Annotated in this window: 81 protein-coding genes and 1 pseudogene; 51 read left to right on the top strand and 31 right to left on the bottom strand. The window is 70.9% G+C overall.

Features of this window, described 5'->3' with window-relative positions:
• The first annotated feature begins 33 nt into the window (after positions 1-33).
• Positions 34-2,091: a hydantoinase/oxoprolinase family protein gene (locus tag ACTIF1_RS00410; protein WP_439594385.1), complete on the top strand. Its 2,058-nt coding sequence runs from the start codon at positions 34-36 to the stop codon at positions 2,089-2,091.
• Here ACTIF1_RS00410 and ACTIF1_RS00405 read toward each other — a convergent pair whose 3' ends face one another.
• From ACTIF1_RS00405 to ACTIF1_RS00395, 3 genes are read right to left on the bottom strand one after another with little or no spacing between them, the layout of a single operon-like run.
• Positions 2,092-3,891: a hydantoinase B/oxoprolinase family protein gene (locus tag ACTIF1_RS00405; protein ID WP_439594384.1), complete on the bottom strand. Its 1,800-nt coding sequence runs from the start codon at positions 3,889-3,891 to the stop codon at positions 2,092-2,094.
• Complete coding sequence (locus ACTIF1_RS00400) at positions 3,888-5,279, bottom strand: M20 family metallopeptidase (RefSeq protein ID WP_439594383.1); 1,392 nt, start codon at positions 5,277-5,279, stop codon at positions 3,888-3,890. The genes ACTIF1_RS00405 and ACTIF1_RS00400 overlap by 4 nt, the downstream gene beginning before the upstream one ends.
• The gene (locus ACTIF1_RS00395; protein WP_439594382.1) at positions 5,276-7,015 is read right to left on the bottom strand and encodes a M28 family metallopeptidase; all 1,740 of its coding nucleotides are present in this window, start codon (positions 7,013-7,015) and stop codon (positions 5,276-5,278) included. The genes ACTIF1_RS00400 and ACTIF1_RS00395 overlap by 4 nt, the downstream gene beginning before the upstream one ends.
• Before the next feature lie 163 nt (positions 7,016-7,178).
• Between ACTIF1_RS00395 and ACTIF1_RS00390 the strand changes: the two genes are divergently transcribed.
• From ACTIF1_RS00390 to ACTIF1_RS00350, 9 genes are all read left to right on the top strand, one after another.
• Positions 7,179-8,873, top strand: a complete 1,695-nt coding sequence (locus tag ACTIF1_RS00390) for an ABC transporter substrate-binding protein (RefSeq protein ID WP_439594381.1) — start codon at positions 7,179-7,181, stop codon at positions 8,871-8,873.
• Positions 8,874-8,889: 16 nt separating this feature from the next.
• Complete coding sequence (locus ACTIF1_RS00385) at positions 8,890-9,867, top strand: ABC transporter permease (protein ID WP_439594380.1); 978 nt, start codon at positions 8,890-8,892, stop codon at positions 9,865-9,867.
• A gap of 22 nt (positions 9,868-9,889) precedes the next feature.
• Positions 9,890-10,753 carry an ABC transporter permease gene (locus tag ACTIF1_RS00380; protein WP_439594379.1) on the top strand — a complete coding sequence of 288 codons (864 nt, stop codon included), beginning with the start codon at positions 9,890-9,892 and terminating at the stop codon, positions 10,751-10,753.
• Positions 10,753-11,757 (top strand): ABC transporter ATP-binding protein, encoded by a 1,005-nt coding sequence (locus tag ACTIF1_RS00375; RefSeq protein WP_439594378.1) that lies wholly within the window; start codon positions 10,753-10,755, stop codon positions 11,755-11,757. The genes ACTIF1_RS00380 and ACTIF1_RS00375 overlap by 1 nt, the downstream gene beginning before the upstream one ends.
• The gene (locus tag ACTIF1_RS00370) at positions 11,745-12,719 is read left to right on the top strand and encodes an ABC transporter ATP-binding protein (protein WP_439594377.1); all 975 of its coding nucleotides are present in this window, start codon (positions 11,745-11,747) and stop codon (positions 12,717-12,719) included. The genes ACTIF1_RS00375 and ACTIF1_RS00370 overlap by 13 nt, the downstream gene beginning before the upstream one ends.
• 11 nt (positions 12,720-12,730) lie before the next feature.
• Positions 12,731-14,494, top strand: coding sequence for a hydantoinase B/oxoprolinase family protein (locus ACTIF1_RS00365; protein ID WP_439594376.1), 1,764 nt, complete (start codon positions 12,731-12,733; stop codon positions 14,492-14,494).
• Positions 14,481-16,511 (top strand): hydantoinase/oxoprolinase family protein, encoded by a 2,031-nt coding sequence (locus ACTIF1_RS00360; protein WP_439594375.1) that lies wholly within the window; start codon positions 14,481-14,483, stop codon positions 16,509-16,511. The genes ACTIF1_RS00365 and ACTIF1_RS00360 overlap by 14 nt, the downstream gene beginning before the upstream one ends.
• 16 nt (positions 16,512-16,527) lie before the next feature.
• Complete coding sequence (locus ACTIF1_RS00355; protein ID WP_439594374.1) at positions 16,528-17,859, top strand: LLM class flavin-dependent oxidoreductase; 1,332 nt, start codon at positions 16,528-16,530, stop codon at positions 17,857-17,859.
• 89 nt (positions 17,860-17,948) lie between these two features.
• Complete coding sequence (locus ACTIF1_RS00350; RefSeq protein WP_439594373.1) at positions 17,949-18,752, top strand: class II aldolase/adducin family protein; 804 nt, start codon at positions 17,949-17,951, stop codon at positions 18,750-18,752.
• On the opposite strand, the gene ACTIF1_RS00345 is transcribed toward ACTIF1_RS00350, so the two are convergent.
• Positions 18,740-19,807 carry an amidohydrolase family protein gene (locus ACTIF1_RS00345; protein ID WP_439594372.1) on the bottom strand — a complete coding sequence of 356 codons (1,068 nt, stop codon included), beginning with the start codon at positions 19,805-19,807 and terminating at the stop codon, positions 18,740-18,742. The genes ACTIF1_RS00350 and ACTIF1_RS00345 overlap by 13 nt on opposite strands.
• 119 nt (positions 19,808-19,926) lie before the next feature.
• On the opposite strand from ACTIF1_RS00345, the gene ACTIF1_RS00340 reads away from it, so the two are divergent.
• On the top strand, positions 19,927-22,572 hold the full coding sequence (locus tag ACTIF1_RS00340; protein WP_439594371.1) for a type II toxin-antitoxin system ParD family antitoxin: 2,646 nt from the start codon (positions 19,927-19,929) through the stop codon (positions 22,570-22,572).
• A gap of 23 nt (positions 22,573-22,595) precedes the next feature.
• On the opposite strand, the gene ACTIF1_RS00335 is transcribed toward ACTIF1_RS00340, so the two are convergent.
• Entirely contained in the window at positions 22,596-23,333 is a 738-nt protein-coding gene (locus ACTIF1_RS00335; RefSeq protein WP_439594370.1) for an SH3 domain-containing protein, read from the bottom strand.
• A 99-nt stretch (positions 23,334-23,432) separates the two neighbouring features.
• On the bottom strand, positions 23,433-24,032 hold the full coding sequence (locus ACTIF1_RS00330; protein WP_439594369.1) for a TetR/AcrR family transcriptional regulator: 600 nt from the start codon (positions 24,030-24,032) through the stop codon (positions 23,433-23,435).
• A 129-nt stretch (positions 24,033-24,161) separates the two neighbouring features.
• Between ACTIF1_RS00330 and ACTIF1_RS00325 the strand changes: the two genes are divergently transcribed.
• The 3 genes from ACTIF1_RS00325 to ACTIF1_RS00315 are packed head-to-tail and all read left to right on the top strand — an operon-like array spanning position 24,162 to position 29,622.
• Complete coding sequence (locus ACTIF1_RS00325) at positions 24,162-25,376, top strand: efflux RND transporter periplasmic adaptor subunit (protein ID WP_439594368.1); 1,215 nt, start codon at positions 24,162-24,164, stop codon at positions 25,374-25,376.
• Between the two features lie 30 nt (positions 25,377-25,406).
• Positions 25,407-28,577, top strand: a complete 3,171-nt coding sequence (locus ACTIF1_RS00320; RefSeq protein WP_439594367.1) for an efflux RND transporter permease subunit — start codon at positions 25,407-25,409, stop codon at positions 28,575-28,577.
• Between the two features lie 52 nt (positions 28,578-28,629).
• Positions 28,630-29,622: a ketopantoate reductase family protein gene (locus tag ACTIF1_RS00315; RefSeq protein ID WP_439594366.1), complete on the top strand. Its 993-nt coding sequence runs from the start codon at positions 28,630-28,632 to the stop codon at positions 29,620-29,622.
• 39 nt (positions 29,623-29,661) lie between these two features.
• Here the strand turns inward: ACTIF1_RS00315 and fabI are convergent, their stop codons facing one another.
• The 5 genes from fabI to ACTIF1_RS00290 form a co-directional block, all read right to left on the bottom strand.
• On the bottom strand, positions 29,662-30,435 hold the full coding sequence (gene fabI / locus ACTIF1_RS00310; protein ID WP_439594365.1) for an enoyl-ACP reductase FabI: 774 nt from the start codon (positions 30,433-30,435) through the stop codon (positions 29,662-29,664).
• Positions 30,432-31,607, bottom strand: a complete 1,176-nt coding sequence (locus ACTIF1_RS00305; RefSeq protein ID WP_439594364.1) for an acetate/propionate family kinase — start codon at positions 31,605-31,607, stop codon at positions 30,432-30,434. The genes fabI and ACTIF1_RS00305 overlap by 4 nt, the downstream gene beginning before the upstream one ends.
• A complete protein-coding gene (locus ACTIF1_RS00300) occupies positions 31,600-32,979 on the bottom strand; it encodes a bifunctional enoyl-CoA hydratase/phosphate acetyltransferase (RefSeq protein WP_439594363.1) in 1,380 nt (459 codons plus the stop codon). Before ACTIF1_RS00300 ends, ACTIF1_RS00305 begins: the two co-directional genes overlap by 8 nt.
• Before the next feature lie 121 nt (positions 32,980-33,100).
• On the bottom strand, positions 33,101-33,538 hold the full coding sequence (locus ACTIF1_RS00295) for a hypothetical protein (RefSeq protein ID WP_439594362.1): 438 nt from the start codon (positions 33,536-33,538) through the stop codon (positions 33,101-33,103).
• A complete protein-coding gene (locus ACTIF1_RS00290; RefSeq protein WP_439594361.1) occupies positions 33,535-34,260 on the bottom strand; it encodes a DUF2786 domain-containing protein in 726 nt (241 codons plus the stop codon). Before ACTIF1_RS00290 ends, ACTIF1_RS00295 begins: the two co-directional genes overlap by 4 nt.
• Positions 34,261-34,333: 73 nt before the next feature.
• Between ACTIF1_RS00290 and ACTIF1_RS00285 the strand changes: the two genes are divergently transcribed.
• The gene (locus ACTIF1_RS00285) at positions 34,334-35,278 is read left to right on the top strand and encodes a ring-cleaving dioxygenase (RefSeq protein ID WP_439594360.1); all 945 of its coding nucleotides are present in this window, start codon (positions 34,334-34,336) and stop codon (positions 35,276-35,278) included.
• A gap of 1 nt (position 35,279) precedes the next feature.
• On the opposite strand, the gene ACTIF1_RS00280 is transcribed toward ACTIF1_RS00285, so the two are convergent.
• Positions 35,280-35,963 carry a cysteine hydrolase family protein gene (locus tag ACTIF1_RS00280; protein WP_439594359.1) on the bottom strand — a complete coding sequence of 228 codons (684 nt, stop codon included), beginning with the start codon at positions 35,961-35,963 and terminating at the stop codon, positions 35,280-35,282.
• The gene (locus ACTIF1_RS00275; protein ID WP_439594358.1) at positions 35,960-36,856 is read right to left on the bottom strand and encodes a polysaccharide deacetylase family protein; all 897 of its coding nucleotides are present in this window, start codon (positions 36,854-36,856) and stop codon (positions 35,960-35,962) included. The genes ACTIF1_RS00280 and ACTIF1_RS00275 overlap by 4 nt, the downstream gene beginning before the upstream one ends.
• A 70-nt stretch (positions 36,857-36,926) precedes the next feature.
• Here ACTIF1_RS00275 and ACTIF1_RS00270 point away from each other — a divergent pair, with 70 nt between their 5' ends.
• Complete coding sequence (locus ACTIF1_RS00270) at positions 36,927-37,988, top strand: TRAP transporter substrate-binding protein (RefSeq protein ID WP_439594357.1); 1,062 nt, start codon at positions 36,927-36,929, stop codon at positions 37,986-37,988.
• Between the two features lie 24 nt (positions 37,989-38,012).
• On the opposite strand, the gene ACTIF1_RS00265 is transcribed toward ACTIF1_RS00270, so the two are convergent.
• Entirely contained in the window at positions 38,013-39,281 is a 1,269-nt protein-coding gene (locus tag ACTIF1_RS00265) for a hydantoinase/carbamoylase family amidase (RefSeq protein ID WP_439594356.1), read from the bottom strand.
• Positions 39,282-39,292: 11 nt separating this feature from the next.
• Between ACTIF1_RS00265 and ACTIF1_RS00260 the strand changes: the two genes are divergently transcribed.
• Positions 39,293-40,807, top strand: a complete 1,515-nt coding sequence (locus ACTIF1_RS00260; RefSeq protein WP_439594355.1) for an amidohydrolase family protein — start codon at positions 39,293-39,295, stop codon at positions 40,805-40,807.
• Here ACTIF1_RS00260 and ACTIF1_RS00255 read toward each other — a convergent pair.
• Positions 40,786-41,547, bottom strand: coding sequence for a GntR family transcriptional regulator (locus tag ACTIF1_RS00255; RefSeq protein ID WP_439594354.1), 762 nt, complete (start codon positions 41,545-41,547; stop codon positions 40,786-40,788). The two genes, ACTIF1_RS00260 and ACTIF1_RS00255, sit on opposite strands and share 22 nt — an antisense overlap.
• A 102-nt stretch (positions 41,548-41,649) precedes the next feature.
• Here ACTIF1_RS00255 and ACTIF1_RS00250 point away from each other — a divergent pair, with 102 nt between their 5' ends.
• The gene (locus ACTIF1_RS00250) at positions 41,650-43,926 is read left to right on the top strand and encodes a DUF3604 domain-containing protein (protein ID WP_439594353.1); all 2,277 of its coding nucleotides are present in this window, start codon (positions 41,650-41,652) and stop codon (positions 43,924-43,926) included.
• Between the two features lie 40 nt (positions 43,927-43,966).
• Positions 43,967-44,941, top strand: coding sequence for a Bug family tripartite tricarboxylate transporter substrate binding protein (locus tag ACTIF1_RS00245; RefSeq protein ID WP_439594352.1), 975 nt, complete (start codon positions 43,967-43,969; stop codon positions 44,939-44,941).
• 6 nt (positions 44,942-44,947) lie between these two features.
• Here the strand turns inward: ACTIF1_RS00245 and ACTIF1_RS00240 are convergent, their stop codons facing one another.
• Together ACTIF1_RS00240 and ACTIF1_RS00235 are read right to left on the bottom strand one after the other, a co-directional pair.
• Positions 44,948-46,258, bottom strand: coding sequence for a TRAP transporter large permease (locus ACTIF1_RS00240; protein ID WP_439594351.1), 1,311 nt, complete (start codon positions 46,256-46,258; stop codon positions 44,948-44,950).
• Complete coding sequence (locus ACTIF1_RS00235; RefSeq protein WP_439594350.1) at positions 46,255-46,872, bottom strand: TRAP transporter small permease subunit; 618 nt, start codon at positions 46,870-46,872, stop codon at positions 46,255-46,257. Before ACTIF1_RS00235 ends, ACTIF1_RS00240 begins: the two co-directional genes overlap by 4 nt.
• Before the next feature lie 99 nt (positions 46,873-46,971).
• Between ACTIF1_RS00235 and ACTIF1_RS00230 the strand changes: the two genes are divergently transcribed.
• Genes ACTIF1_RS00230 through ACTIF1_RS00220 form a run of 3 tightly spaced genes read left to right on the top strand, consistent with a single transcriptional unit; the run spans position 46,972 to position 51,583 of the window.
• Complete coding sequence (locus ACTIF1_RS00230) at positions 46,972-48,309, top strand: NAD(P)/FAD-dependent oxidoreductase (protein ID WP_439594349.1); 1,338 nt, start codon at positions 46,972-46,974, stop codon at positions 48,307-48,309.
• Positions 48,309-49,889 (top strand): ABC transporter substrate-binding protein, encoded by a 1,581-nt coding sequence (locus ACTIF1_RS00225; RefSeq protein ID WP_439594348.1) that lies wholly within the window; start codon positions 48,309-48,311, stop codon positions 49,887-49,889. The genes ACTIF1_RS00230 and ACTIF1_RS00225 overlap by 1 nt, the downstream gene beginning before the upstream one ends.
• Positions 49,889-51,583 (top strand): gamma-glutamyltransferase family protein, encoded by a 1,695-nt coding sequence (locus ACTIF1_RS00220; RefSeq protein WP_439594347.1) that lies wholly within the window; start codon positions 49,889-49,891, stop codon positions 51,581-51,583. The genes ACTIF1_RS00225 and ACTIF1_RS00220 overlap by 1 nt, the downstream gene beginning before the upstream one ends.
• Here the strand turns inward: ACTIF1_RS00220 and ACTIF1_RS00215 are convergent.
• From ACTIF1_RS00215 to ACTIF1_RS00205, 3 genes are all read right to left on the bottom strand, one after another.
• The gene (locus tag ACTIF1_RS00215; RefSeq protein WP_439594346.1) at positions 51,565-54,852 is read right to left on the bottom strand and encodes a DEAD/DEAH box helicase; all 3,288 of its coding nucleotides are present in this window, start codon (positions 54,850-54,852) and stop codon (positions 51,565-51,567) included. The genes ACTIF1_RS00220 and ACTIF1_RS00215 overlap by 19 nt on opposite strands.
• Before the next feature lie 86 nt (positions 54,853-54,938).
• Positions 54,939-56,255, bottom strand: coding sequence for an NtaA/DmoA family FMN-dependent monooxygenase (locus ACTIF1_RS00210; RefSeq protein ID WP_439594345.1), 1,317 nt, complete (start codon positions 56,253-56,255; stop codon positions 54,939-54,941).
• Between the two features lie 31 nt (positions 56,256-56,286).
• Positions 56,287-57,591: an LLM class flavin-dependent oxidoreductase gene (locus tag ACTIF1_RS00205; protein ID WP_439594344.1), complete on the bottom strand. Its 1,305-nt coding sequence runs from the start codon at positions 57,589-57,591 to the stop codon at positions 56,287-56,289.
• 218 nt (positions 57,592-57,809) lie between these two features.
• Here ACTIF1_RS00205 and ACTIF1_RS00200 point away from each other — a divergent pair, with 218 nt between their 5' ends.
• Both ACTIF1_RS00200 and ACTIF1_RS00195 read left to right on the top strand, forming a co-directional pair.
• Complete coding sequence (locus ACTIF1_RS00200) at positions 57,810-59,054, top strand: NAD(P)/FAD-dependent oxidoreductase (protein WP_439594343.1); 1,245 nt, start codon at positions 57,810-57,812, stop codon at positions 59,052-59,054.
• Positions 59,055-59,416: 362 nt separating this feature from the next.
• Positions 59,417-76,072: a hypothetical protein gene (locus ACTIF1_RS00195; protein ID WP_439594342.1), complete on the top strand. Its 16,656-nt coding sequence runs from the start codon at positions 59,417-59,419 to the stop codon at positions 76,070-76,072.
• Positions 76,073-76,105: 33 nt separating this feature from the next.
• Here the strand turns inward: ACTIF1_RS00195 and ACTIF1_RS00190 are convergent, their stop codons facing one another.
• Together ACTIF1_RS00190 and yghU are read right to left on the bottom strand one after the other, a co-directional pair.
• Positions 76,106-78,673: an HWE histidine kinase domain-containing protein gene (locus tag ACTIF1_RS00190; protein WP_439594341.1), complete on the bottom strand. Its 2,568-nt coding sequence runs from the start codon at positions 78,671-78,673 to the stop codon at positions 76,106-76,108.
• A 202-nt stretch (positions 78,674-78,875) separates the two neighbouring features.
• Positions 78,876-79,751 (bottom strand): glutathione-dependent disulfide-bond oxidoreductase, encoded by an 876-nt coding sequence (gene yghU, locus ACTIF1_RS00185; RefSeq protein WP_439594340.1) that lies wholly within the window; start codon positions 79,749-79,751, stop codon positions 78,876-78,878.
• Positions 79,752-79,889: 138 nt separating this feature from the next.
• Here yghU and paoA point away from each other — a divergent pair, with 138 nt between their 5' ends.
• From paoA to paoC, 3 genes are read left to right on the top strand one after another with little or no spacing between them, the layout of a single operon-like run.
• Positions 79,890-80,456, top strand: coding sequence for an aldehyde dehydrogenase iron-sulfur subunit PaoA (gene paoA / locus ACTIF1_RS00180; RefSeq protein ID WP_439594339.1), 567 nt, complete (start codon positions 79,890-79,892; stop codon positions 80,454-80,456).
• Positions 80,453-81,403: an FAD binding domain-containing protein gene (locus ACTIF1_RS00175; protein WP_439594338.1), complete on the top strand. Its 951-nt coding sequence runs from the start codon at positions 80,453-80,455 to the stop codon at positions 81,401-81,403. Before paoA ends, ACTIF1_RS00175 begins: the two co-directional genes overlap by 4 nt.
• Positions 81,404-81,406: 3 nt before the next feature.
• Positions 81,407-83,599, top strand: a complete 2,193-nt coding sequence (paoC, locus tag ACTIF1_RS00170; protein WP_439594337.1) for an aldehyde oxidoreductase molybdenum-binding subunit PaoC — start codon at positions 81,407-81,409, stop codon at positions 83,597-83,599.
• Between the two features lie 3 nt (positions 83,600-83,602).
• Here paoC and ACTIF1_RS00165 read toward each other — a convergent pair whose 3' ends face one another.
• Positions 83,603-84,316: a GntR family transcriptional regulator gene (locus ACTIF1_RS00165; RefSeq protein WP_439594336.1), complete on the bottom strand. Its 714-nt coding sequence runs from the start codon at positions 84,314-84,316 to the stop codon at positions 83,603-83,605.
• Between the two features lie 130 nt (positions 84,317-84,446).
• Here ACTIF1_RS00165 and ACTIF1_RS00160 point away from each other — a divergent pair, with 130 nt between their 5' ends.
• The 19 genes from ACTIF1_RS00160 (at position 84,447) to ACTIF1_RS00070 (ending at position 103,797) form a co-directional block, all read left to right on the top strand.
• Positions 84,447-85,427, top strand: coding sequence for a Bug family tripartite tricarboxylate transporter substrate binding protein (locus tag ACTIF1_RS00160; RefSeq protein ID WP_439594335.1), 981 nt, complete (start codon positions 84,447-84,449; stop codon positions 85,425-85,427).
• A gap of 8 nt (positions 85,428-85,435) precedes the next feature.
• Complete coding sequence (gene araD, locus ACTIF1_RS00155; RefSeq protein ID WP_439594334.1) at positions 85,436-87,178, top strand: L-arabinonate dehydratase; 1,743 nt, start codon at positions 85,436-85,438, stop codon at positions 87,176-87,178.
• A gap of 13 nt (positions 87,179-87,191) precedes the next feature.
• Positions 87,192-87,908: a ribonuclease activity regulator RraA gene (locus tag ACTIF1_RS00150; protein WP_439594333.1), complete on the top strand. Its 717-nt coding sequence runs from the start codon at positions 87,192-87,194 to the stop codon at positions 87,906-87,908.
• A 27-nt stretch (positions 87,909-87,935) separates the two neighbouring features.
• Positions 87,936-88,910 carry a C4-dicarboxylate TRAP transporter substrate-binding protein gene (locus ACTIF1_RS00145; protein WP_439594332.1) on the top strand — a complete coding sequence of 325 codons (975 nt, stop codon included), beginning with the start codon at positions 87,936-87,938 and terminating at the stop codon, positions 88,908-88,910.
• A 4-nt stretch (positions 88,911-88,914) separates the two neighbouring features.
• Entirely contained in the window at positions 88,915-89,403 is a 489-nt protein-coding gene (locus ACTIF1_RS00140; RefSeq protein WP_439594331.1) for a TRAP transporter small permease, read from the top strand.
• A complete protein-coding gene (locus tag ACTIF1_RS00135; protein WP_439594330.1) occupies positions 89,400-90,677 on the top strand; it encodes a TRAP transporter large permease in 1,278 nt (425 codons plus the stop codon). Before ACTIF1_RS00140 ends, ACTIF1_RS00135 begins: the two co-directional genes overlap by 4 nt.
• 12 nt (positions 90,678-90,689) lie before the next feature.
• Positions 90,690-91,859: a mannonate dehydratase gene (gene uxuA / locus ACTIF1_RS00130; protein ID WP_439594329.1), complete on the top strand. Its 1,170-nt coding sequence runs from the start codon at positions 90,690-90,692 to the stop codon at positions 91,857-91,859.
• Positions 91,859-93,328: a mannitol dehydrogenase family protein gene (locus ACTIF1_RS00125; protein ID WP_439594652.1), complete on the top strand. Its 1,470-nt coding sequence runs from the start codon at positions 91,859-91,861 to the stop codon at positions 93,326-93,328. The genes uxuA and ACTIF1_RS00125 overlap by 1 nt, the downstream gene beginning before the upstream one ends.
• A gap of 245 nt (positions 93,329-93,573) precedes the next feature.
• On the top strand, positions 93,574-94,053 hold the full coding sequence (locus tag ACTIF1_RS00120) for a PTS sugar transporter subunit IIA (protein WP_439594328.1): 480 nt from the start codon (positions 93,574-93,576) through the stop codon (positions 94,051-94,053).
• 9 nt (positions 94,054-94,062) lie between these two features.
• Entirely contained in the window at positions 94,063-97,008 is a 2,946-nt protein-coding gene (locus ACTIF1_RS00115; protein ID WP_439594327.1) for a monovalent cation/H+ antiporter subunit A, read from the top strand.
• Positions 97,008-97,352, top strand: coding sequence for a Na+/H+ antiporter subunit C (locus ACTIF1_RS00110; protein WP_439594326.1), 345 nt, complete (start codon positions 97,008-97,010; stop codon positions 97,350-97,352). The genes ACTIF1_RS00115 and ACTIF1_RS00110 overlap by 1 nt, the downstream gene beginning before the upstream one ends.
• Positions 97,349-98,956 carry a monovalent cation/H+ antiporter subunit D gene (locus ACTIF1_RS00105; RefSeq protein ID WP_439594325.1) on the top strand — a complete coding sequence of 536 codons (1,608 nt, stop codon included), beginning with the start codon at positions 97,349-97,351 and terminating at the stop codon, positions 98,954-98,956. The genes ACTIF1_RS00110 and ACTIF1_RS00105 overlap by 4 nt, the downstream gene beginning before the upstream one ends.
• Complete coding sequence (locus tag ACTIF1_RS00100; protein ID WP_439594324.1) at positions 98,953-99,444, top strand: Na+/H+ antiporter subunit E; 492 nt, start codon at positions 98,953-98,955, stop codon at positions 99,442-99,444. Before ACTIF1_RS00105 ends, ACTIF1_RS00100 begins: the two co-directional genes overlap by 4 nt.
• Positions 99,441-99,734 carry a K+/H+ antiporter subunit F gene (locus tag ACTIF1_RS00095; protein ID WP_439594323.1) on the top strand — a complete coding sequence of 98 codons (294 nt, stop codon included), beginning with the start codon at positions 99,441-99,443 and terminating at the stop codon, positions 99,732-99,734. The genes ACTIF1_RS00100 and ACTIF1_RS00095 overlap by 4 nt, the downstream gene beginning before the upstream one ends.
• Positions 99,731-100,099, top strand: a complete 369-nt coding sequence (mnhG, locus tag ACTIF1_RS00090; protein WP_439594322.1) for a monovalent cation/H(+) antiporter subunit G — start codon at positions 99,731-99,733, stop codon at positions 100,097-100,099. Before ACTIF1_RS00095 ends, mnhG begins: the two co-directional genes overlap by 4 nt.
• Before the next feature lie 130 nt (positions 100,100-100,229).
• On the top strand, positions 100,230-101,513 hold the full coding sequence (locus ACTIF1_RS00085; protein ID WP_439594321.1) for a 3-isopropylmalate dehydratase large subunit: 1,284 nt from the start codon (positions 100,230-100,232) through the stop codon (positions 101,511-101,513).
• Entirely contained in the window at positions 101,510-102,040 is a 531-nt protein-coding gene (locus ACTIF1_RS00080; RefSeq protein ID WP_439594320.1) for a hypothetical protein, read from the top strand. The genes ACTIF1_RS00085 and ACTIF1_RS00080 overlap by 4 nt, the downstream gene beginning before the upstream one ends.
• A gap of 7 nt (positions 102,041-102,047) precedes the next feature.
• Positions 102,048-103,022: a Bug family tripartite tricarboxylate transporter substrate binding protein gene (locus ACTIF1_RS00075; RefSeq protein WP_439594319.1), complete on the top strand. Its 975-nt coding sequence runs from the start codon at positions 102,048-102,050 to the stop codon at positions 103,020-103,022.
• A 67-nt stretch (positions 103,023-103,089) separates the two neighbouring features.
• Complete coding sequence (locus tag ACTIF1_RS00070; RefSeq protein WP_439594318.1) at positions 103,090-103,797, top strand: 2OG-Fe dioxygenase family protein; 708 nt, start codon at positions 103,090-103,092, stop codon at positions 103,795-103,797.
• A gap of 54 nt (positions 103,798-103,851) precedes the next feature.
• Here ACTIF1_RS00070 and ACTIF1_RS00065 read toward each other — a convergent pair whose 3' ends face one another.
• Positions 103,852-104,433 (bottom strand): helix-turn-helix domain-containing protein, encoded by a 582-nt coding sequence (locus ACTIF1_RS00065; RefSeq protein ID WP_439594317.1) that lies wholly within the window; start codon positions 104,431-104,433, stop codon positions 103,852-103,854.
• Positions 104,434-104,542: 109 nt separating this feature from the next.
• Between ACTIF1_RS00065 and ACTIF1_RS00060 the strand changes: the two genes are divergently transcribed.
• The 3 genes from ACTIF1_RS00060 (at position 104,543) to ACTIF1_RS00050 (ending at position 106,944) form a co-directional block, all read left to right on the top strand.
• Positions 104,543-105,508, top strand: coding sequence for a Bug family tripartite tricarboxylate transporter substrate binding protein (locus tag ACTIF1_RS00060; protein ID WP_439594316.1), 966 nt, complete (start codon positions 104,543-104,545; stop codon positions 105,506-105,508).
• A gap of 211 nt (positions 105,509-105,719) precedes the next feature.
• Positions 105,720-106,007, top strand: a complete 288-nt coding sequence (locus ACTIF1_RS00055) for an MOSC domain-containing protein (protein WP_439594651.1) — start codon at positions 105,720-105,722, stop codon at positions 106,005-106,007.
• Between the two features lie 4 nt (positions 106,008-106,011).
• On the top strand, positions 106,012-106,944 hold the full coding sequence (locus tag ACTIF1_RS00050) for a PDR/VanB family oxidoreductase (protein ID WP_439594315.1): 933 nt from the start codon (positions 106,012-106,014) through the stop codon (positions 106,942-106,944).
• A gap of 20 nt (positions 106,945-106,964) precedes the next feature.
• Here the strand turns inward: ACTIF1_RS00050 and ACTIF1_RS00045 are convergent, their stop codons facing one another.
• Complete coding sequence (locus tag ACTIF1_RS00045) at positions 106,965-107,144, bottom strand: KGG domain-containing protein (protein ID WP_439594314.1); 180 nt, start codon at positions 107,142-107,144, stop codon at positions 106,965-106,967.
• Between the two features lie 127 nt (positions 107,145-107,271).
• On the opposite strand from ACTIF1_RS00045, the gene ACTIF1_RS00040 reads away from it, so the two are divergent.
• The gene (locus tag ACTIF1_RS00040) at positions 107,272-108,249 is read left to right on the top strand and encodes an NAD(P)-dependent oxidoreductase (protein WP_439594313.1); all 978 of its coding nucleotides are present in this window, start codon (positions 107,272-107,274) and stop codon (positions 108,247-108,249) included.
• Positions 108,250-108,342: 93 nt separating this feature from the next.
• Here the strand turns inward: ACTIF1_RS00040 and ACTIF1_RS00035 are convergent, their stop codons facing one another.
• From ACTIF1_RS00035 to ACTIF1_RS00025, 3 genes are all read right to left on the bottom strand, one after another.
• A complete protein-coding gene (locus tag ACTIF1_RS00035) occupies positions 108,343-109,266 on the bottom strand; it encodes an MBL fold metallo-hydrolase (protein WP_439594312.1) in 924 nt (307 codons plus the stop codon).
• Between the two features lie 11 nt (positions 109,267-109,277).
• Positions 109,278-110,267, bottom strand: coding sequence for an MBL fold metallo-hydrolase (locus ACTIF1_RS00030; protein ID WP_439594311.1), 990 nt, complete (start codon positions 110,265-110,267; stop codon positions 109,278-109,280).
• A 102-nt stretch (positions 110,268-110,369) separates the two neighbouring features.
• The gene (locus ACTIF1_RS00025; RefSeq protein WP_439594310.1) at positions 110,370-111,650 is read right to left on the bottom strand and encodes a class I SAM-dependent RNA methyltransferase; all 1,281 of its coding nucleotides are present in this window, start codon (positions 111,648-111,650) and stop codon (positions 110,370-110,372) included.
• A gap of 46 nt (positions 111,651-111,696) precedes the next feature.
• Between ACTIF1_RS00025 and ACTIF1_RS00020 the strand changes: the two genes are divergently transcribed.
• Positions 111,697-112,524 (top strand): FkbM family methyltransferase, encoded by an 828-nt coding sequence (locus ACTIF1_RS00020; RefSeq protein ID WP_439594309.1) that lies wholly within the window; start codon positions 111,697-111,699, stop codon positions 112,522-112,524.
• 7 nt (positions 112,525-112,531) lie between these two features.
• On the opposite strand, the gene ACTIF1_RS00015 is transcribed toward ACTIF1_RS00020, so the two are convergent.
• From ACTIF1_RS00015 to ACTIF1_RS00005, 3 genes and pseudogenes are all read right to left on the bottom strand, one after another.
• The gene (locus tag ACTIF1_RS00015; RefSeq protein WP_439594308.1) at positions 112,532-113,497 is read right to left on the bottom strand and encodes a Bug family tripartite tricarboxylate transporter substrate binding protein; all 966 of its coding nucleotides are present in this window, start codon (positions 113,495-113,497) and stop codon (positions 112,532-112,534) included.
• A 99-nt stretch (positions 113,498-113,596) separates the two neighbouring features.
• Complete coding sequence (locus ACTIF1_RS00010; RefSeq protein WP_439594307.1) at positions 113,597-114,844, bottom strand: acyl-CoA dehydrogenase; 1,248 nt, start codon at positions 114,842-114,844, stop codon at positions 113,597-113,599.
• Between the two features lie 157 nt (positions 114,845-115,001).
• Positions 115,002-115,343: pseudogene (locus ACTIF1_RS00005) on the bottom strand (DEAD/DEAH box helicase); the annotation flags it as partial.

Genomic DNA, 115,343 nt, shown 5'->3' with positions numbered 1-115,343 from the left:
CTAGCATCCCGGCTGCACAGGACGGCGGTGGGCATGACGGACGATCGCGACCCAGACTCCCTTTCCATCGCCGTCGATGCCGGCGGCACCTTCACCGACATCGTGCTGGTGGACCGCGACAGCGGCCAGCGTTGGCAGGCCAAGGTGCCTTCCACCCCCGCCGACAGATCGCAGGCTTTCGCGGATGGCATCGCACGGATCCTGGCGCAGGCCGGGCGCGCCGCGGCGCAGGTGACGCATGTGCTGCACGGCACCACGGTGGCGACCAATGCGATTCTGGAACACAAGGGCACGCAGGCCGGGCTGCTGACCACGCAGGGTCTGCGCCATGTGCTGGAGATCGGCCGGCACGACATTCCGCGGCACGAGAACCTCTATGCCTGGGTGAAGCCGCGCCGCCCGATTCCGCCGGAACACGTGTTGGAAGCGCGGGAGCGCCTGGCCGCCGATGGCAGCGTGGTGACGCCGCTGGACGAGGACGATGTGCGCGCCGCCGCCGCCGAGTTCCGCCGCCTCGGCGTGCAGGCGGTGGCCGTCTGCTTCCTGCATGCCTATGCCGATCCGCGCCACGAACAGCGCGCCGGCGCCATCCTGGCGGAGGAACTGCCGGGCATTCCCGTCACGCTGTCGACCGAAGTGCTGCCTGTGTTCCGCGAATACGAACGCAGCATGGCCACCGCGCTGAACGCCTATGTCATGCCCGCCGTCGCCACCTATGTCCGCCGTGTCGAGGACCGTTTGCTGGCAGGCGGCATCAGCGCGCCGCTGCTGCTGATGAAATCGAGCGGCGGCGTCATCCGTGGCGAGGGCGCGGCGAAGCAGCCGGTGCAGACGGCGCTCTCCGGCCCCGCCGCCGGCGTGGTGGGCGCGCGCGCGGTGGGGCTGCGCGCTGGCCATCCGCGGCTGATCACACTCGATGTCGGCGGCACCTCCGCCGATATCAGCCTGATCGACGGCGAGCCGCGGCTGACCAGCGAGGGCCGCGTCGGCGACTGGCCGCTGACGCTGCCGCTGATCGATATCCACACCATCGGCGCCGGCGGCGGCTCCATCGCGCGCGTCTCGCCGGAAGGCGCGCTGCTGGTGGGCCCGGAAAGCGCGGGCGCCGATCCCGGCCCCGTCGCCTATGGCCGGGGTGGGGAGGCGCCGACGCTGACCGACGCGAACCTGGTGCTCGGCCGCCTGCCGCCCTCGCTGCTGGATGGCAGCATCCGCCTGGATCTGGATGCCGCCGCACGCGCCATCGAGACGCGCATCGCGAAGCCGCTCGGCCTAAGCCTGCAGGATGCGGCGCGCGGCATCGTGGCGGTGGCGGACAATGCCATGGCGGGCGCGATCCGCGTCGTCTCCGTCCAGCGCGGCCACGACCCGCAGGATTTTGCGCTGTTTCCCTTCGGTGGCGCGGGGCCGTTGCAGGCGGGCGCGATCGCGCGGCTGCTGGGCATGACGCGCATCCTGGTGCCGGCGCGGCCGGGCGTGCTCTCGGCCGAGGGGCTTTTGGCCGCGCCCCTGCGCAACGAGTTTGCGCGGACGGTGATGCTGCGCGCGCCAGTGACCGATGTGGCGCCGCTGACCAGCGCCTTCGGTGCGCTGGATGCGGAAGCCGCCGCCTGGTTGGTGGCGGAATCGGTGCCGGAAGCCGCGCGGGAGATCCGCTGGCGCGTCGGCATGCGCTACCAGCACCAGGGCTTTGAGCTTTATGTCGACTGGCCCGGCCGCGTCGCGGATGCGGCCGCATTGGCCGCGGCGGTGGAGCGGTTCCACGCACATCACGAGCAGCTCTACACTTTTGCCCAACGCGACACGCCGGTGGAGATCGTGACGCTGGAAGTCACCGCGCTCGGCACGCTGCCCGGCCCGGCGGCGGAGGCCGCGCCGCCCGCGGGCGAGATCGGCCCGGCCGCGACGGCGCTGGTGCATCTGGAATCCGGCCCGGCGCAGGTACCGGTCTGGCGCCGCGACTCGCTCGGCGTCGGCGCGGTGCTGCGCGGACCGGGCATCGTCGTGCAGATGGATGCGACGACCTGGCTGCATGAAGGCGACGTCGCGACGCTCGACGCCTTTGGGAATCTGGTGGTGGAGGTGGGGTAGCTACCCCGCCATCGCCTCCCACCACGCATCCGCATCGCGATGCACGCCGTGGCGGTGGAACATCGCCGTGTTGTCGCTGCGCTGGGCGCGCAGCTTGGCCGTCGCTTCCTCATCCACCTCGCGATCCGGCCCGGCGCGAAACACCACGCCGTAATCCGCGCGCGCGCCATCTTCCGTGATGAAGCCGCCCCGCAAGTCCTGGCGCACGCGCCAGGGTTCGCGCTCGAAGGGATGGCCCCAGCCGCCACCGCCAGTCGATTCCATGCGCACCACATCGCCGCGCTGCATCGGAATGCCTTGCGCGAGCCGCGGCAATTCGCGCTCGCCCGGCGTGCCAGGATTCAGCACGAAGCGCCCGGGCCGCCCGCTCTCGCCACCCTTCACACCCCAGGGCGGGTTGTCCACATTGTCCATGCGCGTGTTCAGCGTGGCGCCGTCGACCAGCACCTCCATCTCTCTGATCATGCCGCAGCCGCCGCGCCAGCGCCCGGGGCCACCCGAATCCGCACGGATCGCATAGGTGCGGATGCGCACCGGCATGTCGGTCTCCAAAAACTCGATCGGATAGTTCTGCTGCGCGACGTAGTAGATGACGTCGAGTCCATCGGCGAAAGGGCGCGCACCCTGGCCGGTGCCATGGCCGCCGGATTTGTAGAAGAGCGATCCGTCCGAGGGCTGCCGACCCGTCAGCGTGTAGATGGTGTAGATGGAGCTCGCCGCGGGACTCTCACCCTCCGTCGCCTGCGCGATCAGGCCGAGGCAGCTGGAGATCACGCGCGCCAGCGTATTGGACCGCTGGCCGAGCGGCGCGGGGAAGGCGGGCTGGATGATGGTGCCGTCCTTGGTCCGCACATCGGCGATGGCGCGCAGCAGGCCTTCGTTCATCATCAGCCCCGGCTCGTCCCGCAGCAGGTACAGGCCGAAAACCGTATTGGGCACGGTGGGATTCATCAGGAAGTTGATCGGGCCCTTCGCCTGCGCGTCAGACTCCGTCGTGTCCAGCGTGAACCCGTCCTCGCGGGATTCCAGTGTGAAGCGCACCGTAAAGGGCCCGCCGCCCTTGCCGTCGCCATCGACGCGGTCGGCGAAACGCCAGCTCCCGCCGGGCGGAAACAGTTCTGTCAGCCGCCGACGGAAAACGCGCGAGGACTGGTCGATCATCGTCTCGACCGCACCCAGCAGCACATCGGTGCCAAATCGGGCAAAAAGCTCGGCAAGCCGCTTCTCGCCCAGCCGCACCGCGGCCGTCAGCGCCCGCGTGTCGCCACGCGCATGCTGCGGGAAGCGGGAATTGCGCACGAAGGTCTCGAAGAGGTCGGTGTTCAGCACGCCTTCGCGATAGAGCCGCACGGGCGGCACGATGATGCCTTCCTGGAAGATGCTCTCCGTCCCTGGCGTATTGGAACCGGGCCAGGCGCCGCCGATATCCCGAAAATGCGCCCAGCTCTGCGCGAAGGCGACCAGCTGGCCCTCGACGAACACCGGCGTGGCAAAGACCTGGTCCGAGGTGTGCGAGACGCCGCCGCGGGAGGCGTAGCAGTCATTGTACCAGAAGATATCGCCCGGCCGGATCTCCTCCGCCGGGAAGCGGTCGAGGATCGGCCGCAGCACATCGCCGAACAGTGGCAGTTTCGTGCCGGTCACCAGCCTGCCATCGGCGCCATAGAAGCCGATGAAATAGTCCTGCTTCTCCCGGATCACCGGCGACATCGCCGTGCGTTCCAGGAGCGCCTCGCATTCCGCCTGGGCCGAGCGCAGAGCGCCCTTGATGATCTCGACGGTGACGGCGCTGACGGTCATTTCGGCCATTCCTGCTCGCCGAGGTCCCAGAAGACGCCGGCCGCGATCTGCAGCCCCTCGCGCATCAGCGGTAGCAGCGCGTGCTCGTTCGGCGCGTGCTGCGAACAGCCGCTGTAGGAATGCGGGATATAGAGCGTGGGCAGCCCGAGCGTGACGGCGAAGGTGTCGTTGGGCAAGGACCCACCGGCATTCGGCACGATCATCGGCGCCTTGCCGGTGCTGCGCTGGATGGAGTTGGCCACGAAGCGCGGCCAGGGCCCATCGGGGTCCATCCGCGTTGCCGCCCATTCCGCGCCGGATTTCACGGGCTCCACCGTCACATCATCGAAGCCCGCCTCCGCCAGATGTTTGCGGATGGCAGGAATGAAGGTCGCGGGCGGCCGGTCCACCGTGTAGCGGATCTGGCAGCGCGCAAAAGCCTCGGGCGGCACGGCGTTCACCGGCGCTTCCGGATGGCCGCATTTGAAGGCCAGGACCTCGAAGGTGTTCCAGCCGAAGACCTTCTCGGCGGCGGTCAGGTCGCGCTCGCCCCACCAGTGGTTGATCTCGGGCCCGTCCTCGCCGCCATCCACCGCGCAATGCGCCAGGGCCGCGCGCACGCTGTTGGGGATGCGCTCCGGCAGGATATCGCGCACCAGCACATGGCCGTCGCGGTCGATGATGCTGGCGATGGCATGCGCCAGCCGCACGCCGGGATTGGCCAGCAGCCCGCCCCAATTGCCCGAATGGTGACCACCCTCGCGATACTTCACGCGCAGATCCATGCTGAGCGCGCCGCGCGTGCCGAGCACCAGCGCTGGCACATCCGGCACAAGCCGCGGCCCGTCCGAGGCGATCAGCACATCGGCCTTCAATTCGTCCCGATGCGCGCGGCAGAATTCGTCGATGCCCGGGGAGCCGACTTCCTCGCTGGTCTCCAGCAGAATGATGACGTTGAAGCCGAGTTTTCCGCGTATCTTCAGCACCGCTTCGAGCGCGGCCAGGTTGCAGCAATGCTGCCCCTTGTTGTCGACGATGCCGCGGCCGTAGAGGCGTTCGCCGCGCTGCGTCAGCACATAGGGCGAGAGCCCTTCATGCCATTCGGCGTCGAGGCCGCGTACCGTATCGCCATGCCCATAGGTCAGCAGCGTCGGCAGGCTTTCGTCCTCGATGCGGCGCCCTATGAGGAAGGGGCCGCCCTTACCGGTGGGATTCTCGAATATGCTGCAGTCGAAGCCGATGCGCCGCAAATCCGGCGCCATCTCCTGCTCCAGGTAGCGCCAAAGGCCCGGGCCGCTATCGGGGTCCTGGCTCGGCGTCGGGCAGGCGACGCGGCGCGCCAGCAAAGCGAGCAGGCTGCCATCATCCAGCAGCCCGCTGGCGGCGGCGATCGCGGCTTCGCGCGTCATGCCGCGCTGGCCTGCTGCACCCGGCGCGTCGCGGCGCGCAGTGCGGCGACGAAGCGGTTCTGGCCACGCATCAGCTCCACCTGCGCCGGTTTCTGGAGCGCGGCCTCAAGCTGCGGCAGCTCCGCTGCCACGGCGAGGCCGGGCAGCGGCGGCACGGTATAGGCCGGGTCGTGTGCGAAGCGTGCCTCCCGCGTGTAGTTGATCGGCACGAGAATGCGCGACAACTCGTGCACCGCCGCATTGCGCGCCGCGATCGGCGCTGCGCTCAGCGTGCCGAGGGCTTCCCGCAGCCCCGCCACCGCCGCCTTCGCCGCAGAAAGATCCGCCGCACCGGCGGAGGCCTTCTCATAGCCCGCAATGGTCGCATCGAACTCGTCGCAGGTGGCCGACCAATCGAAGGGCAACGCCTCCGCATTCACGATGCGCAGGATGGACAGAAGATAGATCTTCATGTCGGTCATCAAAACGGACTGGTCGGCGATCTCCAGCGTGTCGTTCTCCGTATGCCAGGCGATATTCGCGCCGCAGCCGGAGACGTCGTAATAGCCCTTCTCCTTGCGCAGCGCCTCCGGCATGGTGCTGGACAGCATGAAGAAGCTGGGCAGGCCGATATTGTTGAAGGAATAGTCGCCGGCCTGTGGCGGCCGCATGGTCTTGATATCCGCCTCCGGCACCACGTCGCGGATCGCGCCGGAGGCCAGCGCGGCGCTTTCCGTGAAGGCGCGGGTCTGGTGGTAGCTGGTGGCCCAGCGGCAGCCGGGGCTGTCGCAATTCACCTGGGCGAGGCAGTTCTCATCGAGGTCCAGCGCGAAGGCATCGGTGAACCAGGTGGAGCCGGCATAGCGGCCGGTGGAATGCCCCGGCCACCAGGCGATCTTCACGCCGCGCTTCAGCTCGCCGCGCTTCGTCCAGAGAACACGCGCGAGCTCCAGCATCGTCGCATCGCCCGTCGCATTGTCGCCGACGCCGACTTCCCAGCTGTCGTAGTGTCCGTGCAGCAGCACGAATTTTTGCGCATCCTCCGTGCCGGGGATGGTGACCACCGGGATCTTCTGCGGGAACCAGCCTTCCTGCATGTCGGTCATGATGGTGGCCTCGCCACCGGCTTCCGCCAGCGCCATCAGCGTCTGGCCATCCGGATTGTTCACGGCGACCACGGGAATCTTCGGCTTGCGCGGCAGGTCGTGCAGGTCCGGGCTGCCCCAGATGGTGGTGCAGGTGCCCCAATGGATGTCGATGCCGGGGTTCACCGCGATGAGGCCCACGCCGCCCCATTCCTCGATCAGGCTGGTCAGTGCCGGATTGCCGAAACCCTGCATGATGACGATCTTGCCGCCGACCTTCTGCTTCACCTCCTCCACCGAGGAAATCGAGCCGCCGAACAACGTCGCGATATCACGGGAATAGGAACGCAGCGCCTTGGGATTCGCATTCAGCTTCACCAGCGGCGCCGTGTGCCCGCCCGGCACCGGAAGCGCGGAGGAGGGCGGCTTGGCGCGGTAGGTGACGCCACCGGCGGTGACGGAGGCATCGAGCGGCACCGAAAGGCAGATCTCGGGTTCATGCACCTCCACCGGAATGCCGTGGCGCTGCAGCTTCGCCACGATCACATCGGCCGCCTTGTTCACATCCTCCGGCCGCCAGCGATGCATGCCCGCGAAGGTGGTCACCAGGTCCCAGGGCGCGTCCAGGCTGATGGCATCCAGGAAGCGCTGTTCTTCGGCGGTGATCGGCATCGGCAGGTCCCTCTCGCGGCGCGGCGGGAGATGGCAGCACCAGCGGCCGCGCCGCGCAAGCCACCCGCGCCGATGCCGTTTCGCGATCGCGGATTTCGCATAAATCTATGGTGCAGCTGGCACAGATTGTGCTGACATCCGGCTGCCATCCGGGGACGTCGCCATGAATCGTCGCACCATGCTGCTCGCCGCTTCCGCTCTCGCCGGTCTGCCGCGGAATCCCTTCGGTGCTGGTTCGGCGCAGGCGCAGGCGGCGCAGGGCGACCCCATTCGCCCGCTGGTGCTGCTGACGCGCCCCCAGGCCGCGGCGCCGGCGGCCTATCAGGCGGCGGAGCTGATTGCACAGGAATGGCGCAAGCTCGGCCTGCAAATCGAGCTTCGCCCGCTGCCCAACCAGCAGATGAGCCAGGTGGTCTGGTACGAGCGGCAGCGCTGGGACGCGACCATGTGGCAGATGGTGGGCCGTCCGGAACGCGGCGACCCGGATGAGATGGTCTATAACCTGCTGCACTCCGCGAACATCGCCACCGGCTACAATTTCGTCGGCTACAACAACCCCGCCTATGACCGCCTGGCCGAGGCGCAGCGCAGCGAGATGGACCAGGCGCGCCGCCAGGCCTTGGTGCGGGAGGTGCAGGAGGTGGTGAACCAGGACCAGCCCTATGCCTTCCTGGTGCATCCGGTGAATCTGCAGGCCTTCAACAAGCAGGTCTTCGTCGAATCCAGCGCGGTGAACCAGGCGGGCCTCGGTATCCGCAACTTCTGGAACTGGATCAGCCTGCAGCCCGCCGGTGCGCAGCGTGACATCATCGTCAACAGCACGGAGCCTGTGAAGGCGACGAATCCCTTCTATGTCAGCGGTGCACCGGATAGCTGGGTGACGGATCTGGTCTGGGATCGCCTGATGCGCGTGGGGCCCGACGGCCTGCCGCAGCCCTGGGCCGCCGAGAAGGTCGATCAGCCGGACCCGCTGACCATCATCTGCACGCTGCGCGACGGCATGGCCTTCCACAACGGCGATCCGGTGACGGCAGAGGATGTCGTCTTCTCCTTCGAGGCGCCCGGCGTCGGCAACGAATCGCCGATGTACCGCCCCTTCGTGCAGAATATCGCCAGCGTGGTCGCCACCGATGCGAAGACCGTGCGCTTCACGCTGAAGCGCCCCGACGCCGCCTTCCGCATCGCCGTGCTCGCCAAGCTGAACATCGTGCAGAAGAAGACCTGGGCGCCGGTGCTGGCGGACTATCAGAACCGCCCCGAGAATCTGGAGTCCTATGTCGAGGAGCGCCCGATCGGCTCCGGTCCCTACCGCTTCGTCCGCTCTCGCGTGAATGAGGAAGTGGTGCTGGAGGCGAACCCGAACCACTGGGCGAAGCCGAAGGCCGATCGCTGGATCATGCGCATCATCACCAATACGGAAGCCACGCTCGGCGCCTTCCGTCGTGGCGAGATCAACGTGCTGGCCGATTATTTCGGCGACCCGGACCTGGTGAAGGACATGGCCCGCCAATTGCCGCGCATGATCGCGGTGCGCGAGGAAGTGGATATCGGCTTCCAGTTCGTCGGCATGAACCTGCGCCGCCCGCCTTTCTCGGACGCCGCCTTCCGCCGCGCGCTCTCCGCCGCCGTGAACCGGGAGATGATGGCGGGCGCCGCCTGGAACGGGCAGGCCGTGCCGTCCAATTCCATGGTCTCCCCGGCGCTGGCCGCCTGGCATGACGAGGGCATTGCGGGACGCGTGCCGGGCGGCAATCTCGCCGGTGCGCAGCGGTTGTTGCGGGAGGCCGGCTACCGCGTGGTGAATGGTCGCCTGCACTACCCCGCCGGGGTGCGCGAGACCACGACGCCGTACCAGTGAAAGGCACACGCCTCTCGTGAAGCGATTTGGCGCGCGCGTCGCGCATGCCGCCTTTGTGCTCTGGGCGGTCGCGACGCTGACCTTCCTGCTGTTCCGGTTGATGCCGGGTGATCCCACGCTGAACTTCCTCTCGGATTCCTTCAGCGAGGAGATGCGGGCGGACCTGCTGCAATCCTTCGGCCTCGACAAGCCGCTGCCGGAGCAATACCTGATCTATCTCGGCAGCCTGCTGCGCGGGGATCTGGGCGTCTCCTTCCTGCAGAAGCGGCCGGTGCTGGACATCCTGCTGGCGGCCTTGCCGAATACGGCGGCGCTGACCGTCACGGCGCTGGTCATCGCCTATGCCTTCGGCATCGTCGCCGGCGCCTTCCTCGCCTTCGCGCGCGGCACCGTCACCGAGGGCATCGCGATTCCCGCGGCGCTGATCACGCGCGCGGCGCCGGAGTTCTGGCTGGGCATGCTGCTGCTCTCCTGGCTGTCCTTCGCCTGGGGCATCTTTCCCTCCGGCGGGGCGAATGTGGCGGGATCGGAATTCGCCTCCGAATGGGCGCGGATGACCTCGGCCGATTTCCTCTGGCACCTGATCCTGCCGGCGCTGACGCTGGCGCTGTACTTGCAGGGCCTGCCGCTGCTGCTGATGCGTGCCACCATGCTGGAGGTGCTGAACGACGAGTTCATCGTCATGGCGCGGATGAAGGGGCTTTCGCGCTGGGCGATCGTGATGCGGCATGCGGCGCGCAATGCGCTGCTGCCGGTGGCCACCGCCTTCGCGCTCGGCCTCGGCAGTTCCTTCGGCGGAAATGTGGTGATCGAGACGGTCTTCTCCTGGCCCGGCCTCGGCCGGGTGCTGGTCTCCGCCGTGCAGGGCGCCGACTATCCGCTGGCGCAGGGCGCCTTCATCATGATCTCGGCCGTGCTGGTGCTGATGAACATGGTGGCGGACCTGCTCTACGCCTGGCTCGATCCGAGGGTCTCGGTCGGTGCCCGGCGCTAGCGCGGTGGCCCGGAGTCCGGCCTTGCCCCGCTTCGTGCGGGCCACGCTGGGATTCCTGCGCAGCCAGCCCTTCGCCATCGCGGGCCTGGCCATCTATCTGCTGTTCATCGTCATGGCGATCTTCGCGGACCAGATCGCGACGCATGACCCGCGCGAAATCCTGTTCCGCGGCGCCTATCGCGTGGCCCGCTACCTGCCGCCTTCCGCCACGCACTACCTGGGCACCACGGCGGGCGGCCGCGATGTCTTCTCGCAGCTCGTGCATGGCTCGCGCTCCGCTTTGCAGGTCGGCGTCACGGCGGCCTTCTTCGTCGTCGTGATCGGCACGCTGCTCGGGCTGCTCTCGGGCTATCTCGGCGGCTGGGTTGACAAGGTGATCATGCGGATCTCCGACATCATCCTGGGCCTGCCCTTCCTGCCCTTCGTGCTGGTGATCTCGGCGCTGACGCGGCCGGGCACCACCACCCTCGTCGCCTCCGTCGCGCTGATGCTGTGGCCTAACACGGCGCGCGTCATCCGGTCCCAGGTTCTGTCGCTGCGAGAGCGCGGCTGGGTGGAGGCGGCGCGCGTCACCGGCTGCTCCACGCCGCGCATCATCTTCGTGCATATCGCGCCGCAGGTGGCACCACTCGCCGCGCTCTACGGCTCCATCGCCGTGGGCTGGGCGATCCTGACCGAGGCTTCCGCCTCCTTCCTCGGCTTCGGCGATCCCAATGCCATCTCCTGGGGGCTGATGCTGCAGGACGCCTTTGCGAACCAGGCCCTTTCGCGGGGCGTGTGGAGCTGGTTCGTGCCGCCGGGCCTCTGCATCGTGCTGCTGGTGCTGGCCGGCTTCCTCGTCTCGCGCGGGTCCGAGAAACTGCTGTTTCCGAAGCTGGGGGATTGATGGACGTGCTGCTGTCCGTGCGGGATCTCGCCGTGCACTACCGCACCGCCGCCGGGCCGGTGCGTGCGGTGGATGGGGCGAGCTTCGATGTGCCGGCGCGTTCCATCGTCGGCCTTGTGGGCGAGAGCGGTTGCGGCAAGTCCACGCTCGGCCGCGCGCTGATGGGCGTGATGCCGCGCAGTGCCAGCATCGCCGCGGGCAGCGCGGTGTTCGAGGGCCGGGACCTCGTGACGCTGAGCGCGGCGGAACGGCGCAAGCTGCTCTGGCGGCGCATGGCCTTCGTGCCGCAGACGGCGATGAATGCGCTCGACCCGGTGCAGCGGCTGGGCGCGCAGATGATGGAAGTGCTGGTGGAGCGCGGCGGCCTAGCCCGCGCCGAGGCCGGCACCCGGGCGGCGGAGCTCTTCGCCCTCGTCGGCCTGGATGCCGGGCGGCTGCGGGACTGGCCGCACCAGTTCTCCGGCGGCATGCGCCAGCGCGCCTCCATCGCCCTGGCCCTCGCGCTGAATCCGGCGCTGCTGATCGCCGACGAGCCCGTGACGGCGCTGGACGTCATCGTGCAGCGCCAGATCCTGGACGTGATGCGCGAATTGCAGGCGCGACTCGGCCTCGCGATGATCCTTGTGACGCATGATGTCGCCGTCGTCGCCTATGCCTGCGACCGCGTGGTGGTGATGTATGCCGGGCGCGTGGTGGAGAGCGGCCCGGTGCGCGCGGTGCTGGAGGCACCGCTTCACCCCTATACCATGGGGCTGATGAACGCCTTCCCCGACCTTGAACGCGCAGGTGGCGAGTTGGTGCCGATCGAGGGCGCGCCGCCCTCGCTGCTGAACCCCCCGAGCGGCTGCCGCTTTGCCGCGCGCTGCCCTTTCGCCGTGCCGCGCTGTGCCGAGGATCCGGCGCTGGTCGAGCAGGCGCCGGACCACCACGTCGCCTGTTGGCGCGCGGCGGAAGCGCCGGCGCTGCGTCCCCTGGCCTCGGAGGCGGCGACATGGGCCAGCTGATCGCGGCCAATGACCTGGTGAAGGCCTTCCCCGCCTCCCGCCGCATGGCCGATGTGCTGCGCGGCCATCGCCCGGTGCTGCGCGCGGTGAATGGCGTCTCGCTTGCCGTCGGCGCCGGTCAGGCGCTGGGCATCGTCGGCGAAAGCGGTTGCGGCAAGACCACCACGGCGCGCCTGCTGCTGCGGCTGGAGGAGCCGACCTCTGGAAGCGTGGTCTTCGAGGGGCAGGATGTCACGGCGCTGCGCGGCGCCGCCCTGCTGCCCTTCCGATCCCGCGTGCAGCTGGTGTTCCAGAATCCCTTTGATGCGCTGAACCCGCGCTTCACCATCCGCCGCTCACTGACGGAACCGCTGCGCAACTTCGGCCTGCCGGCGGAGGCGCGCCATGCGCGCATCCTGGAAGCCATGGCGCGTGTGCGGCTGGATCCGCCCGAGGCCTATCTCGACCGACACCCGCATGAACTGTCGGGCGGGCAGTTGCAGCGCGTGGTGCTGGCGCGCGCGCTGGTGACGCATCCGCGCGTCATCATTGCGGATGAGCCGGTCTCCATGCTCGACGTTTCGGTGCGCGCCGGCGTGCTGAACGTGCTGCGGCGCGCGCGGGACGAGCTGCAGCTGGCGGCCATCTACATCAGCCACGACCTGGCGCTGATCCGCTATGTCTGTGAGGAAGTGGCCGTGATGTATCTCGGCCGCATCGTGGAAAGCGGGCCGACGGCGGAGGTGATTGCGGGCGCCGCGCATCCCTATACGCGCGCGCTGGTCGCCGCCGTGCCGGTGCCGCGCGTCGACCAGGATCGCGGCGACCTGCCGATCCGCGGCGGCCTGCCGGACCAGTTGAACCAGCCCAGCGGCTGCGCCTTCCGCGACCGCTGCCCGCTGGCCTTCGCCCGCTGCGCGGAGGAAGCGCCGCCGCTGCGCGCCATCGCCCCCGGCCGGCACGCCGCCTGCCACCTGGCCTGAGGATTCCGAGATTGGCCCCACCCCTCTGCAATGCCGTGACACTCGAAATCGTGCGCGGCGCGATCCGCGCGGCGCAGGGGGAGATGGAGGCGCTGATCGAGCGCACCGCCATGTCCGCCTTCATCCGTGAGAAGAAGGATTTTTACACGGCCCTCTTTGACGCCGATGGCGTCATGGCCGTGGGCTCCAATGTCCCGGTCTTCGGCGATATCTGCGGGCCGGTGTTCCGCGACTTCCCCGTAGAGACGATCCGAGAGGGCGACCTCTACTGGTACAACGACTGCTACGGATCGCGCGGCGCGGTCAGCCATTCGAACGACCAGGTCTTCCTCGCGCCCGTCTTCCTCGATGGCGTGCGCGTCGCCTTCGTCATGGGCTGGGCGCATTTTGCCGATATCGGCGGGCTGCGGCCCGGCTCCATCAGCCCCGACGCCACGGAGATCTTTCATGAGGGCGTCATCATCCCGCCGACGCGGCTGATCCGCGATGGCGAGATCAACCAGGCGGCGCTGGCCATCTTCTATCGCAACTCCCGCTACCCGGAGCAGGCGCAGGGCGACACGCGCGCCCTGATGGCGAGCGTGGAACTTGGCGTGGCGCGGATGCGCGAAGTGGCGGCGCGCTTCGGCCCGCCGGTTCTGGCGGATGCGCTGCGGCAATTGCTGGACCGCACGCGCGGCACGGTGCGGGACAGGCTTCGCGGCACCTTTCCCGTGGGCACGCATCGCTTCACCGACCGCATCGATGGCGACGGCCATGGCAGCGGCACCTTGCGGCTGCGCCTTGCATTGACGCGGACGGCGGAGGACCGCTTCATCCTCGATGCCACCGAGACCGATGACCAGTCGCCCGGCCCGGTGAATTTCCTGATGAACCCGGATGTGCCCGGCATGGCGCTGGGCCTCTATTTCCTTGGCGGCGATGCGACGCAGGTGGTGAATGCCGGCGGGCCGCAGTCGCTCGATGAAGTTCGACTACGCGAGGGGTCGCTGCTGCAGCCGCGCTTCCCCGCGGCGCTCGGCATGCGCGGCCTGACCATGATGCGCATGCTGGCCGCGCTGAACGGCCTGGTTTCCGTCGCCGGCGGCGAAGCCCCGGCGGCGCATGCGGCCTATGTCATCATGCTCCTCCGCGGGACAATCGGCGGCAGATCCTTCCTGATGAGCGATGGCCTGGGCGTCGGCTATGGTGCCCGCAGCTTCGCCGATGGAATCGACGGCGTCTATTTCGTGGCGCAGGAGAACTATCCGGTCGAGTTTCTCGAGCTGGAGTATCCCGTGCGGCTGCTCGAATACGGGCTGCACCGCGACAGTGGCGGGCCTGGCCGCTGGCGTGGTGGCTGCGGGATCGTGCGCGAATATGAGGTGATGGCCGAGGAATCGGTGCTCGCCATCCGGATCGACGGGGTGGAGAATCCACCCTGGGGTGCGGCGGGGGGCCAATCCGGTCGCCCGGGTCGCGTGGTGCTGAACCCCGGCACGCCGCGGGAACGCACCTTGCGTCCGCTGTCCGACGGCAATCGCGTGGTGCGCGGCGACATCTTGCGGATCGAGACCGGCGGCGGCGGTGGGCGGGGCCACCCCTATGATCGTCCGGCGGAGGCGGTGCTGGAGGATGTGCTGGGCGGGCTGGTCAGCGCGGCGGCGGCACGGCGCGACTATGGCGTGGTGATTGACGGCCGCCACATCGACGCCGTCGCCACCGCAAGGCAGCGTGCGGCGCGCCCGGTGGCAAAAGCTTTTCATCGCGGGAGCTATGCCGATGTCCTCGACTGAGCCGCGGCCGCTGTCCGTCGCGGTGGATATCGGTGGCACCTTCACCGATATCACGCTGCAGGATTCGGCGACGGGCCGCGCCTGGACGGCCAAGACGCCCTCCACCCCGCATGATCCCTCCGAGGCCTTTCTCACCGGCGTGCGCCTGGTGCTGGAGAAGGCGGGGGAGCAGGCGGCGCGCATCGGCCGCGTGCTGCACGGCACCACCATCGCCACCAACCTGATCCTGGAGAACAAGGGCGCCGTCACCGCCCTCGTCACCACCGCCGGTTTTCGGCACGTGCTGGAGATCGGGCGGCAGGATATTCCGCGCCGCGCGAACCTGCATGCCTGGGTGAAGCCGAAGCGCCCCGTGCCGCCGTCGCGCGTCTTCGAGGTGACGGAGCGTATCGCGGCGGATGGCGCGGTGCTGACGCCTTTGGACGAGGACAGCGTGCAGCGCGCCGCGGAAGCCTGCAGGGAGGCGGGCGCCGCGGCGGTCGCCGTCTGCCTGCTGCACGCCTTCACCGCGCCGGCGCATGAACGCCGCGTGGCGGAGTTGTTGCGGGCAGCGCTGCCAGGTGTGGCCGTCACTGCCTCGGTCGATGTGCTGCCGGTGGTGCGCGAGTACGAGCGCTCCCTGGCCGCGATCCTGAATGCGCAGGTCATGCCCGCCGTCTCCACCTATGTGCGGCGGCTGGAGGAGCGGCTCGCCGAGGATTCCATCGACGCGCCGCTGCTGCTGATGAAATCGAATGGTGGCGTCGCCGGCGCGGCCTCGATCCGTCGCGCACCCGCCGTCACTGCACTTTCCGGCCCGGCCGCCGGCGTGGTGGGCGCGCGCGCCATGGCGGCGGCGGCGGGCGTGCCCAAGATTCTCACGGTGGATATCGGCGGGACCAGCGCGGATATCTGCCTGATGCAGGGCGGCGCCATCAACCTGACTCAGCGCGGGTCGGTCGGCGATTGGCCGCTGCCGCTGCCGATGCTGGACATGGTGACGATTGGCGCCGGCGGCGGCTCCATCGCGCGCGTCACCGCGGAAGGCGCGCTGGCAGTAGGGCCGGAAAGCGCCGGCGCCAATCCCGGGCCTGCCTGCTACGGCCGCGGCGGGCAGCGCGCGACGGTGACGGATGCGCATGTCGTGCTCGGCCATCTGCCCACCGCGCTGCTCGGCGGCCGCATGCAGCTGGATATGGCGGCCTCCGAGGCGGTGGTGATGCGGGAGGTCGCGGCACCGTTGAACCTCTCGCTGCATGAGGCGGCGCGCGGCATTCTGGCCGTCGTCGATTCCAACATGGTCGGCGCGCTGCGCGTGGTCTCCGTGGAGCGGGGACACGATCCGCGCGACTTTGCCCTGGTGCCCTTCGGCGGCGCGGGCCCGCTGCATGGCTGCGCGCTGGCCACGATGCTCGGCATCGGCCAGGTGCTGGTGCCACCCTCGCCCGGCGTGCTCTGCGCGCAGGGCCTGCTCTCGGCCGATCTGCGCGCGGAGTTCAGCCGTTCCGTGCTGCCCGGTCAGGCGGATCTCGCCACCATCGAGGCTGGCTTTGCCGAGCTCGAGGCGGAGGCGGCGGCCTGGTTCGCGGAGGAGGGCGTGGCGCCGCAAGCGCGCAGCACGGAGCGGATCGTTCTGATGCGCTATGCGGGGCAGGGTGGTGAATTGCCGGTGCCCTGGCGCGGCGCCAGCGCGGCGGCGGATTTCGCGGCGGCGCATCGCGCGCTCTATGGTTTCGACCTGCCGCAGGGCCGCGCGGAGATCGTCACGCTGCGGCTGGAGGCGGTGGGCGCGCTGCCCGCACCGGTGACGAAGGCCTTGGCCCAGGGTGCGGGCGCGCAGCCCTATGCGACGCAGGCGGTGCATTTCGAATCCGGCAGCGTGCAGGCCGGCATCTTCGATCGCGCCAGCCTGGGGCAGGGGGATCGGCTGCAGGGCCCCGCCATCATCACCCAGCTCGATGCCACCACGCTGCTGCCGCCCGGCTGGACGGCGGAGGTGCTGGAATTCGGCGCCATCCTTCTGCGCCGCCTGTCCTGAAGCCGAGGCCCCGCCGATGATGCATCTCGCCGCCTTCCTCTTCACGCCCGGCAGCCATTCGGCCGGCTGGCGCCATCCCGATGCCGTCACCGAATGCGACATGGAGTTTTCGGAATACGTGCGCATCGCGCAGATCGCCGAACGCGGGAAATTCGATACCATCTTCTTCCAGGACACGGTCGCGGTGAATGGCAGCGGCGCGCTGGATGGCGTCAGCCGCTACCGGCCGGGCCAGGGCCGCACCGCCTATCTGGAACCCACCACGCTGCTGGCGGCGCTGGCCGTGGTGACGCAGCGCATCGGCCTGGTGGCGACGGCGACCACGACCTACAACGAGCCTTACAACATCGCCCGCCGCTTCGCCTCCATCGACCATATCAGCAAGGGCCGCGCGGGCTGGAACCTGGTGACCTCGCAGATCGAGGACGAGGCCGGCAATTTTGGCGCCGACCACCACATGCTGCATGCCGAGCGCTACGAACGCGCCGAGGAATTCTTCGATGTTGTCGCCGCCCTCTGGGACAGTTTCGGCGAGGGCGCGCTGATCCGGGACAAGGCCAGCGGCATCTACATCGACCCGTCGAAAATCCACTTCCAGGATCATGTCGGCAAGCATTTTCGGGTGCGCGGCCCGCTGAACGTGGCGCGCTGCCCGCAGGGGCGGCCGGTGGTGACACAGGCCGGCTCCTCCGGCCCCGGCATGGAACTCGCGGCGCGCACGGCGGATCTCGTCTTCACGGCGCAGAGCGACCTGGCGGAGGCGCAGGCCTTCTACAAGGACCTGAAGGCGCGTGCCCGCAAGCACGGCCGCGAGCCGGATCATGTGAAGATCATGCCCGGGCTGATGACCATCATAGGCAGGACGGAGGAGGAGGCGGAGGCAAGATATCGCGACCTGCAGGGGCTGCTCTCGGATGAGAATTCGATGCGGCTGCTGGCGCGGCTCTGCGGCGATCTCGATATCTTTGCCCTGCCGCCGGATTCACCCCTGCCGCCGCTGCCGCTCTCCAACGCCGCCCAGGCGCGGCAGCGGCACCTGATGGACAAGGCGGCGCGGGAGAATCTGTCGATCATCCAGACGGCCCGCTACCTGGGCACCTCGCTCGGCCACCATCTGCTGGTCGGCACGCCCGCGCGCATCGTGGACACGATGCAGCAATGGATGGAATCCGGCGCCTGCGACGGCTTCACCCTGCTCTCGCCGCACTATCCGCGGCCGCTGGAGGATTTTGTCGAGCTGGTGGTGCCGGAGCTGCAGCGGCGTGGATTGTTCCGCACCGAGTATGCCGGCACCACGCTGCGCGAGCATCTGGGCGTCCCGGTGCCGCCCAACCGCTACGAAGTCTAGCGGCGGACTTCCCTTCTCCCGCTGCCTGCCCGAAACTGGCGCCAGCAAGAATGCCAGGCCCAAGGCCGGCCGGAGAAGGAAACGCCCGCATGGATGCCGCCGCCCCCCGCTACGACACCAACTGGCCCTCGATCCGCGACGAGGTCAGCCCCACGGAATGGCGCGCGCGCTGCGACCTCGCCGCCTGCTACCGGCTGATGGACGTCCACGGCATGACGGACCTGATCTACAACCACATCACCCTGCGCATCCCCGGCACGGATCACCTGCTGATCAACCTCTACGGGCTGCTCTACAAGGAGATCACGGCGACCTCGCTGGTGAAGATCGACGTCGAGGGCAATATCCTGTGGAAGCCGGATACCGACTACGGCATCAACAAGTCCGGCTACGTGATCCACGGCGCCATCCACAAGGCGCGGCCGGATGTGGCGGCGGTGATCCATACGCATACGCGCGCCGGCATGGCGGTGGCCGCGATGAAGTGCGGGCTGCTGCCGCTGAGCCAGACCTCCATCCGTTTCGTCGGCCATCTCGGCTATCACGACTATGAGGGCCCGGCCATCGACCTCTCGGAGCGGGAGCGGATCGTGCGCGACCTCGGCGTGCATGATGCGCTGGTCTTCCGCAACCACGGCCTTCTGACCTGTGGCGCGACGCTGCCGCAGGCCTTCAACACCATGTACCAGCTGGAAATGTCCTGCCGCGCCCAGGTGGATGCCATGGCGGCGCGCACGGAACTGACCATGCCGGGCGAGGAGATCCTGGCGAAGACCGCGCATCTCTACCAGCCCGGCGCGCGGCGGCCCTATGGCGTGCTGGAATGGCACGCCATGCTGCGGCAGCTCGAGGCGGAGCAGAAGGCCTCCGGCTATCCCCCCTACGACGTCTGAACCAAGGCCGGGTCCAGCCCGTAGACGCGCGCCGCGGTGCCGGCAAACAGCGCCGCGCGCTCCGCGGCGCTCGCGCCCTGGGCCAGGCGCTTGAAGGCATTCCACAGCACGCCGTAGCTGCACATGCCCTTGTCGACCGGGAAGTTGCTCTCGAACATGCAGCGCGGGGCGCCGAAGGCCTCGAGCAGCGTCGCGATCACAGGGCGCCAGGCCTCGGCCAGAGTTTCGGAAGTCGGCGGGCGGTCGGCCAGGTCGAAGTCGTGGCCGCCCACCTCCATCGCCAGGCCGCCGAGCTTCATCATCACATTCGGCAGCGCCGCCAGCGGCATCACCGCCGCGCGCCACTCGGCCAGGGCTTCGGCCCGTCGGCCGGCATAGGGGCCGATGCCGAGCGGCCCGCCGCAATGGTTCACCACCACCGTCAGTTCCGGCACCGCCCGCGCCAGCGCCACCACCAGCGGCAGCTGCGTGTGATAGGCCCAGACATCCAGCACCAGCCCCTGCCGCGCCAGCTCCCGCGCGCCGTCGACGAAGCGCGGATCGCCCAGCGGCCCCGGCGGGGGGCCGATCAGGTTGGAGCGCACCTCCGGCGAAGGATGCCAGGCCGTGCGGTTGCGGACGCCGCGGAAGCGCGGGCCGGCGGCGGCGCGATGCGCCTCCAGCAGCGGTGCCACGCGATCGCCCAGCGTCAGGTCGACGAAGCCGATGATCCCGGCGCAGGCGCGCAGCCGTCCGTAGCGGCCGCTGGCGCTGGCCGAGGCGATGCCATTGACGTATTCGGTCTCGCCCAGCGGGCGCATCTCCTCCGGCCCCTCGGCGCGGTACATGGAGGCGCATTGCACGAAGATGGTGGCCCGGATGTCGTGGCCGGTGGCGGTGTCCTGCAGCAGTTCCGCCAGCTCGTAGCGCTCGTCCGCGCGGTCCCAGAGGTGGTGGTGCGGGTCGATGATCGGCAGGGCGGGGTCCAGCGCCGCCTCCCGCAGCTGGTCGAGCCAGGCTTCGCGGATGGCGACCTGGCGGGAGGCATTGAGGCGGGGCGGCGGGTGCGGGGACATGCGGCCAGGATGCGCGGGGCAGGGCTGGCGGCGCAAGCCGGCCCTCCGCCGGGGCAGGGGCAGAACCGCGGGCCTGTGGCAAAGATTGACACATCGGCGCGCAGTCGGAACAATCCCGCATGGCCCTCCGAAGGACGCGCAACGTCTCCCTGACGCCACAGCTCGACGCGCTGATCGATGCGCGCATTGCCAGCGGACACTACCGCAGTTCCAGCGAGGTGGTCCGGGCCGCGCTGCGGCTGCTGGAGGCGGCGGAGACGGCCGCCACACCCCCCGTTGCCGTCGCCGAGGAGGCCGGCTTCCGCCTGCTGGCCGAAAGCGCCCCGGCCATGCTCTGGATGGGCGACGCATCGGGCCAGTGCATCTACCTGAACCGCGCGCTGCGCGCCTTCTGGGGCGTCGGCGCCGAGGCGATGGCGGGCTTCGACTGGATCTCGCGGCTGCATCCGGAGGATGCCGCCATGGTCGCCGCCTGCTTCCAAAACGGCCGGCAGACCCGCACCGGCTTCACGGTGGAGGCGCGCTACCGCGATGCCGGCGGCGACTGGCGGCTGCTGCGGACCGAGGCCGAGCCCCGCTTCGCCGCCGATGGCGTCTTCCTGGGCCTTGTCGGCACCAATGCCGATGTCACCGAGCTGCGTCGCAACGAGGTGGCGCTGCGCGAGGGCGAGGCCCGGCTGCGCGACCTGGTGGCGACGCTCGACCTTGCCAGCGTGCTGGTGCGCGACCTGGATGGTACCATCCGCTTCTGGGCCGAGGGCTGCCAGCGCCTCTACGGCTGGACGGCGGAGGAGGCGTTGGGCCAGCCGGCGCATCGGCTGCTGGACTCGGAATTCCCCCGGCCGCAGGCGGAGATCGAGGCGCTGCTGCTGCAGGACGGCGCCTGGAAGGGGGAGGTGCGGCAGCGGCGCCGCGATGGCAGCCAGGTGGCGGTCTCGGTGCAGATGGCGCTGCGGCGCGATGCGGAGGGGCGGCCCGTCGCCATCGCCGAGAGCCTGACCGATGTCACCGTGCTGCGGCGGACCGAGGCCGGGCTGAGCGCCAGCGAGGAGCGCCTACGCATGGCGCAGGAGGCGGCGGAGATCGGCATCTTCGACTGGGATGCGGAGCGTCGCGTCACCAGCTGGTCGCCCGAGATGTTCCGCCTGATGGGCATCGACCCCGCCACGCCGCCGGAGGCCTGGTTCCCCGCCTGGCTGGAGCGGCTGCATCCGGAGGACCGGACGCGGGCGGAGGGGGAGGCGCGGGCCTTGATGGAGCGCCCCGGCCCGCTGCAGATCGAATACCGCGTGCAGCGGCCCGATGGCTGCGTGCGCTGGATGCTCGCCCGCGGCATGGTGGAGGCCGATGCGGCCGGGGCGGTGCGGCGGATCCTCGGTGTCACGCTCGACGTCACCAGCCTGCGCCTGGCGGAGGCCAAGGCGCGGGTGAGCGAGGCGCGGCAGCGCGCGCTCTTCGATGCGGCGCCCTTCGCGGTGATCGTGATCGACCCGGTGACGCACGAGATCCTGGATGTGAACGATCGCGCCTGCACCGAATACGGCTATGCGCGGGAGGACTTCGTGCGGCTGCACATCAGCGATATCGACGTGCTGGGCAGCGCGGAGATCCGCGCCCGCGGCCGGCGCTGCGTGGCGGGCCCCGGCGCGCAGGAATTCGAGGCGCAGCACCGCACCAGCAGCGGCGCCATCCGCGACGTGCTGGTGCGGGTGCAGGGGCTGGAGGTGGAGGGCCGCCAGCTGACCTATGGCGCGCATATCGACATCACCGACCGCAAGGCGGCCGAATCCGCGCTGCGCAGCAGCGATGCGCGGCTGCGCCTGGCGCTGGAGGCGGCGGAATTCGGCAGCTGGGAATATGACATCGCCAAGGACCTCGCCCGCCGGCGGGGCCTGCTGCAGGGCGATTTCCCGGGCCTTCCCGACGAGGGATTCTCCATGGCCGCCTGGCTGGAGCCGGTCCACCCCGAGGACCGGGACATGGTGGAGGCGCGGCTGCGCGCGGTCTGCGAGGGACGCAGCCCGCGCTTCGAGGCGGAATTGCGCGTGCCGGCGCCGGAGGGTGGCTGGCGCTGGGTCGCCTCCCGCGGCGCGGTCGTGGAGACCAGCGCGGAGGGGCTTCCCCTGGTGGTGGCCGGGGTGGCGCGCGACATCACCGAAAGCCGGCAGGCGGTGGAACGCCAGACGCTGCTGATGCGGGAGGTGGATCACCGCGCCAAGAACGCCCTGGCCGTGGTGATGGCGGCGCTGCGCCTGACCAAGGCGCCGGACCTGCCGAGCTATATCCGCGCCATCGAGGGCCGGGTGGGCGCGCTGGCCCGGGCGCAGACGCTGCTGGCGGACCGGCAATGGGATGGCGCGGAGCTGGAGACGCTGCTGCGCGGCGAGGTCGCGCCCTTCCTGGGTGGCCAGCGCGTGACCATGGAAGGGCCGCCGGTCACCCTTTCCCCGGTGGTGGCGCAGGCCCTGGCCATGGCGGTGCATGAGCTGGCGACCAATGCGGTGAAGCATGGCGCCCTGTCCACCGCGGCCGGCCATGTGCGGCTGGCCTGGAGCTGGTCCGACGCGGAGCCGGGCCGGGTGCTGCGCCTGCACTGGACGGAGACCGGCGGACCGCCGCTGCCGCCCGTGCCGGCGCGGCGCGGCTTCGGCTCCCGCGTGCTGGAAGCCACGGTGCGCGGCCAGTTGAGCGGCCAGCTCACGCTCGACTGGCGGCGCGAAGGGCTGGACTGCCGTATCGAACTGCCGCTCGGCCGGCGGCGCTGAGCCCAGGCCCCTGGCCTGTCCCGCTACAGCGGTGCGGGCGCCAGCAGCGTGCCATGCGCCCAGCCGGCGGGCGCTGTTTCGTCGCCGATCTGCACCCAGCCGCCCGGCGCCTGGCCATGCACCCGGAAGGCGCGGCCGCGCTCGGCCACCCAGAGGATCTCGGCCGTGCCGCTGGGGCTGGCGCGCACCCGCACCGGATTCAGCACGGTGACGCTGGCGCTGGGCCCGGCCGCGGCTTCGGTGGCAGGGGCAGGCTGCGGCGCGGTGCCGGCCGCGACCCGCACCACCGGCTCCGCACCCTGGACGGGCAGCGTGCCGCAATAGCGCCGGCGCGGCTCCCCCGGCGAGCCGCCGCGCCAGAGGCCAGGCGCATCCTCCATCACCACCAGCGGCTGGCTGCCGCGCTGGCCCATCCGCGCATCGCGGACGGCGGCGGAGGTCGGGATGACGCGCGCCACCACATCGGCCGGCGGGCCGGAGGCGGCGTGCAGGCTGGCGCAGACGGCCAGCTCCTCGCCCTCGCCCAGGCGGACCAGCCGGATGTCCTGCAGCGCCCCCGTCTGGCCGGCACGGCGCAGCTGCGCCTCCACCGCAAGCAGCGCCGCCTGTTCGGTGGCGCGGCTGGTGCCGCTGGGGCCGGGCAGGGTCTCGGCCGCGACATCGGGGGCCATGCCGCCGTCCCGGCCGCTGTTCCAGCTCCAGGATGCGGCGCCGCCGGCGGCGAGGCCCAGGGCGGCGAAGGCGAGAAGGGGTAGGGCCATTCGGCGCATGACGCGTCTCACCAATCCAGTTTTAATGTCGCGCCCCTTACGCGCGCCACACCGACTGGTTCCGTGATGACGCGGGCTTGTGCCCGGCGCTCAGTCCCCTGCGGGGGCCGGCTGCGGCAGCCCGCTGCGCAGAACCGCCTCCGCGCCCTGCCGCAGCACCTGGCCGGCGCGCTCCGCCCCCAGATAGGGCAGGCTGGCCCAGGCGCCATCCATCAGCATGGCCAGGCTCTCCCCCAGCAGGGCCGCATCCGCCGCCCCGGCCTGCCGCGCCAGCTCCACCAGCCGGTCGCGGATCGTGGCCTTCTGCTGCGCCACCAGCTGGTGGATGGGATGCGCCGGGTCGGGGAATTCGGCCTGGGCCAGCAGCAGCGGGCAGCCGCGGTAATCCGGGTCGTGCAGCTTCGCCACCACGGCGGCGATCAGCGCCTGCAGCCGGGCGACCGGCGTCGGCGCCTCCGCCGTCACCTGCTGGAACCAGGCATCGTAGCCGTCCTTGTCGTCGCAGAGCACCGCCGCCACCAGCGCATCCTTGCTCGGATAGGTCCGGTACAGGCTCATCTTGGTGGCCTCCGCCACGCGGCAGACCTCCTCGATGCCCGTGGCGCGGATGCCGTGGCGGTAGAACAGGTCCTTCGCCGCCGCCTGGATGCGCTCGGCAGCCTTGGGACGATCGGCGGGGCTGGTCGACATGGTGGCAGGAACTCCCTTCGCGACGGGCTGCCTTTTCCGGCGGTCCGGGCGGCAGCGCCTCTTGATGATACCGACCGGTCACTTACCTAGGGACGAACCGGTCGGTATCATTCGGCCCTGGAGATTGTCATGCCGGACCCCCTGAACAAGGCCTCCGCCCCCGCAAACCTCGGAAATCTATGGTCCGACTGGCTGCGTCGCGCGCTGCCCCTGCCGGCCGCCGCCCTGCTGGCCGCCAGCCTGGCCCAGCCCGCCGCGGCCCAGCAGGCGCCCCCCGCACCCCCCGTCACCGTCGCCACCCCGCTCACCCGCAACGTGACCCAATGGGATGAGCATACCGGGCGGATCGAGCCCTCCGCCCTGGTCGAGCTGCGGCCGCGCGTCTCCGGCCAGGTCATGCAGGTGCATTTCCAGGATGGCGCCCTGGTGCGGGAGGGGGAGCTGCTCTTCACCCTGGACCAGCGCCCCTTCCGCATCGCCGTGGACAGCGCCCGCGCCGAGGTGGCGCGCAACGAGGCGCGGCTGGCCTTGGCGCAGCAGCAGCTGCAGCGCTATGCCGGCCTCACCGCCCAGCGCTATTCCTCCGAGGCTGACCAGGACAATCGCCGCGGCGCGGTGCGGGAGGCCCAGGCCGGCCTCGCCGCCAGCCAGGCGGCGCTCCGCCAGGCCGAGCTGGAGCTGGAATTCTCCGAGATCCGCGCCCCGCGCCCTGGCCGCGTCAGCGACCGCAGGGTCGATGCCGGCAACCTGGTGCAGCAGGGCACCACCCTGCTGACCACGCTGGTGGCGCTCGACCCCGTCTATGTCACCTTCGATGCCAGCGAGGCGCAGTACCTGCGCTATGCCCGCGCCGCGCAAAGAGGCTCCCAGGGGGGCTTCCGCCCGGCGGGCGGGGAGGGCGGCGCGCAGGTGCAGCTGCGCCTGCTGGACGAGACGGAATTCGGCCATGAGGGCCGGGTGAACTTCGTCGACAGCACCTTCGACGCGCGCAGCGGCACCATCCGCGGCCGCGCGGTGATCGCCAATCCGGAGCTCTTCCTCACCCCCGGCAGCTTCGCCCGCCTGCGGCTGTTTGCCGGCGATGCGGAGGCGCTGATGGTGCCGGATGCGGCGGTGGTGGCGGACCAGTCCGGCCGCATGGTGCTGACCGTGGCGCCGGACGGCACGGTGGCGCCGCGCCCGGTGCAGCTCGGCCCGCTGGTCGATGGGCTGCGCGTGGTGCGGCACGGACTCGGCCCGCAGGACCGCGTCATCATCGGCGGCCTGCACCGCGCCCGCCCGGGCAGCCGCGTCACCGCCCAGCAGGGCAGTTTCGGGCAAAGCCCGCTGGCCTCCGCGCGCTGAACCGCCGCGACTCAGAAGGTCTCCCGCGCCATGCGCCTCGCCCGCTTCTTCATCGACCGCCCGGTCTTCGCGGCGGTCATTTCCATCGCCCTCGTCCTGGTCGGCGCCATCGCGGCGCTGCGCCTGCCGGTGGCGGAATACCCCGAGATCGCGCCGCCCACGGTGCAGATCACCGCGACCTATCCCGGCGCCTCCGCCGAGACCATCGCCCAGACCGTCGCCGGCCCCATCGAGCAGGAGGTGAACGGCGTCGACGGCATGCTCTACCTCTCCTCGCAATCGACGGGTGACGGCCGGCTCGCCATCAGCGTCGTCTTCCGCCAGGGCGTCGATGTCGACCAGGCGCAGGTGCTGGTGCAGAACCGCGTGGCCGTGGCCGAGCCGCGGCTGCCGGAGGAGGTGCGCCGCCTGGGCATCACCGTGCGCAAGGCCTCGCCCGACCTGCTGATGGTCGTGCACATGACCTCGCCCGATGGCAGCCGCAGCGCCGAATACGTCTCCAACTACGCGACGCTCGCCATCAAGGACCGGCTGTCGCGCATCGACGGCATCGGCGATGCGCAGGTCTTCGGCGCCCGCGATTATGCGATGCGCGTCTGGCTGGATCCGGATCGCGTCGCCGCCCGCGGCCTGGCACCGGGCGATGTGGTGCAGGCGCTGCAGCGCGCCAATGCGCAGGTCGCCGCCGGCGCCATCGGCCAGGCGCCACGCGCCGACGCCGCCGGCGCCTTCGAGACCAGCGTGCAGGCCCAGGGCCGGCTGGAGACGCCGGAGCAGTTCGACGAACAGGTGATCGCGACGGGGCAGGGCGGTGCCCCGCTGCGGCTGCGCGATGTGGCGCGGACGGAGATCGGCGCCGCCGACTATTCGGTGAACGCGCTGCTGAACAACCAGGTGGCCACCGCCATCGTCATCTTCCAGCGCCCCGGCAGCAATGCGCTGGAGACCGCCGCCGCCGTGCGCGCCACCATGGAGGAAGCCGCCCGCAGCTTCCCGCCCGGCATCGGCTGGAGCGTGGTCTATGACCCCACGCGCTTCATCGCCCAGAGCATGGAAGCGGTGCTGCACACCTTCGCGGAAGCCGTGCTGCTGGTGGTGCTGGTGGTGATCCTGTTCCTGCAGAACTGGCGCGCCGCCGTCATCCCGCTTCTGGCGATTCCGGTCTCCATCATCGGCACCTTCGCGGTGCTGCTGATGCTGGGCTTCACGCTGAACACGCTGACCATGTTCGGCCTGATCCTGGCCATCGGCATCGTGGTCGACGACGCCATCGTGGTGGTGGAGAATGTCGAGCGGCACATGGCAGAAGGGCTTTCGCCGCTGGAGGCCACGCGCCGCACCATGGACGAGGTCGGCTTCGCGCTGATCGCCATCGCCCTGGTGCTGGTGGCGGTCTTCGTGCCGACCGCCTTCATCAGCGGCATTTCCGGCGCCTTCTACCGGCAATTCGCGGTGACCATCTCGGTCGCCACGCTGCTCTCGGCGCTGGTCTCGCTCACCCTGTCGCCGGCGCTGGCGGCGATCCTGCTGAAGCCGCATGGCCACACGAAGCCGCGCGGGCTGATGGCACCCATCGGCCTGTTCTTCCGCGGCTTCAACTGGGTCTTCGACCGCATGTCGCTGGGCTATGGCGGGCTGACGCGGCGGCTGGTGCGGCTGCCGGTGATCCTGCTGCTGCTCTATGCCGGGCTGCTGGCGGCCACCGGCCATTCGGTGCTGACCACGCCGACCGGGCTGATCCCGCAGCTCGACCGCGGCTATTTCATCGCCGCCTTCCAGCTGCCGCCGGGCGCCAGCCTCAGCCGCACGGATGCGGTGGTGCGCCGCGCCTCGGACGCCATCCTGGCGACACCGGGCGTGGAAAGCGCGGTGGCCTTCGTCGGCTTCGACGGCGCCACCTTCACCAATGCGCCGAATACCGGCGTGGTCTTCGCCAGCCTGAAGCCTTTTGCCGATCGCACGGCGGAGGGGCTGACCGGCAACGGCATCCTGGCCGATCTGCAGGGGCGGCTGATGGGCGAGGACCTGGCGCAGGTGCTGGTGCTGCCGCCGCCTTCCGTGCCGGGCATCGGCACCGGCGGCGGCTTCAAGCTGATGATCCAGGACCGCGCCGGCCGTGGGCCGCGGGAGCTGGAACGCGCCACCCAGCAGGTGCTGGCCGCCGCCAATGGCGCGCCCGGCATCGCCTTCGCCTTCAGCCTGTTCAACACCGCCACGCCGCAGATCCGCGCCGAGATCGACCGCTCCCGCGCCGAGATGCTGGGCGTGCCGATCTCCCGCGTGCATGAGGCGATGGGCATCTACATGGGCTCCGCCTTCGTCAACGACTTCAACCTGCTGGGCCGCACCTGGCGGGTGACGGCGCAGGCGGATATGCAGCATCGCATGGGAGTGGAGGATATCGCCCGGCTGCGTACCCGCAGCGACGATGGCGGCATGGTGCCGCTGGGCAGCATCGCCACCTTCCACGAAACCTCCGGCCCCTATCGCGTGCCGCGCTACAACCTGTTCCCGGCCGCGGAAGTGCAGGGCGCGGCGCTGCCCGGCATCTCCACCGGCCAGGCCATCGCGGCGATGGAGGAGGTGCTGCGCACCAGCCTGCCCGAGGGCTTCGGCTACGAATGGACGGAGCTCGCGCTGCAGGAGCGCATCGCCGGCAATACCGCGCCGATCGCCTTCGGTATGGCCGTGGTCTTCGTCTTCCTGGTGCTGGCGGCGATGTATGAAAGCTGGCTGCTGCCGCTGGCGGTGGTGATGATCGCGCCGATGTCGGTGCTGGCGGCGCTGCTCGGCGTCGGCTTCTCCGGCCTTGACAACAACGTGCTGGTGCAGGTCGGGCTGGTGGTGCTGGTGGGGCTGGCGGCGAAGAACGCCATCCTGATCGTCGAATTCGCCCGCGCGGCGGAGCTGGCGGGGGCGACGCGGTGGGAGGCGGCGGCGGATGCGGCGCGCACCCGGCTGCGGCCGATCCTGATGACCTCGCTGGCCTTCATCCTTGGCGTGCTGCCGCTGACCATCGCGACCGGGGCGGGGGCGGAGATGCGGCAGAGCCTGGGCATCGCGGTCTTCTACGGCATGCTGGGCGTGACGCTGTTCGGCCTGTTCTTCACGCCGCTGTTCTACGTGGTGGCGCGCGCGATGGCGCGCCGCGCCACGCCCGCCCCGGCCTTGCAGCCGGCGCATGAAACAGGGGGGGCTTGAGCTTCGGCGCGTCCCGGTCCGCAATGCGCCCCGAGTCGAGGAGAATGGGGCCATGCGGATCTGCATCTTCGGCGCGGGCGCCATCGGCGGCTTCATCGCCGCCTATATGGCCCGCGCCGGTATCGAGGTTTCGGTCGTCGCGCGCGGCGCGCATCTCGCGGCGATCCAGGCCAGAGGCCTGAGCATCGAGACGCGCGACGAGCGCTTCACCGTGCAGGTCAAGGCCAGCGCGGATCCGGCCGAGCTGGGCCCGCAGGACGGCGTCTTCGTCACCGTCAAGGCGCCGGCCCTGCCCGGCGTGGCCGGCCAGCTCGCCCCGCTGCTGGGGCCGGATACGCCCGTCACCTTCCTCACCAACGGCATCCCCTGGTGGTATTTCCGGGGGCATGGCGGCGAATGGGACGGGCGGCCGCTGCCGACGCTCGATCCCGGCGAGGCGATCTGGTCCGCCATAGGCCCGCGCCGACTGGTCGGCGGCATCGCCTGGCCGGCGAGCAGCGTGCCGGAACCTGGGCTGGTGCGCATGACCGATCCGCGCAGCCGCCCCACCATCCTCGGCGCGCCGGATGGATCGGACATGCCGGGCGCAAGGCTGCTGGCCCAGGCGCTGGAGACGGCGACGCTGCCCGTCGTGATCGACAACCGCATCCGCGACCGGATCTGGGAGAAACTCGCCTTCAACCTCAGCGCCGGCCCCCTGACCGTGCTCACGGAAACGCCGGTGCGTGCGACGCAGGAAGAAGCCGCGCTGGTCGAGGCCTCGCGCCGCATCCTGTCGGAGGTCGCGGCGCTGATCGCGGCGCTGGGCTGCCGGGCGGAGATCGATGTGGCGCGCATCCTCGACCAGAACAGCCGCCTCGGCCACCGCCCCAGCGTGCTGCAGGACTTGGCGGCACGCCGCCCGATGGAGATCGAGGCGCTGTACAACGTGCCGCTGGAGCTCGCGGCGCTGACCGGCGTGAAGATGCCGACGCTCGAGATGCTGGCCGCGCTGATCCGCGTGAAGGCGCGGGAGCTGGGGCTCTGGAGTCCTGCCCCCGTCTAGAGCACGACCCGTCCAGTTGGACGGATCTCGTGCTTTAGATTAGGCCACCGTGTGGAAGCCGTTGTCGGCATAGATCACCGAACCCGACATCGGCGCCGCGCTCTCGCTCGCCAGGAAGGCGGCGATGCGGCCGATCTCCTCGATGCCGACCAGTCGGCCGGCCGGCGTGCGGTCCCGCACCCGGTCCAGCAGGGCATCGAAGCGGTCGATGCCGGAGGCGGCGCGGGTGCGGATGGCGCCGGCGGAGATCGCATGCGCGCGGATTCGCCGCGGCGCGAGATCCGCGGCGATGGCGCGGACGCTGGCCTCCAGCGCCGCCTTCACCGGGCCCATCAGGTTGTAGTTCTCCACCACCCGGTCGGCGCCGTAGAAGCTCACCGTCATCAGGCTGCCGCCTTCCGTCATCAGCGGCGCGGCGAGGCGCGCCATTCGGATGAAGGAATGGCAGGAGACATCCATGGCCAGGGCGAAACCCGCCGCCGAGCAATCCACCAGGCTGGCATGCAGATCCTCGCGCGGGGCGAAGGCGATGGAATGCAGCAGGAAATCCAGCCGGCCCCATTCGGCGCGCAGCCTGTCGAAGACCGCCTCCAGCTGGCCAGGCTCGCGCACGTCGCAGGGCAGCAGCAGCCGCGCGCCAACCGCCTCCGCCACCGGCCGCACGAAGGGTTCGGCCTTCTCGTTCAGATAGGTCACGGCGAGTTCCGCGCCCGCCTGGCGGAAGGCGCTGGCGCAGCCGGCGGCGATGCTGTCGCGATTGGCGATGCCCACCACCAGGCCGCGCTTGCCGGTCAGGTCGATCAACGGCGTCATCGGGCCTCTCCTCCTCGCAGCAGGCTCAGCGCCTCATCCGCCACCACCTGCTCCTCGTCCGTCGGGATCACCAGCGCGGCGATGCGGCTGGCGGCGGCGCTGATGCGCGGCGCATTGGCCGCATTGGCCGCGTCATCCAGAACCAGGCCCAGCCAGCCGAGCCGCGCGCAGACATCGGCGCGGATCGGTGGCTGGTTCTCGCCGATGCCGGCGGTGAAGACCAGCGCATCCAGCCCACCCAGCGTCGCGGCGAGCCGCGCCACCTCACCGGCGATGCGGAAGGTGAAAAGCGCGATCGCCTCCCGAGCCGATGCCGCATCGCTCTCCAGCAGCACGCGGCTGTCGGCGCTGAGGCCCGAGACGCCGAGCAGGCCGCTGCGGTGGTAGAGCATGTCCTCCACCTCCGCGTGGCTGTGGCCTTCCAGCAGATGCAGCACCACGCCCGCATCCAGAGCACCGCAGCGCGTCGCCATCGGGATTCCATCCAGTGTGGAGAAGCCCATGCTGCTGTCCCGGCTGCGGCCGCCCTGCAGCGCGCAGAGGCTGGCGCCGCTACCGAGATGCGCCACCACAACGCGGCCCTGCGCCAGTTCCGGCGGCAGGTTCCGGGCGATGGAGGCATAGGACAGGCCATGGAAGCCGTAGCGCCGGATGCCTTCGTCATGCAGCGCGCGCGGGATGGCGAAGCGGGTGACCAGCTCTGCCTGCGTGCGGTGGAAGGCGGTGTCGAAGGAGGCCGTCTGCGTCACCTCCGGCCGCAAGCGCCGCAGGGCGCGGATCAGTCGCAGGCTGTGCGGCTGGTGCAGCGGCGCGCGCGGCGTCAGCGCCTCGATCGCCGCCAGCGTCGCCGCATCGATGCGCGCCGGCCCGGCGAAATCCTGCCCGCCATGCACCACGCGATGGCCGATGCCGAACAGCCGCTGCATGTCGCAGTGCCGCGCCAGCCAGCCCAGCGTCTCCGCCATCACCGCGCCGAGATACTCTCCGGGCGCGGCCTGCAGATCGACGTCGAAGACCGCGGGGCCTTCCGTCAGATGAAGTCGCAGCGGCGCCTTCCGGAAATCGATGACGCCCCGCGCCAGGCGCTGCGCCTGGCCGGAGGCGACGTCGAAGATGCCGATCTTGACGCTGGAGGAGCCGGCATTGAGGGTCAGCAGCAGCGCGCTAGCCATGCGCCACCAGCTTGGCGAGCGCGGCGGAGGCGATGCGCGAGGTCAGCGAATCCGCGCGGCTGGTCAGCACGATCGGCACCCTGGCACCCAGCACCAGCCCCGCCGCGGTGGCGCCTGCCAGGTGGATCAGCTGCTTCGCCAGCATATTGCCGGCCTCCAGATCCGGCACCAGCAGGATATCCGCCTGGCCCGCGACCGGAGAGATGATGCCCTTGATGCGTGCCGCATCGGCACTGATCGCATTGTCGAAGGCCAGCGGCCCATCGACCTTGGCGCCGGTGATCTGCCCGCGCGCCGCCATCACCGTCAGCGCCGCGGCATCGAGGGTGGAGGGCATGGCGGCACTCACCGTCTCCACCGCCGCCAGCACGGCCACCAGCGGCATCGCCGTGCCCAGCCGGTGCATCAGGTCGATCGCGTTCTGGCAGATGTCGCGCTTCTGCGCGAGATCCGGCTGGATATTGATGGCGGCGTCGGTGATCAGCAGCGGCTTGGCATAGGCCGCCACATCCAGCGCATAGACATGGCTGATGCGCCGCTCCGTCCGCAGGCCGGCCCCACGCGCCACCACGGCGCCCAGCAGCTCGTCGCTATGCAGGCTGCCCTTCATCAACATGCCGAGGCGGCCGGCGGCGGCGAGTTGCACCGCGCGCGCCGCCGCCGCATGGCTGTGCGGCACGTCCTCGATCGCGAAGCCCTCAAGCGAGACCTGCGCGGCCTCCGCCGCCGCGCGGATTTTCGGCTCGGGCCCGATCAGCAAAGGCTCCAGCAGCCCCTCCGCGCGCAGCTCGACGGCGGCGAGGATGGCGGCGGTGGAGCAGGGATGCACGATGCCGGCGGCGACCGGCGGCCCGCCGCGGGCGCGCTGGATCAGCGCATCGTAGCGGTCGTGCCGGTGCAGCAGGACCTCCGGCAGGCGCATGCGCGGCCAGGTGATGGCGCGGTCCGGCGCGATGACCGTGGCCGTGCCTGACAGCACCTGCTCGCCCGCCTGGTTGGTGCAGATGGTCTCCAGCAGCACGATGCGCTTGTGCTCGCGCTTCTCCCGCACCGTGACGGTCGCGGTGACCGTATCGCCCGGCGCCACCGGCCGCAGGAACTTCAGCTCCTGCCCCAGATAGATGGTGCCGGGCCCGGGCAGCCGCGTGCCGAGCACGGCGGAGATCAGCGCCGCCGTCCACATGCCATGCGCGACGACATGGCCGAACAGTCCCGTGGCCGCAAAGGCCGCATCGAGATGCGCCGGATTCACATCACCGGAGACGCTGGCGAAGAGTTCGATATCGTCGCGTCCGACGATGCGCACGACGGAGGCGGTGTCGCCCGGCTGCAATTCGTCGAAGGTCCGGTTGCGGAGCAGGTCCTGGTCCATCATTCCCACCACGGCAAGGCGGAGGGGCAGCGCGCGCCGCGCCAACTCTCCTGCCCTGCGGCCTGTCTCGCAGTTTTCACGCCGAGCGGGAAGCCCGGGCGCGATGACGCGGCCATGACATTCAGGCCCGCGTCAGCAGCACGGGCCGCGCTTCGGGATTCCAGGCGATGCCGGCCTCGGCCAGGGAGTCCGCCAGCAGCGCGCGATCCAGCCGCGCATGGCGCACCAGCAGATGCACATAGAGGCCGACGAAGTCGGGGCCATGATCGCCCGGCCTGCCATCGTCGTGGTCGGCCAGCGCATGCGCGATCTCATGCAGCAGCACCCAGCTCGGCAATTCGTCCGGCGCCTCGATGGCCAGGCGGCTGCCGGTGGCGAGCGTCGCGCGCGTCGCCTTGCGGTGGCGGATGCGCGGCGGCCAGCGCAGCCCTTCCGACGCCCAGACATGATCCACCAGCGCCTGCATGTTTTCGAAGCGCACGACCGAGCGGTCGCGCGGCGCCACCACGCGATCCTCCCAGGCATAGACGCGGCGTGCCGCGGCCTCGCGCCGGCTCACTTCGGCAGCAACCCGCGCCCGGCCCCGGCGCCCACCGGCCGTTCCAGGCTGACGCGGCGCCCCGCCTCCTGCCCCTGCCGATAGGCGGCGCTGTCGCTGACCCGCCGCGTGGTGGAACGGGAGCGCAGGCGGATGCCGAGGTCGCGAAACGCCTCCGTCACCCGCTTCTCCTTCGCCACCACCAGGGCGGTGCCGGTGCTTGGCGCCGCCGCCTCCGCCGCCTGGCGATGCTGCGCCAATTCATCCAGCCGGTCCGAGACGCGCTCGGCAAAGCCATACCGGAAGCTGCGCAGCCGCTGCTGCGTCGTCTGCCGGCTGCGGCGGAAGGCCTCGCTGGCGCGAAAGACCTGCTCCTCATGATCCACCGCGCCGGCCACCAGGTGCAGCAGGTATTCGCCCATCAGCACATCGGGCTCCAGCCCGAACAGCACCATCTCGTGGCGCCCGTTCATCCAGCCGCGCGTCTCCGTCAGCCGGATGATCGCCATGAAGATGATGGACACCGCCTGCAGCCGCGGGCCGGTGATGGTGACGCTGCGCTGGATGCACACCTCCTGGCGCAGCTCCACCTCGGACATGCTGAGGCCATAGACTTCCAGCAGCTCCCCCACCTTCTGGGCGGCGATCATCGCCTCGGCCTCGGAACAGCCGCGGTCGATGGTCTTGGCCGCCAGGGCGCGGATGCGGCCCTTCACCTTGTCCAGTTCCGTCCTTTGCGTCATGTCCCGCGCGGGGTCTCCTGCATGGCCTGCTGCGGCACCCCATATCGGGTGCGGAGCGCGGAAGGAGAATAGGATGCAGCTGCACGGACTTCACCACCTGACGGCCGTTTCGGCCGATGCGCCGGGGAATCACGATTTCTACACCCGCGTGCTGGGCATGCGCCTGGTCAAGAAGACCGTGAACCAGGACGATGTCAGCGCCTATCACCTGTTCTATGCCGATGGTGCGGCCAGCCCCGGCACCGACCTGACCTTCTTCGACTGGCCCGTGCGACGGGAGGGGCGTGGCACCCACGCCATCGTGCGCACCGGCCTGCGCGTGGCCGGCACCGCGGCACTCGACTATTGGGCGGCGCGCCTGGCGGAGCACGGCGTGGCGCATGGCGGCGTGCGCGAGGTGGATGGCCGGCCGCAGCTGGCATTCGAGGATGCGGAGGGGCAGCGCCTGGCCCTGGTGGCGGATGGCGGCGGGGGCGAGGCGCATCCCTGGTCGCGCAGCCCGGTGCCGGCGGAAAGCCAGATCCGCGGCCTCGGCCCCGTCACCCTCAGCGTGCCGCAGCTGCGCCTGTCCGCCCTGTTCCTGACGGAGGTCCTGGCGATGCGGGAGGCGCGGCGCTATGCGGCGCCTGACGCGCCGGAGACACAGGTGCATGTCTTCGAGATGGGCGAGGGCGGTCCGGCGGCGGAGCTGCATCTGCGCGTCGAGCCGCACCTGCCCCAGGCGCAGCCCGGCGCCGGCGGCGTGCATCATGTGGCCTTCCGGGTGCGGGACGAGGAATACGGCCATTCGGTGGACCGGCTGAACCGCCTGCGCATCCCCTCCAGCGGCCCGGTGGACCGCTACTATTTCCGCAGCCTCTATGCGCGGGAGCCGAACGGGATCCTGTACGAGATCGCGACCGATGGCCCCGGCTTCGCGGTGGATGAGCCGATGGAGACGCTGGGCGAGGGCCTGGCCCTGCCGCCCTTCCTGGAGCCGCGGCGCGCCGAGATCGAGCGGGGGCTGAAGCCGTTGTGACTCAGGCCTTCCGTGCGAATTGCGGCGCGCTGGCGTCCCAGATCGCCCGGATCTCGGCGGCCGGCAGCACGTCGTAGCGGCTGCGCTGCACGAGCAGGGAGGCTTCGTGCAGCGCCGGGTCGTGGTTCGCCACCGCATCCTCCACCACCACCGGGTAGTAGTCGTAGAAGCCCGCATCGCGCGCGGTGGATTCGACGCAGCCCTGGGTGATGAAGCCGCAGCAGACCACGGTGCGGATGCGGTGGACGCGCAGCAGCATGTCGAGATTGGTGCCGACGAAGGCGGAGCTGCGCCATTTCTGGACGACGATATCCGTGCCGGTCGGCTGCAACTCCGGCACGAAGTCCGCGCCCCAGCTTCCGGCCAGGCACACCTCCGGCTCCTCCGTGATCTTGTTGCGCACCGTCAGGAAGCGCAGCCAGGCGGGCGAGGTGGAGCGGCCGTTGGGCAGCTTCTGGTTCTGGATGAAGAAGACGGTCACACCCGCCGCCCGCGCCGAATCGACCAGCCGCGCGCAGGCTTCGATGGCGGCGGGCATGGTCGACATGTCCTTGCCCGCGCGCGCAAAAATGCCGCCCGCCGCGCAGAAATCATTCTGCGGGTCGATGACCACCAGCGCGGTATGCGCGGGGTCCACCAGCTCGTGGGTCTCGGTGAAGACCTCCTGGTTGTCGATGGTGATCATGGCGTCGCTCCGCGTGGCAGGGTGGCGTGCAGGTGGTCCGCGATATCGCGCCGCCGCGCGACCCAGACATCCGCGCCGCGAACCTTCAGCGCCCGCAGGATGCCCTCCACGGCCTGAAAACGGGCGGGGCGGCCGCAGATGCGGAGGTGCAGGCCGATGTTCAGCAGCTTCGGCACGCCCCGCGCGCCTTCCTCGATCAGCTGGTCCATCGCGGCTTCGGCGTAGCTGACGAAATGCTCCGGCAGCACGAAGCCGTTGGGGTGGAAGAACTTCATGTCGTTGCAGTCCAGCGCATAGGGCAGCACCAGCATGCCCTGGTCCCAATAGGGCAGGTCGTCGTCGAAGGCGTTGCTGTCGTAGCGATAGCCATGTTTTGCCAGCAGCCTGCGCGTCCAGGCGGAGGCGCTGCCGCGGCAGAAGAAGCCCACGGGCCGCTCGCCCGTCACGGCCTCGATCGCGGCGGCGGAGCGCAGCAGCGCCGCTTCCTCCTCCGCCTCGCTGGTGTAGTCCGCATTCGGGCGCCAGACCCAGCCGTGATTCGCCGCCTCATGCCCGCGCCGCACCACCTCCGCCGCCAGCGCCGGCGTGCGTTCCACGGCGCGGCCGCATAGGAAGAAGCTGGCCTTCACCCCATGCCGGTCGAAGGCCTCCAGGAAGCGCGGCAACCCGGCGCGCAGGCCATATGCAAAGATGCCCTCCTGGCCGAGGTCGCGGCGGCCGGGCGGGACCACGCTGATGACCTCGCCGATGCGCTCATTCTCCGCATCGCCGGCCTCCACCGCCATCTCCGCCCCTTCCTCGTAGTTCACCACCAGGGAGACGGCGAGCTTCGCGCCGCCGGGCCAGGCGATGCGGGGCGGGTTCAGGCCGTAGCCGACCAGGTCGCGGCGCATGGCGAAATATCCTCATATTTGGCCCGGATGTTGCAAGCCCCGTGCCGCATTCGCTGCCAGGAGGTTCGCCATGCTTCGCCTTTCGCGTCATCTCGCCGCCGGCTGTCTGGCCGCCGCGGCCGCCTTCGGCCTCGCCGGCCCGGTTGCGGCCCAGACGCAGATCCCGCTGCGCGTCGCCGGCAATTTCAGCCAGAACACCAAGCATGTGGATGGCGTGGAGCGGCCCTTCTTCGCCGGCCTCGGTGCCGCCTCCGGCACCCCGCTGGCCGTGAACTACAACCCGCTCGACGTGCTCGGCATCCAGGCGGCGGACAGCCTGCGCCTGCTGCGCTCCGGCGCCTTCGATGTGATGAGCGTGCAGATCGGCATGGTGGCGCGCGACGATCCCTTCTTCGAGGGGCTGGACCTGATCGGCGTCTCCACAACCGTGCCGGAACTGCGCCGCGCCGTGGAATCCTATCGCGAGGCCTTCGACCAGCGGCTGCAGCAGCGCTTCGGCACGCGGGTGATGACGCTCTGGCCCTTCGGTCCGCAGATCATCTATTGCAACGCGCCGATCACCTCCGTGCGCGACCTGCGCGGGCTGAAGGTGCGGTCCTTCACGCCGACCATGTCCGCGCTGCTGCAGCACCTGGGCGCCACGCCGGTGACGCTGCAGTTCAGCGAGGTCTATCCGGCGCTGCAGCGCGGCGTGGCGAGCTGCGCCATCACCTCCGCCACCTCCGGCAATACCGGCAATTGGCCGGAAGTCACCACGCATATCCTGCCGCTGGGCCTTTCGGGTGCCGTGCAGGGCCACTTCATGACGACGGCCGCCTGGAACCGCTTCAATCCGACGCAGCAGGCGGCGCTGACCCGTGAATTCCGCCGCATGGAGGATGCGATGTGGGACATCGCCACCAATACCAATGGCGATGCGCTGTCCTGCTCCACCGGCGGCCCCTGCACGGAGCACAAGCCCTTCCGCAATACGCTGGTCGCGGTGAACGAGGCCGATGCGGCGCTGGTGCGGGAGGCGGTGGGCGCGGTGATCCTGCCGAGCTGGCGCGACACCTGCAACCGCGTCTGGGCGCAGTGCACCCAGACGTGGAACGGCACGGTGGGCGCCGCGCGCGGCTTCACCATCAACTGAGAAAAGCCTGCGGTGGAGCGCGCCCTACCCGAAGCGCTCCACCGCCCCCGTTGTAATCCGGAAGGCGGCGGCGAAATCCGCCATCTCCATCGCCTCCTGCGGATTGTGGCTGCCGCCATCATTGCGGATGAACAGCATGGCGGAGGGCACGCCCTGTCCCGCGAAGGTCACGCAGTCATGCCCGCCGCCGGAGGCCATCGCCATGGTCGCAACGCCCGCCTCCGCCGCCGCCGCGCCGAGTGCCGCGCGCAGCCGCGCATCCATCAGCGCCGGCGGCACATGCAGCGCCGGGCCGTAATCCACCGCCACGCCGTGCCGCGCCCTGGCCTCCGCCGCGGCCTCGGCCAGCCAGGCCTGGGCACGTCGCAGCGCCGCCACATCCGCGCTGCGGATATCGAGCGTGAAGCGCACCTCGCCGGGCACGCGGGTCGGCGCGTGGCGCGTCGCATCGGTGAAGAGTTCACCGATGGTGCAGACCAGGTCGGTGCCGGTCGCCTCCTCCGCCGTCCAGAACGCGTCGAGCCCGGCCACCAGCCGCGCCGCCGCGATCACCGCATCCCGCCGGCTGCGCCGTGGGGCGCCGCCTGCATGGGCATCCTGCCCAATCGCACGGCAGTTCCGGTGCCGCAGCGATCCGCGGATGCCGGTGACAATGGCGGCGGGGATGCCGGCCTCCACCAGCTCCGGCCCCTGCTCGATATGCGGCTCCAGGAACCAGGCGATGCGCCCGGCCGCCAGGCTGGCGCGGCCCTGCCGGATGAAGTCCGGGTCAAAGCCCTCCTCCGCCATATGCTCCGCCAACGTGCGGCCCGTATCACTCCGCCGCAGCGCATCCGGCGCCTCCGCCGGCAGCAGGCCGAAGGCGGCGCGGCTGCCGAGGTAGTTGGCCGGGAACCACACCATCTCCTCCGCACGGATCGCCAGCACCGTCAGGTCCCTCGGCAAGCGCCGGCCGAGATGCCGCAGCCGCGCCGCCACGGCCAGGCCCATCGCCACGCCGGCCGCGCCATCGAAATTGCCGCCATGCGGCACGCTGTCGGCATGGCTGCCGATCATCCCGGCGGGCAGGCTGCGGTCTTCGCCCGGCAGCGTCATGAACAGCGTGCCGATCGGGTCCACCGTGACCTCCAGCCCCAGCGCCTCCGCCGCCTCCCGCGCCCTGGCATGCGACAGGCGCTCGCCGGGGCCGTAGGAGGCGCGGGTGACGCCGGGCGCATCCAGGCTGCCCGCGCGGATCGCGTCCAGGTAATCTTCGGCCAGCTCCAGCGCGCGGGCTTCGGCGGAACGGGTCATGGAGAACTCCGATGAGCGGTGACGGCGGCATCATCCTGGCGGCGGAGGCGCTGATCGCCGGTGCCACGGATCCCGCGCCGCGGGAAGGTGTGGGCGTGCTGGTCGGCGCCGATGGCCGCATCGCCGCCGTGGCGCCGCTGGACGAACTCTCGCAGATCGCACCAGCTGCGGAGCGGCTGCATCTCCAGGACTGCGTGCTGATGCCGGGCCTGGTGAATGCGCATCAGCACGGCCGCGGGCTGACGCAATTGCAGCTCGGCTTCCCGGACATGATCCTGGAGGCCTGGCAGACCACGAAACGCCGGCGCGGCTGGCTGGACCCGGCGGCGATGGTGCCGCTGGCGGCGATGCAGATGCTGGCCTCCGGCATCACCGCCACCATTCATGCGAACACCACCTGGGGCGCCGCCGGCCGGCAGCCGGACGACCTGGCGCGCACCATCGCGGCCTATGACTCGGCCGGCCTGCGCGCCTTGGTCGGCATCGGGGCGCAGGACCGCGCCAGCCTGGTCTTCCCGGCCGAGGCGCAGCCCGGCTTCGTGGCGGGCCTGCCGCCCGAATTGGCCGCGCTCGTCGGCGACCCGGACCCGCCGATCTTCGCCACGACGGCGGAGGAGGTGGCGGCGCTCTTCGACAGCCTCTCGGAGAAGCTGCCGGGCCACGGCCGCATCACGCTGGCCTTCGCGCCCGCCGGCCCGCAATGGGTCAGCGATGCGCTCTTCGCCGGCATCGCGAAGGCCGCGCGCGCCCGCGGCGGCGTGCCGATCCACATGCATGCGCTGGAAAGCGTCGCCCAGGCGGCGGCGGCGCGGCAGCTCTACCCCGAGGGCACGCTGGCGCGGCTGCAGGCGCTGGGCGTGCTCGGCCCCGCCACATCGCTGGCCCATGCCGCGCAGCTGACGCCGGGCGATATCTCGGTGGCGGCGCGCACGGGCACGCGGTTGGTGCGCAACCCGGCGAGCAATCTGCGGCTCGGCTGCGGCATCGCGCCGCTGGCGGCCTATTGGGCGGCCGGGGTGGGGGTCGCGATCGGCACGGATTGCCAGGCGATGGATGACGAGGAGGATCTGTGGAAGGAGCTGCGCCTGGCCGCGCGGCTGGCCACCGAACCCTCCTGGCAGGCGGCGGGTCCGCCCGATGCCGCGACGCTGCTGGCCATGGCGACCACGGAGGGCGCGGCGGCCATGGGGCTGGCGGGGCGCATCGGCAGGCTGGCGCCGGGCCTCGCGGCGGATGTCATCGCCGTCGATCTGCGGCGCGTCCGCGGACTCTATGCCGATCCCTCCGTGCCGCTGCTGGACCTGCTGCTGGCGCGGGCCGATGCGCGGGACGTGCGGCTGACCATGGTGGATGGCCGCGTGCTGTATCGCGAGGGTCGCTTCCCGCATCTGGATGCCGAGGCCATCGCCGCCGCCGCCGCGGAGGCTGCCGCCCGCGCCCGCGAGCCCTGGACCCCGGCGCGGGAGGAAGCGGTGGCCGGGCTGGTGCAGGCGGTGCGCCAGCACTATGCCGGGCGCGCACCCTGACGGCGGGAAGGGGGACGGCGCAGCACCGCTTCGAAGGCGACGCTATCGGCGCGGTAATGGCCGATGGAGAAATAGGCGATCTCGCCATCCGCCCGCTTCACCACGCGCCGCATCTGCCCGACCGGCACCCCCACCGGCAGGCCGAGCGCGGTCGCCGTCTCCGGCCCCGCGGCGGCGATGGAGAAGCTTTGCCGCAGCTCCGGCAGCTCCGCCCCCGCCAGCTCCTCCAGCAGCGCCAGCACCATCCCGCGGTCGAAGCGCGCCGGCGCCAGGGCGTAGTAGCGGCGCGCCACATGGATGCGCGCATGCGCATAGGGGCGGCCGGCCGGGTCGCTGTGGATGCGCTCCATGAAGCGATAGGCGGGGGCGGCATGGCCCTCGCCCGGGCGCAGCGGCGGCAGGTCCTGCGTGTCGCTGGCGGCCAGGATGCGCGCCGTATTGTCGCGGATCGAATCGGCCAGCTGCGGCCAGCCGGCATCGAGCGCCAGCTGCGGCGCCGGCGGCGGCGCCTCCGTCACATAGGTGCCGCTGCCCTGGCGGGCGCGCAGCAGCCCTTCCTCCGCCAGCAGGCCGAGCGCCTGGCGCACCGTCACCGGCGCCACGGCATAGCTGGCAGCGAGGCTGGCGATGCTGGGCAGGCGGGCCCCGGGGGGCAGCCGGCCGCCGGCGATCTCGCCGCGCAGCACGGCGGCGATGCGGTGATACAGCGGACGCGAATCGGTGGGCGGGGCAGGGTCCATCGGCGGCAGCCTACACGCGCGGGCCATCGCTTTGCCCGAAAGATTCTGCTGGTCAACCAGCAGACTTCGCGCTGTAATCCTCCCGCCTGCCGGAGACGCCGCGTGCCGCACATCGTCCATCACACCGACTACATGGCCGCCGAGATCGGCACCGCCCGCATGGTGGAAACCGGCCAGGGCTTCGAGGCCGGCAGCTACCAGTCCTTCACCCTGACCTTCACGGCGGGGCGCTTCGGCATGGACGACACCGGCTCCATCCGCCTGGTGCATCGCTTCGCCTCGGACATGCCGGCGGTGCAGTTCACCGACCCCAAGGCGCCGAACTACGTCACCGCCGAGGCCTCCAACGGCGCCGTGCTGGACCTGAACTACAATCCGCGGCTGAACATGCGGCCCTGGGGCAAGACGCTGACCGTCAGCGTCACCCGCGGCTTCCTGGCACCGGGCGATACCATCACGCTGCGGCTGGGCGACCGCCGCGGCGGCAGCCCGGGCATCCGCCTGCAGACCTTCGCCGAGGATCGCTTCGAATTCCGCGTGCTGGCCGATGTCTTCGCCTGCTTCAACTGGGCGCTGCTGCCCGACCAGCCCTGGATTTCCATCATCCCCGGCCCGGCCGAGACCTGGCGCGCCGTGCTGCCGACGCTGCGCCGCGCCGCCGAACCTTTTTCTCTATCGCTGCGCGCCGATGACCGCTGGGGCAATCCGAGCGGGCAGGTGACGGGCCGTTTCCGCCTGCGCGCCAGCCGCCCCGTGCAGGGGCTGCCGGAGCTGTTCGAATGGCCGGCGGGCGCCCGCGCGCATCGCATCGAGGGGCTGCGCGCCGAGGCTGGCGATCTGTCCATCACGCTGCTGGATGAGGCGGGCACGCCGCTGGTGGAGAGCAATCCGCTGCGCCTGGTGCCGGCGGCGGAGCTGCTGCCCTTCTATGCCGATATGCACGGCCAGTCGGACGAGACCATCGGCACCAATTCGGCCCGCCGCCTGGCCGAATATGCGCGCGACCTCGCCTTCATCGATGCCATGTGCCACCAGGGCAACGACTTCCAGATCACCGCGGATTTCTGGCGCGACCTCAACAAGCTGACCGCGGATTTCAACCAGGACGGCCGCTTCGTCTTCTTCCCCGGCTATGAATGGTCCGGCAACACCGCGCTCGGCGGCGACCGCAACGTGGTGCTGAAGGAGGAGGGGCGCATCCTGCACCGGTCCTGCCACGCGCTGGTGGAGGACCTGTCCGACGCGAACCAGGATGCCCTGGATGTGCGCGCCCTGCATGCGGCGCTGCGGGCGGAGGGGAATGCGCTCTGCCTGCCGCATGTCGGCGGCCGCTACGCCAATCTCGGCTATGCGCATGACAAGACGCTGGAGCGCAGCGTGGAGGTGCATTCGGACTGGGGCACCTTCGACTGGCTGGTGGAGGATGCCTTCGCCGCTGGCGGCCGCGTCGGCATCGCCGCCAATTCGGACGGGCACAAGGGCCGCCAGGGCGCCTCGCATCCCGGCGCCTCGCTCTTCGGCGCCTATGGCGGGCTGACCTGCTACCTGGCCAAGGGCCTGTCGCGCGAGGCGCTGTGGGATGCCATGCTCTGGCGCCGCCAATACGCCACCACCGGCGCACTGCGCGCCCATTGCGATGCCTGGCTGCAATTGGAGGCGCCCGCCGCGCTGCATCGGGACGACCCGGCCCTCGGCGGCGCGGCCGTCGGCACCACGGCCAAGGCGGGGCTCGGCGCCATCCTCTCCGGCGCCAGCGGCGAGGCCGCCGAATTCGGCTTCGAACTGGCCGCCGCCACGCCGGTGGAGCGCATTGAAATCCGCAACCGCACCCGGCTGCTGGAGACCTGGCGCCCCTATGCGCCCGCCGATCTCGGCCGCCGCATCCGCATCCTCTGGGAAGGCTCCGAATACCGCGGCAGGGGGCGGGAGACGATGTGGCGCGGTGCGCTGCGGCTGGTCGGCGCCACCTGGCGCGACGTGCGCCCGATCAACCGCTTCAACCTGGACCGTTGCTTCGAGGCCGATGCGCAGGGCCTGCGCTTCGAAGGCGTGACCACGGGCGGCTTCATGGGTGTCGAGGCAGTGCTGGACGGCCCCGGCGGCACACTCGAGATCGAGACCAACCTGGTCACCGCCACCCTGCCGCTGGACGAGATCGGCCATCAGGACCGCGTCTTCGAAGCCGGCGGCCTCGGCCGGCGGATCCGCGCCTTCCGCCTGCCGGATGTGAATCCGCACCGCGCCATCCGCCTGTCCCGCCGCCTGACCCTGCGGCGCGACGAGGACAATGCCTTCTACATCCGGGCGACCTTCGAGGACGGCAATGTCCTCTGGTCCAGCCCGATCTACGTCATCAACGACCTCGAAGCAGGCGACTGACCGGGAGAGCGCGCCAGTCGATTCCTGGAAGGAGACGACGATGCGTCGGAGAGACTTTTTGGCGATGACGGCCGCCCTGGCCGCGCCGGGTGCCGCGCGGGCACAGCCGGCCTGGGCGCCGTCGCGACCCGTCACCCTGATCGTGCCGCTCGGCCCCGGCAGCACGGCCGATATGCTGGCGCGGACCATGGCGGAAATCTGGGGCCGGCAGCTCGGCCAGCCGGTGGTGGTGGAGAACCGCCCCGCCGCCGGCGGCATCGTGGCGACGGAGGCGCTGAAGAATGCGCCGCCGGATGGCCATACGATCGGCCTGGCGAGCCAGGGCACGCTGGTCTTCAACCCCTTCCTGCATGCCGGCCTGCGCTACGACCCGCGGCGCGACTTCACCCTGGTGGCGCCCTTCGCCGTGGTGACCAATGCGCTGGTGGTGCCGCGCAGCAGTCCGCATCGGACGGTGGCGGATCTGGTGGCGGCGGCGAAGGCGAATCCGGGGCAGATCAACTACTCCTCCGGCGGCAACGGCACCTCGCACCACATCTCCATGGCCTTGTTCGCGCAGATCAGTGGCACGCAGCTGGTGCATGTGCCCTATCGCACGGCGCCGGCCGGCATCCTGGCGGTGATCGCCGGGGAGGTGCAGGCCGGCTGCTACAATATCCCGACCGTGCTGAGCCAGATCCGCGCCGGGGAGCTGCGCGCGCTGGCCGTCACCTCCGCCGGGCGCAGCGAATTCCTGCCGGAGGTGCCGAGCCTGCAGGAGGCCGGCCTGGCGGGCTATGAGCTGACCACCTGGATGGGCCTGGCCCTGCCCGCCGGCGCCCCCCAGCCGGTGGTGGCGCGGCTGGCGGCGGAGACGGACCGCGCGCTGGCGGATGACGCGGTCTGGGCCCGGCTGCGCCAGCAGGGGTTCGAACGCATCCCCCGCATGGACCCACCCACCTTCGCCCGCTTCCTGGAGGCCGACCTGGCGAAGTGGCAACCCATCTTCGCCGCGGCCGGCACCCGGGCGGACTGAGCGCGATCAGTCGAACATCATCCCCGGCAGCCACAGTGCGATGCCGGGGAAGGCGATCAGCAGCAGGGTCAGCAGGATCATCACGCCCAGGAAGGGCAGGGTGCCCTGGATGACCTCGCCCACCGAGCCGCCGCGCCGGAGGCCCTGCACGACATAAAGGTTCATGCCCACCGGCGGCGTGATCAGCGCGATCTCGCACATGATGACCAGGAAGATGCCGAACCAGACCGGATCGACGCCGAGCGCCACGACGATGGGGAAGACGATGGGAATCGTGCCCACCATCATCGACAGCGTCTCCAGGAAGCAGCCGAGGATCAGGTAGAAGACGAAGAGCACGAACAGGATGCCGATGGGGCCCACGCCGAGCGAGGTGACGAAGGAGGACAGCGCCTGCGGCACACCGAGGATGCCGAGCACGAAGTTCAGGTAGAAGGCGGCGGCGACGATCAGCACGATCATGGACGTCACGGTCACCGTCGTCTCGAAGCAGGCATGCAGCATCGAAAGCTTGAACCGCCCGTAGAACATCGACAGCAGGAAGGCGAAGACCACGCCCACCGCCGCGCTTTCCGTGGGCGTCGCCCAGCCGGCATAGATGCTGCCCATCACCACGACGAACAGCGAAACCGGCGCCGCCAGCCCGCCGAGTGCGCGCAGCCTTTCGCCGATCGGCAGGCGCGGCTCCGGCGCGCCGGCGAGCGCCGGCCTCCACAGGCACAGCACCGCCGTCATCGCCATGAACAGCGCCGTCAGCAGCAGCCCCGGCACCACGCCCGCGGCATAGAGCTGCCCGACCGAGGTATTGGTCATGGCGCCATAGATGATCATGTTGATGGAGGGCGGGATCAGGATGCCGAGCGTCGACCCCGCCGCGATGGTGCCCAGCACCAGCCGCGCATCGTAGCGCCGGTCCGCGAAGGTGGGCAGCGCCACCGTGCCGATGGTGGCCGCGGTGGCGACGGAGGAGCCGGAGACGGCGGCGAACAGCGCGCAGGCGCCGATATTGGTGTGCAGCAGCCCGCCCGGCAGCGGCCCCAGCCAGACCGACAGCGCCTTGTACATGCGGTCCGTCGCACCGCCGCGCACCAGCAATTCGCCCAGCAGCACGAAAAGCGGCACGGCGAGCATGGTGAAACTGTCAGTCGCCCCCCAGAACTGCGTGCCGATGGCATTGATCACGGGACCGCCGAGATAGAGATCCGCCCCCAGCAGCGCGATGGCGCCCATCACCACGCCGATATGCAGGCCGGTGAACATCAGCGCCAGCATCAGCGCGAAGCCGATGGCGGCCTGGGCGATTCCGAAGCCGCTCATCGTGCGGCCTCGCCGCTCGTCTCGGCTGCGATTTCCTCATCCACCGTGGGCGGGCCGTACCAGGCATCCACCTCCCGCAGCCGGCCGCGCAGCAGCAGCGTGGCGGCATGCAGGGCGAGCACCGCCGCCACCAGACCGAACAGCGCGAGTCCCGCGAACCAGATGCCCTGCGGAATCCAGAGCGGCACCTGCAGCGGGCTGGTGGAGACGGACATGAAATCGATGCTGTCGGCCACCTCGGCCCAGGCGCGCCAGGCGACGAAGCCGGCAAAGGCGGCGATGGCGATGGCGGCGAAGACATGCGCCGCGGCGCGCGGCCAGGCGGAGAGCCGCACCAGGAACAGGTCGATCCGCGTATGCCGCCGGGTGAGCAGCGTATGGGCGAAGCCGAAGGCGCTGAGCCCCGCGAGCGTATAGCCGCCGATCTCATCCGTGCCCTGCAGCGACACGCCCAGATAGCGCCGCGCCACCAGGTCCGCGCAGACCAGCAGGCTGTAGCCGAGCAGCCACCAGCCGCAGAGCAGGATGAAAAGACGTGTCACCGGCAGGATCCGCCGCGCGACGGGATTGCCGGCGGCCATGCGATCGCCGGGCGAGGAGAGGGTGGAGGCCATGAACACCTGCTGCAAGGGTGTCCCGGCCAAGCAACTTCGGTGCCACCCGCCAGGCCCTTCCGGGTTGACGTCGCCGCCCCCGCCGCCGAGGCTGACCGCATGACAGGATCCGACGCCATCTTCGCGCCTGGCTTCCGCGAGACCCCCTATTGGTGGGAGGCCGCGCCCCCCGCGCCGGGCATGGCGGCGCTGCCCGAGACCGCGGAGGTGCTGGTGGTCGGCGGCGGCATCGCCGGCCTGTCGACGGCGCTGGAGCTCGGCCGCAACGGCGTGAAGGCGCTGGTGATCGACCGCGAGACGATCGGCTGGGGCGCCTCCTCCCGCAATGGCGGCGCGCTGTCCGGCGCGGGCAGCCTGGGCAAGGTGCGCGCCGACCTGGCCGAGGCCTTCGGCGCCCAGCTGGTCGCCGAGATGGTGGAGGAAGGCGAGGCCGCCTATGAGGAATTCGCCACGCTGATCGCGCGCGAAAATCTCACTTGTGATTTCGTCCGCAGCGGCCGCTTTGTGGGCGCGCATGCACCCAGGGCCATGGAGGGGCTGAAGCGCCGCGCCGAGATGCTGAACGCCGCGACCGGCGCGGAGGAAGCCTTCGTCGTGCCGCGCGGCGCTGTGGCGGAGGAGATCGCGACCGCCAAATACCATGGTGGCATGGTGATGCTGCGCGCCGGCGGGCTGCATCCCGCCAAGTATGTGCGCTCCCTCGCCGAGGCCGCGATGCGGCACGGCGCCAGCCTCGTCTCCGGCGTCTCGCTGCAATCCTACGCGCGGCAGCCGGATGGCAGCTTCCTCGTCACCACCGACAAGGGACGCATCGCCGCCAAGAACATGATGCTGGCGACGAATGGCTATACCGGCGCGGCCACACCCTGGTTTCGCCGCCGCCTGATCCCCGTTGCCAGCTACATGATCGCGACGGAGGAGCTGGGCGAGGACCGCGTGCGCCGTGCGCTGCCGAAGCTGCGCGTCTATGGCGATACCAAGAAGATCCTCTACTATTTCCGCCCCTCGCCGGATCATCGCCGCATCCTCTTCGGCGGCCGCGCCAGCTTCGTGCAGACGGATCCCCGAAAGGCGGCGGCGACGCTGCACCGCTTCCTGGTGGACCTGATCCCGGATCTCGCCGGCGTGCGCATCACCCATGGCTGGAAGGGCAATGTCGCCTTCGCCTTCGACATGATGCCGCATGTCGGCATCCAGGACGGCGTGCATTACGCGCTGGCCTGCAATGGCAGCGGCGTGGTGGGGATGACGCATTTCGGCCGCGTCGCCGCGCAGCAGATTTTGGGCGGGTCCAACCGTGTCTCCGCCTTCGCCCGGCTGAGTTTTCCGACCCGGCCCTTCTACACGGGCCAGCCCTGGTTCATGCCCTTCGTGGGCACCGCCTATCAATTGCGCGACCGGCTGGATGGCTGGCGCGTCACCAAAGGAGGCGTCTGATGCGGTCCAAAACCTGGTCCCGGCTGCTCGCGCTCGCAGCCCTCTGCCTGCCGCTCGCGGCGCCGGCCGGCGCGCAGACGCTGACCATGGCAGTGCAATCCACCTTCGGCATCGATCCGCATTTCTTCTTCAACGGCCCGAACATGGCGGCCGCGCGCCACATCTACGACACGGTGATCAGCCGCGACGAGAACAGCCGCCAGGTGCCCGGCGCGGTGGAAAGCTGGCGCGCGGTGGAACCCACGATCTGGGAGCTGAAGCTGCGCCCCGGCGTGACCTTCCACGATGGCTCGCCTTTCACGGCGGAGGACATCGCCTTCTCCATCGCCCGCATCCCGAATGTGCCGGGCAATATCGGCCCCTATACGATCAACCTGCGCACCATCGACCGCGTCGAGATCCTCGATCCGCTGACCGTGCGGCTGCATACCAGCGAGCCGAATCCGCTCATCCCTGGCCAGCTCACCAATGTTTTCATCGTCTCCGCCCGCGCCGCGGCGCAGGCGAGCACGGAGGATTTCAACCGCGGCCGCGCGGCCATCGGCACCGGCCCCTATCGCGTGGTGGGCAATGGCGTCTCGCCCTCCGGCATGCGGCTGCAGCGCAGCGAGAGCTACTACGGCACGCGCCCGGCCTGGGCGGAGGTGGATGTGCGCGTCATCGCCAGTGATGCCGCGCGCCTGGCCGGTCTGCTCGCCGGCGACTACGACCTGATCGAGGATGTGCCGCTGACCGACCTGGCGCGGCTGCGGCGCGAGGGCCGCGTGAACATCGCCAGCCGTCCGACCGACCGCATCATGTACCTGTCGCTGAACGTGGCGACGGATCCCCTGCCGCTTGCGGTGGATGGCAATGGCCAGCCGCTGCCGGTGAACCCGCTCTCCGATGTCCGCGTGCGCCGCGCGCTTTCCATGGCGATCGACCGCACGGCGCTGGTGGAGCGCATCATGGAAGGCCAGGCCGTCGCCTCCGCCCAGCTGACGCCCGAGGGTTTCGGCGGCTACGACCCGGCGGTGCGCGTGGCGCCCGCCGATGTCGCGGGCGCGCGGCGGCTGCTGGCGGAGGCAGGCTTCCCGGATGGCTTCGGCCTGACCATCTCCTGCTCCAACGACCGCTATGTGAACGATGCGCGCATCTGCCAGGCGGTAGGCCAGATGCTGTCCCGCGCCGGGCTGAAGATGACGGTGGATGTCACGCCCAGCACGGTCTTCTTCCCGCGCATCCGCCCCAATCGCGTGCTGCTGCCGATGCATTTCGTCGGCCGGTCCTTCTCCTCCGGCGACGCCACCTATGTGCTCTCCACCTCCTTCCACACGCGCGACGTGCCCCGAAACCTGGGCGGTGCGAACCGCAGCGGCTTCAGCGATCCGGCGGTGGACGCCGTGGTGCGGGAGGTGATGGTGCGGATGGATGAGGGGCGGGAGGCCGCGGTGCGCCAGGCGATGCACCAGGTGCAGGACCTGCATGTGCAGATCCCGCTCTATGTGCAGATGTCCGCCATCGGCACGCGGCGCGGCATCACCTATACCCCGCGGATGGATGAGCAGGTGGTCGCCGTCCACGCCCGCCCCGCCCCGTGATGACGGGCCGCCCCACCCTCTACGGCACGCGCCACGCCGTCTCCGCCGGCCACTACCTGGCCACCGCGGCGGGGCATGCGGTGCTGGAGGCGGGGGGCAATGCCATCGATGCGGGCGTGGCCGCCGGCATCACGCTGGGCGTGGTGCAGTCCGATATCGTGAATGTCGCCGGCGTCGCGCCCATCATCCTGCGGACCGCGGCGGGCGAGGTGGAGACCATCGCCGGCCTGGGCCATTGGCCGAAGTCCATCCCCGCCGATCTCTTCCTGCGCGAGCATGGAGGAAAAATGCCGCCGGGGGTGCTGCGCACGGTGGTGCCGGCGGCGCCCGATGCCTGGATCACCGCGCTGCAGCGCCACGGCAGCATGACCTTCGGCGAGGTCGCCGCCGCCGCCATCCGCCATGCGCGTGATGGTTTCGCGATGCACCCGACCATGGCGAAGAACCTGGTCCAGAAATTCGAGTCCTACGCCCGCTGGCCGAGCACGGCCGCGATCTACCTGCCTGGCGGGCGTGCGCCGGCCGTCGGCGAGAAATTCGTGCAGACGGATCTCGCCGCCATGCTGAGCCACATGGTGGATGAGGAAGCCGCCGCCGGTGGCGATCGCGCGCAGGGCCTCGCCGCTGCCCATGCCGCCTTCTACCGGGGCGACATCGCCGCCAAGGTCGTCGCCTTCCAGCGGGACCAGGGCGGCTATCTCTCGCGCGAGGACCTCGCCAATTTCCGCAGCCGCATCGAGCCCGCGCTCACGCGCCTCTGGCGTGGCCACGCCATCTCCACCTGCGGCCCCTGGTGCCAGGGCCCCGCGCTGCTGGAGGCGCTGCTGATCGCCGAGCGCATCGGTTTTTCGGGACTGGCGCACAACAGCGCCGAGTATCTGCATGTGATCGCGGAGGCGCTGAAGGCCGCGCTGGCCGATCGCGAATACCATTTTGGCGATCCGGCGACGGTCGATGTGCCGCTCGACCAGCTGCTGTCCGCGACGCATGTCGCCGCCCGCGCCGCCGCCTTCCGCGCCGACGCCGCCTGCCCGGACATGCCGCCGCCGCTGATCGGCAATGGCACCGAATTGCCGCCACCCATGCGCGAAAAACCGCCGGAGGTGGAGGCCGATACCTCCTATGTCTGCGTCGTCGATCGCTGGGGCAATGCCTTCAGCGCCACGCCCTCCGACGGATCCTGGAATGCGCCGGTGGTGCCGGGCCTCGGCATCGTGCCTTCCGCGCGCGGATCGCAGAGCCGCGTCGATCCCGCGCATCCCTGCGGCGTGGCGCCGGGCAAGCGCCCGCGCCTCACGCCCAACCCCGCGCTCGCCGTGCTGGCCGATGGCGGCGTCATGCCCTTCGGCACGCCGGGCGGCGATGTGCAGGTGCAGTCCATGCTGCAGGTGCTGCTGAACGTGCTGCATTTCGGCATGGAGGTGCAGGAGGCGATCGAGGCACCGCGCATCGCGACCTATGCCTTCCCCTCCTCCTTCGCGCCCTTCGAGTATTTCCCGCGCAAGCTCGCCGTCGAATCGCGCATCCCCGCCGAAACGCGCGCCGCGCTGGCGGCGCTGGGGCATGAGATCCAGGCCTGGCCCGACTGGGCCTATGCCGCTGGCAGCGTCGAGGCGATCCGCACCGATCCCATGACGGGCCTGATGGCCGCCGGCGCCGATCCCCGGCGCCCGGCCTATGCGATCGCCAGCTGAAGCGGCGCCACCGCCGCCAGCAGCGCCTGCGCCACCGCCAGCCGTTCCGCCGCCGTGCCGCTCGCCTGGCGCAGCAGCAGCCGGCCCTTCGAAAGTTCCAGCGTGGCGGGCGGCTCGGCGGGCGCCTGCCGCGGTGTCGCCGCCGCCGCCGCCGGCCCCACCTCCAGCCGCGCGATTCCGAGGCGCCGGCAATCGATGGAAAGCCGCACCAGCGCGAACAGGTTCTGCAAGGGCTCCGGCGGCGCGCCGAAGCGGTCCTCCATCTCATCCTCCAGCGCATCCACCGCCGCCGCATCGCCCTCCCGCAGCATGCGGCTGAGCCGCGCATGGACGTCGACGCGCAGCGCCTCCTCCGGCACATGCGCCTCCGGCACGAAGGCATCCACGCCGAGCGCCAGGGCCGGGCTCCAGATCTCCGGCGGCGTTTCCCCCCGCGCCACGGCCAGGGCGCGGTCCATCAGGTGGCGGTACAGCTCCATCCCCACCAGCTTCACATGCCCGGCTTGCGCCTCCCCCAGCAATTCGCCGGCGCCGCGCAGATCCAGGTCGCGCAGGCTGATGGCGAAGCCGGCGCCGACGCGGTCCAGCGCCTCCAGCGTGCGCAGCCGGCCCTCGGTGGTGGCGGAAATCCGCTGCGCCGGATCGGTCAGCAGATAGATCGCACCACGGTCCCGCCCGCGCCCGACGCGGCCGCGCAGCTGGTGCAGCTGCGACAGGCCGAAGCGGTCGGCGCGCCAGACCAGCATGGTATTGGCGCGCGGCACATCGAGCCCCGCCTCGACGATGTTGGTCGAGAGCAGCACATCCGCCCCGCCCTCGGCGAAGCGCAACATCGCCTCGTCCACCTCCGCCGCCGGCAGGCCGCCATGCGCCACGATGAGGGTCAGATCCGGCACCAGCGCCGCGATGCGCCGGCGCAGCGGGTCGATATCCTCGATGCGCGGGCAGACGACGAAACTCTGCCCGCCGCGCCGCGCCTCCCGCCGCAGGGCCTGGGCCAGCAGCGCATCATCCGGCGTGGCGCGCAGCGTGCGCACGGGCTGGCGCCGCGCGGGGGCGGTGGCGATCACGCTCAGCTCCCGCAGCCCGACCAGCGCGGCCTGCAGCGTGCGCGGAATCGGCGTGGCGGTCAGCGTCAGCACATGCGGCGCGCCGGCGTCACGCAACTTCCGAAGTTGCGCCTTCTGCCGCGCGCCGAAACGCTGTTCCTCGTCGATCATCAGCAGCGACAGGTCGGCGAAGCGGACGGCGCTTGCGGCCAGCGCCTGGGTGCCGATGGCGATCGCCACCTCGCCCGCCGCGATGGCGGCGCGGATCGCCCGCGCCTCGGCCGGCGGCGTCAGGCGGGACAGCGCCTCCACGCGCAGGCCGGTGCCGGCGAAGCGGCGGCGGAAGCTCTCCAGATGCTGGCGCACCAGCACCGTGGTGGGCGCCAGCAGCGCCACCTGATGGCCGGCCAGCGCGGCGATGGCGGCGGCCCGCAACGCGACCTCCGTCTTGCCGAAGCCGACATCGCCGCAGACCAGCCGGTCCATCGGCCGACCGCTTTCCAGATCCGCCCGCACCGCCGCCACCGCCGCCGCCTGGTCCGGCGTCAGCTCATGGGGGAAGCGCGCGAAGACCCTTGCGAGCGCCTCGGCCGGGGCCTTGAGCACCGGCGCCTTGGCCTGGCGCCGCGCCTGCACGGCAACCAGCAGGGCGCGCGCCGTCTCCGCCACCGCGGCCTCGGCCTCCGCCCGGCGCTTCGGCCAGCTCTCGCTGCCCAGCCGGTCCAGGCTGAGGCCCGTGGTCTCCGCGCCATAGCGCCACAGCCGGTCCAGCTCGTCGAAGGGCACCAGCTGCGCCGCATCGGCGTAATCGAGTTTCAGGCAGTCGAGGCAGGCGGCGCCGGTCTCCACCGATTGCACGCCGCGCAGCGCGCCCAGCCCGTGCTCGGCATGGATCACCGCATCCCCCGGCTGCAGGCTGGCGAAGGTGAAGGCGGAAAGCGGATCGGCGGCCGGGCCGCGCGGCGCCTCGGCCGGCGCGCGGATGTGGCGCAGCGGCAGCACCACCGCCTCCGGCGCCGCGATGCCCGGCAGGTCGGCCGGCGCTGGCAGGATGGCCAGGCTGCCGGGCGGCAGGGCCAGCAGCGCCGGCCAATCCGCCACCGGCTGCGCGGGCAGGCCCAGCGCCTGCGCCAGCCGGGCGCCGACCCGCCGCAGACCGCTGCCGGGCACGCCCGCCACGGCCAGGCGGGCACCGCCTTCCAGCAGCGCGCGGGCATGCGCCAGAAGCGCGGAATCCGGCTGGCGGCTGAAATCGGGAAGGGGGTTTGGCGGGTCTTCGGGCGCCGCCAGCTGCGCTGGCTTGCGGCCAGCCAGCGCGGCCTGCCAGCCCGCCTCATCCAGGTGCAGGGCCTCGGCCGGGGGCAGCGGCGCCGCATCGGCGGGGCGCAGGGCAGCCTGGCCGCGGAACCCTTCCGCCACCTCCGCCCGGCGGCGCGCCAGCGCCTCCTCCGCCCCGGCATCCAGGATCACCGCGGCCTCCGGCCACAGCGCGAGCGGCGCCACCAGATCGTCGCGGAAGGCGGCGAGCGCGTGTTCCAGCCCGGGTGGCCGCGCCTCCAGCAGCGGATGGCCGGGCGGCAGCACGAGTTCGGAGGCCGGATGCACCACCAGTTCCGCCTCCGCCGCCTCCTGGCTGCGCTGGGTGACAATGTCGTAGCGATGGATGCCGAGCAGCCGCCCGGCCTCGTGCCGCAGCCGCAGGGCCAGCGGGTCCTCGTTGCCGGCCGGCGTCACGTCGATGACGCTGCCGCGCAACGCGACCTCGCCGGGGTCGTCGACGCGGTCATCCAGCACATAGCCCAGCCGCAACAGGTTTTCGCGAAGCGCCTCCACCGCCAGCACGTCACCGGCCTGCAACCGCAAGGACAGGGCGGGATCGGGCCGTGGCAGGCGCTGCGCCAGCGCCTCGACGGACCCGATCAGCAGCCCGGCGGTGCCGCCCGAGGCCAGCGCGGCGGCAACGGCCACGCGCTGGCCCATCACGGCGCGGGAGGGCGAGACGCGGTCATAGGGCAGGCAGTCCCAGGCCGGCAGCAGCCGCACCGCCATGCCCGACGGCGCCAGGGCGCGGGCGGCGTTGTAGAGCCGCCGGGCACGACCTTCGCTGCGCGCGACGAAGATCAGCCCCGCGGCCGCCCGCTGAACCAGCCGCGCGGCCAGCAGCCCCTCCGGTTCCGCGCAGGGCATCGCCGGGTCATCCAGGCCTTCCGTATCGCGCATCCGCGGTCCCATCCCCAAGGCTGGGGCAGCGCGCGGCGCGGGGCGCGGTTCCGCTGGCCCTCCGCAAGGCGGCGTGAGGCGGGATGTCAGAACTCCCGCAGATTGTCCCGGAACTGCGCATGGGCATAGGCGCGCCGCGCCAGGCCGCGCGCCTGCAGCGCCGGCACCAGCCCATCCGCGATCTCCGCCACGCTGCGCCGGCTGACATCGCCGAGCGAGAGCAGGAAGCCGTCGCCGCCCACCTCCTGCATCGCCTCCGCCATTTGCGCGGCCACCGCATCCGGCGTGCCGGTCAGCTCCACCGATCCGGGCGTGCCGCGATAGGCCATCATGGCATCGCGCAGGCTGCGCTTGCCGGCGACGCGCTTGAAGTCGTCCAGCGACTGCTGGTGGCCATTGGTGCGCAGGTCCAGCTGGTCCACCGGCGTATCCAGGTCGTATTTCCCGAAGTCGATATTCGTGATCTTGCCGAAATGCGCGAGGAACAGCGGCACCTGCGCCTCCGCCCGCGCCAGCCGCTGGCGCTTGCGCAGCTGCGCTTCCTCCATGGTCTCCCCCAGCGTCGGCGCCACCAGGAACAGGATCTTGATGTCATCCGGATTGCGCCACTGCGCGACCGCACTGGCGCGCACGTCCTCGCGATAGGCGCGCATGGCGGCCACGCCCTTCACGCTGGCCACCACCGTATCCGCATGCAGCGCCGCGAAGCGCTTGCCGCGCCCGCTGCCGCCGGCCTGGGCGATGACGGGGCGGCCCTGCACGCAGGGGCCGGAATTCAGCGGGCCGCGCGTGCGGAACCACTTGCCCTCGAAATTCGCGGCATGGACCTTGGTATGGTCCACCAGCACGCCGCTTTCGGTATCCGCCAGGATGGCGCCGGGTTCCCAGCTGTCCCACAGCGCATTCACCGCGGCCATGTATTCATCGGCCATGTCGTAGCGCAGGTCGTGTTCCGGCATGCCCGGCATGCCGTAGTTCATCGCCGCATAGTCGCTGCTGCCGGTCACCATGTTCCAGCCGATGCGGCCGGCGGAGACCTGGTCCAGCGTCGCCACCAGGCGGGCCAGCAGATAGGGCGGATAGGCGAAGGTGGACAGCGTCGGCACGATGCCGATGCGGCTGGTGGCCGCCGCCATCAGCGTCGCGATCACGCTCGGGTCCTGGCGCGGCACGGACAGGCCATTGGCCAGGTAGATCTCGCGCGACCCGCCAAAGCTTTCGCCGACATAGGAACTGTCCTCGATCAGCACATAGTCGAAGCAGGCGCGTTCCAGCGCGCGGGCGATGTCGCAGAACAGCTCGGGCACCCGCCAGTCGCGGCCGATCGCGCCGGTCCAGGGCTCGCCCCAGGCCTGGACGGAGGAGCCTTGCAGGAACCAGCCGAGATGGAAGGGCTTTGGCATGGGCGCGGGATCTCTCGTGGAAGGGAAGGGGTCAGGCGGCCGCGAGGTTCTCGCGCAGGGTGCGGCCCGAATACGCGGTGCGGAACAGGCCGCGCCGCTGCAATTCCGGCACCACCAGGCGGCCGAAATCCTCGAACATGCGCGGGAAGACGGTGGGGAAGACCACGAAGCCGTCGCAGGCGCCGGCGCTGAACCAGGCCTCCATCTCATCCGCGATGTCGCTGGCGGTGCCGACCATCAGGTTGCGCGGCCGGGCCGCGGCCTCGGCGAAGCTGAGGCCTTCCTTGCGCATCAATTGCAGCACGCGGTCCTGGGATCCCGTGATGCCCTGGTGGCCCTGCGCCGCCGCCACCGCCTCCGCCGTGCGGTGCTGCGAGAGATCGGCGCCCAGCAGCGCGGAATGCAGCATGGTCTGCGCCTCCGGCTCGATCAGCGATTGCAGATAGGCCGCCTTCTCCCGCGCGATGGCCGCCGTCTCGCCCACCACCACGGCGATGCCGGGCAGCACCTTGCAGGCCTCCGGCGCGCGGCCCTGGCCTGCGACCCGCGCGCGGATATCCGCGCGGAAGGCCAGGCCATCCGCCTGGCTGTGCGGCGTGCAGAAGACCAGCTCCGCCCAGCGCGCCGCGAAATCCCGCCCGCGGTCGGAGGCCCCGGCCTGCAGCAGCACCGGCCTTCCCTGCGGCGAGCGCGGCAGGCTGAGCGGGCCGCGCGTGCGGACCCATTCGCCTTCGTAATTCGCGTAGCGCACCTTGGACGGGTCGATGAAGACGCCGGCCTCCCGGTCCATCACGAAGGCATCCGCATCCCAGCAGTTCCACAGCGCGTCGCAGGCCTCCAGCACCTCATCCGCACGGTCGTAGCGCTGCGCCTTGGGCGGGATTCCCGCCATGCCCAGGTTGCGCGCCTCGAGGTCGGTGGCGGAGGTCACGACGTTCCAGGCGGCGCGCCCGCCCGTCAGCAGGTCCAGCGAGGCCAGGCTGCGCGCCAGGTGGTAGGGATGCTGGAAGGTGGTGGAGAGCGTGGCGCCGAGGCCGAGGTGCTGCGTCACGCGACCCATCACCGGCAGCACCGTCAGCGGGTCCAGGTAGCTGATCTGCCCGCCCTTGCGCAGATAGGCGTCGAAATTGCCGCCATGGATATCGGGCAGGCCCAGCAGGTCGGCGAAGAAGCAGGCGTCGAAGCAGGCCTCCTCCAGCACGCGGGCGATATGCTCGTAGCGTTCCGGCCGGAGGATGTCGTGCAGCGCGGCCTCCGGGTGCCGCCAGCCGCCCGGATGGTTGGCGGTCGGTCCCGTCTTGAGATAGGCCACCAGATGCATCCGCCGCTGCGTCATGGCGCGGACGGATCCCGGGGCTGGCGGGCGGCGGAACGGGGCATGCAACCTCCACGAGAAGCCACCGCGGGGGCCACGGACGGCGGGCGGTCGGGCGTGGGATTGTTCTGGCGCTTGGCGGCCAGCATGGCGGGGTGGCCGGCATGGCGCAAGCGGGGCTACCGCGCCGCGCCGCTTCGCCGCACTCTGCGCGCGGGCGCGACGGAATGGGGATGCCAATGGCGGGATCGGTGCTGGTGCTGGGGGCCGGGATGGTCGGCGTCTCCGTCGCGCTGCATCTGCGGAAGCGCGGCCGGCAGGTGGTGCTGCTGGACCGCCAGGCGCCGGGGGAGGGGGCGAGCTTCGGCAATGGCGGCCTGATCCAGCGCGAGGCCGTCTTCCCGCATCCCTTCCCGCGCAAGCTCTCCGAGATCCTGCGCATCGCCGGCAACCGGTCGGTCGATGCCGTCTACCATCCCCGGGCGCTGCCGGGCCTCGCCTGGCCGCTGCTGCGCTACTGGTGGCATTCCGCGCCGGACCGCTATGCCCAGGCGGTCGCCGGCCATGCGGCACTGATCGCCACCTGCCTGGATGAACACCTGGCTCTGGCGCAGGGCACGCCCGCCATGGCGCTGCTGCGGCCGATCGGCTGGATGCGCCTCTATGCCACGCCGCAGCAGATGGAGGCGGCGCTGGCGGAGGCGGCGCGCGCGCAGCGCGAGCGCGGCGTGAATTTTGCGGCGCTGGACAGCCAGGCGCTGGCGGCGGCGGAGCCGCATCTGCAGGTTCCGCGCGCCGGCGCCATCCACTGGACCGACCCGCTCTCGGTCAGCGACCCGCAGGCGCTGACGCTGGCCTATGCGGCGCAGTTCGAAGCCGCGGGCGGGCAGATCCTGCGCGGCGATGCGACCACCCTCGCGCGCCACGGCGCCGGCTGGCGTGTCACCACGCCGCAGGGGCCGGTGGAGGCGGCGGAGGTCGTCATCGCGCTCGGCGCCGCGGCCGGGACGGTGACGCGCCGCCTGGGCTATGCCCCGCCGCTCTTCGGCAAGCGCGGCTACCACATGCACTACCGCCTGCGCGGCAATGCCGTGCTGCACCGCCCCATCCTGGATACGCAGAGCGGCTTCCTGCTGGCGCCCATGCGTGCCGGCGTGCGGCTGACAACCGGCGCGGAATTCGCCGTGGCCGAGGCGCCGCCCACACCCGTGCAACTGGCGCGGGCGGAGCCGCTGGCGCAGCGCCTGCTGCCGCTGGAGGGGCGCGTCGATGAAGTGCCCTGGATGGGCGTGCGGCCCTGCACGCCGGACATGCTGCCGATCATCGGCCCGTTGCCCGGCCAGGCGGGGGCCTGGTGCGCCTTCGGCCATGCCCACCAGGGCCTGACCCTGGGCCCGAGCACGGGCCGTCTGCTGGCGGAGATGATGGAGGGCGCGCCGCCCTTCCTGCCGCCGGCGCCCTATCGGCCGGAGCGCTTCGGCTGACGCCTGGCCCAGCTCCAGCGTCGCCCGTCACGTCAGGAATTGTCTCGAAAGGTCGTGCCGGGCCGTAATGCGATGAAATCGGTTTGGCTACAATAAACGACAGAAGCTGGTCCCACAGCGGCCGCCCGGTCGCCTATCATCAGGCACCTGATGCGGGTTGAGCCCGATGCCTTGGCGTCGTCCCCGCGGCGACTCCCGCTGCCTGAAACCCAATCTGGCGGTCCCCCAGGGGCAGCCCGGTGCGGCACCGCGGCGCCAGGCGTCTCAGCACGCATTTTCCTGTGCCTGCATTGGCGTCCAGCCGGGGCGCCGTGCCCTCATGGTTTGCGTCGAGTTGCTGGCGCGCGTCGGAGACTGTCGAGATGAGCGGTGAATTCATTACGGGTGACGACAGCAACGAATCGATCCCCGGCTCGGCGTTCGACGACACGATCGCAAGCTTTGGCGGCAACGATACGCTGTCCGGGCTGACGGGCGCCGACGTCCTGGAAGGCGGGGCGGGCAACGACAGCATGGCGGGTGACGATGGAGATGACTATCTCGTCGGCGGCAACGAGAACGACTCCGTGGTCGGTGACAACGACACGCTGGATGGCGGCGCCGGCAATGACGCCCTCCAGGGCGGCCATGGCGCCGATAGCCTGTTCGGTGGAACCGGCAATGACGAACTCAACGGCGGCATCGGTGCCGATTGGCTGGATGGCGGCGAGGGCGCCCTTGACCTTCTGATCTACTACGACTCCGAGGATGCCATATCGGTGGACCTCGGCAGTGGCGTGGTCAGCGGTGGCGAGGCCACGGGCGACACGATCAGCGGCTTCGAAGGGATCGTGGCGACCTATGCCGACGATACGCTGCTGGGTGATGGCAGCGACAACTTCCTGGCTGGCATGGACGGGGACGACACCCTCTCCGGCGGGGCGGGTGCGGATACGCTGCTCGGCGGCGCCGGCGCCGATACGCTGGTGGGTGGGGCCGGTGCCGATTTCCTCCAGGGCTATGACGAGGGCGTACCGGACGAGAACATCGACGTCGTCGACTACAGCGCCTCCGGCAGCGCCGTCACGGTCTCGCTGGAAACCGGAACGGCCACCGGCGGCGATGCCGAAGGCGACACGCTGATCGACATCCAGGTCATCATCGGCTCCAACCACGACGACTCGCTGACGGGTATGGGAGAGGGCCAGACGCTGCAGGGCGGCCTGGGGAACGACACGCTGACCTCCGGCGGGGCGAGCGACGTGCTCGTCGGCGGGATGGGCAACGATACCTACACCATCGGCACCAGTGGCGGAACGGTGGTGGAAGCGGCCGGCGAGGGGACCGATACGGTCAATGTCTCGGCTGCCACCTATACGCTCGGCGCGGATCTGGAGAATGCCCTCGGCACCGGCACCGCGCAGGCGCTGACCGGCAATGCGCTGGACAACGCGATCACGGCGACCGCGGGCGCCAATACGCTATCGGGCGGCAATGGCGCGGATACGCTGACGGGCGGCACCGACAACGACCTGCTGATCGGCGGCGACGGTGCGGACAGCCTGGTGGGCGGTCAGGGTGACGATACGCTGGTGGGCGGATTGGGCAACGACACCCTCGATGGCGGCGCCGGATTCGACCTGGTTGACTACACAGCCTCCTCCACGGGCGTCTTCATCAACCTCGCCACCGTCCCGCCGCTGACCAGCTTTGGCGATGCGGCAGGCGATTCCATCGGCAGCGTCGAGGGTGTCATCGGATCGACGCAGGGCGACTCGCTGTACGGCGGGAGCAACGCCGACTTTCTCAGCGGCGGTAATGGTGCCGATACGATCCAGGGCGGGCTGGGCGCGGATACGCTCATCGGTGGCGACGGCATCGACCAGCTCCGCTACGCGAGCATCAGCACTGCCGTGTCGATCAACCTCGCCACGGGTGAAGGTGGTGGCTACGCCGCGGACGATTCCTTCTCGGGCTTCGAGAATGTCCTGGGTGGCAACGGCGCCGATACGCTGATCGGCGATACCGGCGCCAATGAGCTGAGCGGCAAGGACGGCAACGACGTATTGGCGGGCGGCGCAGGCACGGATACGCTCTCGGGCGGCGCCGGCAACGACACAGCCGATTACAGCGCTTCCACCGCCGCGGTCACCATCTCTCTCGCCACGGGCGCTGGCAGCGGCGGCACCGCCGCGGGCGACAGCCTGGTCGGGATCGAGATCCTCATCGGCTCCGGCAATGCCGATAGCCTGGTGGGCAGCTCGGCGGCCGATACGCTGGTCGGCGGTGAGGATAACGATACCCTGGCCGGCGGCGAAGGCGCCGACGCGCTGGATGGCGGTGACGGCGACGATACCCTGATCGGCGGCGCGGGCTCCGATGCGCTGGATGGCGGCGCAGGCTACGACGAGGCCAACTACGCCACCTCCTCCGCCGGCATCCACATCGACCTTGCCGATCAAAGCCTCGCCGGCGGCGATGCGGAGGGCGACGGCTTCTCCGGCATCGAGGTCTGGGTGGGATCGGCCCATGCCGACACGCTGAGTGGGGACATCGAGGACAACCGGTTCCTCGCCGGGGAGGGCAACGATACGCTGACGGGCCTGGAGGGCGAGGACTCGCTGGAAGGCGGGCTTGGCGACGACAGCATCGCCGGTGGCAATGACGACGACTATCTCCTCGGCAACGATGGGAACGACACCATCCTGGGCGGTGCCGGCGACGACACCATCTCCGGCGATCCGGGCGCGGACAACATCGACGGTGGCGTTGGCGAGGACATCCTCATCTATAACACGTCCCAGCAGGCGATTGGGATCGACCTTCAGGCAGGCCTTGCCAATGGCGGCGATGCGGCCGGCGATGTCATCCAGGGGATCGAACACCTTGTCGCCACCTATATCAACGACACGATTGCGGGCGATTCCGCCGACAACCGGTTCCTCGGCCTGGATGGCGACGACCTGCTTGAAGGCCGGGATGGCGCGGATACCCTGATCGGCGGCTACGGGGCCGATACGCTGGTGGGTGGCGCCGGCGCCGATGTGCTGCGCGGCGGGGATGGCGAGGATCCCGATGCGGATATCGACGTCGTCGACTACAGCGCCTCCGGCAGCGCCGTCACAGTCTCCCTGGCGGATGGTACGGCCTCGGGCGGCGATGCCGAGGGCGATACGCTCAGCGACATCCAAATGGTGGTCGGCAGTGCCTTTGCCGATACGCTGCTCGGCGGTGACGGCGACGATAGCCTGACCGGCGGCGGCGGCAACGACAGCCTGTCCGGAGCCAGCGGCAGCGATACCCTGGCCGGCGGCGGCGGCAACGATACGCTGGTCGGCGGCAGCGGCTTCGACCTGCTCGACTACAGCAGATCCGCCGCCGGCATTTACGCAGATCTCGGCGCTGCCAGCCTGAGCGGCGGCGATGCGCAGGGCGACACCTTCAGCGGCATCGAGGGGCTGATCGGCTCGGACCAGGCCGATACGCTCATCAGCGGCAGCGTCGCCCATCTGCTCAGCGGCGGCGGCGGTGCCGATACCATCCTGGGTGGCACCGGCGCGGATACGCTCGATGGCGGCGCGGGGATCGACCTGCTCAGCTACGCGGACCACAGCATGGCCGTGTCGATCAATCTTGCCACGAATACAGCAGGCGACGACGCAATCGGCGATTCCATCGTGGGCTTCGAGAATGTGGTGGGCGGCACCGGCGCCGATACGCTGGTCGGCGATTCCGGCGACAACGAGCTGACCGGCGGCCAGGGCGACGACCTGCTGCGCGGCGCCGCGGGCGCGGATACGCTTTCGGGCGGCGCCGGCAACGACAGGGCGGACTACAGCGATTCCTCCGCCGCGGTCACCGTCTCGCTCGCCACCGGCTCCGGCAGCGGCGGGGATGCGGAGGGCGATAGCCTGGCGGGCATCGAGATCCTGAGCGGCTCCAGCCACGCCGATACGCTGGTGGGCAGCGCCGCGGCCGACACGCTGATCGGCGGCGACGGCGACGACAGCCTGACCGGCGGCGACGAGGCCGACAGCCTCAACGGCGGTGCGGGCAACGATATCCTGACCGGAGGGGCGGGCGCCGACACGCTCGTTGGCGGCGCCGGCAGCAATACCCTGATCGGCGGTGCGGGCGCGGACTCGCTGAATGGTGTCGCGGGCTTCGATATCGTCGACTATAGCGCCTCATCCGCCGGCGTCAGCGTCAACCTTGTCGGGGGCTCCCTCTCCGGCGGCGATGCGCAGGGCGACAGCTACTCGGGCATCGAGGGCTGGGTGGGATCGGCGTATGATGACACGTTGCTCGGCAGCACCGGCAACGACCTGTTCCGCGGCGGCGACGGCGCCGATACGATCCGGGGCAGTGATGGCGCGGATACGCTCGACGGTGGCGCAGGGGTCGACCTGCTCAGCTATCTGGATCAGTTCAATGCGGTCCAGGTGAACTTGGCCACCGGCATCACTGGCGGCGCGGCTTTTGCCGATTCCATCGCGGGCTTCGAGAATATCCTCGGTGGCAGCGGCGCCGATACGCTGACCGGCGATTCTGGCGCCAACCGCCTGGAAGGCGGTAGCGGGAGCGACATCCTGGCGGGCGCCGCCGGCAACGACACGCTGATCGGCGGTTCCAACAGGGACACGGCCGACTACAGCGCCTCCTCCGCCGGCGTCTCGGTATCCCTCGCCACCGGTATGGGCAGCGGCGGCGATGCCGAGGGCGATACGCTAAGCGGCATCGAGATCCTCAGCGGCTCCAGCCATGCCGATAGCCTGGTGGGCAGCACGAGCGCCGACACGCTGTTCGGCGGCGAGGGTGACGACAGCCTGTCCGGTGGCGACACGGGCGACAGCCTGAACGGCGGGGACGGCAACGATGTCCTGGACGGCGGGGCAGGTGCCGACACGCTTCTCGGCGGTGCCGGGAACGATACGCTGATCGCCGGCGCGGGTGGCGACGTGTTGAACGGCGGTTCAGGCGGCATCGACCTGGCCGACTACAGCGCCTCCTCCGCCGGTGTCTCGATCAATTTCGTCAACCAGACGGCAAGCGGCGGCGATGCGCAGGGCGACAGCTTCTCCGACCTCGAGGGGGTGATCGGATCGGCGCAGGGCGATACGCTGACCGCCGGCTTCCTCAACACCCTGCTCCTCGGCGGAGACGGCGCCGACACCATCGCGAGCGGCACGGGCGCGGATACGCTCGACGGTGGCGCGGGGACGGACCTGCTCAGCTATGCAAGTCACGCCGGCGGAGTTCAGGTGAATCTGGCCACCGGCGCGACGGGCGGCCTGGCCCAGGGCGATTCCATCACGGGCTTCGAGAATGTGCTGGGAGGCACGGACGCCGATACGCTCACCGGCGATGCCGGTGCCAATCTGCTGGCGGGCGGCGAAGGTGACGACACGCTGCAGGGCGGCGCGGGCGACGACACGCTGCGGGGCGGCCTCGGCGCCGATTCCATGGTCGGCGGCGATGGCATCGACCTGGTCGACTACAGCGACGTGCAGAACGGGGTCTTCGCCGCCGTCACCTCCACGGCCGGCGGCGGCGGCGAGGGCGACAGCTACACGGGCATCGAAGGCTTCATCGGCTCCAGCGAGGGTGATGAACTCAGCGGCAGCAGCGGCGACGATGTGCTGATCGGCGGCGGGGGCGACGACCTGCTGCTGACCGGTCTCGGCGCCGATACGCTGGATGGCGGCGAGGGCTATGACCAGGCCGAATACGGCCAGCATTCCACCGGCGTCCTTGTCAACCTGCTCACCGGCGAGGTCGGCGGCTCGGCGGCCGGCGGCTCCATCGCCGGCGTGGAGCAGGTGGGCGCCGGCTCGGGTGCCGATACGCTGATCGGCGATGCCGCCAACAATGTCCTGCAGGGCAATGACGGTGACGACCTGCTCCAGGGTGGGGCAGGCGACGACAGGCTGCTGGGCGACGCGGGCAACGATACGCTGCAGGGCGGCCTCGGCTCCGACTCCCTGGAGGGCGGCGATGGCATCGACCTGGTCGACTACAGCGACATGCAGCAGGGAGTCACGGTCAGCATCGAAGGTCTTGCCGAGGGCGCTGCCGCCGGAGACAGCTTCGCCGGCATCGAGGGTTTCATCGGCTCGACCGGGGACGACGAGCTCATCGGCAGCGGCGGCGACGATGTGCTGATCGGCGGCCAGGGCAATGACGTGCTGGTCAGCGGTCTCGGCGCCGATACGCTGGATGGCGGCGAGGGCTATGACTATGCGGACTACGCGGACCATGCCACCGGCATCTCCGTCAACCTCGCCACCGGCGAATTCGGCGGTGCGGCGGCCGGCGGCTCGATCGCCGGGGTGGAAGGTCTCGGTGGCGGCTCAGGCGCGGATACGCTGACCGGCAATGCCGAGCAGAACTATCTGCAGGGCAGGGATGGCGACGATCTGCTGGATGGCGGATCGGAAGCCGACCGGATGGAGGGCGACGCCGGCAATGATACGCTGCTGGGCGGCGCCGGAACCGATACGATGGACGGCGGCGATGGCATCGACACTGCCGACTACAGCCTTTCCACGACAGGCGTGGTGATCTCGAACGACGGGATCTCCGGGCAGGGCGTTGGCGATGCAAGCGGCGATACGCTGCTCGACATCGAGGTGGTGATCGGCTCCGCCCAGGCCGATACGCTGACCGGCGGGGACGCGGCCGATACGCTGATCGGCGGCGCGGGCCATGACCAGCTGCAGGGCATGGGCGGCGACGACGTGCTGGCAGGCGGCGCGGGCAACGATACGCTGGTCGGCGGCGATGGCGCCGATGCGGTGGACTACAGCACCTCCTCCACCGCCGTCTCCCTCTCGCTCGTCGCGGGCCAAGGCTATGCGGGCGATGCACTGGGCGATTCGCTGAGCGGCATCGAGGTGGTGATCGGCTCGGACGGGAACGATAGCCTGACCGGCGCCGGCACAGCCGATACGCTGATCGGCGGCGCGGGCGACGACCTGCTGGTGGGCCGCGCCGGCGGCGATTCGCTGATCGGCGGCGATGGCTTCGACATGGTCGACTACAGCGCGTCGACGAGCGCCGTGATCGTCATCCTCTCCCAAGGCGCCGGCGCCTATGGCGATGCGGATGGAGACCGGCTGACAGGCATCGAGGGCGTCATCGGTTCGGCCCGCAATGATGAGCTGACCGGCGACGGCGCCGCCAACCTGCTGCGGGGCGGCGCCGGCAACGACGCCCTGGATGGCGCCGCGGGCGACGACCTGCTGGCGGGCGGTGCCGGCAATGATTCGCTGCTGGGTGGCGAAGGCTTCGACCTGGCGGATTACAGCGCCTCGGCGGGGGCGGTGAACGTCCATCTCGGCTTCGGCTCCGCCGGCGGCGGCGATGCGCAGGACGATACGCTGGAGGGCATCGAGGGCGTCATCGGCTCCGGCGGCCATGACGAGCTGACGGGTGACGACGGGGACAACTGGCTGCAGGGCGGCGCGGGCAACGATACCCTGGCGGGTGCGCTCGGCGCGGATAGGCTGCAGGGCGGCGAAGGCATCGATACCGCCTATTACGGCGGCGAGGAGGGCGTCCTCGTCAACCTCGGCACCGGCGAGACGGGCGGCGCCGCGGCGGGCGACACGCTCAGCGGCATCGAGAACCTGACCGGTGGCGATGGGGCCGATACGCTGACGGGCGATGACGGCGCCAATCGCCTGGATGGCGGCACGGGCGACGACGTGCTGGCCGGCGGCGCGGGGAATGACACGCTCATCGGCGGCGATGGCATCGACACGGCGGACTACAGTGACGCCACCGAGAGCCTCACCATCTTCCTCTTCGGGGACGTGACCCTGGAGGGTGGCGCCCGGGGCGATTCGCTGAGCGGCATCGAGGCGGTGATCGGCTCCTCCTACGGCGACAACCTGGCTGGCGGCGACGAGGCCGAGACGCTGATCGGCGGCGGCGGAGGCGACTCGCTGGACGGCCGCGGTGGCGCCGATCGGCTGGAGGGCGGCGAGGGCTACGACGAAGCTGGCTACGACTCCTCGTCGAGCGGCGTCGCGGTCAATCTCCTCCTCGGCACCGGCGCTTCCGGCGACGCCGAGGGCGACACGCTGATCGGCATCGAGGCCGTCATCGGCTCCAACCACGACGATACGCTGACCGGCGATGCGGCCGACAATTGGCTGCGGGGCAGCGCCGGCGCGGACGTGCTGGCGGGCGGCGCGGGGAATGACAGGCTGTGGGGCGGCGGCGGCACCGATACCGCGGACTACAGCGGCTCCGTCGATGGTGTCATCGTCTCGCTCGCCTCCGGCCTCGGCCAGGGTGGCGATGCCGAGGGCGATACGCTGAGCGGCATCGAGGTGGTGATCGGCTCCGCGGGGACCGATGCCCTGACCGGCAGCACCAATGCCGAGACGCTGCTGGGCGGCGACGGCGACGATGTGGTGGCCGGCGGTACAGGCAGCGATTGGCTCGATGGCGGCGCAGGCACGGACCTGCTGGACTATGCGGCCCAGACCTCCGGTGTGCTGGTCAATCTCGCCACCGGTGGGACCGGTGGCGAGGCATCCGGTGATTCCATCACAGGCTTCGAGAAGGTGCTGGGCGGCAGCGGCGCCGATACGCTGATCGGCGATGCCGGCGTCAATTGGCTGACGGGCGGCGACGGCAACGACGTGCTGGCGGGCGGCGCGGGCCCCGATACGCTGGCCGGCGGCGAAGGTATCGATACCGCCGACTACAGTGGTTCCTCCCAGGCTGTCACCATCTCGCTCGTCGCCGGCTGGGGCCGCGGCGGCGATGCGAAGGGCGATTCGCTGAGCGGCATCGAGGTGGTCATCGGCTCGGCCTACAACGATACATTGGAGGGCACGCACGATCCCGACACGCTGATCGGCGGCGACGGCGACGATGTGCTCATCGGTCGCCCGGGAGGCGATGTGCTGAACGGCGGTGCCGGCTTCGACATGGTCGACTATGGCTCATCGAGCGCGGTGGTCGTGGTCAGCATGCGCGACGGCACCAGATCCGGTGGCGATTCCGATGGCGACAGCTTCGAGAGCATCGAGGGCCTGATGGGCTCGGTTGGCGCCGACTCGCTGGTCGGCGACGACGGCGACAACCGGCTCGATGGCGGCAAGGGCGACGATACGCTGGCGGGCGGTCTTGGTGCGGATACGCTGGAGGGCAGTGACGGCACCGACTTCGTCGATTACGGCGAGGTGGCCGGAGACGTCTCGGTCAACCTCGGCACCGGTGAGACCGGTGGCGCGGCGGCCGGCGATTCGCTGGTGGGTGTGGAGAACCTGCGCGGCGGCGCGGGCGCCGATACGCTGACCGGCGATGCCGGCGCCAATGTGCTGGAGGGCGGCGACGGGGACGACGTGCTGGCCGGCGGCGAGGGCAATGATACGCTGTCGGGCGGCGAGGGCGCCGATACCGCGGACTACAGCGCGGAGACCTCGAACCTCCTCGTCAACCTCGGCACCGGCGAGGCCAGTGGGCCGGCACTGGGCGATACCCTCAGCGGCATCGAGAATCTGCGCGGCGGCATCGGCGACGATACGCTGACCGGCGATGCCGCGGACAATGTGCTGGAAGGCGGCGAGGGCGGCGACGTGCTGGCCGGCGGCGCGGGGGCCGATACGCTGCGGGGCGGCGATGGCTTCGACATCGCGGACTACTCCGCCTCGACCGAGGCCGTCAGCATCGATCTCGGCGCGGGCACCGGCCGCGGCGGCGATGCCGAAGGCGATGTGCTGAGCGGCATCGAGGCGCTCTACGGCTCCGACCATGACGACCTGCTGGTCGGCGGTGCGGGCAACGACCAGCTGCTCGGCGGCACCGGCGGCGATACGCTGCAGGGCAGCGCGGGCGACGACCTGCTGGTGGGCGGGGAAGGCGACGACACGCTGCAGGGCGGCGCGGGCGCGGACAGCCTCTATGGCGGGGATGGCCTCGACGCGGTCTGGTACACCGATGCGGCCAGCGGCATCACGCTGGACCTCAGCACCGGCCTCGGCACCGCGGGCGATGCGGAGGGCGACACGCTCTCGGGCATCGAGACCGTCGTCGGTTCCGGCCATGCCGACAGCATCGCCGGCAATGACCAGGACAACCGCCTGGAAGGCGGCGAAGGCGACGACGTGCTGGCGGGCGGCGCGGGCGGCGATACGCTGGACGGCGGCGAAGGCACCGACACGGCCGACTATGGCAACTCCGCCGATGGTGTCAGCGTCTCGCTCGCCTCCGGCCTGGGCCAGGGCGGCGAGGCGGAAGGCGATTCGCTGAGCGGCATCGAGGTGGTGATCGGCTCCGCGGGGGCCGATAAGTTGGCCGGCGGCACCGGTGCGGAGACGCTGCTGGGCGGCGATGGCGACGACCTGCTGGATGGCGGTGCCGGCGGCGATTCGCTGGTCGGCGGCCTGGGCTTCGACGTGGCGGACTACAGCGCCTCCCAGAGCTTCGTCATCGTCAACCTCGGCACCGGAACCGGTGCCTATGGCCCCGCGCAGGGCGATACCCTCTCGGGCATCGAGGCGGTGATCGGCTCGAGCCGGAACGACGAGCTGACCGGCGACTCGGGCGACAATCTGCTGCGCGGCGAGGCGGGCAACGATGTCCTGACCGGCGGGCTCGGCGCCGATACGCTGGAGGGCGGCGCGGGCAATGACAGGGCCTTCTATGGGGACTCGACCGCGGCCGTTGCCGTCGATCTCGCCGCCGGCACCGGCACGGGGGGCGAGGCCGAGGGCGATGTGCTCATCGGCATCGAATCCGCCTGGGGCTCGGTCCATGCCGATACGCTGACCGGCGCCTCCAGCAATGACACGCTGGTGGGTGCCGAGGGCGATGACGTGATGGCCGGCGGCGCCGGCAGCGACGCCCTCGATGGTGGCGATGGCCAGGACACGGCGGATTACAGCACCTCCGCCGAAGCCGTGCTGGTCGATCTCTACAACAGCTATGCCACCGGTGGCGATGCGACGGGCGACGGCCTGTCGAGCATCGAACAGGTGAAGGGCTCCGCGGGGGCGGACACGCTGACCGGCGATGATGGCGCCAACCAGCTGCTCGGCAACGGCGGTAACGATACCCTGGCGGGTGGCGCTGGCGACGACACGCTCGAGGGCGGGGAGGGGAATGACACGCTGCAGGGTGGCGCCGGCGCGGACGATCTGCGCGGCGGACAGGGCGTGGACTTCCTCTCCTATCTGGAATCGGCGAGTGGCGTCACGATCGACCTCGGCACCGGGCTCGGCTCCGCCGGCGATGCGGCGGGCGATACGGTGTCGGGCTTCGAATATGTCATCGGATCCGCCCATGCCGACAGCATTCGGGGCGGCGAGGGGAACGATGGCATCATCGCCGGTGATGGCGCCGATACGGTGGCGGGCGGAGCCGGCAACAACCGGCTGCAGGGCCGCGAGGGTGACGACCTTCTCGATGGCGAGGCGGGCGACGACAGGCTGGAAGGCGGCAGCGGCTACGACCAGCTATGGGGTGGCGAAGGCCGCGACCTGCTGCAGGGCGGCGAGGATGACGACACGCTGTTCGGCGGCGCCGATGCCGACGAGCTCGAGGGCGGCGATGGCGTGGATGTCGCCAGCTATGCCGGCGGAACGACCGGGGTTGCCGTCTCGCTCGCCACCGGCCTGGGCAGCGGCGGCGATGCCGAGGGCGATACGCTGAGCGGCATCGAAATGCTCATCGGATCCGATCATGGCGATACGCTGACGGGTACGAGCAGCGCCGATACGCTCTATGCCGGCGATGGCGACGATATCCTGGTCGGCGGCGGCAATGGCGACCTGCTGGACGGCGGGTCCGGCTTCGACCTGGTCGACTACAGCGCCTCCCTCAACATGGTGGTGATCGACCTCGAGCTCGGCCTCGCAGCCTTCGGCGATGCGCAGGGCGATACGATTTCCGGCATCGACGGCGTGATCGGCTCCTCGAAGAGCGACGAGCTGGCCGGCGACGGCGGCGACAATCTGCTGGACGGCGGCGCGGGCCGGGATCTGCTGGTCGGCGGCCTTGGCGCCGACACGCTGATCGGCGGCGATGGGCAGGATACGGCCGATTATTCCGGCTCCTCGGCCATGGTCGCCGTCGATCTCTCCACCGGGCTCGCCTCGGGGGGCGATGCCGAGGGCGATGTGCTCAGCGGGTTCGAGGCGCTCCGCGGCTCCGCCTATGCCGATACGCTGACGGGCGGCACCGGCGACGACACCCTGGTCGGCAATGCGGGCGACGACGTGCTGAAGGGTGGCGCGGGCAGCGACCGGCTGGAAGGCGGCGCCGGCAACGACACCGCGGACTACAGCGACTCCGCGGCGGCGGTCACGGTCGACCTGGCCGCCGGCACGAGCCTTGGCGGCGATGCGGAGGGCGATACGCTGGAGGGCATCGAGGCGGTGCTCGGCAGCCGCCACGACGATACGCTGACGGCCGGCACGGAGGCCGATACGCTGGCCGGCGGCGCCGGCAACGACACCTATGTGATCGGCGCCGATGGCGAGCACCTGCTGGTGGAGGAGGCCGATGGCGGCTTCGACCTGGTGCGGACCGCCCAGGCCAGCTTCACCCTGGCGGCGAATCTGGAGGAATTGCACGGCACCGGCAGCGACCAGGCGCTGGCCGGCAACGACATCGACAACCGCATCACGGCCGGCGCGGGCGCCGATACGCTGCGCGGCATGGCGGGCGAGGATACGCTGGCGGGTGGCGCCGGCAACGACCTGCTCGATGGCGGCGCGGGCTTCGACCTGGTCGACTACAGCGCGATCGGTCGCGGCATCACGGTGGACCTGCGCGGTGGCGAGGCCGTGCTGGACGGCGAGACCGATACCCTGCTGGGCATCGAGGGCGTGATCGCCACGGCGCATGACGATGTGCTGATCGGCGGCGATGCGACCGACCGGCTGCTCGGCGGCGCGGGCGACGACACCTTCGTCGGCTCGCTCGGCGCCGATACGCTGGACGGCGGCGACGGTCTCGACGTGGTGAGCTTCGCGGATCCGGAATTCGCCGGCGGCCTGCTGCTCTCCTTCGATCCGCTGCAGGCCGGTGGAGCCGCCGGCCAGGTGCTGATCAGCATCGAGGGCGTGGCCGGCGGCAGCGGCGATGACTGGATCATCGGCGATGTCAGCGGCAGCGGGGATGGCGTCGCGAATTTCTTTGCCGGCTGGTATGGCGACGACATCCTGGATGGCGGCCGCGGTGACGACACGCTGCGCGGCGGCGTGGGTTCCGACCTGCTGCTGGGCGGCGCCGGCATCGATACCGCCGATTTCGGCGATGCGACGCAGGCGGTCGTGGTCCGCCTCGACCTCGGCACCGCGACCAGCGGCACGGATGCCGATGAACTGCTCTCGATCGAGGCGGTGCAGGGCAGCGACTTCGACGACCTGCTGGTCGGCGATTCCGCCGACAACCTGCTCGCCGGCGGGGCGGGCGACGATACGCTTGTCGGCGGCCGGGGCGCGGATCTGCTTTCCGGCGGCGAGGGCCGCGACACGGCGAGCTACCGCGACGCCACGGCCGGCGTGACCGCGCTGCTGCAGAACATGGACTTCACCGGCTTCGGCCTGCTCGACGAACCGCCGGTGGCGAATACCGGCGAGGCGGCGCTGCATGGCTATGAGGAGATCGAGAACCTCGAAGGCTCCGCCTTCGCCGATGCGCTCTATGGCGATGCCGAGGCCAATCTGCTGCGCGGCCTGGCTGGCGCCGATGCGCTCTATGGCGGTGGCGGCAACGACACGCTGGAAGGCGGCGCGGGCACCGATGGGATGTGGGGCGGGGAGGGCTTCGACCTCGCCAGCTATGAGACCGCCGCTGCGGCCGTGCAGGCCTCGCTGGAGGCGTATCGCAACCCGCTCTCCGGCGATGCCGGCAACGAGGCGCGTGGCGATTCCTTCACCGATATCGAGGGCCTTCGTGGCTCCGCCTTCGGCGACCTGCTGGTCGGCAATGCCGGGGACAATCTGCTGCAGGGGCTGGCCGGGGCGGATACGCTCTCGGCCGGCGCCGGGGCCGATACGCTGGAAGGTGGCGCCGGCGCGGATTCGCTGCTGGGCGGCCTCGGCCAGGATACGGCCAGCTATGCCGGCTCCGCCCTGGCGGTCACCATCGACCTGCTGGCGGGCACGGGCAGCGGCGGCGATGCGGCCGGCGACAGGCTGGGTGGCATCGAGCATCTGCTCGGCTCCGACCATGACGACCGGCTGTCCGGCGATGCCGGCGACAACCGGCTGGATGGCGGGGCGGGCGCGGATACGCTGCAGGGCGGCGCGGGCGCCGATACGCTGGCGGGCGGCGAGGGCTTCGACCTCGTCTCCTACGCCAACTCCGGCGAGGGTCTGCGCATCGACATGGCCGATCCTGGCCAGAGCACGGGCGCCGCGGCCAGCGACCTGCTGCTGAGCATCGAAGGCGTGCTGGGCGGCGCGGGCAACGACACGCTGCTGGGCGATGGCACGGCGAACCGGCTGGATGGCGGCGACGGCGATGACCTGATCGGCGGCCGCGGTGCCGCGGATGGCGAGGGCGATGCGCTGATCGGCGGCGCCGGCCGCGATACCGTGACCTATGCCTGGTCGTCCGCGCCTGTCGCCCTCGACCTGGCCTCGGGCCGGGCGAGCCATGGCCTGGTCGTCGACACGCTCTCCGGCTTCGAGCATGCGAGCGGCGGCGGCGGCGACGATACCCTCACCGGCGATGCCGCCGACAACCAGCTGGAAGGCGGGGCCGGCAACGACTCGCTGGAGGGCGGCAGCGGCAACGACACGCTGCTCGGCGGCGGCGGCAACAATACGCTGGTCGGCGGCGCGGGCGAGGACGTCCTCGACTACCGCGATGGCGATGCCGATCATGTCATGCTCGTCACCGGCGACTTCACCATCCGGCGCGAGACGGATGGCGGCAGCCTGATCGGCCGCGACGATGCCGACGCGGTCGAGACGGTGATTGCCACCGCGGGCAGCGGCGACCGCATCGACGCCACGGCGGAGGAGGGGGTGACCGTCGATCTGGCGGCCGGCACGCTGGAGGCGGCAGGTACCGGCAGCATCGCCATCACCGGCTTCGAGCATGCCGCCGGCGGCGATGGCGGCGACCTGCTCATCGGCTCCGATGGCGCCAATGAGCTGGAAGGGAATGACGGCGCCGATACGCTGCGGGGTGGCGCCGGCCAGGACACGCTGCGCGGCGGCGACGGCTTCGACACCGCACTCTACACCTCGGCCACCGGCGGCGTGACCGTCGACCTCGACATGCAAACCGCCCAGGATGGCGAGGGCGGCACCGATCAGCTGGAGGAGATCGAGGCCGTCACCGGCTCCGACTACGACGACCGGATCAGCGGCGACTCCGCCGATGAGCGGCTCGACGGCGCGGCCGGCAACGATACGCTGCTGGGGCTGGACGGCGCCGACACCCTGCTGGGCGGGGCGGGCGATGACCTGTTCCTGATCGGCAGCGGCAGCGAACACGCCACCGGCGAGGTGATCGACGGCGGTGCGGGCCGCGACCTTCTGCTCTTCACCGCGGATTTCGAGGACCGGCTGGTGCTGGCCGCCTCGACCACCGGGGTGGAGGAGGTGCGCATCGCCGACGAGACGGGCGCCACCACCGGCATCGCGGATGCCTCGGTCGATGCCGGCGCGCTGGCGGAGGGCATCCGCCTGGTCGGCAATGCCGGCGCCAATGCGCTGACCGGCGGGACGGGCGCGGATACGCTGGCCGGCGGCGCCGGCGCGGATCTGCTGGCTGGCGGCGCCGGCCTCGACTGGGCCGATTATTCGGGGAGCGCCAGCGGCGTCTCCATCAACCTGAAGGACCAGGTGCAGGCGCTGGGCGATGCGGCCGGCGATACCCTGACCGGGATCGAGAACGTGCTCGGCTCGGCGGGCGAGGACTTCCTGCGCGGCAGCGCCGCGGCCAATCACCTGGTGGGCGGCGACGGCGATGACTCGCTGCAGGGTTTCGAAGGCAACGACACGCTGGAAGGCGGTGCCGGCGCGGATGAGATGGTCGGCGGCACCGGCATCGACCTCGTCACCTATCGCAATGCCGCCGCGGGCGTGCTGGTCGATCTCTCGGCCGCCCGGGTCCTGCAGGGCGATGCGGCGGGCGACAGCTATCTGGGCATCGAGAACATCGAAGGCTCGGCCTTTGCCGATGCGCTCTATGGCAATGACGCGGCGAATGTCCTGACCGGCGGCCTCGGCAAGGACAGCCTGGGCGGCGGGCTGGGCGCCGACCGCTTCGTCTGGACCTCCGCCGAGGAAAGCCTGGCGACCAGCGCCGGGCGCGACGTGATCCTCGACTGGGGCAGCGGCGACGTGATCGACCTCTCGGGCTTCGATGCGCAGATCGCCGTGGACGGGCTGCAGAACTTCATCTTCCGCGGCACCACCACGGCGATGAGCAGCGCCGCGGCCGGCGAGCTCTGGGTCTACCAGTATGGCGGCAAGACCTATCTCATCGGCGGCGTCGACGCGGACGGGCAGCGCGACTTCCAGATCGAGGTGCGGGGCTTGGTCAGCTTCGACGGCACCAGCTTCCTGGGCGTGGCGCATGACCGCAGCGGCACCGGCGCGGCGGAGACGATGCGCGGCGGCGAGCTGGACGACACGCTGAACGGCGCCGGCGGCAACGATACGCTGCTGGGCGGCGCGGGGGATGACGTGCTGCTGGGCGGGGCCGGGCGCGACCTGCTGACTGGCGGGACGGGCGCGGATCGCTTCGTCTGGACCTCGGTCAGCGACAGCGGCACCGCGACCTCCACCCGCGATGTGGTGCGCGACTTCGGCGCCGGCGATGTCATCGATCTTTCGGCGATCGATGCGGATGCCACGCGGGACGGGCTGCAGGACTTCACCTTCATCGGCCTGGTCAGCAGCAGCTCCGGTGCCAGCGTGGGCCTCGGCGAGGTCAGCTACCACCAGTTCAACGGCAATACCTTCGTCAATCTCGGCGTGGATGCGGCGACGGGCCGCGACATGATCATCGAGCTGACGGGGCTGCACACGCTGGAGGCCAGCAGCTTCATCCTGTGACGCGACGGGGCGGGGGTCTTTCGGTCCCCGCTCTCACAACGGCGCGTGCGGCGCCGCCTCCGGCGGCACCAGGCGGCACAGCGCCGCGGCCAGGGCGGCCCGGTCCACCGGCTTGCGCAGCAGCGCCGTGGGGCCCTGGCCGCCTTCCGGCGTCCAGCCCCCGGGCAATTCGCTGTAGCCGGTGGCGAAGACCACCGGCACGCCCTGCGCCAGCAGCAGGTCCGCCACCGGGAAGGCAGCCTGGCCGCCGAGGTTCACATCCAGCACGGCGGCGTCCAGCCGTGGCGTCTCCGCCAGGCGCAGCGCCTCGGCCAGCGTCGCTGCCGGCCCCGCCACCTCGCAGCCCAGCCCGCGCAGCGTCTCCTCCAGGTCCAGCGCCACCAGCGGCTCGTCCTCGACCAGCAGGATGCGCCGGCCGGCCAGCCGCGCCAGCGGTGGCGGCGCGGCCGCAGCCTCCGCATCCGTCGGGGCGGTCGCGGGCTCGCGCAGCGCCACGCGGTCCGCGCCGATCCGCAGGCGGGCATGCAGCCCGGCCGGGCGCCAGTCCATCGTCAGGCTGCCGCCCAATTGCCCGGTGACGGTGGCCGCGATCATCCGCGAACCGAAGCCGCGATGCGCCGGCGCGCCCGCCAGCGCCGCGCCATCCTCCCGCCAGTCCAGGCGCAGCCCGCCATCCGCCTCGACCTGCCAATCCACCGCCAGCCTGCCGCCGGGGGCGGAAAGCGCGCCGTATTTCGCGGCATTGGTTGCCAGTTCATGCAGCACCAGCGACAGCGGTTGCACCGCATCCGGCGCCAGCCAGACCGGCGGCCCCTCGATCCGCAGGCGGTCCTCCGCGCCATAGGCGGCTAGTTCCGTCCGCACCAGCTCCCGCAGGCTGCCGCCGGCCCAGCTTTCGCGCGCCAGCAGCGTATGGGCGCGCGCCAGGGCGTTCACCCGCCCTTCCACGGCCGTGGCGAAATCCCGCGGCCGCTCCGCCCGCGTCAGCCGCAGGATGGATTGCACCACGGCCAGCGCGTTCTTGGCGCGGTGGTCCACCTCCCGCATCAGCAGCGTCTGGCGTTCCTCCGTGGCGCGGCGATCGGTGATATCCTCGCCCGAGGCGATCACGGCGATCAGCCTGCCCGCGGCATCGCGCAGCACGGCATTGCGCCAGACCAGCAGCCGCTCCGTGCCATCGGCGCGCAGCACCGCGTTTTCGGTACTGGCGGCGCCATCCTCGGTGCCCTGCGCCAGGCCCTGGAAAAGCCGCCGCAACTGCGGGCGCAGGCGCGGCGGCACGAAACCCTCGAACCAGTCCCGGCCCACCGCCTCGTCCTCGTGCCGCAGCCCCAGCACGGACAGGCCGTGGCGGTTGATGCTGCGCACCCGCCCATCCGGGCCGAGCACGACCAGCACCGCCTGCGCCATGTCGAAATAGAGCCGGGCGCGGTCGCGTTCCGCGCGCAGCTCGGCCGCCGCCTCCTCCGCCGCCGCCGCGCGGCCCTCGGAGACGGAGCGGGCGCGCGTGGTCTCCGCCGCCTGGGCCAGCACCACGCGCAGCGCCTCGAATTCCGCAACGGGGGCGGCGGCCAGGGCGGAGGGCGTGGCGCCCCCTGCCGCAAGCTCCTGCGCCTCCCGCGCCAGGGCGCGCACGGGGTCCAGCAGCCGCCGCGCCAGCAGGCCGGCGAGCAGCAGCCCCAGGGCCAGCAGCGCCGCGCCCGCGATGACGAGGCGTTCGAGCGGGCTGCGCCAGGCGGCCTGGTAGGTGGCGCGGGAGGCGGTGACCACCACGGCCCAGGGCACGCGGTCCAGCCGCTGGAAGGCGGCGACGATGGCGGCACCATCCAGCGAGGGGCCGGAGGCCTGGCCGATCGTCAGGTTCCGCAGCGGCGCCGCCACCCAGTCCGGCGCGACGCGGCCGGTGGAGGTGGCGTGGTTCAGGGACCGGGCGATGATGCGGCCATCCTCCACCTGGATCAGCCCGGCGATCTCCCCCTCCCGCACCAGGGCCAGCATCGCGGCCAGGCGGGCGGGGTCGAAGGCCAGCAGGATGGCCAGCGGCGCCGGGCCCTCGCCGGGGCGGCGCCCGGGCGCCAGCACGGGCGTGACCACGGCCAGCACCGGCCGCTGCGCGACGCTGCCGGTGAAGAGGTTGGTGACGGCCGGCTGGCCGCTTGCGGTGGCGCGGCGGATCCAGGGCTGCGCCGCGGCGGCGGGCAGCGGCGCACCCAGCGGGCGCTGCGTGTTGAACAGCTGCTCGCCATCGGCGCGGACCAGCAGCACCCAGCCACCGAAGGCATTGCCCACGGTGCGCGCCCGCTCATAAAGCTCCGCGATCGCCTCCTCCGGCGCGCTGTCGCCGCTTTCGGCCAGGGCGCGCAGCGCGCGCGTGCCGGCGAGGGAACTGGCGGCGGTCACCGCCACCTCGATCTCCCGGTCGATGGCGACCGCCAGCGTGCGCGCGCCGCCCTGCAGCGCATTCTCCACGGCCTGGCGATAGGCACGCCCGAGCTCCCAGGCGGTCAGGCCCCCCGCGAGCAGCGCCGGCAGCAGGACCGCGAGGGTCAGGCGAAGCAGATGCGCCCGAAGCGTCAGGGGGCGCCCCGAAGCAGGGGCCATGCGGGGTCCTTGGGCGGATGGTTCGATCCGGCACGCGGCCGGAACGCCTTCCCCGCATTAGGGGCGCATGTGCCGGGTGGAAAGCCGCCTCGGGCGCGGGTCGCGCCCCGCGGCGGCGCCCGATGCGGCATTTCCGGCGCTTGCGGTGCGGCCGGCGGTCAACACAGTTTCGTGTTCGCCCCCGCCCGGCCGCCGCGCAAGCTCAGCCGCCCGGGGCGAGCTTGTCCTGCGTGCGCGTCTCGAAGTCGCGCGCGTCGTGTCGCTCATGCAGTTGCATCGCCGGATCGCCGAAGCTGCGGTTCACCATGCGGCCGCGCTGCACGGCGGGGCGTGCCGCGATGGCATCCGCCCAGCGGTTCACGTGCTTGTATTCCTGCACCTGCAGGAATTCCGCGGCGTCGTAGAGCCAGCCCTTCACCAGCCCGCCATACCAGGGGAAGACCGCCATATCGGCGATGGTATAGTCCGCGCCGCCCAGGAATTCGCTCTCCGCCAGGCGGCGGTCGAGCACATCCAGCTGGCGTTTCACCTCCATCGCGAAGCGGTCGATCGGGTATTCCATCTTGCTCGGCGCATAGGCGTAGAAATGGCCGAAGCCGCCGCCGAGATAGGGCGCGCTGCCCATCTGCCAGAACAGCCAGGACAGGCATTCGGCGCGCGGCGCGGGGTCCTTCGGCAGGAAGGCGCCGAACTTCTCGGCCAGATGCACCAGGATGGCGCCGGATTCGAAGATGCGGATCGGGGTCGGCCCGCTGCGGTCCATCAGCGCCGGGATCTTGGAATTCGGATTGACCTCGACGAAGCCGCTGCCGAATTGCGCGCCGTCGCGGATCGAGATCAGCCAGGCATCGTATTCGGCCCCGCCATGCCCGGCGGCCAGAAGTTCCTCCAGCAGGATGGTCACCTTCACGCCATTCGGCGTGGCCAGGGAATAGAGCTGCAGCGGGTGGCGGCCCACCGGCAACGCCTTCTCATGCGTCGGGCCGGCGACGGGGCGGTTGATGCTGGCGAACTGCCCGCCATTCTCGCGGTTCCAGGTCCAGATCTTGGGCGGGGTATAGGGGGCGGTCTCGGTCATGCCTGCGGGTTCCAGATGAACTCGCGGGAGATGTGGAGTGGCCGTGGCGCGGCTCAAGCGTCTGACAGCGCGGGGCGAGGCAACGTTTGTGGCCCGGCTGCGCTGTGACGTCACACCGTGCCCCCCGGAGCTGCCGAGATGCCCCCAGACGAGCCCACCGAATCGCCCCAGCGCCATCCGCGCGCCGCAACCCCCAGCCTGGCGCAGCTCTCGCTGCGCGTGAACGGCACGGCGCATGCGCTGGAGCTGGATACCCGCACCACGCTGCTGGATGCGCTGCGCGAGGCGCTGCAGCTGACCGGCACCAAGAAAGGCTGCGACCACGGCCAATGCGGCGCCTGCACCGTGCTGGTGGAAGGGCGGCGCATCTATTCCTGCCTGACGCTCGCCGTGATGCATGACGGCGAGGAGGTGACCACCATCGAGGGCCTGGGCAGCGCGGAGGCGCCACACCCGATGCAGGCGGCCTTCGTCAAGCATGACGGCTACCAGTGCGGCTACTGCACGCCCGGGCAGATCTGCAGCGCCGTCGCGGTGCTGGCGGAGATCGAGGCCGGCATCCCCAGCCATGTCAGCGAGGACCTCGACGCGCCGCGCCGGACCAATGAGGAGATCCGGGAGCGGATGAGCGGCAATATCTGCCGCTGCGGCGCCTATGCCAATATCCTTGATGCGATCAACGATGTCGCGGAGCGCGCGGCATGACCCCCTTCACCTATGAGCGCGCGCAGGACCCGGCCGCGGCCGCAGCGGCGGCCGCGCGCAGCCCCTCGGCGAAATTCATCGCGGGTGGGACCAATCTGCTGGACCTGATGAAGCTGCGCATCGAGACGCCCGGCCATCTGATTGACGTGAACGGACTCGCGCTGGACCGCATCGAGCCGACGGCGGAGGGCGGGCTGCGCATCGGCGCGCTGGTTCGCAACACGGACCTGGCCGCCGATGCGCGGGTGCGGCGCGACTATGCCGTGCTGTCGCGCGCGCTGCTCGCCGGCGCCTCCGGCCAGCTGCGCAACAAGGCGACCACGGCGGGCAACCTGCTGCAACGCACACGTTGCCCCTATTTCTACGACACCGACCAGCCTTGCAACAAGCGCGTGCCCGGCAGCGGCTGCGCCGCCATCGCGGGCTACAGCCGGCAGCTGGCCGTGGTCGGCGGCAGCGAGGCCTGCATCGCCACCCATCCCAGCGACATGGCTGTGGCGATGCGGGCGCTGGATGCGGTGGTGGAGACGGTGCGGCCCGATGGCGCGACGCGCACCATCCCGATCGCCGATTTCCACCGCCTGCCGGGCGAGACGCCGCATCTGGAAACGGTGCTGGAGCCGGGCGAGCTGATCACCGCCGTGACGCTGCCGCCGCCGGTGGGTGGCGCGCAGATCTACCGCAAGGTGCGCGACCGCGCCTCCTACGCCTTCGCCCTTGTCTCCGTCGCCGCCATCATCCAGCGCGATGGCAGCGGCGCGGTGGCACTCGGCGGCGTGGCGCCGAAGCCATGGCGGCGGGCGGAGGCCGATGCCGCGCTGCCGCAGGGTGCGCAGGCCAGTGCCGCCGCGCTGATGCAGGGCGCGCGCCCAACCGAGGACAATGCCTTCAAGCTGAAGCTGGTCGAGCGCACGCTCGGCGCGGTGCTGGCCGAGGCGAGGAGCTGAGCCATGCGCTTCGACACCCCCGCCACCACCAATCCCATCGACCGGCTGCGCATCGTCGGCCAGCCGGTGGACCGCATCGACGGCCCGCTGAAGGTGCGCGGCGCCGCGCCCTATGCCTATGAGCAGCACGCGGCCGTGCCGAACCAGGCCTATGGCTGGGTCATCGGTGCCGGCATCGCCCGCGGCCGCATCGCGCGCATGGATCTGGAGGCCGCCTATGCCGCGCCCGGCGTCCTCGCCATCCTGACGGCGGAGAATGCCGGGCCGCTCGACAAGGGCAAGCGCAATGCCGCGCCGCTGCTCGGCGGGCCGGAGATCACGCATTACCACCAGGCCATCGCGCTGGTGATCGCCCGAACCTTCGAGCAGGCACGCGATGCCGCGCAGCGCATCACGGTGAGCTATGCGAAGGAGGAAGGTGCCTTCGACCTGGCGGAAGCCAGGGCGGAAGGCGTCGGCCCTTCGAAGGATTCGCCGGATTCCAAGGTCGGTGATTTCGACACGGCCTTTGCGCAGGCCCCGGTGCAGCTGGACGCCACCTATACCACGCCGGACCAGAGCCATGCGATGATGGAGCCGCATGCGAGCCTCGCGGCCTGGGATGGCGACCGGCTGGAGGTCTGGACCTCGAACCAGATGGTCGCCTGGGCGCATGAGGACCTGGCCAAGACTCTGCGCCTGAAGAAGGAACAGGTGCGGATCCGCTCCCCCTATGTCGGCGGCGGTTTCGGCGGCAAGCTGTTCCTGCGCGCGGATGTCGTCCTGGCGGCGCTGGGCGCGCGGCTGGCGGGGCAGCCGGTGAAGGTGGCGCTGCAGCGGCCGCTGATCGCGAACAACACCACCCACCGCCCGGCCACCATCCAGCGCATCCGCCTGGGCGCCTCGCCCGACGGCAAGCTCACCGCGATCGCGCATGAAAGCTGGTCCGGCAATGTGGAAGGCGGGGAGGAGGAGAATGCGATCCAGCAGACGCGCCTGCTCTATGCCGGCGCCAACCGCCTGACCGGCACGCGCCTCGCGCATCTCGACCTGCCGGAGGGCAATGCCATGCGCGCGCCGGGCGAGGCGCCCGGCCTGCTCGCGCTGGAAGTGGCGATGGACGAGATGGCGGAAAAGCTCGGCATCGATCCGGTGGCATTCCGCATCCTCAACGACACGCAGGAGGACCCCGAGAAGCCGGGCCGGCCTTTCTCCCAGCGCCAGCTGGTGCAATGCCTGCGTCTGGGGGCCGAGCGCTTCGGCTGGGACCGGCGCAAGGCGCAGCGCGGCACGCGGCGCGAGGGCCGCTGGCTGATCGGCCTCGGCATGGCCGTGGGCTTCCGCAACAACATGGTGGAGAAATCCGGCGCCAGGGTGCGGCTGGAGCGTGACGGCACGGTGATTGTCGAGACCGACATGACCGATATCGGCACCGGCAGCTACACCATCATCGCGCAGACGGCGGCGGAGATGATGGGCGTTGCGCTGGATCGCGTGGTGGTGCGATTGGGCGATTCCAGCTTCCCGGCCTCGGCGGGCTCGGGTGGGCAGTGGGGCGCCAATACCTCCACCGCCGGCGTCTATGCCGCCTGCGTGAAGCTGCGCGAGCAGGTGGCGCAGGCGCTTGGCCTCAACAGCGCCGATCTCGACTTCGCCGATGGCATGGTGCGGTCCGGCGCGCGCAGCATCCCGCTGGCGGATGCGGCGCGCGAAGGCGCGCTGAACGCCGAGGACGTCATCGAATTCGGCGATCTGCAGAAGCGCTACCAGCAATCCACCTTCGCAGGCCACTTCGTGGAGGTCGCGGTGGATGCGGCGACGGCGGAGGTGCGGGTGCGGCGCATGCTGGCGGTCTGTGCCGCGGGCCGCATCCTCAACCCCAAATCCGCGCGCAGCCAGGTGATCGGCGCCATGACCATGGGCCTCGGCGCCGCGCTGATGGAGGAGCTGGCCGTCGACAGGCGCCAGGGCTTCTTCGTCAACCACGACCTGGCGGGCTACGAGGTGCCGGTGCATGCCGATGTGCCGCGGCAGGAGGTGATCTTCCTCGACGAGACGGATCCGATCTCCTCGCCGATGAAGGCGAAGGGCGTGGGCGAGCTCGGCCTCTGCGGCGTGGGCGCGGCGGTGGCGAATGCGATCCACAATGCCACCGGCATCCGCGTGCGGGACTATCCGATCACGCTCGACAAGCTGCTGGACCGCCTGCCGGGCTGATCCTCAGGCGAAGAAGCCGGGGTTGGCGGCGCGCAGCCGGTCGGCCTCGGCAAAGGTGCCGGAGAGATGCGCGCGCAGCGCCGCCTCCGCGCGCGGGACATCGGCGGCGAGGATGGCCTCGGCCAGCGCCTCATGCTGCTGCAGCACCGCCTCGGTCTTGCCGGGCTCCGGCAGGTGCAGGCGGCGCAGCCGGTCCAGATGGCCGCCGCGGCTGCGCACCAGCTCGCGCAGCCCGGGCACGCGCGCAGCGCTGAACAAGGCCATGTGGAAGGCCTCGTCGGCCTCGGCGAAGGTCGCGCGGTCGTCCTCGCGCAGCACGGCGCGCATGCGCTGCAACTCCGCGCGCAACGTCTCCTCCAGCTCCGGCGCCGGGGCGCGGGCCAGGCGCCGCACCACTTCCACCTCCAGCGCCAGGCGCAGGAAATGCGCCTCCCGCGCATGGTTCAGGTCGATGCGGGAGACGCGCGTGGCGGATTGCGGCACCACCTCGATCAGATGCTCGTCCTGCAGGCGGATCAGCGCCTCCCGCACCGGGGTCTGGCTGATGCCGAGGCGCTGCGCGATGGCGAGGCGCGAGACGACGGAGCCCGGCGGCAGGGCGAGGGAGATCAGCGCCTCGCGCAGCCGCGCATAGGCGATATCGGCGGCCGAGCGGCGCGGACCGACGGGGGAGAGGGCCGAGAGCTCGGCCTCGGCATCCGGAAAGACGGAGTTCATCGCGACGTCCCTTTAGCAGCCGCCGTGGCGCCGACCAGAATTCATATTGACGTTCTGGAATCTAACATATCAGATACGTCTGTCCGCAAGCGAGCCTTGTCGAGCCCGCGCAGGACGGAGGAAGTGATCCATGCGCCCAACCCCCCGCCGCCTGGCGCTCGCTGCGCTATTCTCGTTGGCCGCCCTGCCGGCCCTCGCCCAGGGGCGTGCCGCCGCCTGGCCCAGCCAGCCGATCCGCGTCATCGTCCCCTTCGCCGCAGGCACCTCCGACACCGTGGCCCGGCTGGTCGGCGCCGAGATGTCGAAGACCCTCGGCCAGCCGCTGGTGATCGAGAACCGCCCCGGCGCCGGCGGCAATATCGGCACGGAGGTCTGTGCGCGCGCGGCGCCGGATGGCTACACGATCTGCCTCGGCACCATCAGCAGCCACGCCATCAACCCGGCGATCTATCCGCGCCTGCCCTATGACAACCTGCGCGACTTCGCGCCGATCACGCAGCTTTCGGCGCAGCCCAACGCGCTGGCGGTGACCAACGCCTTTCCGGCGCAGACCGTGCCGGAACTGGTGGCGCTGCTGCGCAGCCGCCAGGCGCGCGACGTGGCCTTCGGCACTTCCGGCGTCGGCACCTCCGTGCATCTCGCCGGCACGCTGTTTGGCCAATTGACCGGGACGGAGCTGGAGCATGTGCCCTATCGCGGCAGCGCCGGCGTGGCCACGGCGCTGATGGGCGGCGAGCTGCCCATGGCCTTCGACAACCTCTCCTCCGTCTGGCCGCTGGCGCGGGAGGGCAAGCTGCGCGTGCTCGGCGTCACTTCCCTGCAGCGCAACCCCGCGGCGCCGGACGTGCCGGCGGTGGCGGAGACGGTGCCGGGCTTCGAGAGCCTGTCCTGGAACGGCTTCTTCGCCCCCGCCCGCACGCCGCCCGAGATCGTGCTGCGCCTGCACCGCGAAGCGGTGGCGGCCTTGGCCCAGCCCAGCGTGGCGGACCGCTTCCGCGACCTCGGCATCACCGCCAACGGCACCTCGCCGGATGAATTCCGCAGCTTCGTCGCCAGCGAGACCGCGCGCTGGGGCGAGGTGGCGCGCCGCGCCCGCATCCAGATCGACTGAGAGCACTGATGACCGAAACGCCCCGCAAGAAGCCTGAGGAATTGCGCAGCGCCCGCTGGTTCGGGCCCGCCGATCTGCGCTCCTTCGGCCACCGTTCCCGCACCATGCAGATGGGCTACGCGCCGGAGGAATGGCAGGGCCGGCCGGTCATCGCCATCGTCAATACCTGGTCCGACCTGAACCCCTGCCACACGCACCTCCGCCAGCGGGCGGAGGATGTGAAGCGCGGCGTGCTGATGGCCGGCGGCTTCCCCGTGGAGCTGCCGGCGCTGTCGCTGTCCGAGAGCCTGGTGAAGCCCACCACCATGCTCTACCGCAACATGCTGGCGATGGAGACGGAGGAGCTGCTGCGCAGCCACCCGATCGACGGCGCCATCCTGATGGGCGGCTGCGACAAGACCACGCCGGGCCTGCTGCTTGGCGCCACCAGCATGGACATTCCCGCGATCTTCGTCCCGGCGGGCCCGATGCTGCGCGGCAATTGGGGCGGCAAGGTCCTGGGGTCCGGCTCCGACAGCTGGAAATACTGGGACGAGCTGCGCGCGGGCAGGATCACGCAGCAGGACTGGCTCGGCGTGGAAGCGGGCATCGCACGCAGCCACGGCACCTGCATGACCATGGGCACGGCCAGCACCATGACGGCGATTGCCGAGGCGGTGGGCATGGTGCTGCCGGGCGGTTCCTCGATCCTCGCGGCGGACGCCGGCCATATCCGCCTGTGTTCCGAAAGTGGCCGCCGCATCGTGGAAATGGTGTGGGAGGATCTGACGCCGAAGCGCATCCAGACCCACAAGGCGTTTCTCAACGCGATCAACGTCGCCATGGCGATGGGCTGTTCCACCAATGCGATCATCCACCTGATCGCCATGGCCCGCCGCGCGGGCCACGATATCGGCCTGGACGATTTCGAACGCGCCAGCCGCGTGGTGCCCGTCATCGGCAATGTCCGCCCCTCCGGCAGCACCTATCTGATGGAGGATTTCTTCTACGCCGGCGGCATTCTTGGCCTGATGGAGCGGATGCGCGAACATCTGCACCTGGACTGCATGACCGTCTCCGGCCGCGCGCTGGGCGAGAACATCGCGGGGGCCAAGGTCTACAATGACGACGTGATCCGGCCGCTGGACAATCCGATCTACGGCGAGGGGTCGCTGGCGGTGCTGAAGGGCAACCTCGCCCCCGATGGCTGCGTGATCAAGCCGGCGGCGATGGACCAGAAATTCCTGAAGCACAGCGGCCCGGCGCTGGTCTTCGACGACTATCCCAGCATGAAGAAGGCGGTGGATGACGAGACTCTCGACATCACGCCGGACCATGTGCTGGTGCTGCGCAATGCGGGGCCGCAGGGCGGGCCGGGCATGCCGGAATGGGGCATGCTGCCGATGCCGAAGCGCCTGCTGAAGGAGGGCCATAGGGACATGCTGCGCCTGTCCGATGCGCGCATGTCCGGCACCAGCTACGGCGCCTGCGTGCTGCACGTCGCCCCGGAAAGCTACATCGGCGGTCCGCTCGCCCTGCTGCGGACGGGCGATATCGTGGAGGTCGACGTCGCCGCGCGCAGCATCAACATGCGCGTCTCCGAGGAGGAACTGGCGCGCCGCCGCGCCGCCTGGACCCCGCCGCCGCCCCGCTTCGAACGCGGCTACGGCTATGCCTTCACGAAACACGTCCAGCAGGCCAATGAGGGCTGCGACTTCGATTTCTTGCGCACCGACTTCGGCGCCCCAGTGCCCGAGCCGGTCATCTACTGAAAGGCACCCTGCAATGGCTTTGAGTGACACTACGCGAAAACTGCTCCGCAAGGTCAGCACCGCCACCGTCGCCACCATCCTCTTCAAGCGCGGCCTGCGCAACCAGATGATCCAGGGCGTGCTGCCGCTGCATCCGGTGACGGAAAGCATGGTCGGCGAGGCGGTGACCGTGCGCTATATCCCGGCGCGCGAGGATCTGAACGGCCTCGAGGTCTTCAAGGACCCCGCCCACCCGCAGCGCCGCGCGGTGGAGAATTGCCCGGCCGGCAAGGTGCTGGTCTTCGACAGCCGCAAGGATGCGCGTGCCGCTTCCGCCGGCGCCATCCTGGTCGGTCGCCTCAAGGCGCGCGGCGTCGCCGGCGTGGTGACCGATGGCGGATTTCGCGATAGCGCGGAGATCGCGGCCCTCGGCATCCCCGCCTATCACCAGCGGCCCTCGGCGCCCACGAACCTCACGCTGAACCAGGCCATCGACATCGACGTGCCGATCGCCTGCGGCGATGCGCCGGTCTTCCCGGGCGATGTGCTGCTCGGCGATGCCGATGGCGTCATCGTCATCCCGGCGCATCTGGCGGAGGAGATCGCCGTCGAGGCCACCGAGATGACGGCCTATGAGGATTTCGCCGCGGCCAAGGTGGCCGAAGGCCGCAGCCTGGTCGGCCTCTACCCGGCGACCGATCCCGCCAGCCTCACCGAATTCGCCACCTGGCGCCAGAAACGGGGCGTCTGAACCAAGAACAAACAGGAGGAACACGCCATGATCACCCGTCGTCTTGCCCTCACCGCCACGCTCGCCACGCCTTTCCTCGCGCGCCCGGCGCTTGCCCAGGCCGCGACGCTGAACGTGAACTCGGCACTGACGGCGGATGATCCGCTGTTCAAGGGTCTCGAGGCCTTCAAGCAGGGCGTCGAGACGCGCAGCAATGGCCGCCTCCAGGTGCGGCTCTATCCGTCGTCGCAGCTCGGCTCGGATGAGGATGTGCTGGAACAGGCGCGCGCCGGCGCGGGCGTCGCCGTGGTGGTCGATGGCGGGCGCCTCGCGCCCTTCGTCCGCGAATTCGGGATTCTGGGCGCGCCCTATATCGCCAACGGCTTTCCCGAATTGCGCAAGCTCGCCACCTCGCCGCTGTTTGACCGCTGGGCGGACCGGCTGCGCACCGCCTCCGGCCACCAGGTGCTGTCCTTCAACTGGTTCCAGGGCGACCGCCACCTGCTGACCAACCGCGCCATCAATGCGCCGGCGGATCTCAACGGCCTGCGCCTGCGCACGCCGGGCGCGCCGGTCTGGCTGGAGACGATCCGCGCCATGGGCGCCACGCCCACGCCGCTGCCCTGGACGGAAGTCTATTCCGCCCTGCAGCTGCGCGCGATCGATGCGGCGGAGGCGCAGTACCCCGCGCTCTGGGGCTCCCGCCTGTATGAGGTGGTGCGCTTCATCACCAAGACCTCGCACATCAACCTGATCACCGGGCTGATCGGATCCCGCATCTGGTTCGACCGCCAGCCGGCCGACCTCCGCACCATCCTGCGGGAGGAGGCGCTGAAGGGCGGCGATACCGGGTCCCAGGCCACGCTCGCCTCGCTGGAGGATTTCGAGACGCGGCTGAAGGCGCAGGGCCTCACCATCACCACGCCGGACCTCGCACCGTTCCGAGAGGCGACGAAGGTGGTCTACGACAAGCTGAACTACACGGCGGTGCGGCGCGAAGTCGAAGCCGTGTTGGCGGCCTGAGCCGATGCGCGCACTGGAAAAGGCGGAGGAGACCGTGGGCATCACGCTCTTCGCCGCCGTCTGCCTGTTGGTGCTGCTCGGCGCCGTCACCCGCACCATCGGCATGCCGCTGATCTGGGCCGTGGATGTGGCCCAGCTGCTGTTTGCCTGGACCGCGGTGCTCGGTGCCGATGTCGCGCTGAAGCGCTGGCAGCACATCGAGATCGACATTCTGGTGCGCGCCTTCCCGGCCTCGGTCCGGCGGCTTCTCGCCTATGCCTGGCTGGTGCTGATCATCGTCTTCCTGGCCGCGCTGGTCTGGCTGGGGGCGGAGCTGACGCTGCTGAACCTGGAGCGGGAGCTGGGCGATACGCCGATCTCCTATGGCTGGGTCACGGCGGCGATCCCGGTGGGGGCGGCGCTGATGCTGCTCACCACCACCGTGCGCCTGGTGCGTGGCCTGATGGGCCGACAGGCGATCACCACCGGCAGCGTGGATGGGATGGTGCTATGACGGCTGTTGTCAGCGGGGCCTTCTTTGTCCTGATGTTCCTGGGCATGCCGGTGGCCTTCGCCATCGGCACCGCCGCCTTCCTCTTCTACCTCTTCGGCCCCATGCCGCCCGCCATCGCGGTCCAGAAGATCGTCTCGGCCACACAATCCTTTCCGCTGCTGGCCGTGCCGCTCTTCGTGCTGGCCGGCCACCTGATGAACGAATCCGGCATCACCGAACGCCTCATCAAGCTGGCCAGCGTGCTGGCCGGCTGGATCCGTGGCGGGCTGGCGCAGGTGGCCATCGCGCTCTCCGCACTCATGGGTGGCGTCTCCGGCTCCGCGGTGGCGGATGCGGCGATGGAGGCGCGGATCCTCGGCCCCTCGATGCTCGCCCGCGGCTATTCGCGGGGGTTCACCTGCGCGGCCATCGCGGTGGGCTCGCTGATCACCGCCACCATCCCGCCCAGCATCGGGCTGATCCTCTACGGCTTCCTCGGCAATGTCTCGATCGGCCGGCTGTTTGTCGGCGGTATCGTGCCGGGCGTGCTGATGACGCTGTTCCTGATGGTCACCGCCTGGATCGTCGCCACGCGCCGCGGCTATGCGCCCGAACGCGCCACCCTGCCTTCGGTGCGGGAGGTGGTGAGCGGGGTCTGGGAGAGCAAATGGGCGCTGGCCTTCCCCGTCTTCCTCATCGTCGGCATCCGCTACGGCATCTTCACCCCCTCCGAGGCCGGCGCCTTCGCCGTCGCCTATGCCGTGGTCATCGGCACCGTCGTCTATCGCGAGCTGACCGTCGCCAAGCTGGTCACGGCGCTGCGGCACAGCCTGACCGATACCGGCATGATCATGCTGATCATCATGTTCTCCTCCATGATCGGCTATATGATCACGCTGGAACGCGTGCCGCAGGACGCCACCACCTTCCTGGCCGGCCTGTCGTCGAACCCGCAGGTGCTGATGCTGCTGCTGGTGGCCTTCCTGGCCTTCCTCGGCATGTTCCTGGAATCCACCGTCATCACCCTGCTGCTGACGCCGATCCTGGTGCCGGTCATCACCCGCCTGGGCATCGACCCCGTCCACTTCGGCCTGGTGATGATGACCACGGTGACGCTGGGCGGTATGACGCCGCCGGTGGGGGTTGCCATGTACACCGTCTGCGGCATGCTCGACTGCCCGATGGACGAATACACGCGGGAGGCGTTGCCCTTCCTCGCGGCCGTCATCGCGCTGATCGTGCTGATGGTCTTCTGGCCGGGGCTGGTGCTCTTCGTGCCGAACCTGGTGTTCTGAGGAGGAGCAGGCGTGGAGGAAAGCTGGCGCTGGTTCGGTCCGCTGGATGACATCCGGCTGGCGGAAATTCGCCAGACCGGCGCCAGCGGCATCGTCACCGCGCTGCACGAGATCCCCTATGGCGAGGTCTGGCCGGAAGACGCCATCCGCGCCCGCCGGGACATGATCGCCGCCGCCGGCCTGCGCTGGAACGTGGTGGAAAGCCTGCCGGTGCATGAGGATGTGAAGCGCGGCACCGGCGACCTCGCCCGCATCTTTGCCAATTACCGCGACTCCCTCCGCAACCTCGGCCGCTGCGGCATCCGCGCGGTCTGCTACAACTTCATGCCGGTGCTGGACTGGACCCGCACGGACCTGGCCCACCCGCTGCCCAGCGGCGCCGTCGCGCTGCGCTTCGATGCGGTGCGTCATGCGGCCTTCGACGTGCTGATGCTGGCCCGGCCGGGGGCGGAGGCCGAGCATCCGCCGGCCGTGCTGGCCGCGGCGCGTCGCTGGTTCGACAGCGCGTCGGAGTCGGACAAGGCGACGCTGCTCGCCACCATCATGGCCGGCCTGCCCGGCGCCTATGACCGCTACGACATCCCCGGCCTGCGCCGCATGCTCGACAGCTATGCCGGCATCGACGCCGCCGCCCTGAAGGCGAACCTCGCCCGCTTCCTGGCGGAGGTGGTGCCGGCGGCGGAGGAGGCGGGCATCGTGCTCGGCATCCATCCCGACGACCCGCCGCGCCCCATGCTCGGCCTGCCGCGCATCGTCTCCACGGCGGCCGACCTGTCCGACCTCCTGGCGGCCGTGCCGTCACCGTCGAACGGCCTGACCTTCTGCACCGGCTCGCTCGGCGCCGGCCGTGGCAACGACGTGCCGGCCATGGCCAAGAGATTCGCAGCCCAGACGGTCTTCCTGCATCTGCGCAATGTGCGGCATGAGCCGGATGGGTCCTTCCACGAGGCCGCGCATCTGGACGGCGATGTCGACATGCCGGCGGTGCTCGCGGCCTTCCTGGCCGAACAGGCGCGGCGCGGCGGCGCCCCCATCCCCTTCCGCCCGGACCATGGCCACCAGCTGCTGTCGGATGCCGGCCGCCCGACCCATCCCGGCTATCCGCTGATCGGCCGGCTGCGCGGCCTGGCGGAGCTGCGCGGCGTCCTCGCCGGGCTGCGCCATGCGGGCCGGGCCGGGTGATGCGCCTCTCGGCCGCCAGGCTCCAGCACCTGCGGCCGCATGTGCGGCGCCCGAACTACGACCGCGCGGCGGTCACCCCGGGCATCGTGCATCTCGGCCTCGGCGCCTTCCATCGCGCGCATCAGGCGGTGATGACGGAGGCGGTGCTGCGCGCCGGGGCGCGGGACTGGGGCATCCTCGCCGCCAGCCTGCGCAGCCCCGCCACCCGCGATGCGCTCTGCCCCCAGGGCGGGCTCTATACCTTCGCCGAACGCGAGGATGGGACGGAGCGGCTGCAGGTCATCGGCGCGCTGCGCGGGGTGCATGTGGCGCCGGAGGATCCGGAGGCGCTGCTGGCGGCGATGAGCGCGCCCACCACCCGCATCGTCTCCCTGACCGTGACGGAAAAGGGCTATTGCCACGACCCGGCCAGCGGCGCGCTGGACGAGTCCCACCCCGATATCCGCCACGACCTGGCGCTGCCCGTCGCGCCGCGTTCCGCGCCGGGCTTCCTGGTGGAGGCGCTGCGCCGCCGCCGCGCCGCCGGCACGCCGCCCTTCACCGTGCTGTCCTGCGACAACCTGCCCGCCAATGGCGCCACCACGCGCGCCATCACCGCCCGCCTGGCCGCGCTGCAGGACCCCGACCTCGGCGCCTGGATCGCGGGGGAGGTGGCCTTCCCCTGCACCATGGTGGACCGCATCGTGCCCGCCACCACGGAGGAGGATCGCGCCCGCATCGATGCCGCGCTCGGCCTGCAGGATGCCTGGCCGGTGGTGGGCGAAGGCTTTCGGCAATGGGTCATCGAGGACCACTTCCCCGGCGGCCGGCCGGAATGGGAGATGGCCGGCGCGCAATTCACCGCCGATGTCGCGGCCTTCGAACTGGCCAAGCTGCGCATGCTGAACGGCGCGCATTCCGCGCTGGCCTATCTCGGTTACCTGGCGGGGCACGGGACGGTGGCCGAGGCCGCGGCCGATCCCCTTTTCGCCGCCTATCTGGAGGCCTTCTGGGCCGAGGTAATGCCGAATCTGGCGCCGCCGCCCGGGCTCGACCTGCGCGACTATGCCGCCCAGCTCCTGGCCCGCTTCCGCAACCGGGCGCTGCGCCACCAGACCAGCCAGATCGCCATGGATGGCAGCCAGAAGCTGCCGCAGCGCCTGCTCGGCACCATCCGCGCGGCGCTGGCGGAAGGCCTGCCGGTCGGCTGCCTCGTCCTCGGCGTGGCGGGCTGGATGCGCTACATGGTGGGGGTGGATGAGGCGGGCGGCGCCATCCATCTGCGCGACCCGATGATCGCGGAGATCTCGCGCGCCTGCGCCCCCGGCCTGGCCGATCCCGCCGCTTTGGCGGACCGGCTGCTGGCCATCCCGGCGATCTTCGGGGAGGACCTGCCCCGCCACCCGGTCTTCCGCCCGGCGGTGCAGGCCGCCCTGGCCGGGCTGGTGGCGCGCGGCAGCCGCGCCGCGCTGCGCGAAGCCCTGGGCTGAGAATCCTCAGGCTGAGAAGGCCGCGCCCCAGGGTTCTGGAACCCGAAGCGATCACGCACGCTTCAGCAGCGGGCCCCTTTGCGGGGTCGCGCATTGCTAAAATTTCATTTTTCACCTAACCCGGTGTCCTCCCCCGCGTGCCGGTGACCCGCTTCCCGCGCGACTGCCGCCCGGGCTGGGCGCGGCTTGCCGCACGGGCCCGGTTGGCGGAAAGGGGGGCAGGGGCGCCGCGAAAGGGAGAGACGATGGCCATCACCGAACGCATCTCCGCCGCGGATGTCGTGCTCGACCTGGGCGCCAGCACCAAGCGCGGCCTGCTGCAGACCCTGGCGGCGGAGGCCGCCCGGCGCCTCGGCCGGCCGGAGCAGGAGATCCTGGATGCGCTGCAGGACCGGGAGAATCTCGGCTCCACCGCGCTCGGCCGCGGCGTCGCCCTGCCGCATGCGCGGCTGCCCGGCGAATCCCCGCCGGTGATGCTGTTCATCCGCCTGAAGCGCCCGATCGACTACGAGGCGAAGGATGACGAGCCGGTGGACCTGGTCATCCTGGTGCTCTGGCCGGAAGCCGAGCCGGAGGGCTTCCTGCCCGCCTTGTCCGAGACCTGCCGCGCGCTGCGCGAGCCGGTGGCGCTGCGCCAGCTGCGCGCCGCCGCCACGCCGGCGGAGGTGGCGGCGCTGCTGCAGCGCCATGGCCGGTCGGTGGATTCCGCTCCCGAGGCGGATTGACCCGCCCGGATGCCTGACGCCCTGCTGCTGCTGACCCTTCTGGTCCTGCCCTTCCTCGGCGCCATCGCGGCCGGGGTGCTGCCGAGCCATGCGCGCAACACAGCCTCCGGCCTCGCGGGCGCCATTGCCCTGGTCAACCTGGCGCTGGTCTGGGCCGCCTATCCCACGGTGGCGGCCGGCGGCGTGCTGCGGGCGGAATTCGCCTGGATGCCGAGCCTGGGGCTGAACCTGGTGCTGCGGATGGATGGCTTCGCCTGGCTCTTCGCCGGCATGGTCACCGGCATCGGCGCGCTGGTCGTGCTCTATGCCCGCTACTACATGGCGGCCGACGACCCGGTGCCGCGCTTCTTCGCCTTCCTGCTGGCCTTCATGGGCGCCATGACGGGCGTGGTGATCGCCGGCAATATCATCCAGCTCGCCTTCTTCTGGGAGCTGACCAGCCTCTTCTCCTTCCTGCTGATCGGCTATTGGCACCACACGGCGCCAGCCCGCGATGGCGCGCGCATGGCGCTGACCATCACCGCCGCCGGCGGGCTCGCGCTCTTCGCGGGCATGCTGGTGCTGGGCCATATCGTCGGCAGCTATGACCTGGATGTGGTGCTGGCCTCCGGCGACCTGATCCGGGACCATCCGCTGTACCTCGCAGCCCTGCTGCTGATCCTGCTCGGCGCCCTGACCAAAAGCGCGCAATTCCCCTTCCACTTCTGGCTGCCGCACGCCATGGCGGCGCCGACGCCGGTCTCCGCCTATCTGCATTCCGCCACCCTGGTGAAGGCCGGCGTCTTCCTGCTGGCGCGGCTCTGGCCGGTGATGGCGGGGACCGACGAATGGACCTGGCTGGTGGGCGGCGCTGGGCTGATCACCCTGGTGCTCGGCGCCTATATCGCCATCTTCCAGAACGACCTGAAGGGCCTGCTGGCCTATTCCACCATCAGCCATCTCGGCCTCATCACCCTGCTGCTGGGGTTGCGGAGCGAGCTGGCGCTGGTCGCCGCCATTTTCCACATCCTCAACCACGCCGCCTTCAAATGCTCGCTCTTCATGGCCGCCGGCATCATCGACCATGAGACGGGCACGCGGGACATCCGGCGCCTGTCCGGGCTGAACCGCTCCATGCCCTTCACCGCGCGCCTGGCGCTGGTGGCCGCCGCGGCGATGGCCGGCGTGCCGCTGCTGAACGGCTTCATCTCGAAGGAGATGTTCTTCGCCGAGGCGCTCTCGGCCGAGCTGCAGGTGGTGCCGCTGCTGAACATCCTGCCGTTCGCCGCCATGCTGGCGAGTGCCTTCAGCGTCACCTATTCGCTGCGCTTCATCCATGGCGCCTTCTTCGGCCCGGAGCCCAGGGACCTGCCGCAGACGCCGCATGAGCCGGCGAGCTGGATGCGCTTTCCGGTCGAGATCCTGGTGCTGGTCTGCATCATGGTGGGCGTGCTGCCGGCGGCGACCGTCGGCCCCTTCCTGCATTTCGCCGCGCAATCCGTGCTGGGCCCGGCCATGCCGGAATACAGCCTTTCGGTCTGGCACGGCTTCAACCTGCCGCTGCTGATGAGCCTGCTGGCGCTGGCCGGCGGCGTGCTGCTCTACGTGCTGCTGCAATCGCGCCTGCGCGTCGGCATGGATGGCCCGCCGGTGATCCGCCGCCTGGAAGGCCGCCGCATCTTCGAACGCAGCATGGTCTTCCTGTCCTGGCGCCTGGCCCGGCTGCTGGAAAGCTGGGCCGGCACGCGGCGGCTGCAGCCGCAGCTCCGGCTGATCCTGGGCATCGCCCTGCTGGCCGGCGCCGCGGCGGTCTGGCTGCGCGGCATCGGCCCGGGCAATCTGGTGCCGGCGCCGATCGACCCGGTGCTGGTGCTGATCTGGGCGGTGGGCGCGGCCTGCGCGCTGGGCGCCGCCTGGCAGGCCAAGTATCACCGGCTGGCGGCGCTGATCCTGGTCGGCGGCGCCGGCCTCGTCGTCTGCATCACCTTCGTCTGGTTCTCCGCCCCCGACCTGGCGCTGACCCAGCTGACGGTCGAGATCGTCACCACCGTGCTGCTGCTGCTCGGCCTGCGCTGGCTGCCCAAGCGCCACCATATGCCCGGGGAGCGGGGGCCGGAGGTGCTGACCCGCGGCCGCCGCATGCGCGACCTGGCGATCGCCGTCGGTGCCGGCCTCGGCATGGCGGCGCTGAGCTATTTCGTGATGACGCGCACCCCGCCCGACCTGCTGGCACGGCACTTCCTGGAGCGCGGCTATACCCAGGGCGGCGGCACCAATGTGGTGAATGTCATCCTGGTGGATTTCCGCGGCTTCGACACGCTGGGCGAGATCTTCGTGGTCGCCGCCGTGGCGCTGGCCACCTTCGCCCTGCTGCGCCGCTTCCGCCCGGCGCCGGACAGCCGGGAGGTGCCGGAACAGCAGCGCGACCAGGCGCCGGGGGCCCAAGGGAGCAGCCGCCATGGCGCGGCCAGCGGCCCGGGCTCCGACTGGCTGCTGGTGCCCTTCATGCTGACCCGCCTGGTCTTCCCGGTGATCGTCATCACCGCCTTCTTCCTGCTGCTGCGCGGGCATGACCTGCCGGGTGGCGGCTTCTCCGCCGGCATGGTCGTGGCGATCGCCATCATCCTGCTCTACATGATCGGCGGCACCGACTGGACCGAGGACCGCCTGCGGCTGCGGCCGCAGATCTGGATCGGCACCGGGCTGCTGCTGGCCACCGGCACGGGCCTGGCCGCGCTGGCCTTCGGCAAGCCCTTCCTGACGTCCTATTTCGAGTATGCGGAGCTGCCGGTGATCGGCCGGATCCCCGTTGCCAGCGCGCTGCTGTTCGATATCGGCGTCTTCGCGCTGGTGGTGGGCGCCACGCTGCTGATGCTGATCGCACTCGCCCACCAGTCGGTCCGTGCGCATCGCGCCACTCCCCGCGCTGTGCCGCGTGCTGTGCCGCAGGTGCCCTCTGCCGGGGGAGACGCCTGATGGAACTCGTCCTGTCGCTCGGCATCGGCGTGCTCGCCGGCTCCGGCATCTGGCTGCTGCTGCGGCCGCGCACCTTCCAGGTCATCATCGGCCTGTCGCTGCTCTCCTATGCCGTGAACCTCTTCATCTTCTCCACCGGCGGGCTGCGCACCGGCGCGGCGGCGATCCTGCAGCCGGGGGAGGTGGGCACCCTGGCCCGCTATGCGGACCCGCTGCCGCAGGCGCTGGTGCTGACCGCCATCGTCATCAGCTTCGCCACCACGGCGCTGCTGCTGGTGGTGCTGCTGGCCGCGCGCGGCCTGACCGGCACCGACCACGTGGATGGGCGGGAGCGGGAGCGGTGACCGGCTGGATGGACCACCTGACCATCGCGCCGATCGTGCTGCCGATGCTGGTCGGCATCGCCATGATCCTGGCCGGCGACCGTTTCCGCCACGCCACGGTTGCCATGGGCCTCGCCTCCTGCCTCGGCCTGGTGGTGCTGGCCGTGCTGCTGCTGGGCATCGCCGATGCGCCGGTGGTGCGGGTCTATCGCCTGGGCGACTGGCCCGCGTTGTTCGGCATCGTGCTGGTGCTGGACCGGCTCTCGGCGCTGATGCTGCTGCTGGTCGCGATCCTGGGCCTGGCCGCCTTCACCTTCTCGCTGGCCCGCTGGCATCGCGCCGGGCCGAATTTCCACCCGCTGTTCCAGTTCCAGCTGATGGGGCTGAACGGCGCCTTCCTGACCGGCGACCTGTTCAACCTGTTCGTCTTCTTCGAGGTGATGCTCGCCGCCTCCTACGGCCTGGCCCTGCACGGATCGGGCACCGCGCGGGTGCGGGCGGGGCTGCACTACATCATCATCAACCTGGTCGCCTCCCTGCTGTTCCTGGTCGGCGTCAGCGTCATCTACGGCATCGGCGGCACGCTCAACATGGCCGACCTCGCCATGCGGATGCGTGACGTGGCGCCGGAGGATCGTGCGCTGCTGGAGGCCGGCGCGGCGGTGCTGGGCATCGCCTTCCTGACCAAGGCGGCGATGTGGCCGCTGGGCTTCTGGCTGTCCCCCACCTATGCCGCGGCCAGCACGCCGGCGGCGGCGGTGCTGTCCATCCTCAGCAAGGTCGGCATCTATGCCGTGCTGCGCGTCTGGCTGCTGCTGTTCGGCATGGATGCCGGGGAGTCGGCCGGCTTCGGCGGCGGCTGGATCACGCTGGGCGGCCTGCTCACCATCGCCTTCGGCTCCATCGCCGTGCTGGCGACGCAGAACCTGTCGCGGCTGGCGGGCGCCAGCGTCATGGTCTCCTCCGGCACCTTGCTGGCCGCGATCGGCACGGGGCAGGTGGCGGCCACCGCCGGCGCGCTGTTCTACCTGGCGAGTTCCGTCCTCGCGATCGGCGCCTTCTTCCTGCTGATCGAACTGGTGGAGCGGGGCCGCGAGGTGGGCGCCGATGTGCTGGCCGTGACCCGCGAGGCCTTCGGCAGCGGCGAGGAGGAGGAGGAGGAGGATGAGGATGCGGTCGGCGTCGTCATTCCCGGCTCCGTCGCCATCCTGGGCCTCGCCTTCCTGACCTGCACGCTGCTGCTGGCGGGCCTGCCGCCGCTCTCCGGCTTCCTGGCGAAATTCGCCATCCTCTCGCCCCTGCTGGGCAGCGGCACCGCCCCGGTGCCGCCGATGGCCTGGGTGCTGCTGGCCGCCCTCGTGCTCTCGGGCCTGGCGGCGGTGGTCGCCATGGTGCGGGCCGGCATCGATGTCTTCTGGGCCTCCCCGGCACAGCGCATCCCGCGCATCCGCCTGGTGGAGATCGCCCCGGTCGGCCTGCTGCTGCTGCTCTGCGCCGCGCTCACCGCCGGGGCCGGCCCGGTGATGCGCTACATGCAGGACACCGCCCAGGCCCTGCATGCGCCCGGCGGCTATCTGGGCGGCGTTCTGACCATGCAGGCGCCGCCGGCGGAGCCGCCGCGATGAGGCGCCTGCTGCCCTTCCCGATCTTCGCCCTGGCCGTGGCCGCGCTGTGGCTGCTGCTGGTCGGCAGCGTGAAGCCGGGCAGCCTGCTGCTGGCGGCCGGCTTCGGCCTGGCCGGCGGCTGGATGCTGGCGGCGCTGACCCCGCCGCGCAGCCGGCTGCGCCGCCTGGCCGGCATCCCCGAGCTGGTCTGGATGGTGATGGTGGAGGTGGTGCGCTCCAACAATTCGGTGGCGCGGATCATCCTCGGCCAGGGCGCGACGCAGGCGCGGCGGTCCGGCTTCGTGCGCATCCCGCTCGATATGCGCAGCCCCTATGGCCTGGCCGCGCTCGCCTGCATCCTGACCGCGGCGCCCGGCACCGTCTGGGTGGAATACGACAGCGTGGAGAACACGATGCTGCTGCATGTGCTCGACCTGATCGACGAGGAAGGCTGGGTGCGCATCATCAAGGACAGGTGGGAGCGCCGGCTGATGGAGATCTTCGAATGAGCCCGACCCTGGCCTGGGCGCTTCTCTCCTGGTCGCTGCTGCTGGCGCAGATCCTGCTGGTGGCCGCCATGGGCTGCGCCTGCACCCGCGCGCTGCGCGGGCCGCGGGCGCAGGACCGGGTGCTGGCGCTGGACACCATGTATGTGAATGCCGCCATGCTGCTGCTGGTCTTCGGCATCCGTACCGGCACCACCCACTACTTCGAGGCGGCGCTGCTGATCTCCCTGCTCGGCTTCGCCGCCACCGCCGCGCTGTCGAAGTTCCTGATGCGCGGGGAGGTCATCGAATGATGGGGCAGGCGGAGATCTCGCTGTGGCTGGCGGTGCCGGTGGCGCTGCTGCTGCTGCTGGGCGCGACGCTGGCGCTGATCGGCTCCGTCGGCCTGCTGCGGCTGCACAGCTTCTACGACCGCATCCATACGCCGACGCTGGGCACCTCGCTCGGCATCGGCTGCATCCTGGCGGCCTCGATGCTGTTCTTCTCCGTGCTGCAGACGCGGTTCGTGCTGCATGAACTGCTGATCGCGGTCTTCATGGTGGTGACCACGCCCGTCACGCTGATGCTGCTGGCCCGCGCCGCGCTGTACCGGGACCAGCAGGAGGGGAATCCCGAGGTGCCGCCGCTGCCGCCGCGGCTGGACCGCGCGGAAGGCTGAGCGGGAGCTGCGCCTTGCTCCCCCCACCCTCCCTGCTTCCTTCGGCCATAAGTCTGTCCTATAAGCCTGCCCCATAGGGCCGCGCGCAAGACCGCCCCGTGGAGGATGCCATGCGGTTCAGGACCGGCGCATGACCGCGCCGCAGACCATCGCCCAGAAGATCATCGCCGCGCATTGCGGGCGGGACCATGTCGAGGTCGGCGACTACGTCACCGTCACCCCGGACTATACCGCCTGCCAGGAGCTGTTCTGGCCCGGCCACAAGCGCAACCTGGAACGCATCGGCGTCGACCGCATCCCGCGCCCGGACAAGGCGGTGATGGTGATCGACCACTCCACCTCCGCCGCCATGGGCTCGCACCACCACGAGACCCACCGCACCCTGCGCGACTGGTGCGCGCAGCAGGGCATCGAGAACTTCTTCGGCCCCGGCAACGGCCTGCGCCACCTGGTCCTGACCGAGCGCGGCTTCGCCCGCCCCGGCACGCTGATCTTTTCCGACGAGGGCAATATCGCCTCCATCGGCGCGCTGGGCGCGCTGAACCTGCCGATCTCGACGGAGGTGATCGTCGCCATCATCCAGGATGAGAACTGGATCGCGGTGCCGCCCTCGGCCCGCATCACGCTGAACGGCCGATTGGGCTTCGGCGTCACCGCCCGCGACCTCATCCAGACCATTTTGCGCGACTGCACCGCCGATGGGCGGCTGCTGCAGTGCTGCGTGGAATTCGACGGGGAAGGGCTCGCCACCCTCAGCCTGGACGACCGGCAGACGGTGCTGGCCTCGCTGTTCCATTCCGGCGCCTATACCGGGATCATGACGCCGGACGAGGCCACGCTGGCCTATGTCCGCGCCCGCGATGCCGGCCGGCCCTGGCAGGTGGTGCGGGCCGATCCGGGCGCCGCCTATGTGACGGAGCTGACCTACGATCTTTCGGAGATCCAGCCCATGGTCACCCTGCCGCCGGATGCGCATGGCGGCGTGCCGGTGGAACAGGCGCTGGGCCAGCGCATCGACCAGGCCACCATCGGCTATTGCTCCAACGGCCGGCTGGACGACCTGCGGGAGGCGGCACGGCTTCTGCGCGGACGCCGCATCGCCCCCCATGTCACGCTCTACGTCACCCCCGGCAGCCGCGGCGTCTATGTCGAGGCCTCCCGCGAAGGAATCCTGGGCGACCTGGCCGAGGCCGGCGCCACCATCCTGGCCCCGGGCTGCACCACCTGCTGGGGCTACCAGGGCGTGCTGAATGCGAACGAAGTGCTGATCTCGACGCAGCAGTTCAACTACCAGGGCCGCAACGGCGATCGCACCTCTCGCGTCTTCCTGGCGGGCCCCGCGGTGGTCGCGGCCTCCGCCATCGCCGGCGCCATCGCCGATCCGCGCCCGCTGCTGGCCGAGGTGGCGGCATGACCACCTGCACGGGGCGCGTCTGGAAGTTCGGCGACGACGTGCATGGCGATGACGGGATCATCGAATTCTCGATCATCCGCGACAGTTTCGGCAAGGAATTCGACGAGGAGGCGCTGCGGGCCATGTGCTTCCGGCGGATGCGGCCGGAATTCGCGCAGCAGGTTCGGCGCGGCGACATCATCGTCGGCGGCCGCAATTTCGCGCATCACAACCATGTCGAGGTCAGCGTCGCGCTGCGCGCCTCCGGCATTTCAGTGGTCGTCGTGGAATCCTGCGATTCCGGCTTCCTGCGCCGCGCCCTGAACCACGGCCTGCCGGTGATGATTTGTCCTGGCATCCACGAAGCCGTGCAGGACGGCGAAATCCTTTCGGCCGACCCCGCCACTGGCCTCGTCACCCTTCCCAAGGGCCAGGAGCTGCGCGCAAAACCCTTCTCCGAGCGCATGGTGCAGGTCTGGCAGGCTGGCGGGTCGATCCCGCTGCTCGAACGTGAATTCGCCGCGCGCCGCGCGGCCGCAGGGAGATAGGAAGAAGATGCTCACCCGCCGCAGCTCCCTCATTGCCGGCGCCGCCCTGCTCGCCGCGCCCGCCCTCGCACAGACCTTTCCGGACCGCCCGGTGCGCCTGGTCGTCGCCTATCCGCCCGGCGGCAATGTGGATTTCTCCGCCCGGCTTCTGGCGCCGGCGATGAGCCAGGCGCTGGGCCAGCAGGTGATCGTGGACAACCGCGCCGGCGCCGGCGGCATCGTGGGCACCGAAGCCGTGGCCCGCGCCCGGCCGGATGGCCATACCATCCTCATCACCGGCACCGCGCCCGTCTCCATCTTCCCCGTGGCGATGGAGCGCCTGCCCTATGACCCGCTGCGCGATTTTGTGCCGATCGGCATGGCCTATCGCGTGCCGATCGTGCTGATGGTGGCGAAGGACATCACGGCCCGCAGGCTGGCGGACTTCGTCGCGCAGTCGAAGGCGACGCCGGGCGGTCTCTCGGCCGGCACCGCCGGCATCGGCTCCGGCGCGCATCTGGCGATCGAGCTATTCAATGCCGGCAGCGGGGCGGGGCTGGTGCATGTGCCCTATCGCGGCACGGGACCTGCGCTGAACGACCTGATCGCCGGCACCATCCCCGTGGTCTTCGACCAGCTGTCCTCCGCGCTGCAGCTGCATGCCGATGGCCGCGCGCGCATCCTGGGCATCGCCTCCGCCGCGCGCTCGCCTCTGCTGCCGGAGGTGGAGACGCTGCGCGAGGCCGGCATCGTGCAGCCGGAGCTCAGCACCACGCTCGGCATGCTCGCCCCCGCCGGCACGCCGCCCGAGGTGGTGGAGAAGCTGCGCAGCGCCATGGCCGCGGCGCTGTCGGAAGGCCTGGCGCGGCAGCGCCTGACCGCGCTGGGCGGCGAGATCCCGCCGCCCGCGCAGATGACCTCCGCCCATTACGGCGCGGTGATCCGGGAGGAGCTGGAGATCTACCGGCGCGCCGTGCAGCTGGGCAATGTGAAGCTGGAATAGCCTTGCAGGGCCGGGATGAGATTTTCGCGCATCGCCCCCCGCGCGCCCGGCCCCTAACATCCCCGCGATGACCCCCGAGACACCCATGCTGGTCCAGGCCGGCTTCGTCCACCTTCAGTCCGGGGCCACCGCCGCCGCACTGCCGCCGGCCGCGCTCGCCGATTTCCCCGCCTTCGCGGCGAGCTGGGACGGCATGCCGCTCGACCAGCACATGGCCGATGGCGGCCGCTACCGCCGCCGCCGCCATGCGGTGCTGTCGGCCCGCGCCGGCATGCCCGGCCTGGTGCGGGAAGCCGATGCCCCGCATTGGCAGGCGCGGGACCACAATCCGCTGAATGGCGGCATCCAGCGGCATTTCGAGCCCATCCCCCGCGCCATCACCGCCTCCGCCGGTTTTGCCGGCATCGCCGACTGGGCCCGCCAGGCCTTCGATGCCGCCGATCCCGGCCAGGACTGGCATATCGAGGCGCATCAGTTCCGCATCGAGGCCGCGCCCGACGCCGCCGGCCGCCCGACACCGGAGGGCATGCACCGGGACGGCGTGGACTGGGTGCTGGTGCTGCTGGTGCGGCGGGAGAATGTGGATGAGGGGGTGACCGAGATCGCCACCCCCGATGGCACGCGCCTCGGTGCCTTCACCCTGACCGAGCCTCTGGATGCGGTGCTGCTGGACGACCATCGCATCCTGCACGGCGTGACGCCGGTGGTGCCGCACGATGCCAGCCGCCCCGCCTGGCGCGACGTGCTGGTGCTGACGTTTCGCAGGCGGGCCTGACGCATTTTCAAGCCTTGCGGCTTCGCAAGGCGACTCGGAAAATGCGTCGGAGTTTCATCCCTCCGCCGCCAGCACCATCAGCACCCGGGCCCGCTGCCCGCCGAGGGAGCGGGTGCGGTGCGGGCGGCGCGCATCGAAGCGCAGCGAATCGCCAGCCTCCAACACTAGGCTGGACTCCTCGAACAGGATTTCCATCCGGCCGGACAGCACATGCAGCAGTTCCTCCCCCGCGTGGGTCGAGGTCTCCTGCTCCGGCCGCGGCTCCAGCGGCGGCCACATCTCCAGCGCGATGAGCCGCCCCGGCCCGCCGGGAAACAGCGGCCGCAGATGCAGCTCCTCGCCCGGCGGCGGTCGAGGCGGCTGCTCGGCCCGGGCCAGGTCGGCGGCCCCGCTGGGCGCGGCCTCGGCGGCCAGCAGCTGCCCGGCTGGCAGGCCCAGCGCCTCCGCGATGCGGAAGACCGTGCCGATCGAGGGCTGGCCCTGACCGCGCTCGACCTTCGAAAGATAGCCCTTGGTCAGCCCGGTCGCGAGCGCCAGCCCGGCCAGGCTGAGCCCGGCGGCCTGGCGCTGCGCCCGCAACCGGCGGCCCAGCGCCGCGCCCTCCGCCTCCGGCAGCCCGGCCTCAGGGTCGTTCAATGCGGTTGACGGCACGGTTTCCTCTCAGGATACTCGTTTCCACACAGGAAACCCGGACAGCCTAGCACAGGCGCAACCGGGGAGGCATTCACCGACAGGATCCCCACCGATGAACCCATTCCTCTCCCGCCGCCTTCTGCTGGGCGCCGCCCTTGCCGCGCCCAGCCTGGCCCGCGCCCAGGCCTTTCCCGCCGCCCGCCCGCTGCGCCTCGTGGTGCCCTTCGGCCCCGGCGGCATCACGGATCTGGTGGCGCGGGTGGTGGCGGAACGCGCCGCCGCGCTGCTCGGGGTGCCGGTCGTCGTGGAGAACCGGGCGGGCGCCAATGGCAATATCGCCGGCGATTTCGTCGCCAAGGCCGCCCCCGATGGCCATACGCTGCTGATGGCCTCGGTCGCCATGTTCTCGGTCAATCCCGTGATCTATGCCGCCATGCCCTACGACCCGGCGCGGGATTTCGAGCCGGTGATCGCCATCGGCAGCACGCCGCATCTGCTGGTGGCGCATCCCGCCGTGGCGCCCGACCTCGCTGGCCTCGTCGCCGCCGCCCGCGCGCGGCCGGAGGCGCTGAGCTTCGGCACCGCCGGCGCCGGCAGCTCCCCGCATCTGACCCAGCTCGCCTTCCAGCAGGCCACCGGTGCCAGGCTGCTGGAGGTGCATTTCCGCAGCGGCTCCGCCAGCGTGCAGTCGGTGCTGGGCGGCCAGGTCTCCATGACGGCGGAGGCCACGCCGATCGTCATCGCCCATGTCCAGGCCGGCACCCTGCGCGCCTATGCCGTGGCCTCCCCGTCGCGGGTGGCGCTGATGCCCGATGTGCCGACCACGGCCGAGGCGGGCTTGCCCGGGCTGGAGAATGGCTCCACCTCCGGCATCGTCGCGCCGCGGGGCACGCCGGCGCCGATCCTGGCCCGGCTGAACGAGGTCTTCGACACCGCTTTGCGCGCGGAGGAGACACGTGCGCGGCTGGTGCAGCAGGGCACCCTGCCGCTCGGCGGGACGGGCGACGAATTCCGCGCGCTGGTGGCGCGGGAGGTGACGCGTTGGCGCCCCCTCCTGGCCGGCGTGTCGGCAGGTTGAACGAGAAAGGAAACGCAGCGTGACCCAAGGCTATCCCTGGAGCGGCCGGCTGATCGCCAGCTTCATCGCCGAGCAGGCCTCGATGGAGATGGAGGAACTGCCCGCCGCCCGGCTGATCGAGGGCGTCGGCATCGAGGGCGACCGCTACGCCACCGGCCGCGGCACCTACAGCTACAAGCCGCATGAGGACCGGCAATGCACGCTGATCGAGATGGAGACGCTGGATGCGCTCCGCCGCGACCACGGCCTGACGCTGGAACCCCATGAAAGCCGCCGCAACCTGACCACCCAGGGCGTGCCGCTGAACCACCTGGTCGGCCGGCATTTCCGGGTGGGGGAGGTGGTGCTGTTCGGCGGCCGGCTGAACGTGCCCTGCAAATACCTGGACGAGCTGCTGGGCCGCCCGCTGTTCAACCCGCTGCTCAACCGCTCCGGCCTCAATTGCCGCATCATCAAGGGCGGCGTGATCCGTCCCGGCGACGTGATCGAGCCGGTCTGAGCCGATGAAGCTGCTGATGGGCGTGGAGGTGGCGGCGCGCCGGCAGGTGACGCCGGCGGTGGTGGCGCTGACGCTGCGCCCGACGAAACGCCCCGCCTTCCCGCCCTTCCGCGGCGGCGCCCATGCCATCCTGGTGCTGCCGGATGGCAGGCGGCGCCTCTATTCCCTGGTCTCCGACCCCGCCCGGCCCGAGAGCTGGGAGGTGGCGGTGCTGCGCGAGCCGGCGGGGCAGGGCGGCAGCGCCTGGCTGCATGATGCGGCGCCGGTCGGCACCCGGCTGCTGGCCAGCCATCCGCAGCAGGGTTTTGGCCTGGCGGAAGGCGCGGCGCGGCACCTGCTGGTGGCCGGCGGCATCGGCATCACGCCCTTCCTCTCCATGCTGCCGGAGCTTTTGCGTGCGGGCGCGAATTTCGAGCTGCATTTCTGCGCCCGCAGCGCCGAGTCGACGCCCTTCCTGCCGGAACTGCGCGCGGCGCTCGGCCCGCGACTGCGGGAATGGATCGGCCGGCGGCTGGACCTGCCGGCGCTGCTCGCCAGCCCCGCCCCCGGCACCCATGCCTATTGCTGTGGCCCGGCCCGGATGCTGGAGGCCTTCGAGTCCGCCACCGCGCATTGGCCGGAAGGCACCGCGCATCGCGAGCATTTCGCCGGCCTGCCGCGTGCCGAGGCCAGCCAGGGCGAGGCCTTCGAGGTGGAGATCGCCTCCTCCGGCGCCATCCTGCCGGTGCCCGCCGATCGCAGCCTGCTGGAGGTGCTGCGCGAGGCCGGCCATGCGGTGGACGCCGCCTGCGAATACGGCGCCTGCGGCAGTTGCGTTGTGGGGGTGGAGCGGGGGGAGCCGCTGCACCGCGACGTCTGCCTTTCTCCCGCCGCGCGGCGCCAAAGCCTCACGGCCTGCGTCTCGCGCGGCCGGGGCCGCCTGCGGCTGGCGCTGTAGCGCCAGCCGTCGCCGCCGCCTCAACCCTTGCGGGACTGCCCGCCCTTGCGGCCGGCTTCCGCCGCGCGCCCGGGGTCGTTCGCGAAATTGTTCGGGTCCTTGTCCTTGCCGCTGCCGACCGTCTCCTGCGACACGCCCTTCTGACCCTCGGCGCCGTGCTGCCCGCCGGACTTGTCCTTGCCGCCCTGCTGGTTCGCCATCCTGCGTTCCTCCGTGATCGCCACCCGCGCTTGCTGCCGGGCGCCCCCAAGAAACGCGGCGCGGCGGCGGCCGGTTCTGGCGCGGGGGCGTATTGACCCGCGCGGCCTGAAGGGCGATCCGGAAGGCATGACCTTCCATATCCTCGTCACCGCCGCGCGCCTCGAAGACTCGGGCCTGGCGCTGCTCCAGGCCGCCGGCTGCACGGTGGATTTCGTCTCCCTCGAAGGCGGGCGGGCGGAGATGGAGCGTAAGCTCGCCACCACCCCGGTGCAGGGCGTCATCTCCCGCGCCATCCCGATCACCGGCGAGGCCATGGCGAGCTGCCCGACGCTGCGCGTCATCTCCCGCGCCGCGGTCGGCTACGACCTGATCGATGTCGCAGGCGCCACCGCGCGCGGCATCCCGGTGCTGACGGCGGTGGGCGCCAATGCGCAATCGGTGGCGGAATACAGCCTGGGCCTGATCCTGGCCGTGGCGCGCAATATCCCGCACCACAACCGGCTGACGCAGGCGGGCGGCTGGGACCGCAGCCGGCTGGGGATCGAGCTCTACGGCCGCCGCCTGGGCCTGGTCGGCTATGGGCGCATCGCGCAAGGCCTGGCGCGGATGGCGCTGGCCCTCGGCATGAAGGTCTCGGCCTATAGCCCCAACCTGGCCCGCCGCGGCGACATTGCGCCCGTCATCGCCGCGCCCTCACTGCACGCCCTGCTCGCGGAGTCGGACGTGGTCTCGCTGCATGCGCCGATGAATGCCGCGAACCGCCACATGATCGGCGCGGCGGAGCTGGCGCTGCTGGGGCGCGAGGCGATCCTGGTGAACACCGGCCGTGGCGGGCTGATCGACGAGGCGGCGCTTGCCGAGGTGCTGCGCGAGGGCCGGATCTACGGCGCCGGCCTCGACGTGCTGTCCACCGAGCCGCCGCCGCCCGGCGGCAATCCCCTGGTGGGCTGCCCGAATACGCTGCTGAGCCCGCATATGGGCGCCGCCACCACCGTGGCCCGCAGCGCCACCGCCCAGGCCGCGGCCACGCATGCGCTCGCGGTGCTGCGCGGCGAGCCCCTGCCGCCGGACGCCTGCGTGAACCCCCAAGTCCTGCGCCAGTAACAACCGCTCTCCCCCACTTATGGGGGAGAGGTTGGGTGAGGGGGACGTCGAAGGCGGGTGGCACCAACCGGCCGCTGCCACCCGCTCCCTTTCTCAGGCCAGCGGCACCAGCCGGTACCCCTTGCCCGCGCGCTCCACCATGCCGGTCGCCGGCATCGGGAAGTGGTAGCCCACCACCGCGATGCGGTCCGTCGCCAGCTGGTCCAGCAGGCGCTTGCGCGTCGCCACCGCCTGGGTCGGGTCCATGTCGAAGACCGGATACCAGTCCGGATTGGCCATGAAGAGCGCCGGCGTGGTGATGGCATCGCCGATCACCATCAGCTGCCTGTCGCCATCCGCCACCAGGTAGGAGACATGGCCCGGCGAGTGGCCGGGGCTCGCGATGGCGGTGATGCCCGGTGCCACCTGCGCGCCGGGGGCGAAGCGGGTGATGCGCCCGGCATAGGGGGCGAAGCGCCGCCGCGCATTGGCGAAGCCGGGGCGGCGCATCTCATTGGCGCGGGATTCCTCGCCCGCATCGTTCCAGAAGGTCCATTCGACCTCCGGCACCGCGATCTGCGCATTCGGGAAGGCCGGGCTGCCATCGGCGGCCAGCAGCCCGTTGATGTGGTCGCCGTGGAAATGCGTATGGGCGACCAGCACCACCTCGGCCGGGTCCAGCCCGGCATTGCGCATATTCACCATCATGGTGGGGGTGGCGCCGGTGCCGGCATCCAGCAGCACGAGGCCGCGCGGCGTGCGGATGACGGTGACGTTGTAGGGGTTCACCAGCGCCGGGCCGGGCGTGCCGCCGGCCTGCAGGGCGGCGGCCACCTCGGCCGGCTGGGCATTCATGACGAAGCCCTGGGTGGCATCGGGCCGCGTCGCGGCGCCGTCATTCACCACTGTGGCGCGCAGCCCGCCCACCATCACATGGTGGAAGGGGGGCGTCACGGCGGCGCCCTGCGCCAGGGCGGGCAGGGCAGGGGCCAGGGCCGCGGCGCTGCCGGCGGCGAGAAGGGTACGACGATCGATCATCTCCATGCCCCTCAGCTCGCGGCCGACCAGTCGGAGGGCACGAAGCGATAGCCCTGGCCGTCCTTCGCCATGTGGCCTGTGGCGGGGAAGGGGAAGTGGTAGCCGGTGACGCGGATGCGGTCGGTGCTCACCATGTCGAAGACCCGCCGCCGCGTCGCCTCCGCCGCCGCGCCGTCGAAGTCGAACATCACGCGGAAGTCGGGGCGGCGGGCAAAAAGCTCCGGCCGGTTGGTGATATCGGCGAGCACGATCAGCTGGTCCGCGCCATCGGCGATGCGGTAGAGGGTATGGCCCGGCGTATGGCCATGCGCCGAAATGGCGGTGACCCCCGGCAGCACCTCGGCATCCCCCGCCACCTGCCGCACCTTGCCCTGATAGGGGCCGAAGCGCCGCGCCACATTGGCGAAGGTGCCGCGCTGCGCCTCCGGGCTGCGGCTTTCATTGCCCGCCTCGGTCCACCAGGCCCATTCGGCGGCCGGCACCACCAGCTCCGCATTCGGGAAGGCGGGGGTGCCATCGGCATTCAGCAGGCCGCCGACATGGTCGCCATGGAAATGGCTGAAGACCACCGTGGTGACGCGGGCGGGGTCGAGCCCGGCGGCGCGCATATTCGGCCCCAGCAGTCCCACGGGCGCGCCCGCCGGCTGTGCGCCATTGCCGGTGTCGAACAGCACCAGGCCGTTCGGCGTCTCCAGGCATGTCAGGGTGAAGGGGATGCGGAAGGTCTCGGTCGGCAGGAAGCTTTCCGCCAGCACGCGCTGCACCTCGGCCAGCGGCGTGGCCGGAACGAAACCCTGGGCCAGCGGGATGGCGCGGCTGCCGTCATGCAGCAGGGTCACGGTGCGGGCGCCCACCCGGAAGCGGTAGAAGCCCGGCGCCTGCGCCAGCGGTGCAGCCGCGGGGGCCTGCGCCGGAGCCTGGGCGGAGGCTGGCAGCGCGCGCAGCAAGGCAGGGGCGGCCAGTGCGCCGGCGGCGCCCAGCATCAGGTGACGGCGATCCATGGAAGCCTCTCCGCTTCATTTGCAGCCGTCAGTTTGGATGCGGGGGGGCGGTTGCAAGCCCCCGCGCCTCGTTCCGCGCAACGATCTTTCGCGAGCCGCGCCTCAGCGCCGGAAACTCACCACCGATTCCAGGTGCGGCGACCAGCCGAACTGGTCCACCGGCACGGCCGAGACCGCCTTGAACCCCGCCTTCACCAGCGCCGCCGCATCCCGCGCCAGGGCCACCGGGTTGCAGGAGACATAGATCACCACCGGCACCTTGCTGCGGGCGATCTGCGCCACCTGTTCCGCCGCGCCATTATAGGGCGGATCCAGCACCACGGCACCAAAGGCGTTCAGCTCCGCCGGCAGCAGCGGGCGATAGGCCAGGTCGCGGCGGATCGCCTCCACCCGCCCGCCCGCTTTCCGGGCCCCGGCATCCAGCGCGGCGACGGCCGCCGCATCCCCCTCATAGGCCGCAACCCGCCCCCTGGCGGATAGCGGAAAGGACAGCGTGCCGATGCCGGCATAGAGATCCGCGATCCGCGCCCGCACCGGCAGCCTCTGCGAGGCCAGCCCGGCCAGGACGGCGGCGATGATGGCGGCCTCGCCCGCCGGCGCCGCCTGCAGGAAGGCGCCGGGCGGCGGGGCGACCGAAACGCCCGAAAGATCAAGCCGCACCGGGCCGGATTGGGCCGCCGTCTCCACCACCCCGTCCTTCAGCGCCCAGGCGATCCGGGGAAGGCCATGCGCGGTGCCGAAGGCCGCCAGCATGGCGCGCTGCGGCGCATCCAGCGGCCCATCCGTGCGCAGCAGCAGGTCCGGCCCCGAATCCAGCAGGTTCAGCACCGCCGAACCCTCCCGCTTCAGCGCCGGCATCCGGCGCAGCAATTCGCGCAGCGGCCGGAACAGCGCCACCAGCGCCGGGTCCAGCACATGGCAGGTGGCGAGGTCCGCCACCGCCGCGCTGCCGCGCTGGTGGAAGCCCAGCGCCATGCCACCGCCCGGCAGCCGCTTCAGCGCCAGGTCGGCGCGGCGCCGCGTGGCGGGGGGCGCGATCGCCATCTCCGCCACCGGCGTGCCGGGCTGGCCGGCGCGTTCCAGCGCCTCCACCAGCCGGGCGCGCTTCCATGCCGCATAGGGCGGGATCGCCCAGTGCTGCAGGGCGCAGGCGCCGCATTCCACCAGGAAATGGGGGCAGGGGGGCGTCACCCGGTCCGGGCTCGGCGCAAGGATGTCCAGCAGTTCCGCCGCCTGACCCTCGCCGCGCCGGGCGCCAATCCGCGCCAGGATACGTTCCCCGGGCAGCGTGCCGGAGACGAAGAGAGACCCGCCCGGCGTCTCCGCCACCCCATCCCCGGCGGAGCCCAGGCGGGTAATCGTGACCTCCTCCTGTGGTTGCATCCCGGCTGGCCGGGTGCGATGGGGGTCCGAACCAGGACGGGGCTCCATGCTCGACAAGTTGCTTTCCCTGCTGCGTGCGCGGCTCCGCCGTCGGAGCGAGTGGTATTATCTGGGCAATGGCGTGGGTTTGGCCCTCACCCACTTCGGCCGCAAGATCTTCCTGCCCGGCGGCGATGCCGGGATGACGCCGGAGATCATCCTGAAAGGCCAGTGGGAGCCGCATGTGGAGGCCGTGCTGCGCCGCGTGCTGAAGCCCGGCATGCAGGTGGCGGAGGTCGGCGCCAGCATCGGCTTCCACACGCTGGTGATGGGCGAGGCGGTGGGACCCACCGGCCATATCCACGCCTTCGAGCCCTATCCCAAGGTGCTGCCCCTGCTGCGGAACACCATCTCCAGCAACCGCTTCGCCGATCGCGTCACCCTGCACGAGATGGCGGTGCTGCACGCCCCGGGCGACGTCTTCTTCGCCGCCGACCCGCAGCAGGCCGGCAGCGCGCACCTGGCCATCGCGGTGGCCGCGCCCAGCTATTCCGAGAGCTTTGCGGTACCCGCCACCCGGCTGGACGATGCCCTGGCGGATCTGCCCTCGCTCGACCTGCTGCGCATGGACTCCGAGGGCACCGAGGGTCTGGTGCTGCTCGGCGCCCAGCAGCTGATGGAGCGCTCGCCGAAGCTGGTGGTGGTGATGGAGTGGTCGCCCGTGATGCTGGCCGCCCGCGGCGATGTCGCGGAGCTGGCCGGCTGGATCGAGGGCCTCGGCTTCCGCTGCCACCGCATCGAGCGCAATGGCGTGCTGGTGCCGGTCCCGGCGGCCGAGATGCCGGGCCTGGCGCATTGCGACATCGTGCTCAGCCGCGGCGAGGTCGCGCCGTAGCCACCTGCTACAGGGCGATCTTGCCGTCGCCCAGCACCGCCTTGTAGCGGTCGATCTCCACGCCGATGAAGGCCCGGAACGCCTCGCCGCGGCGCGCCGCGGCGATGGAGCCGCCGCTGGCCAGGATGCGCTGCATGGCCGGCGCCTGCATCGCCTGGTCGGCGGCCTGGGACAGCGCCTGGACGATCTCGGCCGGCAGGCCGGGCGGGCCGAAGACGCCGACCCAGCTCATCGCATCGATCTCGCCATAGCCCTGCTCCTGCAGGGTGGTGAGGTCCGGGTAGCGGGCGATGCGCTCCAGCGTGCCGGCGGCCAGCGCGCGGACCTTCCCCTCCTCGATCAGCGGCGCCATGGCGCTGATGCCGTCGATGGTCATGTCCACCCGGCCCGCGATCAGATCCGCCATGGCGGGCGCGCTGCCGCGATAGGGCACATGGGTGAACTCCACCCCCGCCTTCTGGGCCAGCAGCCCGCAGGCCAGGTGGTGGACGGAGCCGATCCCGGCGGAGGAGAAGGAAATCGCCCCCGGCCGCGCCTTGGCCGCCGCGATCAGCTCCGCCGTCGTGCGATAGGGGGAGGCCGCGGGCACCACCAGCAGATGCGGATGCACCGCGATCTGCGCCACCGGCGTCAGGTCCCGCAGCGGGTCATAGGGCAGGTTGGAAAACAGCGCCGCGGCCACCGCATTCGGCGTGGAATGGCCGAAGAGCAGCACGGAGCCATCCGCCGGCGCCTTGGCCACGGCATCGGCCGCGATGGTGCCGGAGGCGCCGGAGCGGTTCTCGATGACGAAGTTCTGGCCGAGCAGCGCCGTGTACTGCTCCGCCACCGCGCGCGCCACGATGTCCGTGAAGCCGCCGGGCGCGAAGCCCACCAGCAGGCGGACGGGGCGGGTGGGCCAGCTGCGCTGGGCCAAGGCGGGCGCGGCGAGCAGGGAAAGGGCGGCGGCGCCGAGGGCGCGACGTGTGGGCATCCGGGATACTCCTGATGCCCAAGGGTAACCGCTGATAATGCGGTGCAGCAATACGGCGGGGAACACCCTCTCCCCCCAACGGGGGGAGAGGGCTCTGTCTCACCCCCCGAAGGCGTTCAGGCCGGTCTGGGCGCGGCCGAGGATCAGCGCATGGACGTCATGCGTGCCCTCATAGGTGTTCACCGTCTCCAGGTTCATGACGTGGCGGATCACGTGGTACTCGTCGACGATCCCGTTGCCGCCATGCATGTCGCGGGACATGCGGGCGATATCCAGCGCCTTGCCGCAATTGTTGCGCTTGACCAGGGAGATCATCTCCGGCGCGACCTTGTGCTCGTCGAACAGCCGGCCGACGCGCAGCACGGCATGCAGGCCGAGCGTGATCTCCGTCTGCATATCGGCCAGCTTCTTCTGGATCAGCTGCGTCTGCGCCAGGGGGCGGCCGAACATCTTGCGGTTCAGCGTGTATTCGCGGGCGGCATGCCAGCAGAACTCGGCGGCGCCGAGTGCGCCCCAGGCGATGCCGTAGCGGGCCCGGTTGAGGCAGGAGAAGGGGCCGGCGAGCGACTTCACGCCCGGCAGGCGGTTCTCCTCGGGGACGAAGACCTCGTCCATCATGATCATGCCGGTGACCGAGGCGCGCAGCGAGAACTTGCCCTCGATCTTCGGGAAGCTCAGGCCCTTCATGCCCCGCTCCAGCAGGAAGCCGCGCAAAATCCCCTCATCATCCTTCGCCCAGACCACCGCCACATCGGCGATCGGCGAATTGGTGATCCAGGTCTTGGAGCCGCTGACCAGATAGCCGCCATCCACCTTCTTCGCGCGGGTGCGCATGGAGGAGGGGTCGGAGCCCGCATCCGGCTCGGTCAGGCCGAAGCAGCCCACCCATTCGCCCGTCCGCAGCTTCGGCAAGAACTTCTGCTTCTGTTCCTCAGACCCAAAGGCGTGGATCGGGTACATCACGAGCGAGGATTGGACCGAGAAGGCCGAACGGTAGCCGCTATCGACCCGCTCCACTTCGCGCGACATCAGCCCATAGGAGACGTAGGACACGCCGGCGCAGCCATAGCCATCGAGCGTCGCGCCCAGAAAGCCCATCTCGCCGAACTCGTTCATGATCTCCCGGTCGAAGGACTCGTTCCGGTTCGCCATGAGAACCCGCGGCATCAGCTTTTCCTGGCAGAACTCGCGCGCCGCATCGCGGATCATGCGCTCATCCTCGGTCAGCGCGTGGTCCAGCAGCAGCGGGTCGTCCCAGGTGAAGGGGGAAGTGCCGGACTTCTTCGCGGTGCCCTGGGCCTCGATGGGGGCGCCTGCGCTATTGGGAACCGGGGTGACGACGTTCATGGAGTCCTCCTGGCGGGCGGCCTCGGATCCGGCAAAGCCAGGGCAAGGGCCCGAACTACGACAAGGGCAACAGGGCGGGGCCCGCTGCCCCGTCCCGTCAATCTGGCGCGGCTCCCCTCATCCGGCAACCGCGCCCGGAGTTATTCGGGCAGGCCGATCAGGCCGCCTCGGCATCCGAGGCGGCGTCGCGCCGGGGTTTCGGCACGGTCAGCAGCATGAAGGCCGGCACAGTATCGCCGAAGCCGCGCGGGGTCGGGCCGGCATCGCGATCCTCGCGCCTTTCGCGCCGGAATTCCTCGCGCCGCGCTTCCATGGACTGCGGCGCCTCGCGCGGGCCGTGGTCGCGGCGCGACTCGGGCCGGCCGCCATCCCGGCGCGGCCGCGCCTCGTCCCGCGGCGGGCGGGCCTCATCCCGCGGCGGGCGGGCGTCGCGGCGCGGGCCACGATCGTCCCGCGGCGCGCGCTCGACCCGCACGGCCTCCTCGGCGGCCGGTGCCGG

The organism is Falsiroseomonas sp. (assembly GCF_051860665.1).
Taxonomy (GTDB): Bacteria; Pseudomonadota; Alphaproteobacteria; order Acetobacterales; family Acetobacteraceae; genus Falsiroseomonas.
The sequence above is the reverse complement of the archived record's forward strand: the minus strand, read 5'-3'. Positions and strand labels throughout refer to the sequence as shown.

Bases quoted from the DNA above. Each gene is read 5' to 3' on its own strand.
- ACTIF1_RS00135 (WP_439594330.1), top strand. From the start codon at position 89,400: ATGACGGCTGTTGTCAGCGGGGCCTTCTTTGTCCTGATGTTCCTGGGC.
- ACTIF1_RS00225 (WP_439594348.1), top strand. From the start codon at position 48,309: ATGCGGTCCAAAACCTGGTCCCGGCTGCTCGCGCTCGCAGCCCTCTGC.
- ACTIF1_RS00300 (WP_439594363.1), bottom strand. From the start codon at position 32,979: ATGGACCAGGACCTGCTCCGCAACCGGACCTTCGACGAATTGCAGCCG.
- ACTIF1_RS00150 (WP_439594333.1), top strand. From the start codon at position 87,192: ATGGCTTTGAGTGACACTACGCGAAAACTGCTCCGCAAGGTCAGCACC.
- ACTIF1_RS00050 (WP_439594315.1), top strand. From the start codon at position 106,012: ATGAAGCTGCTGATGGGCGTGGAGGTGGCGGCGCGCCGGCAGGTGACG.
- ACTIF1_RS00245 (WP_439594352.1), top strand. From the start codon at position 43,967: ATGCGTCGGAGAGACTTTTTGGCGATGACGGCCGCCCTGGCCGCGCCG.
- ACTIF1_RS00255 (WP_439594354.1), bottom strand. From the start codon at position 41,547: ATGGACCCTGCCCCGCCCACCGATTCGCGTCCGCTGTATCACCGCATC.
- ACTIF1_RS00200 (WP_439594343.1), top strand. From the start codon at position 57,810: ATGGCGGGATCGGTGCTGGTGCTGGGGGCCGGGATGGTCGGCGTCTCC.
- ACTIF1_RS00375 (WP_439594378.1), top strand. From the start codon at position 10,753: ATGGACGTGCTGCTGTCCGTGCGGGATCTCGCCGTGCACTACCGCACC.
- ACTIF1_RS00360 (WP_439594375.1), top strand. From the start codon at position 14,481: ATGTCCTCGACTGAGCCGCGGCCGCTGTCCGTCGCGGTGGATATCGGT.
- ACTIF1_RS00195 (WP_439594342.1), top strand. From the start codon at position 59,417: ATGAGCGGTGAATTCATTACGGGTGACGACAGCAACGAATCGATCCCC.
- ACTIF1_RS00405 (WP_439594384.1), bottom strand. From the start codon at position 3,891: ATGACCGTCAGCGCCGTCACCGTCGAGATCATCAAGGGCGCTCTGCGC.
- ACTIF1_RS00140 (WP_439594331.1), top strand. From the start codon at position 88,915: ATGCGCGCACTGGAAAAGGCGGAGGAGACCGTGGGCATCACGCTCTTC.
- ACTIF1_RS00395 (WP_439594382.1), bottom strand. From the start codon at position 7,015: ATGCCGATCACCGCCGAAGAACAGCGCTTCCTGGATGCCATCAGCCTG.
- ACTIF1_RS00035 (WP_439594312.1), bottom strand. From the start codon at position 109,266: ATGATCGATCGTCGTACCCTTCTCGCCGCCGGCAGCGCCGCGGCCCTG.
- ACTIF1_RS00275 (WP_439594358.1), bottom strand. From the start codon at position 36,856: ATGCGCCGCGACCTGGTCGGCTACGGCCTGAACCCGCCCCGCATCGCC.
- ACTIF1_RS00205 (WP_439594344.1), bottom strand. From the start codon at position 57,591: ATGACGCAGCGGCGGATGCATCTGGTGGCCTATCTCAAGACGGGACCG.
- ACTIF1_RS00080 (WP_439594320.1), top strand. From the start codon at position 101,510: ATGACCACCTGCACGGGGCGCGTCTGGAAGTTCGGCGACGACGTGCAT.
- ACTIF1_RS00265 (WP_439594356.1), bottom strand. From the start codon at position 39,281: ATGACCCGTTCCGCCGAAGCCCGCGCGCTGGAGCTGGCCGAAGATTAC.
- ACTIF1_RS00110 (WP_439594326.1), top strand. From the start codon at position 97,008: ATGGAACTCGTCCTGTCGCTCGGCATCGGCGTGCTCGCCGGCTCCGGC.
- ACTIF1_RS00095 (WP_439594323.1), top strand. From the start codon at position 99,441: ATGAGCCCGACCCTGGCCTGGGCGCTTCTCTCCTGGTCGCTGCTGCTG.
- ACTIF1_RS00290 (WP_439594361.1), bottom strand. From the start codon at position 34,260: ATGACGCAAAGGACGGAACTGGACAAGGTGAAGGGCCGCATCCGCGCC.
- yghU (WP_439594340.1), bottom strand. From the start codon at position 79,751: ATGACCGAGACCGCCCCCTATACCCCGCCCAAGATCTGGACCTGGAAC.
- ACTIF1_RS00165 (WP_439594336.1), bottom strand. From the start codon at position 84,316: ATGAACTCCGTCTTTCCGGATGCCGAGGCCGAGCTCTCGGCCCTCTCC.
- ACTIF1_RS00145 (WP_439594332.1), top strand. From the start codon at position 87,936: ATGATCACCCGTCGTCTTGCCCTCACCGCCACGCTCGCCACGCCTTTC.
- ACTIF1_RS00370 (WP_439594377.1), top strand. From the start codon at position 11,745: ATGGGCCAGCTGATCGCGGCCAATGACCTGGTGAAGGCCTTCCCCGCC.
- ACTIF1_RS00400 (WP_439594383.1), bottom strand. From the start codon at position 5,279: ATGACGCGCGAAGCCGCGATCGCCGCCGCCAGCGGGCTGCTGGATGAT.
- ACTIF1_RS00410 (WP_439594385.1), top strand. From the start codon at position 34: ATGACGGACGATCGCGACCCAGACTCCCTTTCCATCGCCGTCGATGCC.
- ACTIF1_RS00070 (WP_439594318.1), top strand. From the start codon at position 103,090: ATGACCCCCGAGACACCCATGCTGGTCCAGGCCGGCTTCGTCCACCTT.
- ACTIF1_RS00100 (WP_439594324.1), top strand. From the start codon at position 98,953: ATGAGGCGCCTGCTGCCCTTCCCGATCTTCGCCCTGGCCGTGGCCGCG.
- ACTIF1_RS00020 (WP_439594309.1), top strand. From the start codon at position 111,697: ATGCTCGACAAGTTGCTTTCCCTGCTGCGTGCGCGGCTCCGCCGTCGG.
- fabI (WP_439594365.1), bottom strand. From the start codon at position 30,435: ATGACGCCGTTGATCGACCTGACCGGCAAGCGCGGCCTGGTGGTGGGC.
- ACTIF1_RS00160 (WP_439594335.1), top strand. From the start codon at position 84,447: ATGCGCCCAACCCCCCGCCGCCTGGCGCTCGCTGCGCTATTCTCGTTG.
- ACTIF1_RS00220 (WP_439594347.1), top strand. From the start codon at position 49,889: ATGACGGGCCGCCCCACCCTCTACGGCACGCGCCACGCCGTCTCCGCC.
- ACTIF1_RS00315 (WP_439594366.1), top strand. From the start codon at position 28,630: ATGCGGATCTGCATCTTCGGCGCGGGCGCCATCGGCGGCTTCATCGCC.
- ACTIF1_RS00115 (WP_439594327.1), top strand. From the start codon at position 94,063: ATGCCTGACGCCCTGCTGCTGCTGACCCTTCTGGTCCTGCCCTTCCTC.
- ACTIF1_RS00280 (WP_439594359.1), bottom strand. From the start codon at position 35,963: ATGATCACCATCGACAACCAGGAGGTCTTCACCGAGACCCACGAGCTG.
- ACTIF1_RS00335 (WP_439594370.1), bottom strand. From the start codon at position 23,333: ATGGCCCTACCCCTTCTCGCCTTCGCCGCCCTGGGCCTCGCCGCCGGC.
- ACTIF1_RS00060 (WP_439594316.1), top strand. From the start codon at position 104,543: ATGAACCCATTCCTCTCCCGCCGCCTTCTGCTGGGCGCCGCCCTTGCC.
- paoA (WP_439594339.1), top strand. From the start codon at position 79,890: ATGCCCCCAGACGAGCCCACCGAATCGCCCCAGCGCCATCCGCGCGCC.
- ACTIF1_RS00075 (WP_439594319.1), top strand. From the start codon at position 102,048: ATGCTCACCCGCCGCAGCTCCCTCATTGCCGGCGCCGCCCTGCTCGCC.
- ACTIF1_RS00040 (WP_439594313.1), top strand. From the start codon at position 107,272: ATGACCTTCCATATCCTCGTCACCGCCGCGCGCCTCGAAGACTCGGGC.
- ACTIF1_RS00270 (WP_439594357.1), top strand. From the start codon at position 36,927: ATGCTTCGCCTTTCGCGTCATCTCGCCGCCGGCTGTCTGGCCGCCGCG.
- ACTIF1_RS00305 (WP_439594364.1), bottom strand. From the start codon at position 31,607: ATGGCTAGCGCGCTGCTGCTGACCCTCAATGCCGGCTCCTCCAGCGTC.
- ACTIF1_RS00085 (WP_439594321.1), top strand. From the start codon at position 100,230: ATGACCGCGCCGCAGACCATCGCCCAGAAGATCATCGCCGCGCATTGC.
- ACTIF1_RS00355 (WP_439594374.1), top strand. From the start codon at position 16,528: ATGATGCATCTCGCCGCCTTCCTCTTCACGCCCGGCAGCCATTCGGCC.
- ACTIF1_RS00235 (WP_439594350.1), bottom strand. From the start codon at position 46,872: ATGGCCTCCACCCTCTCCTCGCCCGGCGATCGCATGGCCGCCGGCAAT.
- ACTIF1_RS00260 (WP_439594355.1), top strand. From the start codon at position 39,293: ATGAGCGGTGACGGCGGCATCATCCTGGCGGCGGAGGCGCTGATCGCC.
- ACTIF1_RS00055 (WP_439594651.1), top strand. From the start codon at position 105,720: ATGGAGACGCTGGATGCGCTCCGCCGCGACCACGGCCTGACGCTGGAA.
- paoC (WP_439594337.1), top strand. From the start codon at position 81,407: ATGCGCTTCGACACCCCCGCCACCACCAATCCCATCGACCGGCTGCGC.
- ACTIF1_RS00120 (WP_439594328.1), top strand. From the start codon at position 93,574: ATGGCCATCACCGAACGCATCTCCGCCGCGGATGTCGTGCTCGACCTG.
- ACTIF1_RS00240 (WP_439594351.1), bottom strand. From the start codon at position 46,258: ATGAGCGGCTTCGGAATCGCCCAGGCCGCCATCGGCTTCGCGCTGATG.
- ACTIF1_RS00390 (WP_439594381.1), top strand. From the start codon at position 7,179: ATGAATCGTCGCACCATGCTGCTCGCCGCTTCCGCTCTCGCCGGTCTG.
- ACTIF1_RS00015 (WP_439594308.1), bottom strand. From the start codon at position 113,497: ATGCCCACACGTCGCGCCCTCGGCGCCGCCGCCCTTTCCCTGCTCGCC.
- ACTIF1_RS00190 (WP_439594341.1), bottom strand. From the start codon at position 78,673: ATGGCCCCTGCTTCGGGGCGCCCCCTGACGCTTCGGGCGCATCTGCTT.
- ACTIF1_RS00230 (WP_439594349.1), top strand. From the start codon at position 46,972: ATGACAGGATCCGACGCCATCTTCGCGCCTGGCTTCCGCGAGACCCCC.
- ACTIF1_RS00210 (WP_439594345.1), bottom strand. From the start codon at position 56,255: ATGCCAAAGCCCTTCCATCTCGGCTGGTTCCTGCAAGGCTCCTCCGTC.
- ACTIF1_RS00350 (WP_439594373.1), top strand. From the start codon at position 17,949: ATGGATGCCGCCGCCCCCCGCTACGACACCAACTGGCCCTCGATCCGC.
- ACTIF1_RS00320 (WP_439594367.1), top strand. From the start codon at position 25,407: ATGCGCCTCGCCCGCTTCTTCATCGACCGCCCGGTCTTCGCGGCGGTC.
- ACTIF1_RS00340 (WP_439594371.1), top strand. From the start codon at position 19,927: ATGGCCCTCCGAAGGACGCGCAACGTCTCCCTGACGCCACAGCTCGAC.
- ACTIF1_RS00025 (WP_439594310.1), bottom strand. From the start codon at position 111,650: ATGCAACCACAGGAGGAGGTCACGATTACCCGCCTGGGCTCCGCCGGG.
- ACTIF1_RS00010 (WP_439594307.1), bottom strand. From the start codon at position 114,844: ATGAACGTCGTCACCCCGGTTCCCAATAGCGCAGGCGCCCCCATCGAG.
- araD (WP_439594334.1), top strand. From the start codon at position 85,436: ATGACCGAAACGCCCCGCAAGAAGCCTGAGGAATTGCGCAGCGCCCGC.
- ACTIF1_RS00345 (WP_439594372.1), bottom strand. From the start codon at position 19,807: ATGTCCCCGCACCCGCCGCCCCGCCTCAATGCCTCCCGCCAGGTCGCC.
- ACTIF1_RS00045 (WP_439594314.1), bottom strand. From the start codon at position 107,144: ATGGCGAACCAGCAGGGCGGCAAGGACAAGTCCGGCGGGCAGCACGGC.
- ACTIF1_RS00175 (WP_439594338.1), top strand. From the start codon at position 80,453: ATGACCCCCTTCACCTATGAGCGCGCGCAGGACCCGGCCGCGGCCGCA.
- ACTIF1_RS00125 (WP_439594652.1), top strand. From the start codon at position 91,859: ATGCGCCTCTCGGCCGCCAGGCTCCAGCACCTGCGGCCGCATGTGCGG.
- ACTIF1_RS00030 (WP_439594311.1), bottom strand. From the start codon at position 110,267: ATGGATCGCCGTCACCTGATGCTGGGCGCCGCCGGCGCACTGGCCGCC.
- mnhG (WP_439594322.1), top strand. From the start codon at position 99,731: ATGATGGGGCAGGCGGAGATCTCGCTGTGGCTGGCGGTGCCGGTGGCG.
- ACTIF1_RS00325 (WP_439594368.1), top strand. From the start codon at position 24,162: ATGCCGGACCCCCTGAACAAGGCCTCCGCCCCCGCAAACCTCGGAAAT.
- ACTIF1_RS00215 (WP_439594346.1), bottom strand. From the start codon at position 54,852: ATGCGCGATACGGAAGGCCTGGATGACCCGGCGATGCCCTGCGCGGAA.
- ACTIF1_RS00330 (WP_439594369.1), bottom strand. From the start codon at position 24,032: ATGTCGACCAGCCCCGCCGATCGTCCCAAGGCTGCCGAGCGCATCCAG.
- ACTIF1_RS00285 (WP_439594360.1), top strand. From the start codon at position 34,334: ATGCAGCTGCACGGACTTCACCACCTGACGGCCGTTTCGGCCGATGCG.